Genomic DNA, 113,422 nt, shown 5'->3' with positions numbered 1-113,422 from the left:
CGGTTGCCGAACACGCCGCCATCCTGCGGATGCGGAAACGGGCCGCCGCGCTGGATCAGCACGATGGTGGCCATCGCCTCGGTCGGCAGAAAGGCGGGCAGACGCGGCACCTCGCGCGTCGGCGTGTCCGCGGCGATCGGGGCGTTGAGTTGCGGCGCGAACTGCGGCTTGGGCGTCTGCATCGCACGCATGCCCCACAGGCCGGCGACGAGCAGCGCGATGGCGACAACGAGCAAAGCGGGCTTGCGCATGAAGACGGTCCGAAATGGGTACGGCAGAGCAAGTATGCCGATGCGCGACTGTGTCGACTTTGAACGTGGCCGGCGCCGGGACGGTTCACGCCCAAGTAACCGGGACCTGGTGCAAGGTGTGCGGCGAACATCGTGCGGCATGCGATGGGATGAAGTTTCCCTGCCAGCACCCTTGGTAAGCGCTGCCGCCGTCCTTACCATTCACCCCGCAACGCCCGGTCTTCGCCGGGCGGCAAGTCCAGGAGATACGCATGGCTTACACCCTTCCGCAGTTGCCCTACGCCTACGACGCGCTGGAACCGAACATCGATGCGCAAACGATGGAAATCCATCACACCAAGCATCACCAGACCTACATCAACAACGTCAACGCGGCGCTGGAAGGGACCGAGTACGCCGATCTGCCGATCGAAGAACTGGTCTCCAAGCTGAAGAGCCTGCCGGAAAACCTGCAGGGCCCGGTGCGCAACAATGGCGGCGGCCACGCCAACCATTCCCTGTTCTGGACCGTGCTGTCGCCCAACGGTGGCGGAGAGCCCAAGGGCGAGGTCGCCAAGGCGATCGACAAGGATGTTGGTGGTTTCGAGAAATTCAAGGAAGCCTTCACCAAGGCCGCCGTTAGCCGCTTTGGCTCGGGTTGGGCGTGGTTGAGCGTGACCCCCGACAAAAAGCTGGTGGTGGAAAGCACCGCCAACCAGGACAGCCCGCTGTTCGAGGGCAACACCCCGATCCTGGGTCTGGACGTGTGGGAACACGCGTACTACCTGAAGTACCAGAACCGTCGCCCGGAATACATCGGCGCGTTCTACAACGCCGTCAATTGGGAAGAAGTCGAGCGCCGCTACCACGCCGCGATCGCCTGAGGTCCTGCACCGGCGCCAGGCACTGCCTAGCGCTGTGACAGCGGCACCCAACGTACAAGGCCGGGAGCGATCCCGGCCTTGTACGTTTACTGCGCTGTGGGTAGGAGCGACCCCGGTCGCGAGAGACTTTGCAGGGAACGCTCCTCGCGCTCAGGCGCGCGCCTACAGTTGCGGCGCGGATTGGCTTGGTACCGAACCGAAACGCACAAGGCCGGGAGCGATCCCGGCCTTGTTTACTGCGCTTTGGATAGGTGCGCTGTGGGTAGGAGCGACCCCGGTCGCGAGAGGCCTTGCAGGGAAGCCTCCGTGCTCGGGCGTGTTCCGATGTCTGCCGGGCAGCGGTAGTGCGAACGGGTCGATCAGAACTTGGCGTCGAACTCGCGGGCGTAGCCGGTGTTGACGATGACCTTCTGCAACGCGTCGCTGATCTTGATGTTGCCGGCCACGATCTGCTGCGTCTCAGGGCCCATGTTGTCCATGCGCGGCGGGGTGGCACCCTTGTAGTCGCAAACGCGGCCACCGGCCTCGCGTACCAGCAGCACACCAGCGGCGATGTCCCAGGCTTTGACGCCCGCTTCGAAATAGGCGTCGGCGCGGCCGCAGGCCACATAGGCCAGATCCAGCGCCGCCGAGCCGGTACGGCGCACGTCTTCGGCCTGTACCAGCAGCGCATCCACGCACTTGAGCTGTGCACTGGCGCGCGCGCGTTCGCGCGGCGGAAAGCCGGTGTGGACCATGGCTCCTTCCAAATCCTTGCGCTCTGCGATACGGATGCGGCGGTCATTGAGCACCGCGCCTGCGCCGCGGCTGGCGGTGAACAGCTCATTGCGCAACGGGTCGAAGATCACCGCATCGGTCGGTTCGCCATTTTCCACCAGCGCGATGGACACGCAGTAGTGCGGGAAGCCGCGCAGATAATTGCTGGTGCCGTCCAGTGGATCGATGACCCAGGTGTAGCGGCCACTCTTGCCGCCCTGCACGCCGCCTTCTTCGCCGAACACGGCGTACTCGGGGTAGCCGCGCTTGAGTTCCTTGATGATGACCTTCTCGGCATCGGCATCGACTTCGCTGGCGTAGTCCATGCGGCCTTTCTGCACCACATTGAGCGCATCGAGCTTGTTGATGCCGCGCAACAGCACATTGCCGGCGAGGCGGGCGGCTTTGACCATGACGGTGACGGCGGGTTTCTGCATGGTGAAAGCTCCCGTGAAGGCAGAATCGGACAATGGCGAAGGTAAAAGAGCGGTCCGGCGCGAAAGCCGGCCGCGCAGTTTACCATCTACGGCCGAACAGCTTCCCGATCTCCGTTCATGTCCGTCAGCCAGCGCATCCGATTTGTTCTTGTGGGTACCCAGCATCCAGGCAACATCGGCGCTGCAGCGCGTGCGATGAAGACCATGGGGGTTTCGCGCCTGGTGCTGGTGGCGCCGGAGCGCGCACTCGACGAAGACGCCTATCGGCGCTCGGCCGGCGCAGAAGACGTGCTGAGCCAGGCGCCGATCTTCGCGACACTGGGCGAGGCGGTGGCCGACTGCACGCTGGTGATTGGCTGCACTGCGCGCGCGCGCCGGGTGGCGCTGGAAGAACTGCTGCCGGACGAGGGCGCGCAGCGTGCCCTGGCCAAGGCGGGCGAGCCGGCCGAGGTGGCCTTCGTATTCGGCCGCGAGCGTACCGGTCTGACCAACGACGAGCTGCAGCTGTGCCACGCCGCGGTCCACATTCCCTCCGATCCGCAGTTCAGTTCGCTCAATCTGGCCGCGGCCGTGCAGGTGCTGGCGTACGAAGTGCGACTGGCGCAGCTGGCGGCAGGCCAGGCCGAACGCGCGCCGGCAGCGGCTCCGGGCTTGCGTGACGGGCCGGCCAGCCACGCACAGCTGGAAGGGATGTTCGGCCAGCTGGGCGACACGCTGGACGAGATCGACTTCCACAAGGGCCGTGCGCCGGAGTCGGCGATGCGCAAGTTGCGCCGGTTGTTGCTGCGCGCAGAGATGACCGAGCAGGAGGTGCGGCTGATTCGCGGCATCCTGTCCGATGCGCAGCGCATGGCCATGCTTGCCAAGCAGGCCGGAAACTGACGTCTGTCACATCTTCAAAGATTCGGCTAGGCTGTCCGCGGCTCTAGGGGAGTGTCCGTTTTGCGCGGTCTACGATGGTGTCTGATTGCCTGCTGGCTGATTGCCGGGGCAGGCTTGGCCGTGACGGCTGCGGCAGCGCCTTCCTCGGTCCTGGTGCTTGGACGGATCAGCGATGATCCCGCCAGCCATTACGAGCAGCTCAAGCCCTTGCTGGATTACGTGGTGCCGCGCATGCGCGAGGTCGGGATCCGCCGCGGCGAAATCCTGATGGCGCCCGATGCGCGCCAGATGTCCAGCTATCTGCGGCGCGGCCGGGTCGATTGGGTCAGCGAAACGACCGGTGCGGCGATGCTGCTGGAACAGCGCGGCAGCGCGCATCCCTTGCTCATGACCGAGCGTGGCGGACTGCGCGACTTCCACACGGTGTTCTTCGTGCGCCGCGACAGCCCGATCCAGTCGCTGTCGCAGTTGCGCGGCCATACCCTGGCATTGCAGAACGCCTCGTCCACCAGCGGCTACCTGCTACCGGTGCTCGAACTGCTGCGCAACGGCATCGCATGCGATGTGCTGCTGTCGGCCGACGACACCCCGGCACGCGGATCGGCCGGCTATCTGATGGTGGGGTCGAAATTGAACGTTGCCGCGTTCGTGCACAAACATCTGATCGACGTGGGCGCGCTCAGCAACGTCGATTGGGACGACGAACGCCACATGCCACCGGTGTTCAAGCGCGACTTCCGCATCGTGCACCGCACTGCGCCGGTGCCGCGCGCGGTGGAAATGGTGCGCGCAGGAATGGACCCGGCCGTGGAGCAGCGTCTGCGGGTGGTGTTGCTGCAGGCCGCCTCCGACCCCAAGGCGGGCCCGGCGCTGAAGCGCTTTTTCGACACTACCGGGTTCCATCCGCTGGATCCCGCTAGCCGCCGACGTCTGCAAGAGTTGAGCGCGGGCGTGCAACGCGTCATGGATCACGTGGAATGACTCAGGTGCGCTTCGGCTTGCAGGCACGCTTTCTCCTGGTGATGGCGCTGACGCTGCTGCTGGTCGGTGCGATCCTGGCTTCGCTGCTGCAGCGACAAAGCGCGATGCAACGCGAGGTGCGCGGTTTGAGTGCGCAGATCCTGCACGAGCTGTTCGATCGCAGCCTGCGCACGCGCGGCGAAACGCTGGCGACCGAGCTGGCTTCCGGCTTGGCCAACCCCTTGTATTACTCGGACCTGGGCGCGGTGGGGGCGCTGGTGCGCAATGCCTCGCGCCAGCAGGTGGTGAGCTATGTGCTGGTGTTCGACCGCCATGGCCGGCTGGTGCATGACGGCACGCCGACCTTGCAGCGTTACGGGCAGGCCATGACCGATCCGCTCGCCGCCAAGGCGCTGGCGGCGCAGGCGATGGTGTTGCAGTCCTCGCCGGAGGTGCTGGATGTGACGGTGCCGATCAAGATCGGCGACCAGCGCATCGGTGGCGTGCGCGTGGGCATGTCGCGCGAGCGGGTGCGCAAGATCGAATCCGGCGCCAATCTCACCCTGGTGCAGAACCTCAACGCCATCGGCAAGCGTGATCTGGGGTGGTTGCTGGTCCTGCTGGCTGCGCTGGTCGGGCTGGGCGTGTTGCTGGCCATCTACGTGCAGCGCACGCTGGTGGCGCCGATTCGGTTGCTGGCGGCAGCGGCAAGGCAGATCGAACGGGGCGACTACGCGGTGCAGCTGCCGCCGCACCCCCGCAACGACGAGATCGGCGAGTTGATTTCGGCGTTCGGGCGCATGAGCGAAAGCATCGCCCGGCACGACCGCGAAGTGCGGCACATGGCCTACACCGACGCGTTGACCGGGCTGACCAACCGGCTGGGCTTTCGCGAGGGTCTGGATCATCTGCTCCACACCGCGCGCAGCACCGACAGCAAGCTGGCCTTGCTGTTTGCCGATATCGACGACTTCAAACGCGTCAACGACACGCTTGGCCATGAGGCCGGCGACGAGGCCTTGCTGCAGTTCGCCAGCCGCATCAGCCGCGCAGTTGCCGCGCTGGGCGGCGACGATGCAATTCTGGCGCGCTTTGGCGGCGATGAGTTCGTGATCCTGCTGCAGAGCGGCGATGTGAGCCTGCTGGCGGCGCAACTGGCCGACCGGCTGGTGCACGAACTGAGCCGGCCGTTGAACGTGCAGGGCCGCGAGGTGTTCCTGGGGACCTCGATCGGCATCACGCTGTTCCCCGATGATGCGCGCGATGCCACCGCGCTGCTGAAGAACGGCGACATCGCCATGTACCAGGCCAAGGTCGCCGGCAAGAACTGCCATCGCTTCTACAGCCGCGCCGCCGATCACGCGGTGGAGCGCCGCGTGCACATGGAGCACGAGTTGCGCGGGGCCTGGGAACGCGACGAGCTGCGCCTGGTCTACCAGCCGATCTACCGCACCAGCGACCGTGTGCTGGTGGGCGTGGAGGTGCTGCTGCGCTGGCAGCATCCGGCGCTGGGAACGATCGCGCCGTCCACCTTTATCGATATTGCCGAGCAGAGCGGCCTGATCGAAGTGATCGGCCCCAAGGTGCTGCGCGCGGCCTGCCTGGAGGCGGCGCAGTGGCCAGTGGTGGGCGAGGGTTTGTTCGTGTCGGTCAATGTTTCGCCGCGGCAACTGCGCAGCGGTGCGCTGATCGAAACCGTGGCCGGGTGCCTGGCCGAGTCGGGGCTGCCGGCCGCGCGCCTGCATCTGGAGCTGACCGAGACCGCGGTGATTGGCGACGAGATGATGGCGGCCAGCCTGCTCGACCAACTGCACCGCACCGGCGTGAAGGTATGGCTGGACGATTTCGGCACCGGCTTCTCCGGCTTGAGCCATCTGCGTCAGGTGCCGGTGGACGGGGTCAAGATCGACAAGAGTTTCGTTGCCGACCTGCAGCGCGACCCGGACGATCTGGCGCTGACCACCGCGATCATCAACATGGCGCACTCGCTGGGAATCACCGTGGTTGCCGAAGGCATCGAGCAGGAAGCGCAATTCAATCTGTTGCGCGAGCGCGGTTGCGACCTGGGGCAGGGCTATTGGTTCAGCAGGCCGTTGAGCCCGGCCGATATGGTCAAGCTGATCGCGGCGGGGTGAGTGCCCTCGGAGCGCGCCTGAGCGCGACCGGGCGTTACCGGTAAAGCGCCATCGCGCCCGGGTGCGCTCCTACGACCGGTTGCGCTGAGGTCAGGGCGGTTATAGCGGCCGCTTGCCTGTATCGCCGGGGATTTCACGCACCAGCCGCGGGACCAGGTAGCCGGACAGGCGGGCAGCCAGCTCGGCATGCAGCGCGCGCGCGCGCGCATCGTCCACTTCGAAATGCGCCACCCCGGCGACCCGATCGAGCTGATGCAGGTAGTAGGGCAGCACGCCGGCGGCAAAGCTGCGCTCGCTCAGCGCCGCCAGCGCATCCACGCTGTCGTTGACGCCACGCAACAGCACGGCCTGGTTGAGCAAGTGTGCGCCGGTGTCGCGCAGCCCCTGCACGGCGGCGTCTACCGCGGGGTCGAATTCGTTGGCATGGTTGGCATGCAGTACGAACGCCACCGGCCACGGCAGGCTGCGCAGCCAGGCCTGCAGTGGCGCATCCACGCGCTCCGGCAGCACGATCGGCAGGCGGCTGTGGATGCGCAGGCGCTTGAGATGCGGGATGGCCGCCAGGGCGTCGGTGAGTTCGACCAGCTTGGGTGTGGCCAACGAGAGCGGGTCGCCGCCGGAAAGCAGCACTTCCTCGATGCCGGGGTCGGCGGCGATCGCGGTCACCGCCTCACGCCAGCCATCGCGCGCAGCGGTCTCTTCGGCATACGGAAAGTGGCGGCGGAAGCAGTAGCGGCAGTGCACCGCGCAGCTGCCGGTGGCGATCAGCAGGGCGCGGCCGCGGTATTTCTGGATCACCCCGGCAGCGGTCCGGGCGGCGGCATCGCCCACCGCATCCAGGCCGAAGCCCGGCACCGGCTGCATTTCCGCATCCAGCGGCAGCACCTGGCGCAGCAGCGGGTCGTGCAGGTCGCCATGGCGCATGCGCGCCACGAAGGCGCGCGGCACCCGCAGTGGAAACTGGGCGGCGGCGGCAGCGCTGATTGCCGCCGCTTGCGCATCCAGGCCCAGCAGCTGCAGCAGCACGCGCGGGTCGCGCACGGCGTCGCGCCACTGCTGTTGCCAGCGCGCTGGCTGCAGGGCGGGGGGCGGGGATGGCTGTAAGGCGAGGGGGGCTGCGGTTATCATGTGCGGTCACAAAACCAAATGCCCGCCGGTTGCGGCGGGCGCCCCATTCTAATCCGACCTGCTACCGCGTGGCGGGTCGTGGTCTTATCGAGGAGCTGCACCATGGCCACTGTTGGCATGAACGACGTCAAGAACGGCATGAAGATCCTGGTCAACAACGAGCCGGCGGTCATCACCGAGACCGAATACGTCAAGCCGGGCAAGGGCCAGGCCTTCACCCGCATGAAGTACCGCTTCATCAAGTCCGGTCGCGTGGTCGAAATGACCATGAAGGCGACCGACGATGTGGAAGTGGCCGACGTGGTCGATACCGACATGCGCTACCTCTACAGCGATGGCGAGTACTGGCACTTCATGGACCCGGAAACCTTCGAGCAGGTGCAGACCGACAAGGCCGGCATGGGCGGCGCCGACAAGTGGCTCAAGGGCGAGGAAGACTGCATCGTGACCTTGTGGAACGGCACCCCGATCTGGGTGCAGCCGCCGAACTTCGTCGAGCTGAAGATCACCGAGACCGATCCGGGCGTGCGCGGCGACACCTCCGGCGGCGGCGGCAAGCCGGCCACGCTGGAAACCGGCGCGGTGGTGCGCGTGCCGCTGTTCGTCAACCAGGACGAGATCATCAAGGTCGATACCCGTTCGGGCGAATACTCGGCGCGCGTCAAGTAATCCAGATGCGCCTGGGACGCCGGTCCGGTCGAGCAGTACGCAGCGCCAGTGTCCTGACGACGCCAGGAGCAGCCGAAGAAACGACTGCGCCGTTGCCAGGCTTGGGCGGCCGGTGTCTGGAATCTGCATGGGCCACGCGTGCACTGCCGGTCCCGTGCACCATTGGCTCGCACCTGACGGCCGCGTGCGTCGCGTTGCTGGCCGGGCTGAGCGGCCTGCTGGCGGCGTGTCCGGTGCTTGCGCAAACCGCCGCCGCCACTGCCTGCGACGCGCAAAGCGTGGCGGCGGTGGCAGCTGGTGCGGTGTCCGGCGCCGCAGGGGCGGTGCCGGTCGACCATGCCGTGGCACAGACCTGCAAGCCGTGGCCGTACGACCCATCGATACGACTGGCGGCCATTGCGTTCGCCAGCGATGCCACCACCGAGGCAGGCGAACGCAACCTTGAGTTGCGCGTTGCCATGCTCGATGCCCGCACTGCCCAGGTCGTCGCCTTGTACATGCAGGACATGGGCGAAGATGCCGGCTTCGAACTTGCTGCCGACAGTCTGCGCCTGGATACCGCACGCTATGACCTGGCGCAGGGCGTGCGTGCGGTTGGCGTGGTGGTGCACAGCGTTGCGCGCGGGCCCAGTTGTCCGGATTTCGACAGCAACGATGCATTGACCTTGCTGGTGCGCGAACAGCGCCGGTTGCGCCCGGTGCTGCAGCGGGATCTCACTGTCTGGCGGCGGGTAAAAGGCGAACCGTGCAACTGGGGCGCGACGGGTGTGGTGACCGAACGCGGCACGCTCACCCTGTCGATGGACGCGCCAGTCCACGCGGGCTATGCCGACATCGCAGTCACTGCCAACCTGGTGACTTCCACCACCGTCGAGGATGCAGACGACATCGAGCGCACGCACCGCCAGCGCCAGGTGCTGCGCTACGACGGCACGCGATATGCGCCTGTGTCACGCTCCGACGACTCCTGGCCGTTCGGCAACTAACTTCAATGGATCCACTCATGACCAACGCTCCGCCCGAACCCTGCGACCTGCTGATCGAGGCCGGCTACGTCGTGCCGATCGAACCGCATGCGGTGGTGCTGGAAGACCACGCGGTCGCGGTCAGTCACGGCGTCATCGTAGCCGTGCTGCCGGCTGCCGAAGCACGCACGCGTTTTGCGCCCAAGCAGACCGTGTCGCGGCCCGATGCGGCGTTGATCCCGGGACTGGTCAATGCGCATACGCATAATCCGATGACGCTGCTGCGCGGCGTCGCCGACGACCTGCCGCTGATGGTGTGGTTGCAGCAGCACATCTGGCCGGTGGAAGCGGCGGTGATCGGGCCGGAATTCGTGGCTGATGGCACCACGCTGGCAATCGCCGAAATGCTGCGCGGTGGTACGACCTGCGTTAACGAAAACTACTTCTTCGCCGATGTGCAGGCGGCCGTCTACAAGCAGCACGGCTTCCGTGCGCTGGTGGGCGCGGTGATCATCGATTTCCCGACCGCATGGGCATCGTCGGACGACGAATACTTCGCGCGTGCCGGCGAGCTGCACGACCAATGGCGCGACGATCCGTTGATCAGCACCGCGTTCGCGCCGCATGCGCCGTATACCGTGAACGATGCCAACTTCGAACGCGTACGCATGCTGGCCGACCAGCTCGACATCCCGGTGCACCTGCATACGCACGAAACCGCGCAGGAAGTGGCCGATTCGATCAAGCAGTACGGCCAGCGCCCGCTGGCGCGGCTGGATCGCCTGGGCCTGGTCAACGACCGCCTGATCGCGGTGCACATGACCCAGCTCACCGATGCGGAAATCCATCTGTGCGCCGAGCGCGGCGTCAGCGTGGTGCATTGCCCCGAATCCAATCTCAAGCTCGCCTCGGGCTTTTGCCCGGCATGCGCGCTGCAGCGTGCGGGCGTGAATCTGGCCATCGGCACCGACGGCTGCGCCAGCAACAACGACCTGGACATGTTCAGCGAAAACCGTACCGCCGCCATTCTGGCCAAGGCCGTGGCCAACGATGCGACCGCGCTGGACGCCGCGACCACCTTGCGTGCGGCCACGTTAGGCGGCGCGCGTGCCTTGGGCTTGGGCGACAGGATCGGCTCGATCGAGGTCGGCAAGCAGGCCGACCTGGTCTGCGTGGACCTGTCTGCACTGGAAACCCAGCCGCTGCATCATGTGCTGTCGCAGCTGATCTACGCGGCTGGCCGCCATCAGGTCACCGATGTGTGGATCGCCGGAAAGCCCAAACTGGTGCAGCGCGAGCTCATCGACATGGATACCGCCGCCCTGGTCGCCAATGCGCGGCAGTGGCGCGAACGCATCCGCACCGTCCGCGCCTGAGCGCGCGTCACCGCATCACGGAGCCCCCGCATGAATTCGAATACGCACGCCAAATCCAGCAATTTCCATCAGAGCGAGCTGGATAAATTCGCCGCGCTGGCCAACCGCTGGTGGGATGCCGACGGCCCGCAGAAGCCGCTGCATGCGCTCAATCCTGTGCGTCTGGAGTATGTGTCCACGCGGCTGGAACTTGCCGGTGCGCGCGTGCTCGATGTCGGCTGCGGTGGCGGTTTGCTCAGCGAATCGATGGCACGTCTGGGCGCGCAGGTGACTGCGATCGACCTGGCGCCGGAACTGGTGAAGGTGGCGCGTCTGCACAGCCTGGAATCGGGCGTGCAGGTCGACTATCGCGTGCAATCGGTGGAAGACCTGGCCGCCGAACAGCCGGGCAGCTTCGATACGGTGACCTGCATGGAAATGCTCGAACACGTGCCGGATCCGACCGCGATCATCCGTGCCTGCGCCAGCCTGCTCAAGCCGGGCGGCAAGCTGTTCCTGTCCACGCTCAATCGCACCCCTGCCGCGTTCGCGCTGGCGGTGGTGGGCGCCGAATACATCGCGCGCCTGCTGCCCAAGGGCACGCACCACTACAAGGATTTCATCAAGCCGGCCGAGCTTGCGGCGTGGCTGCGCAACGCCGGGCTGCAGCTCGAAGACGTCAGCGGCATGCTGTACGAGCCGTGGCGCAATCGCGCCCGCCTGTCCTCGCGTACCGAGGTGAATTACCTGGCGTATGCGGTGAAGCCGTGATGGGCGGGGATTCGGGAATCGGGAATCGGGAATCGCAAAGGCGGTTGGCTGAGGGTTTGAGATTTTCTCGTTTCGGGTGGAGTGCATGCAGTTGCAGGCCCGTGGCGCTGTGGTGAGTTTCCCGCGCACGGTGTTGTTCGATCTGGATGGCACCTTGCTGGACAGCGCGCCGGACATGCTCGCGACAGTCAACGGGATGCTGGATGCGCGTGGGCGTGCGCCAGTTGCATTGGCTTCGCTTCGCCCGGTGGTTTCCAAAGGTGCGCGTGCGATGCTCGGCGTGGCCTTTGCCGAGCTCGATGCCGCGGCGTGCGCGGCGCTGGTGCCGGAATTCCTGCAGCGCTACGAAGGCCTGATCGGCACGCAATCGCAGCTGTTCGATGGCATCGAACAGATGCTGGCGCGGCTGGAGGATGCCGGCTGCGTGTGGGGTATCGTCACCAACAAGCCCGAATATCTGGCACGCCTGATCCTGCCGCAGTTGGGCTGGGAGCAGCGCTGCGCGGTGCTGATCGGTGGCGACACGCTGGCCGAGCGCAAGCCGCATCCGTTGCCGCTGGTGATAGCCGCAGAACGCATCGGCGTTGCACCTGCGCAATGCGTGTATGTGGGCGACGATGAGCGCGACATCGTGGCTGCGCGCGCGGCGGCGATGGCGTCGGTCGCGGCGTTGTGGGGCTATCGTCTGGACGACGACGACCCGACGCACTGGCAGGCCGATGTGCTGGTCGAGCAGCCGCAGGCACTTTGGAATGCGGCAACGTGGCCGCAGATCTGATCTTTCTTCGTATTTTTCCGGAACCGCCATGAGCCAATCCAGCGCGCTCGACAGTTTTCTCGACAAGTGGGCAACCCGCTGGCCGGAATGGTCGGTTGCCGAACCGTTCGTGCCCGAGCCGCAACGCCGTCTGGCAGTTGCCTGGTTCGCGTTGCTGCAGGAATGGGAAGACATCATGAATATCGCCGGCGACCCGTTGCCGGCCGATGCCAAGCTGGCGTGGTGGCAGCAGGAGCTGCGTGACTGGTCCAGCCAGCGTTCGCGGCATCCGCTGGGGCGCGTGCTTGAACCGGTGCGTGCGCCGTGGTCACAGCTGGCCGACACCTTGCCGGCCATGCAGGCCGCGCGCGTCCAGCCACAATCGCTGCAGCACGCGCTAGGGGCACTGCGCACGTTCGCCGAGGCGGTGATTGCGGTGGAAGCGGTGCTGTTCGCACGGGCACGGCCTGGCGATGCCACTGCGGTGGCGGTGCAATGGCTGGATGCACGCCAACGCGTGGCCGGCGACGGCGCAGCGCCCGGTGGCGTTGCCACGTCCGCCTGGCGCACGCAGCTGTTGCAGGCCTGGCCGCGCAAGGTCGCGTTGGCGCGGCCGCACCGGGTGTGGTCGCGTCTGGCGCGGCTGCGTCTGCAGCGCGCGCTGAGCGGCAGAACAGCCTATCCGCCGCCGGTGCAGCAGTTGTGGCATAGCTGGCGAGCGGCCAGCGGTACGGACTAACCGCGGCTAACGAAACATGTTGGTCGTCAGGCGGGTTTGGACTGCGCGGTCGGAACCGCAGTGTACGAATGGCGTATGCCGATTCCGAGCGCCGATCGCGCCCGCCTGGCGGCTGCGCAGTGGTGTTTTTAGGCGCCTTAGGCGCAGCACGTACGCTGACCGCGCTCGGCATCCGCGCTTGCCGTGTGGCAAGCGCGGTGTCCCAATCAGCTGTGCTCAGATCGGCGAATCCGGCAGCACCGAGTGGTAGGCGATGAAGGCGTCGTTGCATTGCAACGGCACGCCAGGGCCAGGCTTCCCTTGCAGCTGCACATCGTTGGACGCTGATTCGGTCAGCTGATCGAAAAAGCTCACTGGACCGCCTTTAAACGTGAAATGCATCGCGCCCGGGTTGCTGGCAGGCCCGCCGAAATGCGGCTTTGCGAACGAGACCTTTCCACCTTCCAGCACCACATTGTCCAGCGAAATGCTGATCGGCAAGGTGGTCTTCGCATCGCGGTAGCCGTAGAAGCTCAGCTCGCCGCCGCCGAATGCCTTGGAACCCAGCGAGTGCACATTGGTCAGCGTGATGCCGCTGAAACTCGGCAGTTTGCTGCGCACTTCTGCACTGGCGTAGTTCGCATCGAACACCAGCGGCCTTGCCACACCACGCATGCAGATGTTTTCAAAACTGATGTCGTAGACCTGGCCGCCGCGCGTGCCATCGGATTTGATCCGCAGCCCGTTGGAAGAATACGGGTCGGTGTGTACATCGTTGCTATTGAAGCCATCGATGCTCAGCCCGCGCACGGCGATATGGCGCATGCCCGAGTCGGTTTCGCTGCCCAATGAAAAACCATGTGTGTAATAGAACTGGTTGTAGGCGAACAGCATGTTTTCCGATGCGATGCTGCGCTTGCTACTGGCATGTGCCTTGATCGCAACACCGTCATCGCCGGTAGCGATGTACGAATACGTCAGCAGTACATTCTTCGACTGGCCCGGATCAAAACCATCGGTATTCTTGGCGGTTTGCGGGGTGAAGCAGGTGGCGTGCGGATTAACATCAGGCGTGCTGCCGGCCGGGCAGTGGTAGCCGGGCCGCGAGTAGACCAGGCTGGGCGCAAGAATTTTGATGCCCCACGCCGTCAGGCCAACCACGTTATCGCTGGTCACATGGAAATTCGCCGAGTTTTCCAGAGTGATGTCGTACAACGTGAAGTCAGTGCTGTCGTCGATCTGCAGCAGCCGCGGGACGTGTTGGCTCAGGCCTTTAGTGACGTTGAGATAGGCCAGATCCCACCAACTGGCGGTGCCGGCGTTTGGCCCGGCAGTCAGCGTGCTGCCGCCGCGTCCATCGATCTTGCCCGCACCAACGATCGCGCTTTTTGCGGTATCGGCGACGTGGATGAGCGGCTTGCATGACTTCGTCTTGTCGCTGGTCGCAGTGCCGCAGGTGCCCAGGCCGTTGTCGTAATCCAGCGGATTGCGCGAGCCGAACAAGGTGACGCCGCGGTCGATCCATAGCGTGACACCGCTTTTAATAGTCAGCGGCCCGGTCAGCAACCCGGATTCGCCGGCATCGCCGGGGACAAGGTGCACTGCGCTGCCGGCAGGGCAATCGTCAATGGCCGCCTGCAAGCGCGCGGTGTCGCGTTTGGACTGTGCCGGATTCTGGTCAAGCGTATCGAGCGAGCCGCCCACCGGAATCAGCGCGGCCTTGAGCGTGGCGCATACCTGGGTCGGTAATGTGGGCTGCTGGACCACCCCCCAGCTGGTGGAAATGCTGTGTGCGGTATCGGGTGCATTCTGCCCGTGCGGTCGCGCCGCGCTGGCGTGAAACGTGGCCAAGCCGAGCAGGGCAAGGGTCAGTGGCGCGACGGTGGGAACAAGGCGATGGTACGGCATAGTGCTTTCTCCGGTTAATGCGGCAGGCGCGCCAGATCAACGAGCGCAGCGAGATGCACCTGTATGCGGCGCTGCGAACATCGGTGCCCTGCACATGCGTGGTCTCTGCGTTGCTGTTTCGACCAGCGATAACGAGATGCAAGCTTGGCGAGCCCTGCCGAAGTTCGATGGCGCCAGCACGAATTCAGCACCGCAGCGCCGAACGTATTACACGTGTTTTGCAGGGCTCCCGCGTGCTGCAGATGCACGCCGCGGCGAACTGTGCAGTCGATCGATCGCGTGCATAGACAAAGAGAGCTGGACGAGCTGTTGTTGAAATATTCGTGATGTAGGCCGACCTACATGTTTTTCGGTCACGCCGGATCACAGCTAGCGAACCTGTGGATGGTGCGCCGGCAATTGCTGCCGGCCCGGTGGCAATGCTGCCTGGCCGCAGCCAAAACAGCCAGAACGTTGCAGAAATCGCACCCTGGTCAGATTTTTGCCAGTCACTGACATACAAGAAGCAAGATTGAGGGGGCGGTGAGTTGTTAAGACTACCCTGGCCTTGAATATGGGGTTTCTCAAACATTCTTTAGGCGCCTCTTTCTGGTGCGCGGTGGATGCTGGAGAAATCGTGTTTAGTGCGGCCCCGCAGTGGACCGAACGATGCCGGGGACTCTTGCCGCATCATCAGGCACGTAGCTGTATTTAACTTGTGCATTATTGAAGGTTAAGCCGCTCGCCGAATTGCCCGTTACTGCGTCATAGAAATTTTCTTTTTCGTAAAAATTGTACATGTCACCGTCTGATTCCAGTCGAATCTGGTTGCTATTGTTGGTTTTGTAGAAGTAGTTTGATTCGGAAAAAACAATACTGCCGCTACCTACCTGCAACGCGTTGTACTGCTGCTTTTCATAGCGGCGACCATCGGCAGCGGTGCGCTCACCATTGGGCGATGTGCTATTGTCACAGTAATTATTATAGGCATGAACCCAGCCGCGTAGCAAGGGGCGCCCGGCAAGATTGGGGCCAAACCAGTTGTGGTGCAGCGTTACGTGCAGCTTATTGCCGCCATATACATATGAATCGTTCTTGTTGTGACCAACAAGGATTGCTAAGCGCTCATTTGCGAGGTCATGGTAATTTTTGTCGACCCAGTTCCATACCGGATCCGGATTCATGTTGACCCAGCTGTTGCTGAAGTAAAAGTGATTGTACGACAGTGTGACGTAATCAGATGACATGCCGACTGATAAAAGGTCATCGCTCATGTCGTAGAAATCGCAGTGGTCGATCCAAGCATTGGATATACGCCGCAATGATACGCCTACGTAGTTGATACCAGTGTTGTTAGAAGTTCCTTTGACTTGGTTGGGCAGGGCTTGCAAGTCGCCGATATTGCCAGCGAATGAGATGTTTCTGATAACCACATTCTGAATGTTTATCCCGGCGGGCAGGTTCTCACCGCTAAATTTCAATTGGATATTCTGCAAGGCTGCTCCACCGCCTGCAGCACCCTCGATTGTTATGTTGTTCCAAATAGTGCTGGAGAAATTCAGGGTAGTTAATTTTGGTCCGCCATAGATCTTTCCACGGATGATGATATGGTGATTTTTGACGTTGAGTGCCGCTTGCAGCTCTGCAAGTGTTGTCACTGTAATGGCAGTTCGCCAGATACAGATGCAGAGGAAAAGCCCCCGGTATCAGCCTTGGCGATACTAGCCTGTGTGATAAAAATAGCAAAAAACAGCGAGATAGCAGGTAAATGTAAATGCAAATGCGGACCTTTATTGCAAAGAGAAAAATTTATGTAGAATCTCTAGATAAGTTTGGCTAGAGGCAACACGCTGTTCGATTAACTCGAGCAGCGTGCTGTGTGTGTCAGTGAATAGCAAACGGTTATCTATCAGGTAAGAAATTATATATCGCAGCGATCTGAATTAGTTGGAGGCTGCCGCGGTCTGATACAGGTTACGGATTGCTGACGTCCACTGAGGACCGAACGAAGCATGGGTGAACTGCTTATAGGCAAATGAGGTCATGCCGACTTCGACGTCCTGCACGGGATCCTCGTCGGTCGAAACCCACGGTGAGCCGCTGACACCGGAGCGTGCGTCCCACTCCAGGCCTTCAATGGCATAGTCCTTGTTCATCCATGGGTTCGGCTCTGCTGTGCTGGTCACGCTGACAGGCGTGTTCCCATTGGCGCCAGGGTCGGTGTTGTAGCCAGTTACCCGATATTCGTTGTCGTCCTCCTGACCGTCAAAGCGAACGCCAGACGCTCCTACAGTATTCGACAAAGTGGCGCCAGAGAGCTTCATTGTCATGGGAGCTTGCACCTGGAAGAAGGCTGTATCGTAGTTCACGGCTCGCTCTGAGACCCAGCGGTTATCGGCCGTGATGGTCGTCGCAGGCCAAACACCATGGGGGGCGGTACCGTTGTAGGCTGGCACGAACACCAAGTCCGACACGAACTTGCCTGCTAGGGCAGAGACGCATCGCCCCGAGGTGGCTACGACGTTCCCGGAATCGGAGACGACCGCGTTGCCAGTGCAGCGCTGGTTTATGCCGTTCGCCCGAAAGAAGACCACGCCGAGGTGGGCTGCGGGGGAGAATCCTGGAACCGGCACGGATGGATCCGTCTTCGGCGTTGGCACCGATCTTGTCACCAACTTCAACTTTTCGCTACGGTTTTCCCCACGGGCGAATGCCGAATTCTGCAACTCTGGCGGGTCGCCGTCGACCGGGTTGGCATCCACGAATGATGCGGAAACAGCAGCTTGCATCCGTCCGAGGGTCCAGTAGGAAGCACTCTCATCTCGCTGAGCAGTCGGAACAACGTGCTGCACGATGGTGCCGGCGGAGAGGTTGACCGAATTTGTGCTTGCAGACACGTCGGTAATCGCCAGGAAGGCTAGGGCCGCGCAGGAAGCACGCAGGAATGTAATTTTCGGCATATATGTCATTATTATCTTGACCTGTATGTTTCGCTTGGAGTTAGGCGATCCAAGTGGATTAACTTAAATCATATAAAATAGACAATTTAAGATTAAATCGCAACGTGTGCCCATGTTTATGGATGATTTTCGTCGCTCCTGCCATTGGCGCTACTGTTTTTTCTTTCGCGTGCAGATGCGATGCATTAGAATGCGTTCCCATCATAACCGTGATCCGCTTATTTGATTTTTTTTTTTGCGAATGCAAGGGTGCGTGTGCGAAGTTTGCCACCATCCTCTGCCAAGGCGCGCGCTGGTGACGATGTTGGTATGTTGGTATTGGTGCCCAAGCAGAATTGCGTTGTCGCAATGTGTAGACGAGAGTGCGCATCGTCACATGCTGTGGCCAGAGCGAGTTCCAGACTGGCTCACCCGCGTACCACGCGCATGTCAGGAATCGAAATGGCAGACACCAAAGAGTTGCAGGAAAAATTCTGGAAGGCGCTCAAATCAGATCGCACCGTGATGCTGGGCCTGGATGGTGTCGAAGACGGTCATGCGCGTCCGATGACCGCACAGATCGAAGGCGATAGCGGTGGACCGATCTGGTTCTTTACATCCAAGGACAACGCGCTGATCGCCATGCTGGGGCAGGGCCGCCGCGTCATCGGCGCCTTCAGCAGCAAGGGCCACGATTTGTTCGCCAGCATCAGCGGCTCGCTGCGCGAAGACACCGACCCGGCCATGGTCGACCGGTTGTGGAATCCATATGTCGCTGCGTGGTACGAAGGCGGCAAGACCGATCCGAACTTGGCGCTGCTGCGCCTGGACGCCGACCATGCGCAGATCTGGCTCAACGAGTCGAGCCTGCTGGCAGGGATCAAGGTGTTGTTGGGCGTCGACCCGAAGAAGGATTATCAGGACAAGGTGGCGGACGTTCCGTTGCGCTGAAATCTGGCGCGCACGCGCCACCGTCAAGGTGGCGTGTGCGCGCTGGTTGCGCGATTTGCTCCGCTCACCGCTGTGCGACGGCCGCATTGCCACGCTGGCCCGCCAAGCGGAGCGTGCCGATGCGCGTGCATCACCTCAACTGCATCTCCACCTGTCCGCTGGGCGGCCATCTCATGGACGGACGTACGCCAGGCGTCCTGGATCGCGGCCATCTGTGTTGCCATTGCTTGTTGGTGGAAACCAGCGCCGGGTTGGTACTGATCGATACCGGTTTCGGCCTGCGCGATGTGGCCGAGCCACGTGCGCGCCTGAGTCGGTTTTTTCTGGCCCTGGTCAAGCCGGACTTGCGCGAGGAGATGACCGCAATCCGGCAGATACAACGGCTGGGGCTGGACCCGCGCGATGTGCGGCACATCGTGCTGACCCATTTGGACTTCGACCACGCCGGCGGGCTGGACGACTTTCCGCATGCGCGCGTGCACCTGATGACGAGCGAACGCGATGCCGCACTGGCACAGCGCACCTGGATGGATCGCCAACGCTTTCGTCCGCAGCAGTGGTCTACGCGCGGGCAGTGGCGCACCTACGACGGCGCAGCAGGCGAGCGCTGGATGGGGCTGGAGTGCGTGCGCGACCTGCATGGATTACCGCCAGAGCTGCTGATGGTGCCGCTTCCCGGGCACACGCTGGGTCATGCCGCGGTTGCGGTGCACACGCCGGCACGATGGCTGCTGCTGGCAGGCGATGCATATTTCTTCCATCGCGAAATGGATCCGGACGCGCCTTACTGCACGCCAGGGCTGCGCGCATATCAATGGATGCTGGAGAAGGACCGCGCCGCGCGCTTGAGTAACCAGCAGCGCCTGCGCGCTCTACGGCAACAGCATGCAGGTGAGGTGGAGGTGTTCTGTTCGCACGATGTGAGCGAGTTCGAGCGTATTGTCGGGCAGCCGGCCCGCCTGCCGAGCGGCGCCTTGCTGCACGCACCCACGCCGCAGTGATCCGCGCTTCACCACGCGCCAACGCACCGCAGCGCGATGATCTGCCACCGGCACAGCGCGCTTGCGTGATGACGCCATTCCAGGAGATTGAACATGCAGCAGATCGAAATTGGCCAGATGGTATTTCTACGCGATGGCGAAGTCGGCGTCGGTGCCGTCCGCGACATCCGCAACGATGGGGACGAACTGGTCATCAATATCGAAAATGGCGGCGACTTCGTGCTGCCTGCCTCGGTGGTGCGTGATGTGCACTCGGGAAAGGTGATGCTGGATGTCGACAAGCTTCCCGATGATGTACGCAACGCCTTACGTCATCCGCATGACAACGAACTGCAGACCAGCACCTATGCCGCCAGCAACACGCAGGATGGGGCATTGAAGTGATGGATTGATTGCGAATTGCGCGGTGTGACTCCTGGTCAGCACACGCCGCGCAGTTCAGTCCGGCAGCAAGAATGTGCGCGGCGCGATGTCGGCAGGCCCTGCCAGCGACGCAGGTTGTTCGGCTTCGTCTTTCAACTGTACGCCCGAGAGTCTGCGGCGAAATGCCTCGCGCAGCAGATACGCCAATTTGTGGGTCGCCTCGGCGTAACTCAATCCTTCGGCGCGAATGTTGGAAATGCAGTTGCGCGCTGCATCGGTGAGCCCGACGCGAGGCGTGTAGGTGAGATACAGGCCCAGGCTGTCGGGCGAGCTCAGGCCCGGCCTTTCGCCGATCAGCACGATCACGGCGCGTGCGTTGAGCAGTTCGCCGACCTCATCGCCGATCGCCACGCGCCCTTGCGCCACCAGCACCGCCGGCGCGAGTGACCAGCCTTCCTGCGATGCCAGTGCATCGATCTGGTCGAGCATGTGCGCCGCATGCCGATGCACGGCCAGCGCAGACAGCCCATCGGCGATGACCACCGCAACATCCTGTCCGCCGCCATGCACGGCCGTGAGGCCGCGTAGCTGGGCGGCGGCATCTTCGGCCAGGCGCCGTCCCAGATCGGGACGTTGCAGATACTGATGACGATCGGCCGCAGCACTCTGCAGCAGGATGCTGCTGCGCCCGCGTTGCTCCAGCGTGGCCTGCAGCGGTGCCGGGTCGAAGGCCAGATGCACCGCATCGCGTGCCTGCGCGTGCGCCAGCTGGAACTCCAGGTGCGCGTCCGTAGGCAGGCTGGTCCCCACCCGGCCAGCGCAATGCGCGCGGGCGTCAGTTGGCGCAGGTGCGCCCAGGCATCGCAGGGCGGTGTGGAGGGTGCGCTCATGGCGCCGCTCTACCGCTGGCCTGTGCCAATGCACGCCGAAATGGCGCCGGTACCTCGCTGCCAAGTTCGAAGCGGCCATCGCGCAGCCGCAGGATGTCGTGCTGCTCCAGCCACCGTTCGAACTCGGGTGCGGCGCGCAGGCCGAGTGCCTGGCGCGCATACAGCGCATCGTGAAACGAGGTGGTCTGGTAGTTCAGCATCACATCGTCCGAGCCGGGGATGCCCATGATGAAGTTGATGCCGGCAGTACCGAGCAGGGTGAGCAACACGTCCATGTCGTCCTGATCGGCTTCGGCATGGTTGGTGTAGCAGATGTCGCAGCCCATCGGCACGCCGAGCAACTTGCCGCAGAAGTGATCCTCCAGCCCGGCGCGGACGATCTGCTTGCCGTCGTAGAGATATTCCGGCCCGATGAAGCCCACCACGGTGTTTACCAGCAGCGGTTTGTAGTGGCGCGCTACCGCATAGGCGCGCACCTCGCAGGTCTGCTGATCCACGCCGTGGTGCGCATTGGCCGACAACGCGCTGCCCTGGCCGGTTTCGAAGTACATCACGTTGTCGCCGACGTTGCCGCGCCGCAACGACAGGCCCGCTTCATATCCTTCCTGCAGCAAGGCCAGGTTGATGCCGAAGCTGGCATTGGCCGTCTCGGTGCCGGCGATGGACTGAAACACCAGATCCACCGGCACGCCGCGGCCGATCGCTTCGATGGTGGTGGTGATGTGCGCAAGCACGCACGATTGCGTGGGAATCTGATACCCACTGATAACCGCATCGAGCATGCGCAACAGGGCCATGGTTGCGGCCAGGCTGTCGCTGGCCGGGTTGATGCCGATTACCGCATCGCCGTTGCCGTACAACAAGCCGTCGAGCACGCTGGCGGCGATGCCGGTGGCATCATCGGTGGGGTGGTTGGGCTGCAGGCGTGTCGACAGGCGTCCGCGCAACCCCAGCGTGTTCCGAAAGCGGGTAACGACCCGCGTTTTCTGCGCCACCAGGATCAGGTCCTGCACCCGCATCAATTTGGACACCGCGGCCACCATTTCCGGCGTCAGGCCGGGTGCCAACGCGGTCAATGCAGATTCGTCGGCCTGCGCACTCAGCAGCCAATCGCGAAAGCCGCCCACGGTGAGATGCGCCACGGCGGCAAATGCAGCGGCATCGTGCTGGTCGATGATGAGCCGGGTGACTTCGTCTGCTTCATACGGCACCACTGCTTCGTCGAGGAAGTGCCGCAGCGGCAGATCGGCCAGCGCCATCTGTGCGGCCACGCGCTGCAGACCGGAGTCGGCGGCAAGACCGGCCAGCTGGTCGCCGGAGCGCGCAGGCGTGGCCTTGGCCAGCAGCTGCTTCAGATCGGCAAACTGAAAGCGTTCGCCGCCTGCGGTGAAGGCAAAGCCGCTCATCCGGCGCTGGCCACAGGCGTGTGTTGCGTGCGCAGGCTCAGGACGCAACACGCCGCGGCGAACAGCAGCAGGCCCAGGAAGATCAACGCCACAATCGGGTTGAACCACACCATCGCCACCAGGCACACCAGCGCCAGCAGCAGCGCAATGGCCGGCACCACCGGGTACCCCGGTGCGCGGAAACTACGCTCCAATCCCGGTTCGGCGCGACGCAGCCTGAACAGGCTGAGCATGCTCATCACATACATCACGATCGCGCCGAACACCGACATGGTGATCATCGCTGCGGTCAACGACATGCCCTGGATCTTGACCACGCTGTCGCTGCAGATCGCGGCGATGCCGATGACGCCGCCGGCCAGGATGGCGCGATGCGGTGTGCGAAAACGCGAGAGCCTGGCCAGCCCATGTGGCAGGAAACCGGCACGCGCCAGCGCAAAGAACTGACGCGAATAGCCCAGGATGATGCCGTGGAAGCTCGCTACCAACCCGAACAAGCCGATCCACACCAACATGTGCAACCAGGTGGAACTGTTGCCGACCACGGCCTTCATCGCCTGCGGCAGCGGATCGTTGATGTTGGAGAGCTGGCGCCAGTCGCCGACGCCGCCGGCAAACACCATCACTCCCAGCGCCAAGATCACCAGGGTGAGAATGCCGGCGATGTAGGCGCGCGGAATCGTGCGCCTGGGGTCTTTGGCTTCTTCGGCCGCCATCGCTGCCCCTTCGATCGCCAGGAAAAACCAGATCGCAAACGGGATTGCGGCGAAGATTCCGGAAATGGCCGCCGGCCCGAAGCCGTCGCTGCCGGCCCAGCCGTTGGCGGCAAAGCGCGCCACGCTGAAACCCGGCGCCACCACACCCATGAACACCAGCAGTTCGATCACCGCCAGCAAGGTCACGATCAGCTCGAAGGTGGCTGCAATCGCCACGCCGACAATGTTCAAGCTCATGAAGAACAGGTAGGCGCCAACCGCTGCAAGACGCGGATCGAGCGTGGGGTACTGCACATTCAGATACGCGCCGATCGCCATCGCGATAGCCGGCGGCGCGAAGACGAATTCGATCAACGTGGCCAGGCCTGCCAGCATGCCGCCATAGGTACCGAACGCGCGCAGGCTGTAGGCGAAGGGCCCGCCCGCATTGGGAATGGCGGTGGTCAATTCGGTGAAGCTGAAGATGAAACAGGTGTACATCACTGCGACCAGCAGCGTGGTCACCAGAAAGCCGAGCGTACCGGCGGTGCTCCAGCCGTAACTCCAGCCGAAATACTCGCCTGAAATCACCAGCCCCACCGCGATGCCCCACAACTGCCAGGTACCCAGGGTCGGTTTGAGGTGCTCGTTGCGCATGTCGCACATCTCCTGCAGTCGGGGGAGGGGAGATGAAGCACGCCCGACGCCGAAGCGACGAACCGACCGTCGGCAGCCCAAGCGTCCACCTGCAGCGACGCACGACGGTCGTTTCGGTTATACCGCAAAGCCCGCTGGCGGACACAAGCACGACGGGTAGGTCGCCGCCGACCGGGTGTGTAGCGTTCCGGCGCAATGGTCGTGGGTTGCGTTTTTCTTCTGGCGTCGCAGGGTGTGGCCCGTTGTTAAATCGAGGGGGCCTGATGCAGTGGTCGCGATGCATCAAATAGTGGGGTCATCGCAGAATGACTCTGCAGCCGCACGCTAAGGCGGATCGGAATCATGGTCCATCAACGGGGCGGGGATGCGACCATTCGGTGTCATCCCGCTGACGACTGCGCCGGTAGTCGGGGCGCGCCGGTCCCGTCACGGTCCAGCGGGCTGCATGAACTCGATGGAAATATGGTCGGGACCGGACACGTAGGCGGTGAGCGTTCCTGTTCTCGGACCTCCCGGAATCGGCAGCGGCTTGCCCTTCGCCTTCCATCCGGCCGCCTCGACACGGCAGATGGCCGCATGGATGTCCCGGACGGTCAGCGCCAGATGGGCAGCCCCGATCGCACCCGCGCTGTCCGGCGACTGCCCATTCCGACGGCCTTTGGAATATTGCAGCAACTCGACGATGAATCCGTCCGGAGCCTTCACGATTGCCGTTCGCACGCTCGGATCATCCACGCCGGTGACCTGATGCAGGAAATCGCCGCCCATCTGTGCCTGTCGTTCGAGCGTAAACCCCAGGGCCTCGGTCCAGAACCGGATCGCCTCGTCAAGAGATGAAACGGCAAACCCGATGTGATCAACGTTGGCCACGCCTGCATTGCTATCCACTGTTGCGGCTCCGTTCCAGTACGTCCGAGACGCGATAATTTGTGTGAAGGAAACTCGAGTCAGCAGAAGACCGGGCTGGCCAAGCAGGCTCTTATAGGAAGCGTAGAACGGCGTCTTCAATGCCACCGCACGTTAAAGAGGCGATCTTCCGAACGCTCTACTTCGTCCGCTCAAGCACCAGCAACGGATCGATGCGGGTGTCGAACCAGTTCATCCCCCAATGCAGATGCGGCCCGGTGGCACGCCCAGTGGCACCAACCGCGGCAATCACCTGGCCTTGCTCGACCCGGTCGCCCACCTTCACGTCGATACGCGACAAGTGCAGGAAATTCGAGCTCACCCCGAAGCCGTGATCCAGCAGCACCGTGCCGCCGGTGAGATACAGGTCCGGCGCCGCGAACGTCACCACGCCGGCAGCCGGTGCCTTCACCGGGGTGCCGGTGGGCACGGCGATGTCCATGCCCGAATGGCCGGCGCCCGGCTGGCCGTTGTACACGCGTGCATTGCCGAAGCGGCCGCTGATACGTCCCTGCACCGGCCAGATGAAGGGTTGGGCGAAATCGGTGCGTGCGTCATCGCGGTCGCGCGCCGCCGTGACCTGCGCCTGTTCGCGTTTGATGCGCGCGGCAATCTCGGCCGGCGGGTTGACCGTCTTCGGCGGCACGCCATTGACGCGTTCCACCGGCCAGTCGCGCGGCGTTACTGCGATGCTCACGGTGCGCGTGCTGCCATCGGGTTGGGTGATCTGCACCTGCAAGGGCCCGGTCGCATCGCGGCCGATCCCGAACACGACGCTTCCATAACCGCTCACACGCAAGCTGCGGCCGGCATATTGCACCTTGCTGCCTGCCGGCACCTTGCCGATCACCAGCGCGCCTTGCGACGCGCTTTGCGGAAATACGATATCGGTTGCGGCGGCCGCACCCTGCGCTTGGGCGCGACCTGCAACCAGCGCGACCGGCGCCAGGATCAACCAGGCACCAAACAGGGCTGCGCGCATCAGCGGTCGAAGGTCAGGCGCTGGCCGGCAGCGCTGCCCACCAGCTGTTCGCCATCCCACACCTGCTGGCCGTTGATCCACGTCGCAGCGATGCGCGAACGGAAGGTGGTGCCCTCGAATGGCGACCAGCCGCACTTGGACAGCACCTGCTCGCGCTTCACGGTAAACGGGGTGTTGTCGATCATCACCAGGTCGGCGAAATAGCCTTCGCGCAGGAAGCCACGCTCTTGCACATCGAACAACTGGGCCGGCGCATGCGCGAACTTCTGCACGATACGGGTGATCGGCAACTTGCCTTCGTGCACCAGCTCCAGTGCCGCGACCAGCGCGTACTGCACCAGCGGCAGGCCCGAGGGCGCCTGCGCATAGGGCTTTTGCTTTTCTTCCCAGGTGTGCGGGGCGTGGTCGGTGGCGAGCACGTCGATGACATCTTCGGCCAGCGCATCGATGAGCGCCAGACGATCTTCGGCGTCCTTGATCGCAGGGTTGCACTTGATCAGGTTGCCCAGTCGTGCGTAATCGCTGCGATCGAAGCGCAGAAAGTGGATGCAGGTCTCGGCGCTAATGCGCTTGCGCAGCTTGCCATCGGCATCGACCAGCGGGCCGGCTTCGAACAGCGGCAGCTCGTCGGCGGTGGAAATGTGCAGCACGTGCAGGCGGGTGTTGTGCTTGCGCGCCAGCGAGACCGCCAACTGCGAGGACTTCAGGCAGGCCTGACGCGAACGGATGTCCGGATGCATCTCCGGTGTCAGCGCATCGCCATACTTTTCCTTGTACTGCGCCATCGTCGCGTCGATGGTCGGGGTGTCTTCGCAGTGGGTGATGATCGGCGTGGGGGCGTCGCGGAAGATGGCGTCCAGCGTTTCCGGGTTATCGACCAGCATGTTGCCGGTGGAGGCGCCCATGAACACCTTGATGCCTGGTGCAGTCTTGGGGTCCAGCGACTGGATGTGGGCCAGGTTGTCGTTGCTGGCACCCATGTAGAAGCCGTAGTTGGCCCAGGCGCGCCCGGCAGCGGCGTCGTACTTGGCCTGCAGTGCGGCGGCATCCAGGGTCGGCGGATTGGTGTTGGGCATGTCCATGAAGCTGGTCAGGCCACCAGCCACCGCGGCGCCGGATTCGGTCGCGATGTCGCCCTTGTGGGTCAGGCCAGGTTCGCGGAAGTGCACCTGGTCGTCGATCATGCCTGGCAGCACCCAGCGTCCGGCGGCATCCACGACGGTATCGCCAGCGGCAGGGGCGATCTTGCTGTCGATCTTGGCGATGCGGCCGCCCTCGATCAGGAGATCGGCGTCGAACTCCTTGCCTTCGTTGACCAGGCGGGCGTTGACGATGACGGTTCGGCTCATGGATGGGGTCCTTTGCAGCTGCAGGAAGAAGACGGGGAGGGCGAGGCGGGTGCATCGGGCACCGGATCGAATCCGCCCGGATGGAAGGGATGACAGCGGCCGAGCCTGCGCGCGGCAAGCCAACTGCCGCGCAGCGGGCCGAAGCGGCCGATGGCGGTCATCGCGTAGTCCGAGCAGCTTGGTGCAAAACGGCAACGCGGCCCGAGCAGGGGGCTGATGACGAGCTTGTAGACGCGCAGCAGCGCGATGAGCAGGCGTGAGATCACTTGCCAATGATATGCCACTTGCATTAATAGGTGGTTGCCGGGGGTCCGCAGGGTACGTTATAAAGGCCCGCTTTCCCGGGCCCCGGGGGAACCAAGGATGAGCGTTTCGTGGCTGCTAAAAAACCTGCAAAAAAGGCCGTAGAGGCCGCCAAGAAGTCCGCCAAACCCGTTGCGAAAAAGGCAGCGACGTCCGCTGCTGCGAAACCGGCCGCAAAACCGCCGACCAAGCAGCCGGCTGCCAAGAAGGCACCCGCGAAGAAGGCACCTGCGAAGAAGGCCGCTGCCAAGCCGGCGCCGGCTTCCAAGACCACCGCGTCCGCAGCCCCCAAGTCAGTGAAACCCGTCGCCAAGAGTGCTGCCAAGCCGGCGGCGAAAAAGGCAGCTCCGGCTGCCGCCAAACCGGCTGCCAAGCCGGTGGCGTCCAAGTCCGTACCGAAGCCGGCCACCAAGCCGGCTCCGGCCAAGTCAGTCCCGGTCAAGGCTGAAAAGCCCGCGCCCGCACCGGTCTCCAAGGCCGTCCCTGCGAAGCCGGCAAAGCCTGCGACCCCGTCATCTAAGAATCCCGTGCCCGTTTCGAAATCTTCCGCAAAAACGCCAACCAAAACCGAAGCCCCCGCCAAGCCTGCTGCGACCCGTCCGGTCGGCAAGGTGGCCGTGGCCGTGACGTCCAAGCCGTCCAGCGCGGCTCCCAAGACCAAGTACAAGGTGGTCGAGTACAAGACCGACGAAGCAACCGGTCGCCCGATCCTGCCGCAGGGCTACAAGCCTTCCGCGGACGAGGAGTACATGAACAAGTTGCAGCAGGAATATTTCCGCCAGCGTCTGCAGAGCTGGCGCAACGAGATGGTGGAGGAATCCAAGCAGACCATCGAAAACCTGCGCGAAGAAGTGCGCGACATCGGCGACGAAGCCGAACGTGCCACCCGCGAGACCGAAAACTCGCTGGAACTGCGTGCCCGTGATCGCGCCCGCAAGCTGATTTCCAAGATCGACAGCACGCTCAAGCGCCTGGAAGACGGTGACTACGGCTACTGCGTGGACACCGGTGAAGAGATTGGCCTGGACCGCCTGGAAGCGCGTCTGACTGCCGAGCGCACCATCGATGCCCAGGAGCGTTGGGAGCACTTGCAGAAGCAGCAGGGCGACTGATCGTCCGCCTTGCTCACCGAAAGACCCCGCCATGTGCGGGGTTTTTTATGGTCGCCTGATCCGTTGTATTGGCGCCTGGCCGAGAGTCAGGCAGCGCCCATTGGCGAGACGCCGCCGCACGCAGCTGCATACGGCGCGTGAGCGCGGTCCGCAACACGAGCCCCTTGCCACCACAGCGGCGCAGGGGGCACCGGCAATCACGCGATCGCGCCGCTCACTGCAGATCGCGCAGGTCAAGCCTGCGCAGGCGCGGCGCCTTCCAGGCGGTGGTGGCCACCACGCCCAGGGTGACGCAGCCGCCGATGACCACCGCCGGCACCAGGCCGACCAGGCGCGCCATGACGCCGTCGTAGAACGCGCCCAACTCGTTGGACGAGCCGATGAAGATGCCGTTGATCGAAGACACCCGGCCACGCATGGCATCGGGGGTGGCCAACTGCAGGATGGTCTGGCGCACCACCACCGAGACGCCATCGCACATGCCGTACACCAGCAGGATCGCCGCTGACAGCCAGAAATGGCGCGACAGTCCGAAGGCGATGGTGCAGAGCCCGAAGCCGGCCACCGACAGCAGCAGCACGCGTCCGGCATTGCGCTGCAGCGGGTGCCGCGCCAGCCACACGCCAACCACGATCGAACCCAGCGCCGGCGCACCGCGCAGGATGCCCAGGCCTTCCGGGCCGTAGTGCAGGATGTCGTGGATGAAGGCCGGCAACATCGACACCGCGCCGCCAAGCAGGACCGAGAACATGTCCAGCGCCATGGCGGCCAGCATGATCTGGTTGGACAGTACGAACTGCGCGCCTTCGGCGATGCTGCGGAAGATCGGCGCACGCGGGCCGGCGCTGACCGGCTCGCTGACACGCAACAAAGCCAACGCCAGGATCGCCAGCATCGCCACGCTGGCGGCGACCCCGTAGGCCAGGCCCTTGCCGCCCCAGCCGACCAGCACGCCGCCCAGCGCCGGGCCGATCACCATGCCGGCCTGGAAGGTGACGCTGCCGATGCTGGCGCCGCGTGCGAATGCGTCGCGCGGCAGCGCCCGCGCGAACAAGGCGTTGTAGACCGGCGACAAGAAAGAGCGCGCCGCGCCGGTGAGCGAGATGGCGGCATAGATGGGCCACACGCCTTTGACCGGCAGCCAGCCTTGCGTGATCGCCAACAGCAACAGCGCGGTTGCGACCAAGCCCAGCACGGCGACCATGCCCAGCCGGCGGCGCGGCAGGTGATCGACCAGGTAGCCGGCAAAGGGGGCGATGCAGAAGAACGGCAGGATTTCCGCCAGGCCGATCAGCCCCAACGAGAGCGGGTTGCCGGTCATTTCGTAAATATGCCAACCGACTGTCACCGCGACGATCTGGTAGGACAGCATCGCCGCCACGCGGTACAGCAGCACCAGGCCGAAGCCTGGATGGGCGAGCAGCGTCCGCAGCGAATCGGCGGGCGATGGGGCGGGCGTGCTCACTGCTGCGCGCGCGCGGTATCGCGGATGAAGGCCAGCATCGCTGCCACGCCGTTGCTGCGGGTCGGCGACAGATGCTTGGCCAGGCCGATCCCGGCGATGTAGTCAGGCTCGGTAGCCAGGATCTCTTGCGCGCTACGCCCTGAATACACGCGCAGCGCAAGGTAGATCAGCCCGGAGACAATGGCCGAATCGCTGACGGCATGGAAATCCAGCCGCTCGGCGTTGCCCTCCGGCACGATCCAGACCATCGATTGGCAGCCGTGCAGGCGGTGCTCTTCGGTTTTCCACTGTTCCGGGAAGGCGGGCAACTTTCGGCCAAGGTCGATCAGGTACTGGTAGCGCTCGGACCAGTCGCCAAAGAAGGAAAATTCCTCGGCAATGGCGGCCTGCGCCTCGGTAGCAGTCGGTTCAAGCGGGAAGGGGGAGGTGGTCATCTAAAAATCCAGAATCAATTCGATCAAGTCCCTCTCCCGCGGGGCGAGAAGGCACGGTGTGCGCCACTGGCACCTGGCCTTGGAGCGCTGTGGCCACTGCATCTTTCACCAGGTGCCAGGGCGGGGCAGCCTGCGAGGGCCGTCGGTCATTCTTTCTGGCTGGCGCGTGGCGACGCGTTTGCCATGACCGACGGTTGATTGTCGCCGCAGCGCACCCTCATCCGCCTGCGGGGGCACTTTCTCCCGCAGGAAGACGTGAGAAGGATCAAGCACGCTTCCAACGCACGCCCTGCGGCGTGTCTTCCAGCACGATACCCTCTTCGGCAAGTTGCTTGCGGATGGCGTCGGCGCGGGCGAAATCCTTGGCTTTCTTCGCCGCGCTGCGTTCTTCCACCAATGCGGTGATGCGTGCATCGTCGCCGGCGTCGGTGCCGCGCGAGAACCATGCAGCCGGGTCTTGTTGCAGCAACCCCAGTGCCATTCCGGCACCGAGCAACTTGGCGCGCGCCGCATGCAGCTCGATCATGCGCGCCGATGCTTGGCCGCTTTGCATCAGGTCGCTGCGCAATGCACGCGCATCGGAGGCGATGCTTGCCATGACGGACAAGGCCAGCGGCGTGTTGAGATCGTCATCCAGAGCGGACTCCACCTCGGCGGGAATCGTCATGGATACCGCCAGATCGCTGCCGCTTTCGGCTTCCAGCGCAGCCAGATCCCGCAACGTTCCATACAGGCGGTCCAGCGTGTTCTTGGCCTGCTCGATCAACCCATCCGACCAGTCCAGCGGCTGACGGTAGTGCGCGCTCAACAGCGCATAGCGCAGCGCTTCGGGCGGATGCCTGGCGATGAGCTCGTGCACGGTTTCGATATTGCCCAGCGACTTGCTCATCTTCGCGCCGCTGAAATTGAGCATGCCGTTGTGCAGCCAGAAGCGCGCAAAGGTGGCACCGCCATGCGCGCACTCGCTCTGCGCAATCTCGTTTTCGTGATGCGGGAACTGCAGGTCCACACCGCCGGCGTGGATGTCGATGGTCGGCCCCAGATGGGCGGCGGCCATCGCCGAGCATTCGATATGCCAACCCGGCCGGCCGCGGCCCCAGGGCGATGGCCAGCCGGGCAGGTCGTCGCTGGAGGGTTTCCACAGCACGAAGTCGCCGGGGTCGCGCTTGTATGGCGCCACGTCCACGCGCGCGCCGGCCAACATTTCGTCCGGGTCGCGCCGCGAGAGCTTGCCGTAGTCCTCGAAGCTGGAGACCGAAAACAGCACGTGGCCTTCCGCGGCATAGGCATGCCCAGTGGCGATCAGCTGCTCGATCATCGCCACGATCTGCGGGATGTGCGCGGTGGCCTCCGGTTCGATGTCCGGTGGAACCACGCCAAGCGCCGCCATGTCCTGCCGGTAGATCGCCGCGAAGCGGTCGGTGATCGTCGAAATCGGCACGCCCTGCGCCTGCGCGGCGGCGTTGATCTTGTCGTCCACGTCGGTGATGTTGCGCGCGTAGCGCAGCGCGCCGTAGCGTCGGCGCAGCAACGCGGCAAGCACATCGAAGACCACCGGGCCGCGAGCGTTGCCGATATGCGCGTAGTTGTAGACGGTGGGACCGCAGACGTACAGGGTGGGGCTGGACGGATCGAGCGGCGCAAACGGCTCGACCCGCCGCGTCAGGTTGTTGTGCAGGCGCAGGCTCATCGGCATCCGAAAAAGGGCAATCGCGCGATTCTAGCCCGTTGTGGCGGGATGGCGAATCGCCAGCCCGACGATGGCCACCGGATGGGTTGCGTTCAGCCCAGGCGGCCGCAAGCTCCATACACTTACGTACTGCCTGGCTGCGCGTTCCCGGTACTGATGCGACCTTCTCCGTTCTTCATGCTGCTGTGTACGTTTGCCGGGCAAGTGATTCCGGCGTATGCGGCAGAGCCCGACCCCAAGAACCGGGTCGTGGTGATCGAGAACGTGAAACTGGATTATGCGCAGGTGCTCAATGTCGAGCCGGTCTACCAGACGCTTCGCGCCACGCGTATCGAAGAGCAATGCGAAGCCGAGCAGGCGGCACAGGCTGCGGCAGCGCCGGCCGAGGACGAGGGCCGCATCAACCGCATGGTCGATTCGGTCAAGGAAATGTTCTCGCGTCGCCCCGAACCGGCCGCGCCCGCTGCGGTGCCGCCGACCAGCACGCGGCGCAACTGCAAGGTGGTGGAAGTGCCGCGCGAGTTCCGCCGGCCGATCGCCTTCGACGTGGACTATGTCTACAAGGGCACCAAATACCGTTCGCGCCTGCCCGAAGATCCGGGCAATCGGCTGCGCATCCGGGTCTCGGTGACGCCGTACATTCCCGACGCCATCGTCGCGCCGCCGCGATGAGATGCGCAGCGGTTGCGCCGTGCCCACATGCGTGCGAGGATTCGCGCCCTATGCAAGCAAACGCCTTTCAGCACGACACCAGCGCCGCCCGGATGGCCTCCGGCATGACCTCGCGTGCCCGCCGACCGGAATCCCACATTTTCGCTGGGTAAGCCGGGGCGTTTGCTGTTCCGACGTTGAAGACCCAGCCCCCAGGCTGGGTTTTTTCGTTTTGGCGTCACAAAAGTTTCAACGGCAAGAAACGCGCATGTCGCGCACCCCGTCGCTCCTGGCGGACCAACGCAGCAGTAGCACGCAGCAAAGGATCGATCGATGTCACTGAAGCACTTCTTGAACACCCAGGACTGGAGCCGCGCCGAGCTGGACGCGCTGTTGACCCAGGCCGCGTTGTTCAAACGCAACAAGCTGGGAAGCGAGCTGAAGGGCAAGTCGATTGCGCTGGTGTTCTTCAATCCGTCCATGCGCACCCGTACCAGCTTCGAGCTGGGCGCATTTCAGTTGGGCGGGCATGCGGTGGTCTTGCAGCCGGGCAAGGATGCGTGGCCGATCGAGTTCAATCTGGGCACGGTCATGGACGGCGAGACCGAAGAGCACATCGCCGAAGTGGCGCGCGTGCTGGGGCGTTATGTCGACCTGATCGGCGTGCGCGCGTTTCCGAAGTTCGTGGACTGGTCCAAGGACCGCGAAGACCAGGTGCTCAAGAGCTTTGCCAAGTATTCGCCGGTGCCGGTGATCAACATGGAAACCATCACCCACCCATGCCAGGAGCTGGCGCATGCGCTGGCGCTGCAGGAACACTTCGGTACCCAGGATCTGCGTGGCAAGAAGTACGTGCTGACCTGGACCTACCACCCCAAGCCGCTGAACACAGCGGTGGCCAACTCGGCGCTGACCATCGCCACGCGCATGGGCATGGACGTGACCCTGCTGTGCCCGACGCCGGACTACATCCTGGATCAGCGCTACATGGACTGGGCCGCGCAAAACGTGGCCGAAAGCGGTGGCTCGCTGCAGGTCAGCCATGACATCGACAGCGCCTACGCCGGCGCCGATGTCGTCTACGCCAAGAGCTGGGGTGCGTTGCCGTTCTTCGGCAACTGGGAGCCTGAAAAGCCGATCCGCGACCAGTACCAGCATTTCATCGTCGACGAACGCAAGATGGCGCTGACCAACAACGGCGTGTTCTCGCACTGCCTGCCGCTGCGCCGCAACGTCAAGGCGACCGATGCGGTGATGGATTCGCCCAACTGCATCGCCATCGATGAAGCCGAAAATCGCCTGCATGTGCAGAAGGCGATCATGGCGGCGCTTGCTTCGCAAGCGGGAATCGGGAATCGGGATTAGAGAATCGCAACAGCAACACCCTTGGCCCCCACATTTACGTACTAAGGAACAATGATGAGCGCTGCTTCCACCAATCCCGAATCCCGAATCCCGACTCCCGGCACCAAGGACATCGTTCTCGCGTTTTCCGGTGGTCTGGACACCAGCTTCTGCATTCCGTATCTGCAGGAGCGCGGCTATGCGGTGCACACCGTGTTTGCCGACACCGGTGGTGTGGATGCCGAAGAGCGTGAGTTCATCGAGAAGCGCGCCGCCGAATTGGGCGCGGCCAGCCACGTCACCGTGGACGGTGGCCCGGCAATCTGGGAAGGCTTCGTCAAGCCGTTCGTGTGGGCGGGCGAGGGGTACCAGGGCCAGTACCCGTTGCTGGTGTCCGACCGTTACCTGATCGTGGATGCTGCGCTCAAGCGTGCCGAAGAGTTGGGCACACGCATCATTGCGCATGGTTGCACCGGCATGGGCAACGATCAGGTGCGTTTCGACCTGGCAGTGAAGGCGCTGGGCGACTACCAGATCGTGGCGCCGATCCGCGAGATCCAGAAAGAGCACACCCAGACCCGCGCCTATGAGCAGAAGTATCTGGAAGCGCGTGGATTCGGCGTGCGTGCCAAACAGCAGGCCTACACCATCAACGAGAACCTGCTGGGCCTGACCATGTCCGGCGGCGAGATCGATCGTTGGGAAGCGCCGGGCGAGGGCGCGCGCGGCTGGTGCGCGCCGCGCAGTGCCTGGCCGAGCGAAGCGTTGACGGTGACGCTGAAGTTCGTCGAAGGCGAAGCGGTGGAACTGGACGGTAAGCCGCTGCCGGGTGCCAAGATCCTGGCCAAGCTCAACACCTTGTTTGCGCAATACGGCGTGGGCCGCGGCGTCTATACCGGCGACACCGTGATCGGTTTGAAGGGCCGCATCGTGTTCGAAGCGCCGGGCCTGATTTCGCTGATCACCGCGCACCGTGCACTGGAAGATGCGGTGCTGACCAAGCAGCAGAACCGCTTCAAGCCGGACGTGGCGCGCAAATGGGTGGAGCTGGTGTACGAAGGCTTCTATCACGACCCGCTCAAGAGCGATATCGAGGCGTTCCTGAAGTCCTCGCAGTCCAAGGTCAATGGCGAGGTGACGCTGGAAACCCGCGGCGGCCGCGTCGATGCGGTGGCGGTACGCTCGCCGCACCTGCTCAACACCAAGGGTGCGACCTACGCGCAATCGGCCGACTGGGGCGTGGAAGAAGCGGAAGGCTTCATCAAGCTGTTCGGGATGAGCTCGACGCTGTACGCGCAGGTCAACCGCTGAGCAAAAGCCCCTCTCCCCCGGGGAGAGGGGCTTGGGGTGCCGCAGAAACCTCCAAGATCGATCATGACGAACGCGTCGCCACGCGCCAGTCATGGGGAACTACTGCAGCATTGCGTCCATCGTTCTCCATCTGGGCACGTGGCGACGCGTTCGACCTGGTTGCTTCGCGAAGTTTCGTGAGGCGCCCCTTATCCGCCCCTTCGGGGCACCTTCTCCCGGTGGGAGAAGAGGGCCACTGCGATGGAACCCATGCCCGCATTACGCATCAGTACCGACAAGCAGGAACTCGATCTGCCGTTGATCCATCGCTTCCTCAGCGAGCAGGCCTATTGGTGCCTGGGCATCCCGCTGGACACGGTGCAGCGGGCGATCGCCGGCTCGCTGTGTTTCGGCGGTTATTGCGCGGGCGTAGGGCAGGTGGCGTTCGCGCGCGTGATCACCGACGGTGCCACCTTCGGCTATCTCGCCGATGTGTTCGTGCTCGATGCACACCGTGGGCGCGGCTATGGCAAGCAACTGGTGGCAGCAGTGATGGCCCATCCGCATCTGCAAGGTCTTCGTCGCTTCATGCTCGCCACCTCCGATGCGCATGCGCTGTACGCACAGCACGGCTTCGCCGCGCCGGCACGGCCGCAGGCGTTGATGGAAATCGCCTATCCCGATCTCTACCGCACCACCACCACGGCTGCCTGACCCACATGACTGACCTGCTCACCTCCACGCTCGACCACCTGCAGGCGCTGGTGGCATTCGACACCCGCAATCCGCCGCGTGCGATTGCCGCGCAAGGCGGCATCTTCGATTATCTGCGCGCGCAGCTGCCGGGGTTCCAGGTCGAGGTGGTCGATCACGGTGCAGGGGCGGTGAGCTTGTACGCGGTGCGCGGCACGCCGAAGTACCTGTTCAACGTGCATCTGGATACCGTGCCGGATTCGCCGCATTGGAGCGCCGACCCGCACGCGATGCGGCGCCTGGACGACCGCGTGGTGGGCCTGGGCGTGTGCGACATCAAGGGCGCGGCGGCGGCGCTGGTTGCCGCGGCCAATGCCGGTAACGGCGATGCCGCGTTCCTGTTTTCTTCGGACGAAGAGGCCAATGATCCGCGCTGCATCGCCGCGTTCCTGGCGCGCGGCGTGCCGTACGAAGCTGTCCTGGTGGCCGAGCCGACCATGGGCGAAGCGGTGCTGGCGCATCGTGGCATCAGTTCGGTGCTGATGCGGTTTGCCGGGCGCGCAGGGCATGCATCGGGCAAGCAGGATCCCTCGGCCAGCGCGCTCCATCAGGCAATGCGCTGGGGCGCAAATGCCCTGGACCATGTGCAATCGCTGGCGCATGCGCGCTTCGGCGGGTTGACCGGATTGCGCTTCAACATCGGCCGCGTCGAGGGGGGCATCAAGGCCAACATGATCGCGCCGGCAGCCGAAGTGCGCTTCGGCTTTCGTCCGTTGCCGTCGATGGACGTGGATGGACTGCTGGCAAGCTTTGCCGGCTTCGCCGAACCGGCGGCAGCGCATTTCGAAGAAACCTTCCGCGGGCCGAGCCTGCCGTCGGGCGACATCGCACGCGCGGAAGAACGCCGCCTGGCCGCACGCGATGTGGCCGATGCGCTGGACCTGCCGATCGGCAACGCAGTGGACTTCTGGACCGAGGCCTCGCTGTTTTCGGCCGGCGGCTATACCGCGCTGGTGTATGGTCCTGGCGACATCGCCCAGGCGCACACCGCCGACGAATTCGTGACGCTGGCGCAGTTGCAGGGTTACGCCGAATCGGTCCATCGCATCATCAACGGTTCGCATTGAACCGACACGCGCCTGGCGCTCCCTTTCCTCTTTCGAACACGGCAATGTCCCCTTCCGCACAACCCCACAAACAAACCCGCCAGACCATCGTGCGCCTGCTCTCCAGCATGGCCAGCGCGAAGGAAATCAGCCAATACCTCAAGCGGTTTTCGCAGCTCGATGCCAAGCGCTTTGCGGTGGTCAAGGTGGGGGGCGCGGTGTTGCGCGACGATCTGGACGCGCTGACCTCGTCGTTGTCGTTCCTGCAGGAAGTTGGGCTGACCCCGATCGTGCTGCATGGCGCCGGCCCGCAGCTGGATGCAGAGCTGGCCGCCGCCGGTATCGAAAAGCACACCGTCAACGGACTGCGCGTGACCTCGCCCGAAGCCTTGGCGATCGTGCGCAAGGTGTTCCAGGCCTCCAACCTGAAACTGGTGGAAGCGCTGCAGCAAAACGGCGCGCGTGCGACCTCGATCACCGGTGGCGTGTTCGAGGCCGAGTATCTGGATCGCGACACCTACGGCCTGGTCGGTGAGGTCAAGGCGGTGAATCTGGCGCCGATCGAAGCCAGTCTGCAGGCCGGCTCCATCCCGGTGATCACCAGCCTGGGCGAAACGCCCAGCGGGCAGATCCTCAACGTCAATGCGGATTTTGCCGCCAACGAGTTGGTGCAGGAGCTGCAGCCGTACAAGATCATCTTTCTCACCGGCACCGGCGGCCTGCTGGATGCCGATGGCAAGTTGATCGATTCGATCAACCTGTCTACCGAGTTCGACCACCTGATGCAGCAGCCGTGGATCAACGGCGGCATGCGGGTGAAGATCGAGCAGATCAAGGACTTGCTCGATCGCCTGCCGCTGGAATCGTCGGTGTCGATCACCCGGCCGTCGGACCTGGCCAAGGAGCTGTTCACCCACAAGGGCTCGGGTACGCTGGTGCGGCGCGGCGAGCGCGTGCTGCGCGCCACCTCCTGGGACGAACTGGATCTGCCTCGCCTGAAGTCGCTGATCGAATCCAGCTTCGGCCGCACGCTGGTGCCGGAGTATTTCGAGACCACCACGTTGCTGCGCGCGTATGTCAGCGAAAACTACCGCGCGGCGGTGATCCTGACCGACGAAGGCCAGTTCGGTGCGGGCAGGCTGACCTATCTGGACAAGTTCGCCGTGCTCGACGATGCGCAGGGCGAAGGTCTTGGCCGGGCGGTATGGAATGTGATGCGCGAAGAGACCCCGCAGCTGTTCTGGCGCTCGCGCCATAACAACCAGGTCAATATCTTTTACTACGCCGAATCCGACGGTTGCATCAAGCAGGAGAAGTGGAAGGTGTTCTGGTACGGGCTGGAAAACTTCGAGCAGATCCAGCATTGCGTTGCGCACTGCGCGACGCGTCAGCCGACCTTGCTGGGCTGACTGCGATGAGCGTCGTCACCTTGCCAGCACGTTGGCGCGAGCAGCCGAACATGCGTGGACGGCATGCGAGCCTGGAGCCGCTGCAGACAGCGCATGCCGATGGGTTGCGTGAGGTGGTGGGCGACGGCGCGCTATCGCGGCTGTGGTACACCAGCGTGCCCGCACCGGAGCAGGTCGAGGCGTATATCGCTGCGGCCCTGGCCGCCTGCGCCGATGGCGCGGCGTTGCCATATGCGGTGCGCGATGCGGCCGGCGACATCGTCGGTTGCACGCGCTACTACGCGCTGGATGCCGCAGTGCCCAGGCTGTCGATCGGCTACACCTGGTACGCACCGCGCGTGCAGCGCAGCGGCGTCAACACCGAAACCAAGCTGATGCTGCTGCAATACGCCTTCGAAACATTGGGGTGCCTGAGCGTGGTGTTCGAGACCAGCTGGTTCAACCATACCTCGCGCGCGGCGATCGCGCGGCTAGGCGCAAAACAGGACGGCGTGCTGCGCAACCACGCCCGCCACGCCGACGGTACGCCGCGCGATACCGTGGTGTTTTCCATCATCGATACGGAATGGGCCGGGGTCAAACGCCACCTACAGTTCCGCCTGGAAGCAAACGCATGACTGTTGAACAAAAGACCATCGGCATTGTCGGCGCCCGCGGGCATACCGGCTCGGAATTGATCAAACTGGTGGCGGCGCATCCGCAGCTGCACTTGAGCTTCGTGTCCTCGCGCGAGCTGGCCGGGCAGCGCGTGGCCGAGCATAACGATGCCTACCAGGGCCAGTTGCGCTACGAGAACCTGGATGCCGCCGCAGTGGCCGCCAAGGCGGCCGACGTGGTGATCCTGGCGCTGCCCAATGGCATGGCAGAGCCCTTTGTCGCCGCGATCGACGCGGCAGCGCCACAGACGCTGGTGATCGATCTGTCGGCCGACTATCGCTTCGATCCGGCCTGGTACTACGGCTTGCCTGAGTTGACGCGCGGCAGTTACGCCGGGCAAAAACGCATCAGCAACCCGGGCTGTTATGCCACCGCGATGCAGCTGACCATCGCGCCACTGCTCGACCAGCTGGCCGGGCCACCGCAGTGTTTCGGTGTCTCCGGGTATTCGGGCGCGGGTACCACGCCTTCGGACAAGAACAATCCTGCGTTGCTCTCCAATAACGTGATGCCCTATGCGCTGACCAACCACATGCACGAGCGCGAGGTGTCTGCGCAGCTTGGCGTGCCGGTGGAGTTCATGCCGCATGTGGCGCCGCATTTCCGCGGCATCACCATGACCGTCAACCTGTGGCTGCAGCAGCCGCTGACGCGCGAGCAGATCCAGGCGCGTTATACGCAGCGTTATGCCGACGAGCCATTGATCGAGATCGTCGACGAGGCGCCCTGGGTGAGCCGCATCGCCGGCAAGCACGGTGTGCAGATTGGCGGAGTAACGCTGGCGCCCGGCAACAAGCGCGTGGTGGTGGTGGCGACGCTGGACAATCTGCTCAAGGGTGCGGCAACGCAGGCGATGCAAAACCTCAACCTTGCGCTGGGCTGGGACGAGTTGATGGCAATTCGGTGATGCGAGTCCCTCGCAACAGCCTGCACATCCATGTGCGGGGATTTAACGAAGCGAGTCCCTCGCAACAGCCCGCGCATCCATGTGCGGGGATCGAAACTGGACGACTTACTCGAGACGCTTTCCGATGACCAATCTGTTGTGGCAAAAACCTGGCGTTGCCGTTGACGCCAAGATCCAGAGTTTCCTGGCCGGCGACGATGTGATCCTGGATCGCGAATTCTTCCTGTACGACATCGCTGCCAGCAAGGCGCATGCGCAGGGGCTGCAGCACATCGGCATCTTGTCGTTGCAGGAGCTGGGCGGCTTGAGCGAACAGCTCGACCTGCTGGCCGCCGATTTTCGCAGCGGCGCCTTCGTGCTCGATGCGCAATACGAAGATTGCCACTCCGCCATCGAAGCGCGATTGACCGAGCGTCTGGGCGATGCAGGCCGCAAGATCCACACCGGGCGTAGCCGCAACGACCAAATCCTGGTCGCCACGCGGCTGTGGCTGAAGGACAAGCTGCAGCGCGTTGCCACGCTCAGCGCGGAGATCGCCAAGGTGGCGTTGGACCGCGCACAGGCCGAGGCTGGGCTGCCGGTGCCCGGTTATACGCACATCCAACGGGCGGTGGTGTCCTCGGCCGGGATGTGGTGGGCGGGCTGGGCGGAAGCGTTCATCGACAACGCCGTGCGCGCCGACGACACCGTCCGTTTGGTCGACAGCAACCCGCTTGGCACCGCTGCAGGCTATGGCGTGAATCTGCCGCTGGATCGTGCGCATACCACCGCCGAACTGGGGTTTGCACGCCTGTTGGTCTCGCCGATCTACGCCCAGCTTTCGCGCGGCAAGTACGAACTGGCCGCGCTCGAAGCGCTCGGCAGCGCCACGCTGGATCTGCGCCGCATCGCCTGGGATCTGTCGCTGTTCACCAGTGGCGAATTCGCGTTTGTCGCCTTGCCGGCCCAATACACCACCGGCAGTTCGATCATGCCGAACAAGCGCAACCCGGACGTGATCGAGCTGATGCGCGCAACGCATGCCAGCGTGGCGGCAGCGCGCACCGAGATCGAACAGCTGCTGTCGCTGCCGTCGGGTTATCACCGCGATCTGCAGAGCAGCAAGGGCGCGATCGTGCACGGCTTTGGCCGCGGACTTGCGGCGCTGGAACTGCTGCCGGCCTTGCTGGCCAATCTGGAATGGCGCCCGGACAAACTGCGCGCAGCCATCGATTCGGGCATGTATGCCACCGATGTGGCAGTGGAAGCCGCGGTAGCCGGCGTGCCGTTCCGCGAGGCCTACAAGGCCGCAGCGCAGGCCGCCGAGACCGCAGGGCAGGGACGCACGCCGGAAGGCAGCCTGGCTGCGCGCGTGTCGCCCGGTGCGGCAGCCGACCTGCAACTGGATGTGCTGCAGGCGCGCTGGCAGGCGCTGCGCGCATGACGACCCGCTATCTGGTGCTTGCGCTGCGCAAGCCGGGGTTTCCCGCCGATGTGGTGCAGCCGCATCTGGACTTTCTCGATGCATTGCGCGCCGCCGGGCAGCTCGAGCTGACCGGCGGCTTCAGCGATCGCAGCGGTGGCGCGTATGTGCTGGTCAACGTGGCCACGCTTCAAGAGGCGCAGCAGATCGTTGCGCGCGACCCGCTGGTGCTGCGCGATGCTTCTGCACTGACCGTGTATGAGTGGAACACGCACTGAGGACGCCATTGCCATGAGCACGCCTGCCAGCACGTTGTCGCCGTTTACCGAGCAGGCGCTGCCGCCGTGGCGCCGTGCGGTGCTCAAAGTCGGCAGCAGCCTGCTCGCCGCCGATGGCGGTGGCCTGTCCCCGCGCTTCGCGCTGGGTCTGGCGCAGTTCGTTTCCGCCAATCTGGCAGCCGGGCGCGAGCTGGTGATCGTCTCGTCGGGCGCGGTGGCCGCTGGTCGCGCCATCCTGCCCAAAGCGGCGGATGTCGGCGCGCCGATCGCGGCGCGGCAGGCACTGGCCGCCTTGGGCCAAGCGCAGCTGATTGCGTTATGGCAGCGCTTTTTCGAGCGGCCGGTGGCGCAGGTACTGCTCACGCATGACGACTTGCGCAACCGTCGCCGCTATCTCAACGCGCGTGCCACCTTGGGCGAGTTGCTGCGGCTGGGTGCGCTGCCGGTGATCAACGAAAACGACACCGTCTCGGTGGATGAGTTGAAGCTGGGCGATAACGACAACCTGGCCGCGATCGTGGCTGCGCTGGTCGATGCCGACGCGTTGTTCATCGCCACCGACATCGATGGGTTGTATAGCGCCGACCCACGTAGCAATCCGCTGGCGCGCCCGCTCGACGATGTGCCCGAGCTCACCCCTGAAGTGCTGGCGATGGCCGGCGGCAGCGGCAGCAACGTGGGGACCGGCGGCATGCGCACCAAACTGGAAGCCGCAGCAAAGGCCGGTGCGGCCGGCATCGAAACCTATCTATTCAACGGCCGAAGTGGCGAGGTGGTGCGCGCCCTGGCGCAGGACCGCCTGCGTGGCACGCGCATCCACGCCGCGCGCGCGCGCATCGCTGCGCGAAAATACTGGCTGCGGCACGCACCGGTGGAAGCGGGTGCGATCCTCATCGACGACGGCGCCGCAGCGGCCCTGACCGGCAAGGGCGCCTCGCTGTTGCCAGGCGGCGTGGCCGGCGCGCAGGGCGATTTCCGTCGCGGCGACATGGTGGAGATTCGTCTGCGCGACACCGCGGGCGACCAGTGTCTGGCACGCGGCGTCAGCCAGTATTCGGCCCTGGATATCCGTCGTATCGCAGGCCGCCACTCGCGCGAGATCGAGAACGTGCTCGGCTACAGTTACGGCGAAAACGTGGTGCATCGCGATGATCTGGTGGTGTTGTAGCAGAGATTCGACATTTGGGATTGGGGATTCGCAAAAGCATGTGTGCTGCGCGTTTCACCTTTTGCCGCTTTGTTACAGTGAATGAGTCCGTTGTGCTAATAAAACGATGTCGCCTGCTTTTGCAAATCTCCAATCCCGACTCCCAAATCCCGGCCCCCAAATGACCATCAAAACCCTCGCTCTGCAATGCCGTGACGCCGCGCAGGTGGTGTCGCAATTGTCTGCACCGGCCAAGCATGCCTTGCTGGACGCGATGGCGGCCGCGCTGGAAGCCGATGCGGCGGCGATTCTGGCCGCCAATGCGCGCGATCTGGAGGCCGCGCGTGCCAAGGGCACCGGCAGTGCCATGCTCGATCGGCTGGCGCTGGACGACAAGCGCCTGGCCGGCATCGCGGCCGCATTGCGCGAGGTGGCGCAGCTGCCCGACCCGGTGGGTCGGATCACCCGCGAAGATGTGCGCCCCAACGGGATTCGCGTGCAGAAGGTGCGTGTGCCGCTGGGCGTGATCGCGATGATCTACGAGGCGCGGCCCAACGTCACGGCTGACGCTGCGGCGCTGTGCATCAAAGCCGGCAATGGCGTGATCCTGCGCGGTGGCTCGGAGGCGATCCATTCCAATACCGCCATTGCGCGCGCACTGCAGCGGGCCTTGCGCGAGGCCAATGTGCCGGACGCGGCGCTGACCCTGGTCGAGGATCTGCGCCGCGAGACCATGCTGGAACTGCTGCAGCTTAACGATATCGTCGATCTGGCGATTCCGCGCGGCGGCGAAGGCCTGATCCGGTTTGTCGCCGAGCACGCGCGCGTGCCGGTGATCAAGCACTACAAGGGGGTGTGCCACCTGTTTGTGGATGCATCCGCCGAGATGGAGCTTGCGCTGCGCCTGCTGATCGATGGCAAGGCGACGCGGCCGTCGGCCTGTAATTCGCTGGAGACCTTGCTGGTGCATGCAGGCATCGCCGAGCGCTTCTTGCCGCTTGCCGCGCAGGCATTGCGCGAACGCAAGGTTGAACTGCGTGGCGATGCGGCGACGCAGGCGGTGCTGCCGGACATCGCTGCTGCCAGCGACGACGACTATGCCGCGGAATTCCTGGATCTGATTCTGGCCATCCGCGTGGTGCCGGACCTGGACACGGCGCTGGCGCACATCCGCCAGTACGGCTCGGACCACACCGAAGTCATCGCCACGCAGGATGCCGACAACGCCGAGCGATTCGTGCAGTCGCTACGCTCTGCGGTGGTGATGGTGAACGCCTCCTCGCGCTTTTCCGATGGCGGTGAACTGGGCCTGGGCGCGGAGATCGGCATCTCCACCACACGCCTGCATTCCTATGGCCCCATGGGCCTGGAAGCGCTGACGGTGGAGCGCTTCGTGGTGCGTGGCGAAGGCCAGGTGCGGCATTAGGAAAGCTGGACACCCCTAGCGAACACCCATCAAGGGCCGCCACGCAGACGCCGCCTGCAACGGCGTCATGCTGCAGGCGCTGCCGGCCTGCGGGGCCGGCTCACAGCACGCGCCGCACTTGGCCGCGTGCAATTGTAATGTCGTGCGCCTGGGCGCCCCAGGCAATGCGGGTGCGGGTGCCGCCGACACTGCGCACGCTGACCTGCGTCGGCACGCCGTTGCGCCACGCCATGTCCACCGTAAATCCGCCACGTGCGCCCAGGCCGGTAACGCGGCCTTGCGCGGCCCAGGCCTTGGGCAGTGCCGGCAGCAGCGTGATCTGGCCAGGGCGCGAATACAGCAGCATTTCCAGCATTGCGGCCGGGGTGCCGAAGTTGGCATCGATCTGGAACACCCCGCCAAGGGTGGGGTCGCCGTGCTGGCTGAGATCGTAGATATCGAACAGATTCGGCGCGGTGCCATTGCTGTGACCGATCGAGGGTTTCAGATTGGTCAGCACCAGCGCATAAGCACGCTCCGCATCGCCCAGTCTTGCCCAGCACAGCGCCCGCCACGCGCAGGCCCAGCCAAAGCTCTGCATCCCGCGCGCTTCCAACAGCCTGCGCGCTGCTTCCACCTGCGCGGGCGGCCCCAGATCCGGGTGCAGGCGATGGCCGGGGAATAAACCCATCAGCGGCGACAGGTGCCGGTGATGGGCTTCACCCAGGTCGGTGGGGGACATCCATTCCTGCAATTGGCCGCTTAGCGGGCTGATTTCCGGCAGGTACAGACGCTGCTGCAGCGTGGCGACGGTCGCGGCGTAAGCCGCGTCGCGGCCAAGCAGGGCGCTGGCCTGGCGGTATTGCCCAAACAACGTCCATACCAGTTCCTGCGCGTAGGCAATACCGCGCGCATTTTCCGGACCATGCTCGGGCGACCAGTCATGATCGTCGACCAGGCACTGTCGAGTGCGGCCGTCGGCATCGGTGACCTCCATTGCGATCAAGGGCGCCTGCCAGAATTGGCAGGCGCCCTTGAGCAGCGGATAGATGCGCGTCAGGTCGTCCCGGTTCTGGGTGAACTCGTAGTGCTGCCACAGGCTGTCGCATAACCACGCGTTGCCTGCCGGATGCCAGTACCAGCCATTGCCGCCGAACGGATTGGTGGAAATGGCCACGGTCCAGCCGGCGATCTTGCCGGAGGTATTGCGAAAACGATTGCGCGGGTCGTTGAAGTGAGCCTGGGTGATGCGTGTCCACGACGGCAGCTGCGCCAGGCAATAGCGTGTCAGCGCATCGACGCAGGTGCCCAACCCGGAAGGATCTGCCAGCCAGTAGTTCATCTGCAGATTGACGTCGCTGTGGTAATCGCTCATCCAGGGCGGCTCGTTGTTTTCCAGCCACAAACCCTGCAGGTTGGTGGGCAATCCATCGCGCGAGGCGGCGATGGTGAGATAGCGGCCAAATTGCAGATAGGCCACTTCCAGTTCCGGGTCGGGGAGCGCAGGTGCCGCGGCGCGGGCCTGGATTCGCTGCCAGGTTTCCAGGCCGCGCTGCGCATCGCTGGACTGGCCAAGCTCCACCTGCAACGTGTCGAACAGCGCACGGTGATCGGCGACATGGGTATCCAGCAACAGCGCCGCAGGCACTGAAGCGGCGGCCTGTGCGCGGTGGCGCGCCCGCGCAAGCGGGTCGCGCGTGGGGTCGCGCCAGCCGCGTGCGCCATCGGCGGCGTAATCGGTGTCGCCGCACAACACGATGGTCAGGCCACGGCAGTCACGAAACTGCAGGAGGCCGTCGCCTGTTTCGAGACTGCCATCGTCGCTGTGCACGCGCAGCGCTGCGGCATAGCGCAGGCCGTTATCGAGCTGGCCGGCGAAGCGCAGCCCAGCGTCGCCGTCGGCGCGACCGGCGCCGGCATGCGTATCGATCAGGCGAATGCGGCCACGGTGGCTGCCTGCGCCTTCGCAATCCAGGCGCAACACGATGGCCGCATCCGGGTGGCTTGCGAACAGCGTCCGCGTATAACGCGTGTCGCCGATGCGATAGCGCACGCGTACGCAGCCGTTGCTCATGTCCAGTTCGCGCTGGTAATCGAACACCTGCGCCTGCGCATGCCCTTCCAGTTCCACGAAGAGTTTGGCCAGCAGCATGAAGCTGCCGAACTCTTCCTTGGTATACGCAAACTGGCCATCGTCCTGCAGCACCGCGTTGCTGCCGCCCGACCAGAGGCTGCCTTCGGAAACGAACAGCGTCTCGCAGGCAGGAGCTCCGCCGCAGAGCGCACCGAGCCGGCCATTGCCGATCGGCAGTCCTTCACGCAACAGCTGGGCATCGGCGGCAGGTGCCGCATAGGGCAGGCGCAGCGCATGCTCGGGCGGCAGCACCGGCGAACGGGTGGGGCGTGCCGGTGGCGTGGTCGCGTCGCTACTGCCAGCACGGCCGAGCAACGGCAGCAGCGCGGCCGCACCGAGGTGGGTGAGCAGGCGACGGCGGTGTGGGTCGGCACAGGCATGTGAGGGGATATCGCGCATACGAGCGGTCGCTGCAATCGTGGGATCAAACGTTGTAAAGCATCTGCCGCGCCTGCGGAAGCGTGCGATTTTGCCGGTCTGCCAATGACGTTTGCTTGGCTTGGGGGTGGCCTGCGCGCACCGATCGAAGTCTGGCGTGCAAGGGATGCAATGCACGGCGTGGTCATTTCAGGACAACACCAAGGCGTTGCCTTGCCGCCGATCCGCGGCGCGTGCTCTGCGCAGCGTGGCCGACCCGGTACCTTCGACACTCCCGCAAGCCAGTTGTCTGTGCCTACGCTGCTGCAGTTGTTCATCCTGCCCACCGTTGCTGCCGGAGATTCCATGCGCCGCCTTGCCGCCTGCCTGCTCGCCACCGCCATTGCCGCCGCCACCGGCAGCGCCTGGGCGCAAACCTCGCCGATGACGCCGGACATCACCGGCAAGCCGTTCGTGGCTGCCGATGCGAGCAACGACTACATCAAGCGCGAGGTGATGATTCCGATGCGCGATGGGGTCAAGCTGCACACGGTGATCGTGCTGCCGAAGGGCGCCAGGAACGCACCGATCATGCTGACACGCACGCCTTACGACGCCAGTGGCCGCACCGAACGGCTGGCCTCGCCGCATATGAAGGACCTGCTGTCTGCCGGCGACGACGTCTTCGTGGAAGGCGGCTACATCCGTGTGTTTCAGGACGTGCGCGGCAAATACGGTTCCGAAGGCGATTACGTGATGACGCGCCCGCTGCGTGGGCCGCTCAATCCCAGCGAGGTCGACCATGCCACCGATGCCTGGGACACCATCGACTGGCTGGTGAAGAACGTCAAGGAATCCAATGGCAAGGTCGGCATGATCGGCTCGTCCTACGAAGGCTTCACCGTGGTGATGGCACTGACCAACCCGCATCCGGCGTTGAAGGTGGCGGTGCCGGAAAGCCCGATGATCGACGGCTGGATGGGCGACGACTGGTTCAATTACGGCGCGTTCCGCCAGGTGAATTTCGATTACTTCACCGGCCAGCTCAGCAAGCGCGGCAAGGGCGCCGGCATCGCGCGTCAGGGGCACGACGATTACAGCAACTTCCTGCAGGCCGGCTCGGCCGGCGACTTCGCCAAGGCCGCAGGTCTGGAGCAATTGCCGTGGTGGCACAAGCTCACCGAACACGCCGCCTATGACGCGTTCTGGCAGGAGCAGGCGCTCGACAAGGTAATGGCGCGCACGCCGCTGAAGGTGCCCACGATGTGGCTGCAAGGCCTGTGGGATCAGGAAGACATGTGGGGGGCGATCCACAGCTACGCGGCGATGGAGCCGCGCGACCAGCGCAATACGCTCAACTACCTGGTGATGGGCCCGTGGCGCCACAGTCAGGTGAACTACGACGGCAGTGCCTTGGGCGCGCTGAATTTCGAAGGCGATACCGCGCGCCAGTTCCGTTCCGAGGTGCTGCGCCCGTTCCTGGACCAGTACCTGGTCGATGGCGCGCCCAAGGCAGACACGCCGCCGGTGTTCATCTACAACACCGGCGAAAACCATTGGGACCGCCTCAAGGCGTGGCCGCGCAGTTGCGACAAGGGCTGCGCCTCGTCCAGCAGGCCGCTGTATCTGCAGGCCGGCGGCAAGTTGTCGTTCCAGCAACCGGTGGCCGGGCAGGCGGGCTTTGAAGAGTACGTGTCCGACCCCGCCAAGCCGGTGCCGTTCGTGCCGCGCCCGGTGGATTTTGCCGACCGCGCGATGTGGACCACCTGGTTGGTGCACGACCAGCGCTTTGTCGATGGCCGCCCTGACGTGCTGACCTTCGTCACCGAGCCGCTGACCGAGCCGCTGCAGATCGCCGGTGCCCCCGAAGTGCATCTGCAGGCCTCCACCAGCGGCAGCGACAGCGATTGGGTGGTGAAGCTGATTGATGTGTATCCGGAGGAGATGGCGTCGAACCCGAAGATGGGCGGCTACGAGTTGCCGGTGTCGCTGGCGATCTTCCGCGGCCGCTACCGCGAGAGCTTCAGCACGCCCAAACCCTTGGCCTCCAATCAGCCGCTGGCATTCCAGTTCGGCCTGCCAACCGCCAACCACACCTTCCAGCCGGGCCACCGGGTGATGGTGCAGGTGCAGTCCAGCCTGTTCCCGCTGTACGACCGCAACCCGCAGACCTACGTGCCCAATATCTTCTTCGCCAAGCCCGGCGATTATCAGAAGGCCACGCAGCGGGTGTACGTGTCCCCCGAGCAGCCCAGCTACATCAGTCTGCCGGTACGTTGAGCGCGCGGGCGCCGCGTGCCGGCGGCGTCCACGCATCTTCCAGAAACTGCGGGCGGCAGGCTACCCAGGCGGCGGCCAGCTGCACCAGCAGGCAGATGACCAGGAACACGAACGGGGAGGTCCAGCCGCCGCTGTGCGCGTGCAGCCAGCCGAACAGGAACGGCCCCAGGCAGCTCACCGCATAGCCCACGCCCTGCGAGAAACCGGACAGCGCGGCCGAACCGGCCGCCGTGCGGCTGCGCTGATTCACCAACACCAACGCCAGCGGAAAGGTGCTCGGCCCCAGGCCGAGCAGGGTCACCCACAGGACCGGTGCGGCCAGCGGCGCCCACCACAGCCCGGCGAACGCGACCAGGTGGCAGGCTGCGCATAGCAGCACGATCGGAAACGGATTGCGCATGCGCACCGCCAGCGCCGGCATGGTCAGCGCGCCGACCATGCCCAATGCCGCGAACAACGCCACCATGGTGCCGCCGAACGCAGGCGATGCACCGGCTTCGCGCAGCAGCGTCGGCAGCCAGGTGAACATGGAATAGGTCACCAGCGAGGTCATGCCGAAGGTCACCGCCATGCTCCAACCCAGCGCCGTACGCGCGACGCGGCCTTCGGCTTCGGGCGTGGGTGTGACCGGTGCCGGGCCGGTGGCGCGGATGCGCCGATGGTTGGCGTGCACCAGGGCCCACGCCGCCGTTGCCAGCAGGGCCGGCAGCACCCACGCCACCATCGAACTGCGCCAACCCAGCGCATCGGCCACCGGCACTGCCAGCAGGGCCGGCAGCAGCGTGCCGACCTGCAGCACGGTGATATACAGCGTGCTCACCCGACCCACGCGGTCGCCGAAGTAGCGCTTCACCAGCGGCGGCAGCACCACGTTACCCATGCCCATGCCAGCCAACGCCACCAGCGAGCCGACCAGCAACCCGGCGGTGCCCGGCAGCAGCGGGCGCAGCACCAACCCCAGCGTGGCCAGCGCCATCGACAACAGCGCCACGCGCAGCAAGCCGAAACGGCGCAGCAATGCGGGCGTTGCCACGCCGGTGAGTGCGAACGCTGCGGTCGGCAACATGCCGAGCGCACCCATGGTGGGCGCGCCGAAGGCGTACTCGTCGGCAATGCGTTCCAGCAGCGGCGTCAGCGACGTCACCGCGGTGCGCAAGTTGAATGCGGACAGCAGGATCGCGGCCAGCACCAGGCCGCGACCACGCAACTGGGCGGACGAAGAAGACGCGGCAGTGACAACAGACATGACAGACCATCCGCGTCGCGCACGTGCGTGCAACGACGCCTGAAAACACAAAACCGGCACAAGGCCGGTTTGTGTTTTGAAACTGGTCGGGGAGACAGGATTCGAACCTGCGACCTCTACGTCCCGAACGTAGCGCTCTACCAGACTGAGCTACACCCCGAAGGAGCCGCGTATGTTACATAGGGAATGGGGAATCGGCAAGCATCTGATGAAATTATTTTACTGAGGCGGCTCGCCACGCTCGGGCTCGCGTGCTTCGAACCACATGCCGTTGAGCACCGCGGCCAATGCCGCCAGGCCGGTGCCAAGTATCCATGCGAAATACCACATTGGTGTGCTCCTCGAATCGTTGAACAGGATGATGGTGGCGCGCGGTGCGGCAACGGCAGCGCAGGCGCTGCGATCGCTGCCGCGGCGCTCAGTACGCGTTGGGGTTGGCCGTGACCGCATCGTCGGTGACCTTGCCCTTGAGCACGCGATACACCCAGCTCGTGTACGCCAGCACGATCGGCATGAACACGGCAGTGGCCAGCAACATGATCCACAACGTCAGACGGCTACTGGATGCATCCCACACCGTCAGGCTCGCGCTTGGCGCGCTGGAAGAGGGCAGCAGGAACGGGAACAACGCAAAGCCCACCGTGAACACGATGCCGACGATGGCGCTGCCGGAGGCGATGAAGGCCAGGCCGCCGCGCCGCAGGCGTAAGCACACCGCGCTCATCGCAAGCCCGACCAGGCCCACCAGCGGCGCCATCAATGTGGCCGGCATGCTGCTGTAGTTGTGCAACCAGCCGCCCGCGGCCGTGAGCGCAGCGGTCTTGCCGAGCGGGTTGGTGGCCGCATCGGTGGCCAGCACCGAGGTCACCGCATAGCCGGGCAGACCCAGCGCCACCCATGCGCCGCCTGCTGCAAACAGTGCCAGCGCACACAGCGCGGCGATGCCGCCGAAACGTGCCGCGCGCTCGGCCACCGGTCCATCGGTCTTGAGCACCAGCATCGCGGCGCCATGCGCGAGCAGCATCGCCACGCTGAGCAAGCCGGCGAGCAATGCGAACGGCGTCAGCAACCCGAGCAGGTTGCCGGTGTAGAACGTGCGCATGCTGTCGTCGAAGTGGAACGGCACACCCAGCAGCACGTTGCCGACCGCCACGCCCATGATCAGCGCCGGAATGAAGCCGCCGACGAACAACGCCCAGTCCCAAGTGCTGCGCCAGCGCGGACTCACCAGTTTGCCGCGGAACTTGAAACCGACCGGGCGCAGGATCAGCGCGAACAGGATCAGGAACATCGCCAGATAGAACCCGGAGAAGCTCACTGCATACAACGGCGGAAACGCGGCAAAGATCGCGCCGCCGCCCAGGATCAACCACACCTGGTTGCCTTCCCAGACCGGGCCGACGGTGTTGATCACCAGCCGGCGTTCGGCATCGTTGCTGGCGACGAACGGCAGCAGCGCGCCCACGCCCAGATCGAAGCCGCCCATCACCGCGTAGCCGGACAGCAGCACGCCGAGCAGCAGCCACCAGATCACGCGCAGGGTCGTGTAATCGAGCAATACGAAATCCATGATGTCTCTCCTTTGCTTACGGTGCGCTGCCGGCCACGGCACCGGAACTCAGCGGTGCGTGACGCGACGGGGCATGGTCCTGCAGGGCGGCGGGCAATGCGTTGGGCGGCATCGGTGGGAACAACACCTCCGGTCCCTTGTTGATGGTCTTCAGCGACAACTTGATCGCAATCACCAGCAACGTCGTGTACAGCGCGGTGAAGCCCACCAGCGTCATCACGATCTCGTAAAGGTCCAGCCCCGAGGCGGCGTAGAACGTGGGCAGCACCCCTTCCACCGCCCACGGCTGGCGGCCGTATTCGGCAACGAACCAACCGCATTCGATCGCGATCCACGGCAGCGGCAACGTCCACAGGGCCAAGCTCAGGAACCAGCGTTTTTCCTGGAAGTTGTGCTTGCAGGCAAACCAGAAGGCGACAGCGAAAAACGCGATGAGATACATGCCGATGGCGGCCATGATGCGGAAGGTCCAGAACAGCGGCAGCACGCGCGGTACGGTGTCCATCGCGGCCTGGGCAATCTGCTCCGGCGTGGCGTTGCCGATATCGTCGCGATAGCGCTTGAGCAGCAGGCCGTGGCCCAGGTCCTGCCAGTGCGCATCGAAAACCTTGCGTGCTTGGGCGTCGTTCTTGTCGGCGCGGATGCGTTGCAGTGCGCCGTAGGCGATCTGACCGCCGCGGATGCGGTGTTCGGCACGGCCGACCAGTTCGAGAATGCCTGGAATTGGCTCATCCAGCGAACGCGTGGCGATCAAGCCCATCAGGTACGGAATCTTGATGGCGTAATCGTTGCGATGGGTGGTCTGGTTCGGAATGCCGAATGCAGTGAAGTCGGCCGGTGCGGCTTCGGTTTCCCACATCGCTTCGATGGCGGCCAGTTTCATCTTCTGGTGTTCGCTGGCGGCATAGCCGCTCTCGTCGCCCAGCACCACCACCGACAGCGACGACAGCAGGCCGAACGCTGCAGCCACCGCAAACGAACGCCGTGCCATTTCAATATGCTTGCCCCGCAAGAGATAAAACGCACTGATCGACATCACGAACACCGCGCCCAGCACGTAGCCGGCACTCACCGTATGCACGAACTTGGCCTGCGCCACCGGGTTGAACAGCACTGCCACGAAATCCACCACCTCCATGCGCATGGTGTCGGGGTTGAACACCGCGCCGGCCGGATTCTGCATCCAGCCGTTGGCGATCAGGATCCATAACGCGGAGAAGTTGCTGCCCAGCGCCACCAGCCAGGTGGTGATCAGGTGCTGTACCTTGCTCAGGCGATTCCAGCCAAGAAAGAACAGGCCCAAGAAGGTGGCTTCCAGAAAGAACGCCATCAGTCCCTCGATCGCCAGCGGCGCACCGAAGATGTCGCCCACGTAATGGCTGTAGTACGACCAGTTCATGCCGAACTCGAATTCCATCACGATGCCGGTGCCGACACCCATGGCGAAGTTGATGCCGAACAGCACACCCCAGAACATGGTCATGCGCCGCCAGATCTGCTTGCCGGTCATGACGTAGACGCTTTCCATGATGCCCAGCAGGAACGACAGACCCATGGTGAGCGGTGGAAAAATGAAGTGGTACATCGCGGTGACTGCGAACTGCAGCCGCGACAGTTCGACAACTGTCGAGTCGATCATGGCGGGTGGGCCTGGTTGAGGGTCGGTAAGGAATGTGGCGATCATCTGCCGCCATCGCGCCGGCCGCGTTGATCCAAATCAATGCGGTCCTGAACAGGTGCGTCACACTGTCCATCCCCGACCGGGAGGCGGCGACTTACAATCGCGTGCAATGCGCAGTCTTCAGAAGAGCGACGTGAGCCAGCCCAGCGTGCAAGCCAGCGAAACGCCCGCCCAGCGCCGTCAACGCGGCCACTGGCTGGATGCGCTGGCCGCATCGGCCACGCGCGCGCAGCGGCTCGCCGGCGTGGCGGTAGCGTTGTCGGGTGTGTTGCTGCTTGTGCAATCGGCTGCGATCGCCTGGCTGGTACAGGCGGTACTGGTGCAGCACCTGGCAATGGCGCAATTGCGCAACGTGGGCGCGGGGTTGCTGGTTGCGCTGATCGGGCGCGCGCTACTCAATGCCTGGGCGCAATCGTTGACCGGCGATGTGGCCGACGTGGCCAAGCGCGAACTGCGCGCACGCATTGCGCAACGCCTGGTGCAGCACGGGCCGCTATGGTTGCGCCGGCAACGCGGTGGCGAACTGGGCGAGTTGAGCCTGGCGCATACCGATGCGCTGGAAGGCTATTTCGTCGGCTACCAGCTCGCTCGCATCGAAATGGTGCTGGTGCCGCCGCTGATTCTGATCGCGGTGTTTTCGGTCGATTGGGTGGTCGGGCTGGTGTTGCTGCTCACCGCGCCGCTGATTCCGTTCTTCATGATGCTGGTGGGCTGGGGCGCCGAGGCCGCAGGGCGCGAACAACTCGGCGAACTGGCGCGCATGGGCGGGCATTTTGCCGATCGCCTCAAGGGCCTGGGATTGCTGCGCGTGTATGGCCGCGGCCAGGCTGAATTGCAGGGCATTGCCGCCGCTGCCGAGGGCGTGCGCGAGCGCTCGCTGAAGGTGTTGCGCATCGCATTCCTGTCCTCCACCGTGCTGGAGTTTTTTGCCTCCGTCAGCGTTGCGATCGTAGCGCTGTACTTCGGCTTGAGCTATCTGGGCATGCTCCATCTGCACGGTATGCCGTCGCTGGGTGCCGGCATGTTCTGCCTCTTGCTGGCGCCGGAATTCTTCGCACCGCTGCGGCGCTTGGCCGCGCATTACCATGACCGCGCGAACGCCTTGGCTGCCGTGGCCGAAGCCGAGCGGTTGCTGCAGGGTTTCCAGCCGGATGCCGCCGCGCACACCGCCGTGCTACCCGCACGTGCCCTGGAGCCGGCGCAAGCGCATGCGCCCTTGTTGCAGGCACGTGGATTGGCGCTGCGCCCTGCCGGCGCGCCGCAGGTGGTGGTCCAGGAGTTCGCGCTGACGCTGGAGCCCGGCCAGCGCGTTGCGGTGATCGGTGCCAGCGGCAGCGGCAAGAGCACGCTGCTGGAAGGGCTCGCCGGTTGGCTTGCACCCGAGGCGGGCAGCGTGGCCGTGCGCCCGGGTGCGCGCATTGGATATGCCACGCAGCGGCCCTACCTGTTTCATGCCAGCATTGCCGACAACCTGCGCCTGGCCGACCCGCAGGCCAGCGATGCGCGTCTGCACGCGGTGGCCGAGGCGGCGCAGGTGCTGCGCTTTACCGCGCACTTGCCGGCCGGTCTGGACACCGTGATCGGCGAGCGTGGCTTTGGTTTGTCCGGTGGCGAAGCCCGCCGCGTGGCGTTGGCGCGATTGTTGTTGCGCGAGCCGGAGGTGTTGCTGCTGGACGAACCCACCGCCTTTCTGGACCCGGACACCGAAGCGGAATTGCTGCGGACGCTGCGCATCTTTGCGCGCGGCCGTGCGGTCGTTCTGGCGACGCACAGCGCTGCGGCGATGCGTTGGGCCGACACGGTGATCGATCTGCGCGGCGTGCCGGTCACGCTGGAGGCACCATGAGCCGTTCCCAGCCTGATCGTTTGCGCGATGTGTTTCGTCTGCATGCCTGGCGCCTGCTGTTGTCGGCAGTGCTGGTGCTGGTCACCATGCTTGCCGGTGTCGCCCTGCTGGGCTTGTCCGGCAGCTTCCTGACCGCCGCTGCGCTGGCAGGCGTTGCCGGCATGGGGACCGGTTTCAACTTCTTCTCGCCGTCGGCCGGCATTCGCGCCTTGACCTTCGCGCGTATCGTGTCGCGTTACGGCGAAAAGTTGATCGGGCACGATGCCACCTTGCGCATCGCCCGCGATCTGCGGGTGTGGTTCTTTCGCCGCGCCTTGCCGCTGGCGCCCGGGCGATTGTCGGCCACCCGGACCGGCGATCTGCTGGCGCGGTTGATGTCCGACATCGGCGAGGTCGACGGCCTGAGCGTGCGCGCGTTGGCACCGCTGGCCGCATTGCTCGGCATCTGGTTAGGTGGTGTCGCCGCCGCTGCGCTGATCTATCTCCCCGCTGCGTGCTTGTTGCTGGTGCTTGGCATGCTGATCGGCGGGCTGGTGCCGTGGCAGGTGGCACGCGGCGGCGCGCAGCGCGAGCAGTTGCGTGCACAGCAGCGCACGGCCTTGCGCACGCAGGCCTTCGAAGGCCTGGAGGGCGCGGCCGACCTTGCTGCGGTCGACGCGCAGGGCGCCTGGCTGCAGCGCAGTGACGCCGCCGCCGCCGCCGTCACCGGCGGCGATCGCATCCAGCGCAGACGGCTGATCACAGGCAACCTGCTGCATGCGCTCTGCGGCGGGCTGGGGCTGGCCAGCATGCTGTGGCTGGCACTTGGCGCGGCCGAACGCGGGCTGATCGCCGCCGAGCTCGCTGCGGGGTTGGTGTTTTTGACCATGGCGTTGCTGGAAGTCTGGGCCGGTGCAGGGCTGGCATTGCAGGCGCTGCAAAGCGCACGCGTTGCAGCCAGGCGCCTGCAGGCCATCGTCGATCAAGCGCCATCGGTGAGCGATCCGGCGCACGCGATCGACGTGCCGCGCACCGGCACGTTGCAATTGCAGCAGGTGTCGTTTGCCTGGCCCGGTAGCGTGCGCCCGGTGCTGCACGCGCTCGATCTGACCCTGGCGCCGGGCGAGCGCATTGCCATCAGTGGCGATAGCGGCAGCGGTAAAAGCACAGTGTTGGCGTTGTTGCTGCGCCTGTGGGATCCGCAGGCCGGGCAGCTGCGCTACGCGGGCATCGACCTGCGCCACCTCGCACAGGCGCAATGGCACCAGCGTATCGCCTGGCTGCCACAGAACGCGCCGGTGTTTGCCGGCAGCGTGCGCGAAAACCTGCTCATCGGCGACGCCGCTGCCGATGATGCCGCACTGTGGCAGGTGCTCCAACAGGTGCGCCTGGGCGCGTGGGCCAGCGCGAACGACGGTCTGGACACCTGGGTTGGCGAAAACGGCGCCACGCTGTCTGCCGGCCAGGCGCGCCGGCTCGCCCTCGCGCGGGCACTGCTGCGCGATGCCCCGATCCTGTTGCTCGACGAACCCACCGATGGTCTGGACGTGGATACCGCCCACGCGCTGTTGGTCGACCTGGCCGCCGCACTCGGCGAACGCTCGCTGGTGATGATCACCCACGACGCGCTGCCGCCCGGTGTCGTGCAACGGCATTACCGGATGCGTGAGGGAACGCTGGAGTTGCTCGACCAGAACGCATAGCCGATCACCGAGGTCCTCGAACGTGGTCACAGGGTGGGAGTTGATCGCCGGGCCGCGCGTTGTTGATCGCGTTCAATCAAACAGCACCGCAAGCGCGGCCATCAGATCGGTCTCGGTCACTGCCAGTACCAGTGCACTGACATTCAACGCAACCGTGAGCCAGAACGTCAGCTGAAACGCCGCCTTGCTGCACTTGTGCCGGTAGATTTCCTGCGCCAGCAATGCACCTGGCCAGCCACCGATCAGCGCCAGCAGGTGCAAGCTGGATTCGGGTATGCGCCATTGATTGCGTTGCGCGGCCGACTTGTCCATCGCATAGATCAGCAGGGTGACCAGGCTGGCCGCCGCGTACCAGAGCGGGACGATCACCGGTACCACGTGCATCAGCGTGGCCGCCGCCAACGCGAGCATCGACACCGCAGCCAGCGTCTTGCGTGGCAAGCCGCTGCGACGCTGTTCGGTCCTGGCGGCGGTGGTACGGTCTGCCCACCGCACTTGCGTGGCATTCAGGCGTTTGTGCGCATCGCGTTCGATTGCATACGTGATGATCTCCCCATCGCGCGGGCGACGCGTCTGCCGTGCAAATGCGCTGATATGGACGAATGCGCGGTCGCCACCACCATGGGGCGTGACGAAGCCAAAGCCCTTGTGATCATTCCAGTCGCTGAGACGTCCCTGATAGCGCATTCGCGTTGCTCTGTTGGATGGTGTGGCTTGCCGGTGCGATCTGCGCGCATATCACGCATCAACTGCCCAGCCGGAAAAAACAGCGGTGACGGTCGTCATCTTCCAGCAGCATCGGCCGAGATCCGGCGGCGCAGAGCGACGTTCAAGGAACTCAACAGTCCTGCAAAAAATCGCGGACCGCTGGGCCGAAGCGGGCGAAATCGACCAGGAACGCGTCATGGCCTTGCGGCGAATCCAGGCCGATGAAGTGCGCATCGGCGCCGCCGGCACGCAGGCCGTCGGCAATCTGCTCCTGCTGCTGCACCGGGAACAGGATGTCGGTGTTGGCACCGATCGCCAGCGCACGCGCGATGCGGATACGCGCCAGGCCGGCAAGCACCGTGTCGGCGGTCGAGACGCCGGTCTGCGGCTTGGCGGAGGCGGGCAGGGCATCTGCATGGGCGTGGTCGATGGCAGAGTCGGTAGCCGGTTGCTCGTCGACATGCTCGGCCAGGTCGAACCAGTCCATCGAGCGGCTCAGGTACAGATAGCAGTTGGGGTCGAAGAAGCGCACGAAGCGGCGCGCGTGGCCTTCCAGATAGCTTTCCACCTGAAATTCCAATCCGAACGGATCATCGGCCGCCTGCTCGGAATCCAGTCGCACGCGGCCGAAACGGCCGTCCCATTCCAGCGCCGAGCGATAGGTGATCACGCCGAGCTTGCGCGCCATGCGCATGCCCGACTCCGGGTAGCGGGCATCGTCGTAGTGGCCGCCATTCCAATGCGGGTCCAGCCGGATCGCCTCGCGTTGCAACGAGCGGATCGCGATCGAAAACGGCAATGCCTGCGCGCTGCCGGAAATATTGATGTGGCTGCGCGCGATGCCGGGATGACGCAGCAATAGCGCCAGCGCGGTCATGCCGCCCATCGAGTTGCCGATCAGGCAGGCCAGTTGCGCGATACCCAGTGCGCGCACCACATCGGCTGCGGCATCGGCCACGTCTTCGATCGACAAATCCGGAAAGCTGAGGCGATACGGCGCGCCGGTTGCAGGGTTCACCGAGGCCGGCCCGGTCGAGCCCTTGCAACTGCCCAAGGAATTGACGCAGACCACGAACCAGCGTGCGGTATCGATCGGCTTGCCCGGGCCCAGCATTGCTTCCCACCAGCCCGGCTCTGGGTTGGCCTGGTTTGCCGCCGCGTGCGCATTGGGCGACAGGCCGGTGACGATCAGGATCGCGTTGCTGCGATCTGCGGCCAGCGTGCCCCAGGTCTCGTACGCCACGCGTGCCTGATGCAGCACGCCACCGCGCTTCATCGGAAACGGCGAGGGCAGGGCGTGGTACAGCGTGCCGGCAGGGATGAATTCAGTCATGGGCCAATTCTAGCTGGCACTGCGCGAGGGTGCTGGGGCATGTGAGATGGGAAATACACGAAGCGAGGGGCGCTCATTTGATACGCGATTAGGCTGCTGGCCGGCGGTGCGTACATTCGTCTGCATGCGCATGTAGACAACGGAACATCCGGCTCAGCAGGCAATCGCAAACGCCGCTCGATCTGTGTCGATGCACGCGTGATGTACCTTCAGTACAGCGGCTTGGCTGCACGAAGATCGAGTGTTTGCTCGCATCAGTTAGGTCGATGACCTCGCCCATCACGCGCAATGCGTCAGCCATCAGCGGCCGATCACCAGTTCCACCGGCGCGGCCGCAGGCAGTGCGACCGTCACCGGAGCGCTCTCCACGTCATCGGCCTGGCGCATGGCGTTGCCGCTGCGCGACAGCCGTGCCAGCAGCTGTACGTTGCCCAGCGACGACAGCGTGCGCGTCGGCATCGGGCTGTCGCCATCGTCCAGCGTGATGGTCAATGGAAGCTCGCGCAGCGCGTGTTTTTCCACCGCCACCGGCATCGGCGTGTCGGCCGCGCGCGCGATCACGAACACGCTGGTATCGCCGGGCAGTCCGGCGCGCTTGGCGAATTCGGCATCCAGCGTCACGCGCACCTGAAGGCGTTTGCCACTCGCTGCAGCGGCGGTAGGCGCAGCCGGTGCCTGGATCGGCTCGAGCCTGGCGTCCTGTCGGGCGGCATTGATCTGCTCGAGCAGGCCCGGGCGGGTGGAGGCATCGACCACGCGCAAAAGTGGCTCCCATGTCGCACTGGCCTTGGCCGGCTCACCGGCTTGGCGCTGCACCACCCCCAGGAACCAGCGCGCGCGTTGGTGGTCCGGTTGCACCGCCAGCGCGTGTTCGAGCAGGCGCATGGCTTCCGGGTCCGGGCGGCCGCTGTCGTCGGCAAGCATGCGCGCCTGCGCCGCGGCGACCAGCACGTCCGCTTCGTCCGGACGGAGTGCGACCGCGCGTGCGAAGGCATCGCGCGCTTCGGCAAATTTCTGCTGGCTGGACAGTGAGCGCCCCAGCAACACCCAGCCCTCGGCCTGTTCGGGGTGACTGGCCAGCGCCGCGCGCAGCTGCACGATGGCTTCATCCAGCGAACGTGGCGTGGCCGGGCGATTGGTCGGCTGCGTAATGGCGCCAGGCGTTCCGACCAGCCAGTACAACGCCGTGCTCGCGGCCAGCAGCAACACTGCCACGCTTGCGGCCAGGCCGCGCGCTTCGCGCCACAGCGGGCGCAACACCACGCCGAAGGCCAGTAGCGCAATCACGATCCCCGCGACGATAAAGCCGGCCATCACCACTCCTGCTCATCGGCAGGCACGACAGGCGCGGCCACGCTGCGTTTGCGTACCACCCGCACCACGGCGCCCGCGCCCAGCAGCAACACCAGCAGCGGACCGAACCATAGCAGCCAGGTGCGCGACTCCACCCGCGGGCGATACAGCACGAACTCGCCATAGCGCGCGACCAGGAACTGGCGGATCTGCGCATCGCTGCGGCCCTCGTGCATCAGCGCCAGCACCTCGCGGCGCAGGTCCTGCGCAATCTGCGCGTTGGAATCGGCCAGCGACTGGTTCTGGCACTGCACGCAGCGCAACTCGGCGGTGAGTGCGTGAAAACGCGCCTCCTCTTCGGCCGAGGCATAGCGCAGCGGCGCCGGGTCGCCGACCGGCTGGGCGAATGCCAGCCAGGGAAGTAACACTAGCGTCAGTAGCCAGCGGATCATTGTTTGGCGTGCAGGTCCGGTGCGGCGGTGGGCGAACGTTCGATCTTGCTCAGCGCCGGAATCAACTGGGTGTCGATGATGGATTGGGTCAGCATGCCGCTGTACTTCCAGCGCACCACGCCACGCCCGTCGACCAAGAAGGTTTCCGGCGCGGCAGCAATGCCGAAATCGATGGCGGTGCGGCCATCCTGATCGGCGACCACCAGCAGATACGGGTTGCCGAGTTGTTCGAGCCAGCGCAGCGCATCGTTGCGCTCGTCCTTCCAGTTGTAGCCGATCACGCGTACGCGCTTGGTCAGTGCGAAGCGGCTCAATACCGGGTGTTCTTCGCGGCAGGCCGGGCACCAGCTGCCCCACACGTTGATGATGTACGGCGCGCCGCGCAATTCGCGCGCATGCACCACGATGGCCGGGTCGTGCAGCAGCGGCAGCGCGAATTCCGGCGCCGGTTTGCCGATCAACGCAGAGGGCAGGGCATCGCGATCGTCCTGACCGGAGCGCACCACCGCGTAGACCAGCAGCGCTGCCAGGGCGAGCAGCAGCACGATGGCGCCCACGAGAACCGCAGTGGGCAGGCGGGGCGAACGTGACTCAACCATCTTGGATCTCCGGAGAACGACGAAAACGCCGGTCGGCCGCGGTCACCAGGCCGCCAAGCGCCATCAGCAGCGCTCCCAGCCAGATCCAGCGGACGAACGGTTTGAGGTGGACACGCACCGCCCAGGCCTGGTTGCCCAGCGGTTCGCCAAGGGCGACATACAGGTCGCCAAACGGGCCAGGACGAATCGCCGCCTCGGTCAATGTCTGGCCACCGCTGGCGTAGCGGCGCTTTTCGGCCTGCAGCGCGCCCACCGGCGCATCGTCCTTGAGCACCTGCAGGTTGGCACGGTCGGCCACGTAATTGGGCCCGCGCAGTTCTTCCAGCCCGTCGAAATGCAGGGCATAGCGGCCGATCTGCACCTGTTGCCCGGGCGCCAGCGCCACTTCGCGCTGCAGGCTCAATCCCTCCACCAGCAGGGCACCGGACAGGAACACCGCAACGCCCAGGTGCGCCAGCACCATGCCCAGCATCTCGGCGGTGAATCTGCGCCCCTTGGCTGCCCGCCGCGTCCACAGGAACCGCGCGGTGCCCAGCAGCACCCAGGCTGCACCGGCGACACCGAAGGCGGCTTTCAACTGTCCCTGCGGCGCGACCAACCAGGCCAGCACGCCGGCCGCCAGCGCCAGGCCTGCCCACGGCGCCAGCATCGCCAGCGGCCGCGAGGCCTGTTCGCGCTGCCAGCGGGTGAGCGGGCCGAACGGCAGCAGCGCCACCAGCGGCGCCATCAGCACCACGAACAAGGTGCCGAAGTAGGGCGGGCCGACCGACAACTTGCCCAGTCCCAACGCATCGGCGAGCAGCGGGTACAAGGTGCCCAGCAACACCATGGCGCAGGCGCAGGTGAGCAGCAGGTTGTTCAACAGCAGCAAGGTTTCGCGCGAGCTGCCGGCGAATGCGCGACGCGGATCGTCCGCCACCGACAGAAGCGGCGCGCGCAGGGCATACAGCAGCAACGAACCACCGACCACGGCCAGCAGGAATACCAGAATGAACAGCCCGCGCGACGGGTCGGCGGCGAACGAATGCACGCTGGTCAACACGCCCGAGCGCACCAGGAAGGTGCCCAGCAGCGACAGCGCGAAGGCGGCGATTGCCAGCAACAAGGTCCAGCTGGCGAAGCTGCCGCGCTTTTCGGTCACCGCCTGCGAATGCAGCAGTGCGGTGCCCACCAGCCACGGCATGAAACTGGCGTTCTCCACCGGGTCCCAGAACCACCAGCCCCCCCAGCCCAGCTCGTAATACGCCCACCAGCTACCGAGCGCGATGCCCACGGTGAGCATCGACCAGGCGACATTGGTCCACGGCCGCGTCCAGCGCAGCCAGCGCGCATCCATACGGCCTTCCAGCAGCGCGGCGATGGCGAACGCGAACGGCACCGCAAAGCCGACGTAGCCGCAATACAGCATCGGCGGATGGACGATCAGCCCCGGATCCTGCAGCAGCGGATTGAGGTCGCCACCTTCCGGCGGCACCGGAAACAACCGCGCAAACGGGTTGGAGGTGAACAGCAGGAACGCCAGAAACCCAATACTCACCAGCGCCATGACGCCGAGCACGCGCGCGATCACATGCGCCGGCAGCTGCCGCGACCAGATCGCCACCGCGCCGGTCCACAACGCCAGCACCAGCGTCCACAGCAGTAGCGAGCCTTCGTGCGCGCCCCACACCGCCGAATAGCGGTACATCACCGGCAGCAGGCTGTTGGAATTCTCGGCGACGTAGCGCACCGAAAAATCCTGCACCAAGAAGGCATGCGTCAACACGGCAAAGGCCGATGCGATCAGTGCCAGCTGCACCAGCGCTGCCGGCCGCGCCACGGCCATCCAGCTGCTGCGTCCGCGTTGTGCGCCTGCCAGCGGCACCACGGCCTGCACCAGCGCCACCAGCAGGGCCAGCACCAGCAGGAACGTCCCGAGTTCAGGAAGCATCGGGTCGGCGCGTTGTCGAGCGTGGGTCCGTGCCACGACGGAAGGTGCATTGCAGAGTTCGCATTACTGCAGCGGTTGCACCTGCTTGCCAACGCACGGCGACATCGTTAGCCACGCACCCGCCGCGCAAGCCACCTGTCTGCAGAAATGCCGATCTCCTGACACACGCCATCAATGCAGCTCTCCAGCTTGGCCCGCAGCTGTCGGCACATCGTGCTTGCGATGCGCGCTGCCCATCTTGTCGGCGACTTCCTTCGGCATATAGGTTTCGTCGTGCTTGGCCAGCACATCTTCGGCGACGAAGATGCCGTTCTGCATGCGGCCGGTGGCCACCACTGCCTGCCCCTCGCGAAACAGGTCCGGCAGGATGCGGTCGTAACTGACGGGCAATTGCGCATCGCCATCGGTGACGCGGAATTGCGCTTCCAATGCACCGGAGGCGCGTTTGAACGAGCCTTTTTCGACCATGCCGCCAAGCCGGAAGCGCGAATGCGCGCCGGCATCGCCACGCAGCACTTCCGAAGGCGTGTACAGGTAGGCCACGTTGCGCTGCAAGGCCATGGCCACCAGCGTGGTTGCCAGCCCGCCGGCCAGCACCAAGGCCAGCACCAGCCACAGGCGGCGGCGACGTTGCGGGTTCACCGGATCAACTCCGCGTCGCTGGGCACCGCGCGCTTGCGCTCGCGCAGACGGCGCGCCTGGGCGGTCTTCAGGGCGCGACGTACCTGCCAACGGCCGGCGATCAGATCCCACAGCAGCACCAGCACGAACACCGCATAGGCGGCGATGACGTAAGGCAGGTAGCTCATGCCGCACTCTCCTGCGCATCGCGCACGATCCAGGCCTTGCCCGCCTCGCGGCGCAGGTTGTCGGCGCGCGCGCGCGTCAACAGCGACCCGACAAACCAGAACTTGGTGCCGATCACCATCAACCACAGCGGCAGCAGCATGCTTGCGTCGATGGTGGACGGACCAAGCAGGCGGATGCTCTGGCCCTGATGCAGCGAATTCCACCACACCACCGAATAGCGGATCACCGGCAGCAGCGCCACCCCGACGATGGCCAGCAACGCCGCCGCGCGCGCCGCCTGACGGCGGTCGTCGATGGCGTGATACAGGCCGATCACGCCCAGATACAGAAACAGCAGGATCAATTCGGTGGTCAGGCGCGGGTCCCAGTCCCACCAGGCGCCCCACATCGGTTTGCCCCAGATGCTGCCGGTCAGCAAGGTGATTACGGTAAACGCAGCGCCGATCGGCGCGCACGCCATCGCCAGGATCTCGCAGATCTTGATGCGCCAGATCAACGCGATGGCCGCATACAGCGCCATCAGCCCGAACACGAACAGGCTCATCCACGCGCTCGGCACATGGATGTAGAGAATACGAAAGCTGTCGCCTTGCTGGTAATCCGCCGGCACCGCAAACAAGGCCTGCCAGATGCCCACGCCCAGCAGCAACGCGGCCAGCGCGTAGCACCAGGGCGCCCAGCGCGCAGTAAAACGGTCGAAGATCGGGGGCGATGCGAGTTGGTGGAACCAGCGGACGACGACGTTCATGCGATGGCAGTAGCCTTTGGAATGGCATTGGCTCTCGAAACAGCAACAACGCGTTGTGCGGGGCGTGCTATCGACAATGCATCGAGTGCAGCGCTCAACTCAACGAAATGCGGATCGCGGCCGCCGCAGCCAGCGGCGCCAGGACCACGCCGATCACCAGTCCGGCGCCCAACAACAACAACGCACCCACCGCATCCTGCCCTTGTCCGCTGGCCGCCACGCTGCCGGCACCAAACACCAGCACCGGCACGTACAGCGGCAACGCCAGCAACGCCACGAGAATACCAGAGCGCTTCATCGTCACCGTCAGTGCCGCAACCACAGCGCCGAGCAGGCTCAGGAGCGGCGTTCCCAGCGCCAACGATGCCAGCAGCACCGGTAATTGGTCATGCGGCAGGTGCAGCAATTCGCCCAGCAGCGGCGTCACGGCAATCAGCGGCAGCGCACTGGTCGCCCAATGCAGCAGCACGCGCACTGCGATCAACCAGGCCAACGGCACCGGTGCCAGCAGCCACTGCTCCATCGAGCCGTCTTCCACATCGCTGCGGAACAAGGCGTCCAGCGACAGCAGGCCAGCCAGCAACACCGACAGCCACAGCACCGCCGGCGCGGCCTGCGCAAGCAGGTCCGGGCGTCCGCCCAGTCCCAACGCGAACAACACCACGATCAGCAATGCGAACAGTGCCGGCTGCAATGCATCGCTGCGGCGTCGCCACAGCAGGTGCAGGTCGCGAGCAAGCAGGGCGCGGGCCGCCTGCCAGAGCGAGGGTTGCGGCGAATGCGTGCTCATGCCGCAGCCTCCAGCGTGAGCATGCGGGTGCGCACCGGTGGCGCTGCATACGCACCGTGCGTGGTGACCAGCGCCGCGCCACCGCCGCGCAGATGCGCGGAGATCATTCGGTTAACCAGGGTGATGCCATCCAGATCCAGATTGGCGTACGGCTCATCCAGCAACCAGAGCGGCGCCGGCGACAGCCATAGCCGTGCCAGCGCCAGCCGCTTGCGCTGGCCAGCCGACAATTGCCGCACCAGCGCATCTTCGTAACCGGCCAGGCCGACGATCGCCAGCGCGCTGCCGGGCATCTGCTTGGCGCGACGGCCATGCAGGCCGCACAGGAAGTGCAGGTTCTCCAGCGTGCTGAGGTCGGCCTTCAGGCCGGGCAGGTGGCCGAGGTAGGCCATGAAGCGGCTGCGGTCGCCGCGCTTGGCGGTCTTGCCATCGATCTGGATCTGCCCGCGCTCCACATGCAGCAGGCCAGCCAGCACGCGCAGCAACGTGGTCTTGCCGGCGCCGTTGTCGCCTTGCACCAGCAACGCTTCGCCGGCATCGACATGGAAATCCAGCGGGCCAAACACCGGCTCCTCGTTGCGGCTGAAGGCCAGGGCGTGCGCCGCCAGCAGCGGCGGTGCGGTGTGCAGCGGTTCGATCATCGGTGCAGCAGGCTCGGGTCGCAGGACGGCATGGGGGAGGGCCGGGCAGGCACGCGCCGGACCGGGCGCGCATTGTAGCGACGATGGTGGCATGCCGGGGACGCCTGCGGCAGCGCCGCAGGCGCCGCGATGTGTCAGGGAACGCTGTTTTGCAGCGTCCGGGCGCAACCGGCTGGCGGCTTTGCGTACACTCGCGGTCCCCCGTTTCTTGATCCGGACAGGCACCATGCCCCTCACGACCAAGCTGCCCAAGGTGGGCACCACCATCTTCACCGTCATGTCGCAGCTGGCGGCCGAGCACGGCGCGGTCAATCTGGGCCAGGGCTTTCCCGATTTCGCGGTGCCGCAGCGGCTGGTCGACGAACTGAGCAAGGCCATGGCGGCCGGCCACAACCAGTATCCACCGATGACCGGCGTGGCCGCGTTGCGCCAGGCCATCGCCGGCAAGGCACAGCGCTGCTATGGCGCGCAGGTCGATGCCGACACCGAGATCACCGTCACCAGCGGTGCCACCGAGGCGATCTTCAACGCCATCCACGCGGTGGTGCGCGCCGGCGAAGAGGTCATCGTGCTGGACCCGGCCTACGACTGCTACGAGCCGGCGATCGATCTGGCCGGCGCACGTGCCGTGCATGTGGCGCTGCACCCGCAGACCTTTGCGGTCGACTGGGCTGCGCTACGCGCCGCGATCACCCCCAAGACGCGCCTGTTGATGATCAACTCGCCGCACAACCCGTCCGGCGCGATGCTGTCGGCCGAGGACATGCAGACGCTGACCGAGCTGTTGCGCGGCACCGACATCTTTTTGCTGTCCGATGAGGTCTACGAACACATCGTGTTCGATGGCCGCCGGCACGAATCGGTGCTGCGCTGGCCGGAACTGCGCGAGCGCGCATTGGTGATTTCCAGCTTCGGCAAGACCTACCATTGCACCGGCTGGAAGATCGGCTACGCCATCGCACCGCCGGCGCTCACGGCCGAATTCCGCAAGGTGCACCAGTACAACACCTTCACCAGTTTCGGTCCGGCCCAGCACGCCTTCGCTGCGATGATCCGCGACGAGCCCGAACACGACGAGCAACTGGGCGCGTTCTACCAAGCCAAGCGCGACCACTTCCGCGAACGGCTGCTGACCACGCGCTTGAAGCCGTTGCCTGTGCCCGGCGGCTACTTCCAGCTGGTGGACTACTCAGCCATCAGCGATCTGCCCGATACCGAATTCGTGAAGTGGCTGACGATCGAGAAGGGCGTGGCCGCGATTCCATTGTCGCCGTTCTACCAGAACGCGCCTGCAGGGCAGCGCCTGGCGCGGCTGTGCTTTGCCAAGAACGATGCGACGCTGGATGCGGCGATCGAGCGCTTGCGTAGGCTCTGACGAGCCGGGAATCGGGATTCGGGATTCGGGAATCGTAAGAGCGGTCGGCCGCTTTTTGATCTGAATTCGCACTGGCTCGATGACATAACGCCCTCATTAAACCGCTGTCCGATTCCCTATTCCCGATTCTCCATTCCCGAGTCTCACCATGCACGACCTGCGCATCTCCCTGATCCAAGGCGACACCCGCTGGCATGACCCGGCCGGTAACCGCGACTATTACGCTGCGCTGCTGGAGCCGCTGGCCGGGCAGACCGATCTGGTGATCCTGCCGGAAACCTTCACCAGCGGGTTCTCCAACGACGCCATCGACAAGGCCGAAGGGATGGACGGGCCGACCGTGGCGTGGGTGCGTGCTCAAGCCGCACGCCTGGGTGCAGCGGTGACCGGCAGCGTGCAGTTGCGCACTGATGCCGGTGTGTTCAACCGGCTGCTCTGGGCCACGCCCGATGGGGCGTTGCAGTACTACGACAAGCGCCACCTGTTTCGCTTCGGCAACGAGCATCTGCGTTATGCGGCCGGGCGCGAGCGGCTGACGGTGGAATGGAAGGGTTGGCGGATCAATCCGCAGGTCTGCTACGACCTGCGGTTTCCGGTGTTCTGCCGCAACCGCTTCGATGTCGAACGCCCGGGGCAGATGGATTTTGATCTGCAAGTGTTCGTCGCCAACTGGCCGTCCGCCCGCGCCTACGCGTGGAAGACGTTGCTGCGCGCACGCGCGATCGAAAACCTGTGCTTCGTGGCGGCGGTCAACCGGATTGGCATCGATGGCAACCAACTGCATTACGCCGGCGACAGCGCGGTGATCGATTTCCTCGGTCAGCCGCAGGTGGAAATCCGCGAACGCGAGCAGGTGGTCACCACCACCATCAGCGCAACTGCGCTGGCCGAGCACCGCGCCCGTTTTCCCGCGATGTTGGATGCAGATCGGTTCGAGATTGGGGATTAGCGATCCGGGATCGGCACAGGCTGCTGCCGGGCAGTTGCAAGCCCGGCCGCTGTCGCCAATCCCGAATCCCGAATCTCTAATCCCGGCTACTGAGCCAGCTTGATCTCGTAGATCTTCGGCCAGCGCTTTCCGGTGACGAACAAGCGATCGTGCGCGGCGTCGTAGGCGATGCCGTTGAGGACATCGTTGGTGGGGTCGGTCAAGGTGTCCGGGTCTGGCACCAGTGCCTTGAGGTCGATCCAGGCGATGACCTTGCCGTTGGCGGGGTCGATGCGTGCGATGCGGGTGGTCAGCCACACGTTGGCCAGCAACTGGCCCTTGACCCATTCCAGCTCGTTGAGGTTGTCCAGCGGCTTGCCGCGGGCGGTGACCTTGATGCTGCCGATCTGTTTCAGGCTCTGCGGATCCAGCCGGCGGATGTTGGCGGTTCCGTCGCTCATATAGAGCTGGCGATCATCGCTAGTCAGCGCCCAGCCCTCGCCGGAATAGGTGAATTGGGTACGCGGTGCCAGCGTGGCCAGGTCGTAGACGAAGCCGCGCTGATTGCGCCAGGTCAGCTGGATCAGGCGATCTTTCCAGGCCACGATGCCTTCGCCATAGAAAGGCGGCGGCGTATTGACCTGCTGCAGGACGTTGCCGCTGTCCAGGTCGACCTTGCGCACGCTGGACTGGCCCAGCTCGCCGGTGCTCTCGTAGAGATGCCCGTCCAGATAGAACAGGCCTTCGGTAAAGGCGGCGGTGTCGTGCGGATAGGTCTTGACGACGGTGTAACCCTGGGTGGGAATCGCCTCGCCGCAGTGGGCGAGGGCGGGCAGCAGCAGTGCGCTGGCGAGCAGGCTGTAGACGGTGCGTGGCATGCGGCAATCATCCCATGTCGCGGCCGCAGGCGGCAGCTCTGTCGCCCTGTCGGACTTAGCTAAGACCCCGCTGAACAAACGCCTGCGCCGCGCTGGAATCTTGTCGCGGCTGCCACATCGGCGCTGCTAGTCTCGCGCCACGTCCACCACTGGCACTGCTCACATGATCAAGTCACTTTCGCTTATCGCGCTGCTTGGCGCCGCCACGCTGGCTCCGCAGGCGCAGGCCGCCGGCAACATCGATTGCCAGCTGTCGTTCAACTTGTCCGGCTGGTCGGTGTTCTACAAGACCGCCAGCGGTACCGGCACCATCAAGTGCGATAACGGTGCGGTCATTCCGGTCAAGATCTCCAGCAAAGGCGGTGGCCTGACGGTCGGTAAATCCAAGATCGTCGGCGGCCGCGGCACCTTCAGCGGTGCCTATAGCCTCAACGACCTGTTCGGCACGTATGCCGCCGCCGAAGCGCACGCGGGCGTCGTGAAGTCCAGCACCGCACAGGTCGTCACCAAGGGCGATATCTCGCTTGCGCTGGCAGGCACAGGCGAGGGCGTGGACCTGGGTGTCAACGTGGGTAACTTCGTGATCGAGCGTCGCAAGTAAGAGCGGTAACAAGCTGAGCGGGCTGTCCCCGGATGGGCGTGCGCTGCGCGCCCAACACCGGAGCGCACGGGTGGCAGGTGTCGATGTCGAGCAACGGTCGCGCCCACCCGAAGGCCGCGCAGTCGTGTTGCCGATCCAGGTCGCAGCATCGGGATCGCGCTCATTCAACCGGTGCGTGCGGTGTCTGCATCGCGATGGCGCTGCAAGGGAATGGCTTTCGTTAAAGGACTGTACGACCGGATACGCGGCAGCTTCTGTGTCTCAGTCGATGTCCTATACCGTCCTCCACATAAAAACGGCCCTTTGCAGGGCCGTTTTTATCGCGCGGATCGGTTGACGCTCAACGACCGCGATTACCGCCGCCGGGAGGACGACGATTGCCGCCGCCCGGCGGACGGCCGCCGGGGCCGCGCGGTGCGCCACCCGGGCCGCGAGCGCCGCCACCGGGACCGCCGGGGCCACGGTTGGCAGACGCGGGGCCGCGATTACCACCCGGACCCGGTCGCCCACCGCTCGGGCGACCAGCAGGGCGTGCGGCACCGTACGGGCTGAAGCCCGGGTTGGCGTGATCGGAGGGGAAGCTCGGTGCGTTGCCCGGGTGGCCATACGGGTGCTTGCGTTGCCCCTGGCCCTGCGACTGACCCTGTCCGCCGCCAGCGCCGCGTCCCGGACCACCCGGGCGGGCGCCGCCTGGACCGCCAGCGCCCGGTCGCGCACCACCCGGTCCTTTCTTGGCATACGGGCGTGCCTGACCGGTGCCCGGGCCGCTCGGGCCGGCATTGCGGTGGCCGCTCGGGCCGGTGCTCACGCCATCGGGCACATACCAGCTGCGGAACGCGGCCGGGTTGCCGTCTGGCAACGCGCCGCGGTCGCCCTTGGCCGGGCCGCGCTGCTTGAACGGGCGCTGCTGCGATTGCTTGGCGGCCGCTTCGCCGCTGACTGTCAGGCCGCCCCTGAAACCGCCGGGCTTGCCGCGACCGCCGCGACCGCGATCTTCGCGCAAGTTGTCGAAACGCCGCAGTTCGCGGCCTTCATCCGCGCCAGAGGTCTGGCCGTTGACGTAGGCATTGCTGCGGCCATCGCGCGAGACGTGCACGGTCGACTTGGCGGCGCGGCGCTGACCGATCACCGGCTGCAGTGTCAGTGCCGACGGCGCGCCTTCTTCCAGTTTCAGTTCGGCTCGCAAGGCGTCGACCTTGTCCTGCGCCACTTCCACCGAGTGCCCGCGCAGCAGCTCGCGCGGCAGCGAAATCTTGCCGTAACGGCTGCGCTTGAGGCGGCTGACCTGGCAACCCTGCGATTCCCACAGGCGGCGCACTTCGCGGTTGCGGCCTTCCTTGACGACCACGCGGAACCAGTCGTGCGAGTCGGTACCGCCGATGCGTTCGATCTCGTCGAATTTGGCGCCACCGTCTTCCAGTAGCACGCCGCGCGACAGGCGCTCGATGATGGCATCGGGGACTTTTTCTTCGCCTTCCGGCGCACGCACGCGCACCACGTATTCGCGCTCGACCTCGTAGGAGGGGTGCATCATCGCGTTGGCCAGCTCACCGTCGGTGGTGAGCAGCAGCAGGCCGGTGGTGTTGATGTCCAGGCGGCCAATGGCGATCCAGCGCGAGCCCTTCAAAACCGGAAGCGACTCGAACACGGTCGGGCGGCCTTCGGGATCTTCGCGCGTGGTCACTTCGCCTTCGGGCTTGTTGTAGATCAGCACGCGCGAGGGCTCGGTCAGCGCGCTGGCCACGAAGCTGCGGCCGTCCAACTCGATCTTGTCGCCGCTGCGCACCGACATGCCGGTCTGCGCAACGGCGCCATTGACCTTGATCAGGCCGTCGGCGATGCGCTGTTCCAGCGCGCGGCGCGAACCCAGGCCGGCCTGGGCCAGCACCTTGTGCAGGCGCTCTTCCAGCTTGGGCGCTTCGGGCGCGCTGTCGCGCTTGAGGGAAAGCTTGTTCAACGACAGCTTGCGGGGGGTGTCACTCATGTGTCTGGCTCCGGCCGCCGCGTTGCGGGTCGGCCTCTGGGTCGGAATCGGCTTCGTCAACAGCCACGGTCGTCGTCGCGACGGCGTTGTCTTCGTCTTCGTTCACTGCATCCGCGCGCGTTCCCGGCGCGGTGTCGGGGTCGCCCTCACGGGCGTCGTCTGGGTCCTGCGTGTTCTTCTCGTGCGCCGAGCCATGCTCGGGGTGTTGCGGTGTCTGGTCGTTTACTGCGTCGACCGCTTCGGTGTCGATCGCCTCATCGAGACCGTGGTGTTGCTGGTCGACTGCGGCATCGTCAGGCGATTGCTGTGCATGCAGGTCGGCGTCGGCGTCACTTTCAATTCCGGTATCGTGCTCGGCGTCGGCCTGGTGATCGCCCGGTGCTTCGGTGTTGCTGGCCGGGTTCGCCGAGGCGTCGGCCTCGTCCGTTTCCAAACTATCTTGCGAAGCGCCGGTGCCGCTGTCGTCAGCCGCAGCGCCAGCGTTGGCTTCCACATCCGCGTCGGTACCGCCAGCATCCGCATCGTCAGCACCCGTATCGCCGCCCTCGGCGTCAGCCTGATCTGCATCGGCCTGATCCTGCGCCGCGTCCATCGCTGCCGCCGCGGGCACGGCGCCATCCAGTTGCCCGTCGCGGTCCAGCGGCAGCTGCGGTTCCAGCTCGGCGATGTCCTTCAACTCAGACAATGGCGGCAGCTCGTCCAATCGCTTGAGCCCGAAATAATCCAGAAAGCCCTTGGTGGTGCCGAACAGGGCCGGCTTGCCGGGCACGTCGCGGTGGCCCACCACGCGGATCCATTCGCGCTCTTCCAGCGCCTGGATGATGTTGCTGCTGACGGCCACGCCGCGCACCTGCTCGATCTCGCCGCGGGTGATCGGCTGGCGGTAGGCGATCAGCGCCAGGGTCTCCAGCGTGGCGCGGGTGTACTTGGTGCGGCGCTCGGTCCACAGCCGGGCGACCCAGCCATGCACATCGGCCTTGACCTGGAAGCGGAAGCCGGAGGCCACTTCGACCAGTTCCACGCCGCGCTCGGCGCAGGCCTCGCGCAGCAGTTCCAGCGCGCGCTCCACGCTGCCGGGCGGTGCCGGCTCTTCTTCCGGAAACAGGCCCTGCAGTTGCGCCAGCGTCAGCGGCTGGCTGCTCGCCAACAGGGCGGCTTCGATAATGCGGGTGATCAGCGCTTGATCCATTCGGTGATCGGCTTCAGATAGGTTCGTTGGCGGCATCGCTATCGTCGAATTCGCTGGAGAATTGCAACGGCGCATTGGTATTGCCCAACGCCAGCGACTTCACGTAGATCGGCGCCAGCGGCGCTTCCTGCACGATGTCCAGCAACTGCTCCTTGGCCAGTTCGAGCAGCGCCAGGAAGGTGACCAGCACGCCGAGCTTGCCTTCTTCGGCAGTGAACAGCGATTCGAAACGGTAGAACTTGCCATCCTCCAGGCGGCTGAGCACATCGCCCATGCGCTGGCGCACACTCAGCGCCTCGCGCTTGATCGCATGGCCGGTGAACAGCTCGGCGCGTTTGAGCACGTCGTACAGCGCCATCAGCATTTCTTTCAGTTCCACCGGCGGCGGCAGCTTGACCGCTGCGCGCTCGGGCAGATGCGCCTGCACCGGCGCGCTGTCGCGGCCCATGCGGGGCAGGGTGTCCAGATCCTCGGCGGCCTGCTTGAAGCGTTCGTATTCCTGCAGGCGGCGTACCAGCTCGGCGCGCGGATCTTCTTCTTCGCCATCCTGGCTGGGAGGGCGCGGCAACAGCATGCGCGATTTGATCTCGGCCAGGATTGCCGCCATCACCAGATATTCGGCTGCCAGTTCGAAGCGCAGCTCCTGCATCACATTGATGTAGTCCACATATTGCCGGGTGATCTCGGCGACGGGGATGTCCAGGATGTCCAGGTTCTGGCGGCGGATCAGATACAGCAGCAGGTCCAGCGGGCCTTCGAAGGCATCCAGGATGACTTCCAGCGCATCCGGCGGGATATACAGATCCTGCGGGATCTGCAGCACCGGTTGCCCATGCACCACCGCCAGCGGCATTTCCTGCTGCTGTGGCGGCGCGCTCGTGGCTGGCGGAGTCGCGACGTGCGCGAGTTTGGAATTCATCAGGTCGACATCGGTCTTGCGGTCGCCGGCGGCGGTCTTAAGCCGCGCCTGCAGGGCTTTGCCTTGAGTTATTGCGATCAATGTCGTGCCTGTGCCGGCACGATCCCACAAATCCACATACAACGTCCGCCGCGTGGCATGCGGCGACGGAACAGCGAGGAGGTCGTCTACGCGGACCGGCGGTGGGCAGCGAATCGGTCGTCGGGAAGAGCGCTGCGCCTGGGCCGACGGGCCGCTGCGTCCGGTTGCGTGTGCAGTGGTGCCAAGGGTAATGCGTGCGCGGGGGCGGTGTCCAGCGCCGACGCGGCTAGAATCGGTGCGGTGATCTTCCAGTCTTGGGCGAGGTGGCGTGTGTGGTACGTAATCGAGGGATATGACCGGGCCGACGCAGTGGCGGCACGGCAGCAGGCGCGGCCGGCGCATCTGGCGCGTCTGCAGACGCTTGCGGCCGCTGGGCGGTTGCTGGTGGCAGGCCCGTGTCCGGCCATCGACGCCGAAGATCCGGGTCCGGCCGGTTTCAGCGGCAGCGTCGTGATTGCCGAGTTCGACGCCTTGGAGGATGCGCGCGCCTGGGCCGATGCCGACCCCTATGTGGAAGCGGGCGTGTACACGCGCACCGAGGTCCGCCCATACCGCCGGGTATTGCCATGAGCCGGGTCGAGCAGATCCGCGCAGCGTTGCAGGCGGCACTGGCGCCCACCGAACTGGACGTCGTCGACGACAGCGCGCGGCATGCCGGCCATGCCGGTGCGCGCGACGGGCGCGGGCACTTCAATGTGCGCGTGGTCAGCGCCGCATTTGTCGGCAAGCCGCCACTGGCACGGCATCGCGCGGTGTACGCCGCGGTGGGCGAGATGATGCAGACCGATATCCACGCCTTGTCGATCGAGGCCTTCGCGCCGGGCGAGGTTGGCTGAACGTCGCGGGGAACGCCGGCGGTCGTACCGGGCCGTCTGCTGTGATCAGAACCGCTGGTGCTCAGCGGGCGATTGCCTTCACGGCAGCGAGCGTCAGGGCGCAGCCGGCAAGGCCGCGGGAGTGCCGGTGCAGGCGCTGGTCAGTTCGGCTCGTGGCGAGACTGGACTGACCAGCGAATCGTGACCTGCATCCTGCTTCGCGTGTGGACGCATGGGTGCATATTTGTTGCGACGCAGCACATTGCTTCACGTGCTCCTCACCTGCAGCTGATTGATCTGTAAGCGTTTTCACGCATGTGAAGATAGGGGTTTACGCCTCTGTATGAAAACGCTTACAGTCCGCGCCAGTTTTGGGAAGGCGGTCGCGGAGGGCGACACGAATGGCCAAGGGTGCGGTCACCATCAAAGATGTCGCTCGGGAAGCGCAGGTCTCCGTCGCAACGGTGTCGCGTGCGCTCAACGGGCACGACAACGTTGCCGGACCGGTGCGCCAGCAGGTGCTGGAGGTGGCCGAGCGGCTGCGCTACAGCCCGCATGCGGCCGCGCGCAGCCTGAGCAGCCGGCGCTCGCAGACCCTGGGCGTGGTGCTGCCGGACTTGTATGGCGAGTTCTTTTCCGAATTGATTCGCGGCATCGACGGCGCGGCGCGTGCGGCCGGCCAGCACCTGCTGGTGTCCAGCTACCACGGCGACCCGGAAGCCCAGGGCAGGGCGCTGCGCTCGATGCGCGGGCGCGTCGATGGCCTGCTGGTGCTTTCGCCCTACGCCGAGCAGCCGGGGTTCCTCACCGACAACCTGCCGCAGTCGCTGCCGACGGTGTTGATCAATGCGCACCTGCCCGGTGCCGACTATCCGGTGCTGAGCATCGACGACCATGCCGGTGCCATGGCCATGACCGAGCACCTGTTGCGGGCCGGGCACCGCCGCATCGCCTTCATCGGTGGCCCGGCGCTGAACTTCGATGCGCGCGAACGCCTGCGCGGCTTCCGCGATGCGCTTGCTGCGTTCGGTGCGCAGGCGCAGGGCGTGGAATACCCGGGCGACTTCGACGAAGCCTCCGGCCACCGCGCCGGGCTGGCGATGCTGGCGGCCGGCGCGTTGCCGGATGCGGTGTTCGCCGCCAACGACATGACCGCGCTGGGCTGCCTGTACGCGTTTGCCCAGGCCGATGTGTCGGTGCCTGGCGACGTGGCGCTGGCGGGTTTTGACGACATTCCGCTGGCCCGCTTTGTCCATCCCGCGCTGACCACCATGCGGGTGAGCATCGCCCGGCTGGGCGAGCAGGCGATGACCCGGCTGATGCGCCTGGTCGAAACGCCTGACCGCGATGACGGCATCCGCCAGTTGCTGACGCCCGAGCTGGTGATCCGTGCCTCCTGCGGTGCCGGCCAATCGGCTCACTGACCTTTCCGGCCACGCGTTTCCGGGCCGACCTTTTCGCGGACGTCCTGTCCGCTCCCGCTGTCCCCGCAGCGGCTGTTCCTGCACCACTGCACTGCCACAACAACAATCTGTACCGATCCCTGGAGGGACGACCATGCGCCACCACCACCCCCATTCCGCCCGTCCGGCGCGCAAGCTGCTCAGCTGCGCGCTTGCCAGCTGCCTGCTGCTCGGCGCCGCTCCGGCCTTCGCACAGAGCACCGCTGCGACCATCCGCGGGCAGGTCACCGTCGATGCCGCACCTGCCGCCCAGGCGCAGGTCACCGCCACCAATCTGGCCACCGGCCTGACCCGCACCGTGCAGGTCAGCAATGGCGGCTATTCGGTGGGCGGCCTGCCGCCGGGTTCGTACCGCATCGATGTCACCGCCAATGGCCAGACCAGTTCGCAGAACGTCACCGTGCAGGTCGGCCAGACCGCGACCTTGAACCTGGGCGTCGGCGGCGAACCGGCCACGGCCGCCGGTGGTAACGCCACCACGCTGGATGCGGTGCAGGTGAAGGCGCCGCCGGTGCTGGTGGAAACGCGCACCTCCGAGAACGCCACCTACATTTCCAACGTGCAGATCCAGAACCTGCCGCGCGCCACGCGCAACTTCCTGGAGCTAGCCGACACCGTGCCCAACGTGCAGTTCACCCGCGATGCCAACGGCACCACCAAGGTGCGCACCGGCGCCACCTCGGCCGAAGGCACCAATGTCTACATCGACGGTGTGAGCCAGAAGAACTACGTGCTCACCGGCGGCGTGAGCGGCCAGGATTCCAGCCGCGGCAACCCGTTCCCGCAGTCGGCGATCGGCGAATACAAGGTCATCACCTCCAATTACAAGGCCGAGTTCGACCAGGTCAGCGGCGCGGCCATCGTGGCCTCGTCCAAGTCCGGCACCAACGACTTCCACGGCAGCTTCTTCTGGGACACCAGCAACGACAGCTGGCGCGAGGAAAGCCCGCTGGAGAAGAAGGCCGGCGTGCGCGACGACTTCGAAGAAACCCAGTACGGCGCCACCTTCAGCGGCCCGATCCTCAAGGACAAGGCGCATTTCTTCATCGCCTATGAAGCCAAGGAATACACCACCCCGAACGTGGTGATTCCCGGCTCGATCTATTCGGACCGCGTCGACCAGTTGCCGGCCCAGCTGCAGCCGCTGGTGGTGACCTCGAGTACGCCGTTCAAGGAAGACCTGTACTTCGGCAAGATCGACTGGACCATCGGCGAGAACAACCTGTTCGAGCTGACCGGCAAGTACCGCAAGGAAGACGAGCTCAACGACGTCGGCCGCACCTCGACCTACGAGCACGGCAGCATCAACGGCCAGGAAGAAAAGCGCGCCAACCTGCGCTGGCAGTACAGCGGGGCCAACTTCCTCAACGAGGCCAACCTGAGCTACGAAAGCGCGTTCTGGAACCAGGCGCCGATCAACAACGGCAACGGCTACATCCTCAGCTACGCACCGGTGCGCGGCAACGAGACCGACATCCTGGCGGCAGGCGCCGGCAGCAGCTTCCAGCGCAAGGGGCAGAAGGGCTGGACCTTCCAGGACGACCTGACCTTGAACAGCCTGGAATGGCACGGTGCGCACACCGTCAAGATGGGCGTGAAGTTCAAGAGCATCGACCTGGATTCGACCCAGTTCAACCCGGCCAACCCGCAGTACTACTACAACATCCTCACCGACGTGCAAACGCCGTACCGCGTGCGCTTCGGTGCGCCGCTGGTGGAAGGTGGCGGTTCGGTGGTGTCCAAGAACAAGCAGTACGGCATCTACCTGCAGGACGACTGGGAGGTCAACGAGCACTGGACCTTGAACCTGGGCGTGCGCTACGACTACGAGCAAACCCCGGCATTCCTGGATTTCGTGACCCCCTCGGATGTCGCCAGCGCGCTGCAGAACTGGCCTAACCTGCGCAACGCCAACTACAACATCAACGACTTCATCAGCACCGGCAACAACCGCAAGGCGTTCAAGAATGCCTGGCAGCCGCGTCTGGGCGCCTCCTACGACCTGTTCGGCGATCAGGCCCACGTGATCTATGGCGGCGCCGGTCGTGCCTATGACCGCAACATCTTCGATTACCTGGCACTGGAGCAGCTCAACAACTCTTTCAAGTCGTATAGCTACTACTTCACCAGCGCCAACAACCCCGCTTGCCTGGGCGACCCGTGCACGGCCTGGAATCCGGCGTACAACAGTCAGGATGGCTTGAACACACTCACGGCCAACAGCACCGGCGGTGGCGGACGTGAGGTCTACCTGATCGACAACAACCTCAAGACCCCGTACTCCGATCAATTCAGCATCGGCATGCGCAACATGGTGCCGTTGTGGGGCCAGGACTGGTTCACCGATGTCACCCTGAGCCGCATCGAAAGCCATGACGGTTTCGCCTTCGTGCGCGGCAACCGCCTGCCGGACGGTTCGTTCTTCCAGCCGGGCACCACCTCCGGCGTGCCGACCGACGGCCCGAATGGCTATAGCGCCATCGTGCTGGGCACCAATGGCGTGGAAACCCGCAACAACCAGCTGGCCTTGCAGGTGGAAAAGCCCTTCGACGAAGAGTCCGGCTGGGGCTTGACCGTGGCCTACACCTATTCCGATGCGAAGGAGAACCGGCAGTTCGGCGAGCACTATGCGCTGGACCGCGAACGCATCCAGGACTATGGCTGGCGCGAGGCCGGCGGCATCCCGAAGAACCGCCTGGTGGTCACCGGCATCTACGAGCTGCCGTATGAGATCAAGCTGTCCGGCAAGCTGTCGCTGGCCAGCCAGACCGCGCGCTATGGACAGAATTGCCTGGCCGGCAACGACCAGTGCGAGATCATCCAGTTCAAGCCGGATGGCACGCTGGGCTACAAGGAATTCAGCATTGCCGCCAATAAAGAGTGGGACACCGGCGGTGGTGTCAAATTCAATGTGCGTGCGGATATCCTCAACGTGTTCAACTGGGTTAATTACGCCACCTTCAACGGCGATACCGGAACATTGCAGGACTTGAACACGGCTTACGGCACACCGACCGGTGTGCTGGCGTCGCCGATGCGTACCTTCCGTCTGGCCTTCGGCCTGAACTGGTGAGGTGCTCGACCGCCCTGGCCGCAACGCCAGGGCGGTCGAACTCGGCGCCTGGATAGGGTAGGTTGGCGTGTCAGATGTAATCGATTACACACGTGGGGGGCGGATGGACAGGGGCAACACGTCGCGATGGTTGACGATTCCACTCTTGCTGGGCGCGCTGGTCTTGGCGTCGTGCAAGCAAGCCGAGGAACCCAAGGTGGCCGAAAAGAAGGCACCGGTCAAAGTCATCCTGGTTGAGGCGCAACTGCCGCCCAAACCGGTCAAGCCGCCGCTGCCGCCGCTGTTTTCGGACATCGAACGCCGCACATTCCAGTTCTTTTGGGACACCACCAACGAGGTCAACGGCCTGTCGCCGGATCGGTTTCCGTCGCGCCCGTTTGCCAGCATTGCGTCGGTCGGATTCGCGTTGACCGCCTATCCGATCGGCATCGAGAACGGGTGGGTCAGTCGCAATCAGGCGATCGACCGCACCCTGACCACGCTGAAATTCTTCCGCGACGCACCGATGGGTCCGCAGAAGACCGGCCGGGCCGGCTACAAGGGCTTCTACTACCATTTTCTGGACATGCAGCAGGGCAACCGCTACGACAGCTGGGTTGAACTGTCGAGCGTGGACACCGCACTGCTGATGATGGGCGTGTTGTTCACCCAGTCGTACTACGACGGCGACGACCCGCGCGAAAAGGAGATCCGCCAGATCGCCGACACGCTGTACAAGCGCGTGGACTGGCGCTGGTTGCAACAGCGCGCGCCGCTGATCTCGATGGGCTGGTTCCCCGAGAGCGGCTTCATCAACCACGACTGGATGGGCTACAACGAGGCGATGATGCTATACATCCTCGCGCTGGGCTCGCCAACGCATGGCGTCGACCCGGACGCCTGGACCAGCTGGACCCGCACCTACAACAACGACTGGGGCGTGTATCAGGGCCAGGAATACCTGTCGTTCGGCCCGCTGTTCGGCCACCAATACAGCCATGTCTGGATCGACTTCCGCGATATCCAGGACCAGTACATGCGCGAACGCGGCATCGACTACTTCCTCAACAGCCGCCGCGCCACGTTGGCGCAGCGCGACTACGCCATCGACAACCCGATGAAGTGGAAGGACTACGGCGAAAACGTCTGGGGCTTGACCGCCAGCGACGGCCCGCAGAACACCAGCCAGGAATACCGCGGCGAGCAGCGCCAGTTCCGCCATTACTCTTCGCGCGGCGCCGGTCTGCGCGAGAATTTCGACGACGGCACCATCGCCCCGACTGCGGCGATCTCCTCGATCGTGTTCGCCCCGGAAGTGGTGATTCCTGCCACCCAAGAGATGCACAAGCGCTATGGCGACTTCCTGTATTCGAGCTACGGGTTCCTGGATTCGTTCAACCCCAGTTTCAACTACGACATCCCGATCAAGACCGGGCGCATGGTGCCGGACCGTGGCTGGGTGGCCAGCGACTACATCGCCATCGACCAGGGCCCGATCCTGACGATGATCGCCAACTACCAGAACGAATTCGTCTGGAACGTGATGAAGAAGAACCCCTACATCCGTGCCGGTCTGGAACGCGCCGGCTTCACCGGCGGCTGGCTCACTCCGGAGGGCGAGCCGCAGCCGGCGCCGCAGAAGGACGAGCAGAAGGCCGCCGCGCGCGCGCTGGGCATGGCCGAATCGCGTGCCGCCGCCGCCCAGGCCCAGCAAGACCCCTCGCAACGCCAGAAACCCGAGTAATCCGTGCGCCTTTTGAAACTGTTGATGTTGGCCGTCGCCCTGTGTGCAGGTGCGACGGGATGCGAACGCTCCGATCCGGGCAAGACCACGGTGCGCTTCTGGGCGATGGGCAAGGAGGCCGAAGTGGTCGCCGAGCTGGTGGCCGATTTCGAAAAGCAGAACCCCACCATCCACGTGGATGTGCAGAACATCCCGATGACGGCGGCACACGAAAAACTGCTGACCGCCTTTGCCGCCGATGGCCTGCCGGATGTGTGCCAGCTCGGCAACACCTGGCTGCCGGAGTTCGCGCTGCTGGACACGTTGGAGCCGATGCAGCCGTACGTGGCGCGCTCCAGCGTTGTCGACCCGGCCGACTATTTCCCTGGCGTGTGGGACACCAATCTGGTCGATGGCACGCTGTACGGCGTGCCGTGGTATGTGGACACGCGGCTGCTGTTCTACCGCAAGGACCTGCTGCGCGAGGCCGGCTATAGCGAAATGCCCAAGACCTGGGCCGAGATGGAACAGGTGATGGCCGCGATCAAGCGCAAGGTCGGCCCCGACCGCTATGCCATCCTGATGCCGCTCAACGAATTCGAGCAGCAATTGTCGTTCGCGCTGCAGCAGGACGACCGCCTGCTGCGCGACCACGACAACTACGGCAACTTCCGTGGCGCCGGTTTCCGCAAGGCGCTGGGTTTCTACGACAACATGTATCAGCAGGGCTGGGCGCCCAAGGTCTCAGAGACCCAGGTCTCCAATGTCTGGTACGAATTCTTCAACGGCTATTACGCCTTCTATCTGTCCGGGCCGTGGAACGTGCGCGAGTTCAAGCTGCGCCAGCCGCCGGGCATGGAAGGCAAGTGGGGCACCGCGCCGTTGCCGGGGCCCAACGGCTTGGGTGCCGGCATCGCCGGCGGTTCCAGCCTGGTGATCTTCAAGTCCTCGCAACACAAGGACGCCAGTTGGAAGCTGATCGAATATCTGTCGCAGCCGCAGGTGCAGGCGCGTTTCCACGCCATCATCGGCGACCTGCCGCCGCGTCGAAGTACCTGGAAGCTGCCTTCGCTGGCCAACGACGAACTGGCGCATGCCTTCGGCGACCAGCTGGAGCGGGTCAAGGCCACGCCCAAGGTGCTGGAGTGGGAGCGCATCGTGCAGGAAATGCGTCTGGTCACCGAGCGCGTGGTGCGCGGCGGGCAATCGCACGAAGCCGCCGTGCAGGAACTGGATCAACGCGTGGACGAAATCTTGGCCAAGCGCCGCTGGATCTTCGAGCAGGAGGGCGGGCATGTCGGCCCGGCCGGTGACACCGCTCCGCCGGCAGTGAAGCCAGCGGCAGCAGGCACCACCGCGCCAGCTGCCGCAGCGGATCAGGGAGCCGCACGATGATGAAGCGTAATTCCGTCGCCGGCTGGGTCTTTGCCGCGCCGTCGATCATGGTGCTGGGCATGTTCTTCGGCGTGCCGGTGTTCGCCGCGCTGGTGCTCAGTGTGACCGACTTCGACCTGTACGCACTGGCCGACAGCAGCCATCTGCGCTTCGTCGGCCTGGGCAACTACATCGACCTGCTGCAGACGCCGCTGTTCTGGAAGTCGTTGTGGAACACCACCTACTTCGTGCTGCTGGGCGTGCCGATGTCGATCGGTGTGTCGCTGGGCGCGGCCCTGCTGCTCAACGCCAAGGCCTCGCGCTTCAAGGCGCTGTTCCGCACCGCCTTGTTCGCGCCAGTGGTGACCACGCTGGTAGCGGTGGCGGTAATCTGGCGCTACCTGTTCCATATCAAGTACGGCCTGGTGAACTTCGGCCTGAGCCATCTGGGCATCGCCCCGATCGACTGGCTGGGCGACCCGCGCTGGGCGATGCCCACCATCATGCTGTTCGCGGTGTGGAAGAACTTCGGCTACAACATGGTGATCTTCCTGGCCGGGCTGCAGGCGATCCCGCAGGACTTGTACGAGGCCGCGCGCATCGATGGCGCGTCGCGCTGGAAGCAGTTCCTGCACATCACCTTGCCGATGCTCGGCCCGGTGCTGATGGTCGTGGGCGTGATCACCATTTCCGGCTACTTCCAGCTGTTCGCCGAACCCTACGTGATGACCCGCGGCGACCCGCTGCAAAGCACCGTCAGTGTGCTGTATTTCATGTTCGAAGAAGGCTTCAAGTGGTGGAACCTCGGCCGCGCGTCGGCGGTGGCGTTCCTGTTGTTCCTCATCATTCTGGCGGTGACCACCGTGATGCTGCGCTTTGGCCGCAAGAAGGACCTGATATGAGTCGTGATGTCGGCGAGTCGCGCTGGAATGCCGTGCTGATCAACGGCGGCCTGCTGGCGCTGGCGGTGATCAGCCTGGCACCGCTGCTATGGATGCTGTCGGTGTCGTTCATGCCCACCGGCGAGGCCAGCCGGTTTCCGCCACCGATGCTGCCGTCGGCGTTCACCACCGCCAACTACCACGAGCTGTTCGCGCGCACCGGCATGGCGCGCAACTTCGCCAACAGCTTGCTGGTGTCCGGGCTGATCACGCTCGGCTCGCTACTGGTCAACACCATGGCCGGTTATGCGTTCGCCAAGCTGCAGTTCGTCGGCCGCGAGCGCATCTTCAAGATCCTGATGGCCGCGCTGGTGATCCCGGCGCAGGTGGCGATGCTGCCGCTGTTCCTGCTGATGAAGCAGTTGCACCTGGTCAACAACATCGGCGGGGTGGTGGTGCCGGCGCTGGCCACGGTGTTCGGCATCTTCCTGGTGCGTCAGTACGCGCGCAGCATTCCGGATGAATTGATCGAGGCCGCGCGCATCGACGGTGCCAGCGAGATGCGCATCTTCTTCCAGATCGTGTTGCCGATGCTCAAGCCGGTGCTGGTCACCTTGACCATCTTCACCTTCATGGGTTCGTGGAACGACTTCATGTGGCCGTTGATCGTGCTGACCGACCAGGAGCAGTACACCTTGCCGGTGGCGCTGGCGGCGCTGTCGCGCGAGCACATCATGGATGTGGAATTGATGATGGCTGGCGCAGTGGTGACGGTGATTCCGGTGCTGCTATTGTTCCTGGCGCTGCAGCGTTACTACATCCAAGGTCTTCTGCTGGGGAGTGTGAAGGGGTGAAACCAGTGTTCCTGCGACTGTGTGCCATGGCCGCTTTCGTCACGTCTGCGGGCGCGGCGCAGGCGCAGGAGCGCGTGCTCGACGGCTTCAACGACATCGGTGCCTGGCGCCTGGTGGTGTCCAACCAGGTCAGCGGTTCGCTGCGCCCGGTGGCCACGCCCTCGGGCGGGCATGCGCTGTGCCTGGACTACAACTTCAACGGCGTGTCCGGCTATGTCGGCATCCGTCGCAATTTGCCGATCACCTATCCGGACAATTACCGGATGTCGTTCGCGGTGCGCGGCGAATCGCCATCCAACGACCTGCAGCTCAAGCTGATCGACGCAAGCGGCGACAATGTCTGGTGGGTCAACCGGCCGGGCTTCAACTTCCCGAAGAACTGGACAACGTTCAACTACCGCAAGCGCAACATCGAGAAGGCCTGGGGCCCAGGTCAGGACAAGCAACTGCGCAGCAGCGCCGATGTGGAGTTCACCATCTACAACAAGGTCGGCGGCAAGGGCACGGTGTGCTTCGACCGGCTCACGCTCACGCCGCTGCCGCCCGAAGACACCTCGCCGTTGCAGGCCAAGGCCATCACCGACACCGCGCCTGCGTTGGAACAGCGCCTGGCCGATGGCAAGCCGGACACGTTCTGGCTCAGCGGCGCGGTCAAGCAACAGACGGTCACGCTGGATCTGGGCAGGGTGCGCGAATTCGGCGGCGCCGTGGTGCAGTGGGTGCCGGGTCTGCAGGCCTCGCAATACGTGGTGCGCTCCTCCAGCGACGGACGGAGCTGGCGCGACCTGCGCACGGTCACTGCCGGCGCGGGCGGCACCGATTGGTTGGCGCTTCCCGATACCGAAGCGCGCTACCTGCGTTTCGATCTCAAGGACGGCCCCAACTGGCGCTACGGCATCAAGGAAGTGCAGCTGCAGCCGCTGGCATTCGCCGCAACGCCCAACGACTTCATCAAGTCGCTGGCCGCGCAACTGCCGCGTGGCAGTTATCCGCGCGGCTTCTCCGGCGAGCAGCCGTACTGGACCATCCTGGGCCTGGATGGCGGCACCGAACAGGGCCTGATCGGCGAGGACGGTGCGGTGGAAGTGGGCAAGGGCGGTTTCAGCATCGAGCCGTTCGTGGTTACCGGCGGCAAGGTGCTGCACTGGTCCGATGTCAGCAGCGAGCAAAGCCTGCAGGACGATTACCTGCCGATTCCCAGCGTGGATTGGCACCACGACCTGATGAATCTGCGCGTCACCGCCTTCGTGCAGGGCACCCCCGATCAGGCGCAACTGGTCGCGCGTTACCAACTGCACAACACCGGCAAGGATGCGCGCGAGTTCACCCTTGCGCTGGCAGTCCGGCCATTCCAGGTCAACCCGCCGGCGCAGTTTCTCAACACCTTGGGTGGCGTCAGCCGCATCGACCAACTCGCAGTGGATGGTGGCCAGGTCAGCGTCAACGGCAAGCCGCGGGTGTTCGCTGCACAGCGGCCGGATGCCGGCTTTGCAAGCGCCTTCGACAGCGGCATGGACGTCAGCCATCTCACCGCGGCCACGCCGCCGACAGTGACCCAGGTCAAGGACGAAACTGGCCTGGCATCAGGTGTACTGCTGTATCGCTGGAAGCTGGAGCCCGGCCAACGCCGCGAAGTGGCCTTGGTCATTCCGCAAACCGGTGCCGCGCAGCTGCCGGCTGGCTTCGATGCCGACAAGGCGCAGCAGCAGGTGGCGCAGCAATGGCGCAGCAAGCTCGATCGGGTGCGCATCAGCGTGCCGGCCGAAGGCAAGCCGGTGGTCGATACCTTGCGCACCGCGCTGGCGCATATGCTGATCTCACGCATCGGTCCACGCCTGCAGCCGGGCACACGCTCGTATTCGCGCAGCTGGATCCGTGACGGCGCAATGATTTCCGAAGGACTGTTGCGGCTGGGTCGCGAAGACGTGGTGCGCGACTACGTGGATTGGTTCGCGCCATACCAGTTTGCCGATGGCATGGTGCCGTGCTGCGTGGACGACCGCGGCAGCGACCCGGTGCCGGAGAACGACAGCCACGGCGAGCTGATCTACAACATCGCCGAGTACTACCGCTATACCGGCGACAAGGCCTTCCTGGAAAAGATGTGGCCGCATGTCACCGGCGCCTACGACTACATGGAAAGGCTGCGCGCCAGCGAGCGTACCGAAGAAAACTTCATGCGCAACCCGGCTTTCTACGGAATGATGCCGGTGTCGATCAGCCACGAAGGCTATTCGGCCAAGCCGGTGCATTCGTACTGGGATAATTTCTGGGCACTGCGCGGTTACAAGGACGCGGCGATGCTGGCCGGGGCGCTGGACAAGCCAGAGGAAGCGGCACGCTTCAGCGCCGCACGCGATGAATTCAGTGGCGATCTGGTGGCATCGCTGGGCGCGGCCGTGCGTCAGCACAACCTGGATTTCCTGCCGGGCTCGGCGGAGCTGGGCGACTTCGATGCGACCTCGACCACCATTGCGTTGACGCCAGGCGGCGAGCAGCAACGCCTACCGCAGGATCTGCTGACCAAGACCTTCGAGCGTTACTGGAAGGAATTCTCCGACCGTCGCGACGGCAAGCGCGAATGGAAGGACTACACGCCCTACGAGTGGCGCAACGTGGCCGCATTCGTGCGCCTGGGCTGGCGCGACCGCGCCTGGGACGCGACCGCGTTCTTCTTCAAGGACCGCGCTCCACAACCCTGGAACCAGTGGGCCGAAGTGGTCTCGCGCACGCCACGCACGCCGTTCTTCGTCGGCGACCTGCCGCATGCCTGGGTCGCCTCGGACTTCGTACGCTCGGTGCTGGACATGTTCGCCTACGGCCGCGAATCCGATGCCAGCCTGGTCATCGCGGCCGGCACGCCGACGCGCTGGTTCGAAGGCAAGGGAATCGGTATCGCCGAACTGCGTACACCGTACGGGCGCCTCAACTACACTTTGCAACGCACCGACAAGCAATTGGTGCTGCAGCTGCAGCCCGGGCTGATCCTGCCGCCGGGCGGTGTGGTGCTGCCGTGGCCGTATCAGGGCACCCCGGGCAAGGCCACGATCAACGGCGAATCGGCTGAATGGCAAAACGGCGAGCTGCGCATCCAGCAACTGCCGGCCAACGTGCAAATCGATGTGCCCAGCGCGGTGCGGCGGGCCGAGCGCGCCACGCAATGAGGCAGGCGTGGCGGCCGTCCCGGGCAGCGCCAGCACGGCGAGGTTCCGAAGGGCTGCTCATGTTGGTTGCACTGCTGCTGTTCTCCACTGGCGTGCAGGCCGGGCAGGGCGTTCCCTCCGTGCAGCGCGGCAATCGTGAGCAAGTAGCGAACGCCGTGCAGTCATCCGCCACAGCGTCGCGCGAAATGACCCTGGTCACGCTCAACCTGCACCACGATCGCGAAGACTGGCCGGCACGACGCGCTTATATCGCCAGGGAACTCAAGCGACTGGCGCCGGACGTGATTGCGTTGCAGGAAGTGATCGAGCGCCGCGGCAGCGTGGAAAACCAGGCCGCCTGGCTCGCGCGCAAGCTCGGTTACGACTACACCTTCGCCTCGGTCGATCCGGTCGGTGCACCCAAACGCTACGGCAATGCGTTGCTGAGTCGCCGCAAAGTGCTGGCCACCCACCAGCGCCTGCTGCAGCCGCTGGACGATTACCGTGTCGCCGCGCATCTGCAGGTGGATGTCGATGGCCAGCCGGTCAACGTCTATGTCACCCATCTCAACGAACGCGCCGACGCACGCGGTGCCGGCATACGCACGCGCCAGGTGGCCGATCTGCTGGACTTCATCGCCTCCAACAGCGCGCAGGCGCCGGTGGTGATCGCCGGCGATTTCAATACCGCCGCCGACACGCTCGATCTGCAAGCGCTACGCAAGGGCTACGGCGACAGCTACGGCAGCGTGCATCGCAATAGCGACGCCACGGTCAGCACCTTGAACATGCACATCTTCGACAGGCCTGCACGCATCGACCATGTGTTTTTCCAGCAGAACCGCCTGCTGGCCCGCGAAGCCCGCATCCTGTTCGAGGCGCCTTATGCCGAAGGCCGCTGGGCATCGGATCACTATGGTGTGTGGGTACGCCTGCAGCTTGCGCCGGAGCATCCGGCAAGCAACCGGATGCCGTAGGAGCGCACCCGCGCGCGACAGTAATTTACCGGGAAGGCCTCATCGCGCCCAGGGCGTTTCTACATGGCTCCGGGTACGCCTGCAGCCAGCGCCGGAGCATCCACCACCCCCCCCCCGTATGCCGTAGGAGCGCACCCGGGCGCGACGGGGATTTACCGTAAGGCCTATTGGCCCGGGTGCGCTCCGACGAACGGTCTGGAGCTGGCGGCTTCAGTGCCGCTGTACTCACCCGTGCAGACGGTTGAAGATTTGCACCCCGGCCAGCCACACACCGGCCATGCTGCCGAAATTGGTCAGCAGAAATGTCAGCACCACCCGCGAGACGCGGTTGCGGTACCAGCCGCGCAGCGTCTGCGCGTCGTCGCGCAATGACAGAAAGTCGCCGTAGGCCGGCTTTCGCATATGCACTTCGACCAACGCGGCGAATGCACCGGTCGGCACGCTCAGGCGAAATGGCTTGAACGGCGCGACGACCGCGGCGGTGAGAATGCTCAACGGGTGGCTACCGGCCAGCAAGCAGCCGAGCGCGGCCATGCCGCCGGTATACATGGCCCACTGCATCAACAGGTCCGCGCCCATGCTCAGGCCGCCACGCCAGAACCCGATGCCGATGCCGGTGATGATGACCGCCAGGATGCCCAGCGTGATCCACGGAATACGCTTGCGCTGCTGCACGTATTCCAGCGATTCGCGCAGCGGGCCGGGCGCGGCGGTGTCCTGTTCCAGATGGCGCGCAAGTCCGGCCAGATGTCCAGCGCCAACCACCGCCAAGATCTCGCGCTGCTCTGCGCCGACTTCTTCGCGCAGACGCGTGGCCATGTATTGGTCGCGCTCGGCAATCACCGTCTCGTACAGCTCCGGACTTTCGCTGGCGAAGTCGCCGAAGCTTGCCTCGAGCATGTCGCCTTGCTTGAGCTTTTCGATTTCTTCTTCGCCCACCTCATCGGCAGCAAACAGGCCGCCGAGCAATCCCCCGGCCAGTTTCATCTTGCCGAAAAACCCCAGCCGCCCGGACGCACGTTTGAAGGTTAGGCCAACCTCGCGATCGATCAGATGCACCGGTAAGCCCTGCGCGCGTGCCAGGTTCACCGCCTCCTTCAATTCCGCGCCCGGTTCGATGCCCAGTTGTTTGGCCAGGCGGCGTTGGTACGCGGCAAGCGCCAGATTCGCGGCGAACAAGGCCACACGGCCCTTGCGGATCACCTGCACCAGATCCAGGCGGGCGAGGGCATCGGGATCGCTGAGCGCCTGCAGGCGCTGCGCGTCCAGTTCCACCGCTACCGCGTCGTAACGCCCGCTGCCAATCGCCCGTTGCACGGCGGCAACGCTCGCCAGCGACACGTGCGCGGTGCCGAGCAAGGTATAGCGCACGCCGTCGCGTTCGACGATGCGATGCGGCTGGCCGGACAGCGCATCGTCCAGAACGTGGGGGGGCTGCTCAGTCATGGGGCTTTTCATCAGAAGGAGGGGCGGTGTCGCCGGAGCTGAGCGCGCGTTGCATCTGCACGCCGTCCAGCCAGCGACCGTGTTTGCGGCCAATTCCGTTGAAGACTCCGACCGTGCGAAATCCAAAACGTTCATGCAAGTGTCGCGATGCCAGATTGCCGGCATCGCCAATCACCGCGATCATCTGGCGGAAGCCGCGCTGCTCGCACACCGCGATCAGCTCGCCCAGCAGGGCTTTGCCGATGCCGCGGCCCTGCATCGCGCTGGCCAGGTAGATCGAGTTCTCCACCGTCCAGCGATATCCGGCGCGCGCGCGAAATGCGCTGGCATAGGCATAGCCCGCGACCACGCCATCGAGCTCTGCCACCAGATAGGGGTAGCCTGCATCCACGATCGCGCTTACCCGCGCGCGCATTTCATCGAGCGATGGCGCGTTGTATTCGTAGGTATTGACCCCGGCGATCTGCTCCGCATAAATCGCAGTGATCGCCGGGATGTCCGCATCGCGGACTGCACGCAGCTCCAATGGCATGCGTCAGTCGATGTAGCGCTTGAGCAGATCGCCGTACGCATCGATGCGACGGTCGCGCAAAAACGGCCAGATGCGGCGCACATGTTCGCTGCGTTGCAGGTCGACATCGCAGATCAGCACGGTCGGATCCTGGCCGGCTTCGGCAATGAACTCGCCCTGCGGCCCCAGCACATGGCTGTTGCCCCAGAACTGGATGCCCGAGGCGCCCAGCGGCGAGGGCTCATGGCCGACCCGGTTGCACGACAGCACCGGCACGCCGTTGGCGACCGCATGGCCGCGATGGCTGAGGATCCAGGCATCGCGCTGGCGCTCCTGCTCGGCCTGCTGGTCGTCCGGATCCCAGCCAATCGCCGTGGGGTAGAGCAGCAGTTCCGCACCGGCCAGCGCCATCAGGCGCGCCGCTTCCGGATACCACTGGTCCCAGCACACCAGCACGCCCAGGCGGCCCACCGAGGTATCGATCGGCGTGAAGCCCAGATCGCCCGGAGTGAAATAGAACTTCTCGTAGAAGCCCGGATCGTCGGGGATGTGCATCTTGCGGTACTTGCCGAGCAGCCGGCCGTCCTTTTCGAACACCACCGCGGTGTTGTGATACAGGCCGGCCGCGCGACGCTCGAACAGCGAGGCGACCAGCACCACGCCGTGCTGCTTGGCCAGCGCGCTCAAGCGCTCGGTGCTGGGGCCGGGAATCGGCTCGGCCAGGTTGAACTCGTCCACCGACTCGTGCTGGCAAAAATACGCACCGTTGTGCAGTTCCTGCAACAGCACCAGCTTGGCGCCCTGCGCGGCGGCTTCGGCCACGCGCGATGCGATGACGGCCAGGTTGGCCTCGGCGTCGCCGTGGTTGCGCTCCTGGATCAGCGCGACGGGAAGGAGATGACGGGTCATGGCAGCATCCAACGTTAGTGGCGCACTAAGGTAGCGCGCCATGGCGTAACACCGGCCTGCCGGCCGGAACAGGAAGCCGCGTGCGGTCTGTGCGGCCGCGACGCAGGCGAGGTTCGCAACTGCGCTTAGGCCGCGAGCAGGCCGGCCGGCAATTGCATGGTCAGGCAATGCAGGCTGCCGTTCTGCCAGATCAGCGCACGGCACGGCACCGGCACGATCTCGTGCTGCGGGAATGCCTGCGCCAGCACCGCCTGCGCGGTTGCATCGGCCGCATCGCCATAGGCCGGCATCAGCACTGCGCCGTTGACGATCAGGAAATTGGCATACGACGCAGCCAACCGGCGGCCTTCGTCGAGGATGGGCTGTGCCCACGGCAGCACAAACAGCCGATACGGCTGCCCGTCGGCCCTGCGCAGCGCGGCCAGTTCGGCCCCCATCGCCTGCAGTTCGACGTAATGCGAATCGCCGGGCACGTCGCAGCCCTGATAAACGATCGCATCCGGGCCGGCAAAGCGCGCCAGCGTGTCGATATGCGCGTCGGTATCGTCGCCTTCCAGGTAGCCGTGATCCAGCCACAGCACGCGCTCCTGCGCCAGCCACGTGGCCAGATCGCTGCTGAGCGATTCGCGCGTGCGCTGCGGATGCCGCTCATGCAGGCACTTCCAGGTGGTCAGCAGGGTGCCGGCACCATCGGTCTCGATGGCGCCACCTTCCAGCGCGAAGTCGATGGTCTCCACCTGCGCCGGCACGAACACTTGCGCGGCATCCAGCGAACTCACCAACTGATCGTCCAGGCTGGCTTCGAACTTGCCGCCCCAGCCGGTGAATCGGAAATCCATCAACCGGAAGCCGGCTTCCTGGCGCAGCGTGATCGGGCCCGAATCGCGCAGCCAGGTGTCGTTGTACGCGGCGATCACGAAGCGCACGCGCGTCATGTCCACCCGCGCCGAACGCAGCCGCGCCTCGGCATAGATCTGCAGGTCGTCGTCGGCCACGCAGATGACCACCGGCTCGAAGCGGGAGATCGCCGTGACCAGCGCAATATAGGTCTCTTCCACGTCGGCCAGGCGCTCGGCCCAATCGGTGCCGGCATGCGGCCACGCGAGCAACACGGCGGATTGGGGTTCCCATTCGGCGGGAAAGCGAAGACGGTCGGTCATGCCAGGCAAATACTCATCTTGGTGTGCAGGCCATCGCCCGCACGTTCATCGATATCCCGCACGTGGATGCGGGCGCTTGCGATCCAGGCGCTGATCGCCGCGCCGGCCTTGTAACAGCATCGCAGCAACGCATGTCCGGTTGCTGACGCCTGGTGCACCTTGCGATGCGAATCGTGACGGCCGGCGTGCGAAGACCGGATGCCGAAACCTCCGGTCGAGCCGTCACCGACGCCTCAGCGGATCGGCGGCTTGGGCCCAATCTCGTTGACATCGGCCTTGTTGGCCACTACGTCGATCACCTTGCTCTTTTCGAAGTACACGGTGAAGGCCGGATACACCCAGCGATGGATGGTGGGCCATTGGCGCTTCTGGCCGCCACGTGGGTCGAGCTTTTCCTGCGGCGCGCCGTAGCGGCCTTCGACCTGGCTCATGCTCTCGCCGCGCAAGGGCAGGGCAGCGGCAGGCTTCTGCTGTGCGCGGTCGACCAGCAACGTATCGGCCGAAGCGACGGCACTGATCCCCATCAGCGCGATTGTCAGTACGACCGGCGGCATCACAAACAAACGGTTACGCATGTCATCTACTCCCCAGTGGACAAGATTTCAGATGGTGATTACAGCAAAAAACGACGACAGGCGCTGTTGCGACACGGCTGACCTGGCGGGGCCGCGATTGCCCGGGCGCCCTAGCCCAGGGACGGCGATGTCCTGCGTGGGCAGGCCGGCGGTAGATCCGTATGGCAACCACGGTGAAGCAGCGGCCAAGAAAAAACCGCCCGGAGGCGGCTTTCTCGGGTCTTGCACGCGCCGCGAAGGCTTAGCGCTGACGCGCCTTGAAACGCGGGTTCGACTTGCAGATCACGAAGACCTTACCGCGGCGGCGGACCACCTTGCAGTCGCGGTGACGGGTCTTCGCAGACTTCAGGGAGGACAGGACTTTCATGGCACACCTCGGCGTAAACGGTTGGATTCGATGGAAGAGTGCCCACGATCGAGGGTGCACCCGGAATTAAGCCGGCGATTCTAACCGGCTTTTCGTCGTGCTTTCAAGTGGTTGCAGCGCGATCGCTGCGAGCGGCGCTACACTACGCGCTGATGACCTTCCGGAAACCTGAATGACCGACCTGTCGCCCGTTCTCACCATCGATGGCCCTTCCGGTGCCGGCAAGGGCACCGTGAGCCGGATCGTGGCCGCCCGGCTGGGCTGGCATTACCTCGATTCGGGTGCGCTGTATCGCGCGGTGGGTGTGGCGGCGAGCTGGGCCGACCTGGATGTCTCCGACCCGGCAGCGCTGGTGCGTTGCACCTTCGACACCAGGGTGGAGTTCGACGATGCGGGCGAGGCAGGGCTGCGCGTGCTGGTCAATGGCGCAGATGCGACCAGTGAGCTGCGCCTGGAAACGACCGGCGCGCTGGCCTCGGCCATTGCCGCCATTCCCGAGGTGCGCAGCGCCCTGAAAGAGCGCCAACGCGCATTCAGGCGCGCCCCCGGCCTGGTTGCCGACGGGCGCGACATGGGCACGGTGATCTTCCCCGATGCGGCCTACAAAGTGTTTCTGACCGCCAGTGCCGAAGAACGTGCGGGCCGTCGCCATAAACAGTTGATGGAAAAGGGTGTTTCGGTTATCTTTGACGACCTGCTGCGCGAGATCATGGCCCGTGATGCCCGTGATGCGCAGCGGGTGGTGGCGCCATTGCGGCCGGCCGAAGACGCCGTGCTGATCGATACCAGCGGAATGGGAATCGAAGATGTCGTCCAGCGTGTGGTCGGGTTGCTCGCAGACCGTGCGCCGTCGTAAGCGTTTGGCAAGCGGGTTTGTCCCGCCGACCGTAAGGCGTTCCAAAGCTCCGTCGCGCATCCTGCGTGGCGGTTCTATGACTTCCAACCGACTTGCTGTCCGGAGTCGACCAACAGGCTGGGCGGTTCGCATCTGTCGCACCCCGACAATCGGCGCCCGTGTGTTCAACTGAGTAAATTCAAATGACAGAATCTTTTGCAGAACTGTTCGAAGCCAGCCAAGCCAATCTGGCGAAGCTGAAGCCGGGCTCCATCGTCACCGGTACCGTCGTGGAAGTCCGCGGCGACGTGGTGGTGATCAACGCTGGCCTGAAGTCCGAAGGCATCGTGCCGATCGAGCAGTTCCGTAACGACGCTGGCGAGATCAATGTCGGCGTAGGCGACCAGGTCAAGGTCGCCCTCGATTCCATCGAGAACGGCTTCGGCGAAACCGTGTTGTCGCGCGAGAAGGCCAAGCGCGCGATGGTGTGGGACGAGCTGGAAGAAGCGTTGGAAAAGAACGAAACCATCACCGGCCGCATCAGCGGCAAGGTCAAGGGTGGTTTCACCGTGGACATCAAGGATGTCCGCGCGTTCCTGCCCGGTTCGCTGGTGGATGTGCGCCCGGTGCGCGACCCGGCCTACCTGGAAGGCAAGGAACTTGAGTTCAAGCTGATCAAGCTGGACCGCAAGCGCAACAACGTCGTTGTCTCGCGTCGTGCAGTGGTCGAAAGCGAGCACTCGGAAGAGCGCGAGCAGCTGATGGACAAGCTGCAGGAAGGCGCGATCCTGAAGGGTGTCGTCAAGAACCTGACCGACTACGGCGCGTTCGTGGACCTGGGCGGTATCGACGGCCTGCTGCACATCACCGACATGGCCTGGAAGCGCGTGCGCCATCCGTCCGAAGTGGTCAACGTCGGCGACGAGCTGGACGTGCGCGTGCTGAAGTTCGATCGCGAGCGTAACCGCGTCAGCCTCGGCCTGAAGCAGCTGGGCGAAGATCCGTGGGACAACATCGCGCGTCGTTACCCGGCCAACAGCCGCGTGTTCGGCAAGGTCTCCAACGTCACCGATTACGGCGCGTTCGTCGAGATCGAGCCGGGCGTGGAAGGCCTGGTGCACGTCTCCGAGATGGATTGGACCAACAAGAACGTCAACCCGTCCAAGGTCGTGCAGGTCGGTGACGAAGTCGAAGTCATGGTCCTGGACGTGGACGAGGAGCGTCGCCGCATCTCGCTGGGCATGAAGCAGGTTGCCGCCAATCCGTGGGAAACCTTCGCTGCCACCCACAAGAAGAACGACAAGGTGTCCGGTCAGATCAAGTCGATCACCGACTTCGGCATCTTCATCGGTCTGGACGGCGGCATCGACGGTCTGGTCCACCTGTCCGACATCAGCTGGAACACCACCGGCGAAGATGTCGTGCGCAATTACAAGAAGGGCGACACGCTGGAAGCCGTGGTGCTGGCAGTGGACCCGGAGCGCGAGCGCATCAGCCTGGGCGTCAAGCAGCTGGAGCAGGACCCGTTCGGTCAGTACATGGCGTCCAACCCGAAGGGCTCGAAGGTCGAAGGCGTGGTGCGTGAAGTGGATGCCAAGGGCGCCACGATCGACCTGGCCGATGGCATCGAAGGCTACGTCGCTGCACGCGACATCGCCAACGAGCGCGTCGACGACGCCACTCAGCACCTGAAGGTCGGCGACAAGATCGAAGCCAAGTTCGTGGGCATGGACCGTAAGGGCCGCACCCTGCAGCTGTCGATCAAGGCCAAGGACGATGCCGAAATGCGCGAAACGTTGGAGGACTACCAGTCCGCCTCCGCGTCGGGCGGCATGACTCAGCTGGGCGCGCTGCTGCGTGCACAGTTGAACAACAACAAGTCCGAGTAAGCGCGTAGCGCTCGCAAGAGCGTAATGGATCGGCCCGGGCTTGCCCGGGCCGATTCCGATGTGTCAGTCGAAAAAAGCAAGTCTTCCCATGACCAAGTCCGAATTGATTGAAATCCTGGCGCGACGCCAAGCGCATCTGAAGTCGGACGACGTGGATCTGGCAGTGAAGTCGCTGCTGGAAATGATGGGGCAGGCGCTCTCCGATGGCGATCGGATCGAAATTCGCGGGTTCGGCAGTTTTTCGCTGCATTACCGTCCGCCACGTCTGGGACGTAATCCCAAGACCGGCGAGTCGGTCGCGCTGCCGGGCAAGCATGTTCCCCACTTCAAGCCGGGCAAGGAATTGCGTGAGCGGGTCAGCTCCGTGGTGCCCGTGGATGTGGTCGATACGGCAGACTGAAGCCCGTCTGGCGCTGCGTTTATGTCGTCTCGGTTAAGCTAGCATGCTTCCCGACGGAGTCTCGCCATGAAGGTGCTTCGCTTGCTGGTGATGTTGGCCTTCCTGTTGGTCGGTCTGATCATCGGTGCGGTCAATTGCCAGGACGTCACGCTCGACTTCCTGTTCTCCAGCGTGCATACCAGTTCAGGCGTCGCGATCATCGTCGCGCTGCTGGTCGGTGTGTTGATCGGTGCCGGCATGGTGCTGGTCAGTGTGGTCATTCCCCTCTATTCCAAACTGCGCCAGGCCAACAAGGCTGTTGCGGTCAGTCGCGGCGACGCCAGGCCTGTCACGCCTGCGACCGTCGAGCCGCGCCCCATCGATGGACTGTAACGACGTATGGACTTTCTGACCGAGTGGATCTGGTTCTTCCTGTTCGTGCCGCTGGCTGCGCTAGGTGGCTGGATCGTGGGCCGTCGTGGCGGCCAACGCCATGGCGACACGCAGGTCAGTCGTCTTTCCAGTACTTATTTCCGTGGGTTGAACTATCTGCTCAACGAGCAGCCGGACAAGGCGATCGAGCTGTTCTTGCATATCGCCGAACTGGATAAGGAAACCTTCGAGACCCAGGTCGCGTTGGGGCATCTGTTCCGTCGCCGTGGTGAAGTGGACCGTGCGATCCGCCTGCACCAGGGCCTGGTGCAGCGTGGCGACCTGACCGATCAGCAGCGCGTCCAGGCTCTGCTGGCGCTCGGCGAGGACTACATGAAGTCGGGTCTGCTGGATCGTGCCGAAACGGTCTTTACCGAGTTGGCGCAACTGGACCAGCGTGCGCCGCAGGCGCTGCGCCATCTGATCGGCATCTATCAGGCCGAGCGCGATTGGGAAAAGGCGATCGACAACGCCACCCGCTATGAAGAAGTGACCGGCGAGCCGATGGGCAAACTGATCTCGCAATTCGAATGCGAACTGGCTGATCGCTATCGCGGCCTGGGCAAGACCGACGATGCGCTACAAGCCATCGCACGTGCCTACCAGGCCGATGGCACCTCCGTGCGCGCCGGCATTCTGGAAGGGCGCATCGAAGCCGAGCGCGGTCACGACGAAGCGGCAGTGCGCGCTTTCGAACGGGCGGCCCGGCATGATCCGGAATACCTGCCCGAGATCATTCCTGCATTGATGGCCGCGTATCGACGGGTCGGCGATATCGCTGGGGCGCGCAACTTCCTGTCGGAGATGACCGAGCACTATCGCGGCATCGCTCCGGTGCTGGCGCTGACCCAGTTGATGGAAGCCCAGGATGGCGTCGCGCCTGCGCTGGCCTATCTTGGCCGCCAGCTCAAGGATCGGCCGTCGGTGCGTGGTGAGTCGGCGTTGATCGATCTCACCCTGGCCGAGGGAAGCGACCCGGTCGGCACCTTGCAGGACCTCAAGCACATCACCGACCAATTGCTAGTGCGCAATCCGAGCTACCGATGCACGCGCTGCGGCTTCGGTGCCAAGACGCATCATTGGCAATGCCCGAGCTGCAAGGAATGGGGTACGGTCAAACCGCTGTTGAACTACGCGGTGGTCTGATGGCGTGGCTGTGGTGCGCGCTGCACCTGCTGGTCGCGGCACTGGGGACCTGGGGGCTGCGGCGCTATGCCTTGCACCGCCGCCTGCTCGATCATCCCGGTGAACGGCGTAGCCACGTGGTCGCTACCCCGCGCGGCGGCGGTATGGCAATTGTGGCGGCGATCTTGCTGGGCTGCGTTGCAGCTTGCGCGCTGTGGCCGACGTCGCGGCTGACGGTCTGCTGGTTCGCAGCGGGCCTGATCGCCGTGGCCGGCGTAGGGTGGTGGGACGATCATCGTCCGCTTTCGGCAAGGCTGCGGTTTTCGATTCACCTGGCCGCTTCGGCGGCATTGGGCGCCTTGGTTTGGCATGACACGGGCAGCGTGTGGGATGGATTGCTGACTGCCGCTGCGTCCGTGGTATTGATCAATGTCTGGAATTTCATGGATGGCATCAATGGGCTGGCCAGCACCCAGGCGGCGTTGGCCGCGCTCGGATTCTCGCTGGTGGCGCCTGCCGGTTGGTCGTGGGCAGGTCTGGCGGTTGCAGCGGCGTGCCTTGGGTTTGTGCCGTTCAATTTCCCACGTGCACGCATCTTCATGGGCGATGGCGGCAGCGGTGCGCTCGGCTATGTACTGGCGGCGCTATTGGCGCTGAACGTAGCGGGTGGTCAGGTGAGCTGGTGGATCAGCTGGTTCCCGTTGACGGTCTTTCTTGTAGACGCCGGCTTCACACTGCTTGCTCGCATGCTTTCCGGGCAACGCTGGTGGGAGCCGCATGCCCAGCACGTCTATCAACGTCTGGCGCGCCATCTTGAGACGCACGTCCCGGTAACGTGCGTTTATTTCGCTTTCAGCCTCATTGCCGTCTGCTTGTACCTGTTAATCCGTCATGATCCGTTCTGGCTGCAGGTGTCCGGCGCGCTGGCATGGGGCATGGGCACCACTGCAATCTGGCATTTTCTGCGCGATGGATTGCGCAATTCCTGACTAATGGACTTTTATGATTTCCTGGCGTGACCGTTTGACCAAGGCCCTGCCGCAGATAGCGGTCGTGGTACATGATCTGCTGATGGTGTGGGTATGCTGGCAGCTCCTGCATGCCGGCCGCTACTCGATGCTACGCGACGCGCCGGATCTGCCGCTGTGGGACTGGCGCACCGCGGTGGTGCTGGTGGCGCAGGGCCTGGTGTTCTGGAAGATGGGGTTGTATCGCGGGTTGTGGCGCTTCGCCTCGGTGCCGGACCTGTGGAACATCTTCAAGTCGAGTTTTCTCGGATTGGTCGCAATCGTGCTGGCGTTGGCGTACGACCGTCTGGATGGCGTGCCGCTGTCGGTGCTGGTGGTCTATCCCTTTGCGTTGTCGGCCATGCTGGGTACGCCGCGTCTGCTGTATCGCGCTTGGAAGGACTACCAGATCGCGCATTCCGGTGATGCGGGGCAGCGCGTGCTGATCCTCGGCGCCGGGCGCGCCGCCGAAGGGTTGGTGCGCGATCTTCGCCGTACCGGCGCGTTTGTGCCGATTGGCTATCTGGACGATGCCAGCAACCTGCATGGCGCCAAGATCCAGGGCCTCAATGTGCTGGGCAATCTGGACCAGGCCGCCGCGATTGCCAAAGAGACTGCTGCCAAATTACTGGTGATCGCGATTCCATCGCTGGATGCCTCCGGCATGCAGCGCGTGGTCGCGATTTGCGAAAGCACCGGCTTGCCGTTTCGCATGGTGCCCAAGCTGATCAACGTGCTGGAGGGGCGCTCCTTGCCGGGCGAGTTGAAGGAGGTCGCGATCGAGGACCTGCTCAACCGCAAGCCGGTCACGCCCGACTGGCGCCTGATCCGCGACTGGCTGACCAACAAGACCGTGATGGTGACCGGCGCCGGCGGTTCGATCGGTTCGGAAGTCTGCCGCCAGTGCGCACGCCATGGCGCGCGCCGGATCGTGCTGCTGGAAATCGACGAGCTGGCGCTACTGACCATCGACTCGGATCTGCGCCGGCTGTTTCCGGATATCGAAGTGGTGCGCGTGTTGGGCGATTGCGGCGACCCGGCGGTCGTGGCGCATGCGTTGAATACTGCCACGCCGGACGCGGTCTTCCATGCGGCTGCGTACAAGCAGGTGCCGTTGCTGGAAGAGCAGTTGCGCGAGGCGGTTCGCAACAACGTGCTGGCGACCGAGAACGTGGCGCGCGCCTGCCAGCGGGCACGTATCGAGACGTTCGTCTTCATTTCCACCGACAAGGCGGTCGAGCCGGTCAATGTGCTGGGCGCAAGCAAGCGCTATGCAGAAATGATCTGCCAGAGCCTTGACGCACGCGATGCGCCGACGCGCTTCATCACCGTGCGCTTCGGCAACGTGCTGGATTCGGCCGGCAGCGTGGTGCCGTTGTTCCGCGAACAGATTCGCCAGGGCGGGCCGGTGACCGTGACGCATCCGGATGTCACGCGTTACTTCATGACCATCCCCGAAGCCTGCCAGTTGGTCATCCAGGCGGCTGCATCTGCATCGCATGGTGCGATCTATACGCTGGACATGGGCGAGCCGGTGCCGATTCGCTTGCTTGCCGAGCAGATGATCCGTCTGGCCGGCAAGCAGCCGGGCAAGGACGTGGCGATTCTCTATACCGGCCTGCGGCCGGGCGAGAAGCTGCATGAGACGCTGTTCTATTCCGACGAAGACTATCGTCCCACCGCGCACCCTAAGATTCTGGAAGCCGGTGTGCGCGAGTTCTCGCATGAGCAGGTGCTGCAGCTGGTGACGCGCTTGCGTGAGGCCGTTAACCGCTATGACATCAACGCGATGGAGACTGTATTGGGTAGCCTGATGCCGGATTTCGCGGCTGCTCGACGGAAAGTCGACGCGCGATCTGATACGGTCGTTCCATTCCCCGCACGTGAGGTCAGAAGACTGTAATGAGCCAGCGTATTCGCAAGGCCGTATTCCCCGTCGCAGGTCTTGGGACCCGCTTTCTTCCGGCAACCAAGACAGTGCCGAAAGAAATGCTGCCAATCATCGACAAGCCATTGATCCAGTACGCCGTCGACGAAGCCATCCAGGCTGGTTGCGATACGCTGATCTTCGTTACCAACCGCTACAAGCACTCCATTGCCGACTACTTCGACAAAGCCTATGAGCTCGAGCAGAAGCTGGAGCGCGCAGGCAAGCTGGAGCAGCTGGAGCTGGTGCGCCATGCATTGCCCGAGGGCGTCCGCGCCATTTTTGTCACGCAGGCAGAGGCGCTTGGCCTGGGCCATGCGGTGTTGTGTGCCAAGGCCGTTGTCGGTGACGAGCCGTTCGCGGTGTTGCTGCCGGACGATCTGATGTGGAACCGCGGCGATGCTGCGCTGACCCAGATGGCCAATGTGGCCGAGGCCTCGGGCGGCAGCGTGATCGCCGTGGAAGACGTGCCGCACGACAAGACCGCCAGCTACGGCATCGTTTCCACCGACGCGTTCGACGGCCGCAAGGGCCGCATCAACGCGATCGTCGAAAAGCCCAAGCCGGAAGTCGCGCCAAGCAACCTGGCCGTGGTCGGTCGTTACGTGCTGAGCCCCAAGATCTTCGACCTGCTCGAAGCCACCGGTGCAGGCGCGGGCGGCGAAATCCAGCTTACCGATGCGATTGCCGAGTTGCTGAAGGAAGAGCAGGTCGATGCCTTCCGTTTCGAAGGTCGCCGTTTCGATTGCGGCGCGCACATCGGCCTGATCGAAGCCACCGTGCATTTCGCGCTTGAGCACGAAAAGCATGGCGGCCCAGCGAAGGAAATCCTGCGCAATGCACTGGCCCAGGCCGACGCGCGCGGCTGAGTGTTGCCTGATCGCTGTTTCCACGAACGACGCCAGCTGGCGTCGTTCGTCGTTTAGGGGCTTGCCGTATGCTTTGCCGCGCCGGCAGAGCTCGGCTTGGCAAGCCCAAGCGGGGACGAAGATGCGCACCCTGATGCAGGCTGGGGCCGCGCAAGTGCCGCCAGAATCCGGGCATGAGCCAACCTGCCGAATCCAGTGAGCTGATCAACGTGGTAGTGCTGCTCGGCGCTGCCGTGGTGGCAATCCCGTTGTTCCGTCGTCTGGGCCTGGGCTCGGTGTTGGGTTATCTGGCGGCGGGACTGGCAATTGGTCCGTTCGGGTTGGGCCTGTTCAACGAGCCGCAAGCCATCCTGCATGTGGCCGAGTTGGGCGTGGTGATGTTTCTGTTCGTGATCGGGCTGGAAATGCGCCCCTCGCACCTGTGGAGTTTGCGCAAGGAAATCTTCGGACTCGGCACGCTGCAGATCGCGGTCTGCGCGCTGGTGTTGACCGGCGTCGGCATGTTGCTCGGCTTTGCGCTACCGGTGGCCTTCGTGGCGGCGTCCGGTTTCGTGCTGACATCCACTGCCGTGGTGATGCAGCTCTTGGCAGAGCGTGGCGACGTCGCCTTGCCGCCGGGGCAGAAGATCGTGGCGATCCTGCTGTTCGAAGACCTGTTGATCGTGCCGTTGCTGGCGATCGTGGCCTGGATGGGAGCCAGCGGCGACCCGCAGGCGGCATCGCAGCGTTGGCAGGGAATCGGCATCGGTCTGGCCTGCATCGTCGGCTTGCTGGCGGCCGGGCGTTGGCTGCTCAATCCCTTGTTCCGCATCCTGGCCGCATCCAAGGCGCGCGAGGTGATGACGGCAGCGGCATTGCTGGTGGTGCTGGGCGCCGCGCTGTTGATGCAGGTGGGCGGGCTGTCGATGGCGATGGGGGCGTTCCTGGCCGGCGTGCTGTTGTCCGAGTCCACGTTCCGGCATCAGATCGAAGCGGATATCGAACCTTTTCGCGGCATCCTGCTGGGGCTGTTTTTTCTCGGTGTCGGCATGAGCCTGGACTTGCGCGTGGTGGCGGCGGACTGGCGCCTGATCGTGGTGGGCGTGCTGGCCCTGATGGTGGGCAAGGGCGTGTGCATCTATGCGGTGGCGCGGCTGATGCGCAGCGACCATCGCCAGGCGCTGGACCGTGGTGTGTTGATGGCGCAAGGCGGCGAATTCGCATTCGTGCTGTTTGCCGCCGCGTCGGCATCCGGCGTCATCGATGCCCAGGTCAATGCCAGCCTGACCGCGATCGTGGTGTTGTCGATGGCACTGACGCCATTGTTCGTGCTGCTGCAACGGCGGCTGACGCCGGCGGCGGCGGTCTCGCTGGATGGCGTGGAAGCAGCCAGTGGCCAGACCGGCAGCGTGTTGATCATCGGCTTCGGGCGCTTTGGACAGGTGGCCAGTCAGTCGCTGCTGGCGCGCGACGTGGATGTGACCATCATCGATAACGACATCGAGATGATCCAGAGCGCGGAAGAATTTGGTTTCAAGATCTACTACGGCGACGGCACCCGGCTCGATGTGTTGCACGCCTCCGGCGCGCACAGCGCACGTGCGATTGCGGTGTGCGTCGACAACCAGGAGGCGGCCAATCGCATCGTCGAGCTGGCAACGCGCGAGTTCCCGCATGCCAAGCTGCTGGTGCGTTCGTACGACCGCCAGCATTCGCTGCAGTTGGTCGCTGCGGGAGTGGATTACCAGATCCGCGAGACCTTCGAGTCGGCGGTGCTCTTCGGCAAAGTGGCGCTGGTGGAGCTGGGGGTGGACGAGGACGAAGCCGGCATGATTTCGCGTCAGATCCGCCGCCGCGATGCCGAGCGTTTCGAACTGGAGATTGCTGCCGGCGATGCACGCGCCGGAGCCAAGCTGATGTATGGCAACACCGTGCCGACCGCGCCCCGGCCCACGCCGTTCACGCGGCCGCGTCGCGGCAGCCGCACGTTGAATCCCGATGCGGTGCCGCAGGCTGAGCCAGCAGAGACACAGACGCGCGACTAAGGGCGGCCCACAAACCGCTGCGCAGGCGCTCCGCGGCATGGCCAGTGCGCGATGCGGTGCGCCAGTCGTCCGGCGCGATAGCCGCGATTGGACGACTGCTCACTAGGTCTTGTTGGCCGCCAGGAGCGGGCACACACGCCTGCGCAGGCGTCGGGTGCGCCACCCCTGCTCGATGCGGTACGGATCGCTCGGGCGCTCCGGCTCCTCAGTGCGCCCACATCCCGCCAAAGATTGACGGGACGTTCTGGCAGGCGCGCTCACCGATGCCTACTAGCCATGCTTGCGCTGGGCGGCGGCGAAGGCTTCCAACTGCTCGGGCGTGGCGTCTTTCTGATGCTGCTGTTTCCACTGGGCAAATGGCATGCCGTAAACGGCTTCGCGCGCCTGTTCCTTGGTCATGGCCTGGCCTTGCGCTTCGGCCGCTTCGCGGTACCAGTCGCCCAGGCAATTGCGGCAGAAGCCGGCGAGAATCATCAGGTCGATGTTCTGCACATCGGTACGGTCCTGGTTGAGATGCTGCAAGAGACGGCGAAATGCTGCCGCTTCGATCGAAGTGGTGCTTGAATCGGTGCGTGAGGTGGTGTCGGTCATGGCGGAATCGGGGACAATAGACGGCCTTCGACTCTACACCTGACGCCCCATGACCGCTTCTGCGCCAGCTGCCTCCGCTTCGGCCCGCCTTCTCGATGGTCGCCGCATTGCCGAGGAATTGCTCGACGGATTGAAGCTGCGGGTGGATGCGCGGCTGGCCGCCGGCAAGGCGCGACCCGGGTTGGCGGTGGTGCTGGTCGGTGGCGATCCGGCATCGTCGGTGTATGTGCGCAACAAGCGGCGCGCGGCCGAGAAGGTCGGCATCGAAGCCTTCGATTACGACCTGCCGCAGGGCACCAGCGAAGCCCAGCTGGCGTCGCTGATCGATGAGCTCAATGCCGACCCCAAGATCCACGGCATTCTGATCCAGCTGCCGCTGCCGGGCATCCCCGATGCCAACCGGCTGATTCAGCGCATCGACCCGCGCAAGGACGTGGACGGATTCCATCCGCAGAATGTCGGGCACTTGGCCTTGCGCGAATTCGGGCTGCGCCCGTGCACGCCGCGCGGCATCGTGACCTTGCTCGGGCATACCGACCAACCGGTGCGCGGCCGCAACGCCACCATCGTGGGGGTGAGCAACCACGTGGGCCGGCCGATGGGGTTGGAGCTATTGATCGCCGGCTGCACGGTCACCAGTTGCCACAAATTCACCCCGCCCGATGTGCTGGAAGCGAGCGTGCGCAATGCCGACATCCTGGTGGTGGCGGTGGGCCGCCCGGGCCTGATTCCGGGCGAATGGGTCAAGCCGGGCGCGGTGGTGATCGATGTCGGCATCAACCGGCTCGATGATGGCCGCCTGGTGGGCGACGTCGGCTTCGACGCCGCCGCGCAGCGCGCGGCCTGGATCACCCCGGTGCCGGGCGGGGTAGGGCCAATGACGGTGGCCACGCTGATGCAGAACACCATCGAGGCCGCCGATGCCGCCGAGAGTGGGGATTCGGGATTGGGGATTGGTTAACCGCAGCGGCCAAGCGCACGCGTCGGCCGATCCGGATTGCATCCGGGATCGGCCGGCCATCGGCATCCTGACAAACAAGCGAACGGCGGACGGTGCAGGGCGCGCTGTTGCGAATCCCGACTCCCCCATCCTGGCCCCAATGCGTTAAAATGCCGCGCTTCCCCAAAACTCGGGTCCGCCGATGCTACGCATCCAGGCTGAAGCTCTCACCTACGACGACGTTTCGCTCGTCCCCGCTCATTCGATCGTCCTGCCCAAGGACGTCAGCCTGGAAACCCGGCTGACGCGCGACCTGCGCCTGAAACTGCCGATTCTGTCGGCGGCAATGGACACAGTGACCGAACACCGTCTTGCGGTGGCCATGGCCCAGCTGGGCGGCATCGGCATCATCCACAAGAACCTGACCCCGCAGCAGCAAGCCGGCGAAGTGGCACGGGTCAAGAAGTTCGAATCCGGCGTGATCACCGAGCCGTTCACCGTCAGCCCCGACACGACCATCGGCGAAGTGCTGGCACTGACGCGCGCGCGCAACATCTCCGGCGTGCCGGTGGTGGATGGCAGCGAACTGGTCGGTATCGTCACCAGCCGCGACATGCGCTTCGAAAAGAAGCTCGACGATCCGGTCCGGCACATCATGACCAAGAAGGACCGCCTGATTACCGTGCGCGAAGGCGCCAGCGATGAGGAAGTGCTCGAGCTGCTGCATCGCAACCGGATCGAAAAGGTCCTGGTGGTCAACGACAGCTTCGAGCTGCGCGGCCTGATCACGGTCAAGGACATCCAGAAGAAGACCGACAACCCCAATGCCGCCAAGGACAGCGCCAAGCGTTTGCTGGTGGGCGCGGCGGTGGGCGTGGGCGGCGATACCGAGCAGCGCATCGAGCTGCTTGCCGCAGCCGGCGTGGACGTGGTGATTGTCGATACCGCGCATGGCCATTCGCAGGGCGTGATCGATCGCGTGGCTTGGGTCAAGAAGACCTATCCGCAGTTGCAGGTGATCGGCGGCAACATCGTCACCGGCGATGCGGCATTGGCGTTGATGGATGCCGGTGCGGACGCGGTCAAGGTCGGCGTGGGCCCGGGTTCGATCTGCACCACGCGAGTGGTTGCCGGCGTGGGCGTGCCGCAGATCACTGCGGTGGACATGGTGGCCGAAGCGCTGCAGGACCGCATCCCCTTGATTGCCGATGGCGGCATCCGCTATTCCGGCGACATCGGCAAGGCGCTGGTGGCCGGTGCCTCGACGGTGATGGTCGGCGGCCTGTTGGCCGGTACCGAAGAAGCGCCGGGCGAGGTCGAACTGTTCCAGGGCCGCAGCTACAAGAGCTACCGCGGCATGGGTAGCCTGGGTGCGATGGAAAAGGGGTCCAAGGACCGCTACTTCCAGGATGCCTCCGATGCCGACAAGCTGGTTCCCGAAGGCATCGAGGGCCGCGTGCCGTATCGCGGGCCGGTCGGCGGCATCATCCATCAGCTCATCGGTGGCCTGCGCGCGACCATGGGCTACGTGGGCTGCGCCACCATCGAAGACATGCGGACCAAGCCCAAGTTCGTCAAGATCACTGGCGCCGGCCAGCGCGAAAGCCACGTGCACGACGTGCAGATCATCAAAGAGCCGCCGAACTATCGCGCCGGCTAACCGGGAATGGGGAATCGCGAATCGGGAATCGTAAGAGCCCGCCGCCTCCTCATCCGATAGCGGTCGGCGCTGCGTTTGCTGTTTCGATTCCCTCATCCCGATTCTCGATTCCCGGCTCTCAATGACCAACATCCATACCGACAAGATCCTCATCCTCGACTTCGGTGCGCAGTACACCCAGCTGATTGCGCGGCGTATTCGCGAGATCGGGGTCTACTGCGAGATTTGGGCGTGGGATCACGATCCGTCGGAGATTGCCGGTTTCGGTGCCAAGGGCATCATCCTGTCCGGCGGCCCGGAGTCGACCACGTCGCCGGGCGCACCGGTGGCGCCGCAGGAAGTGTTCGATAGCGGCCTGCCGGTGTTCGGTATCTGCTACGGCATGCAGACCCTCGCCGCGCAATTGGGTGGTGCGACCGAGGCAGCGGATCAACGCGAATTCGGCCATGCCGAAGTGGACGTGGTGGCGGCAGATGCCTTGTTCTCCGGCCTCACCGACCACGCCGGCGCCTCGCGCCTGAATGTATGGATGAGCCACGGCGACCACGTGTCGCAGGTGCCACCGGGCTTCACCATTACCGCCACGACCGACCGCATCCCGGTGGCGGCCATGTCCAACGAAGCCAAGCGTTGGTACGGCGTGCAGTTCCATCCTGAGGTGACGCATACCTTGCAGGGCCAGACCTTGCTGCGTCGCTTCGTGGTGGATGTCTGCGGCTGCCAGACGCTGTGGACCGCGGCCAACATCATCGAGGACCAGATCGCGCGCGTGCGCGAACAGGTGGGCGACGATGAAGTGATTCTTGGGTTGTCCGGCGGCGTCGATTCGTCGGTGGTGGCCGCGCTGCTGCACAAGGCGATCGGCGACAAGCTGACCTGCGTGTTCGTCGATACCGGCTTGCTGCGTTGGCAGGAAGGCGACCAGGTGATGGCGATGTTCGCCGAGCACATGGGCGTCAAGGTGATTCGCGTCAACGCCGCCGACCGTTATTTCGCCAAGCTTGAAGGCGTCAGCGACCCGGAAGCCAAGCGCAAGATCATCGGCAACCTGTTCGTGGAGATCTTCGACGAAGAATCCAACAAGCTGGCCAATGCCAAGTGGCTGGCGCAGGGTACGATCTATCCGGACGTGATCGAGTCGGCGGGCAGCAAGACCGGCAAGGCGCACGTGATCAAGAGCCACCATAACGTCGGTGGCTTGCCCGAGCACATGAAGCTGGGCCTGGTCGAGCCGCTGCGCGAATTGTTCAAGGACGAGGTGCGTCGCCTTGGCGTGGAACTCGGCCTGCCGCGCACCATGGTGTATCGCCACCCGTTCCCGGGCCCCGGCCTGGGCGTACGCATCCTGGGCGAAGTGAAGCGCGAGTACGCCGAGTTGCTGGCCAAGGCCGACGCGATCTTCATCGACGAACTGCGCAAGGCCGACCTGTACGACAAGACCAGCCAGGCCTTCGCCGTGTTCCTGCCGGTGAAGTCGGTCGGCGTGGTCGGCGACGCCCGCGCCTACGAATGGGTGATCGCGCTGCGCGCGGTGGAGACCATCGACTTCATGACCGCGCATTGGGCGCACCTGCCGTACGACTTCCTCGGCACCGTGAGCAACCGCATCATCAACGAGCTGCGTGGTGTGTCGCGCGTGGTCTACGACATCTCCGGCAAGCCGCCGGCGACGATCGAGTGGGAGTGATTCTGCGTCTGGCACTGGCTGGCACCTAGTGACATCAAAACACACCTAAGCCCGTGTCAATGCGGGCTTTTTTTTGATTTAGTTCGGCACTGCCTGGCAACATTTGGCATCGCCAAGCACCGTTTCTTCATGGCATGATGGATGGCATTGAATGCTTCTATGCCATGAGAAGTCGCCGATACCATGCAATCACCTTGCGGATGTTCATGGTATTGAATTGGCGTAAAACAATGATTTTGTTGTTTTTTTTACGCCAGGATAGACCGATTTTCGGATCATGGTATTTGAGCTGAATCAGGGCGAGAACCATGCTGACCGATACCAAGCTGCGCAACCTCAAGCCGAAGGACAAGCTCTACAAGGTGAATGACCGTGACGGCCTCTATGTAGCCGTCACGGCTGCCGGAGCGATCTCATTCCGCTACAACTACTCGATCCACGGTAGGCAGGAGACCATCACCTTCGGCCGCTACGGTGTCGGCGGCATCACCCTGGCGGAAGCCCGCGAGCGGTTGGGCGAGGCCAAGAAGATGGTTGCGGCCGGGAAGTCACCGGCCAAGGAGAAGGCGCGGGATAAGGCCCGCGTCAAGGGCGCGGAGACGTTCGGGGCCTGGGCGGAAAAGTGGCTGCGCGGCTACCAAATGGCCGACTCCACCCGCGACATGCGCCGCTCAGTCTACGAGCGCGACTTGAAACCGAAATTCGGCAATCAGAAGCTGGTGGAGATTACCCACGAGGACTTGCGGGCACTGACCGATGCCATCGTGGAGCGCGGCGCGCCGGCAACGGCAGTGCATGTCCGCGAGGTGGTGATGCAGGTCTATCGCTGGGCCATCGAGCGTGGCCAGAAGGTCGAGAACCCGGCGGAGCTGGTGCGCCCAACGTCCATCGCCAAATTCGAGCCGCGCGACCGTGCGCTGACGCCCGACGAGATCGGCCTGATGTACCAGTACATGGAGCGCATTGGCACAGCTCCATCCATTCGGGCGGCGGCCAAGCTGCTGCTGTTGACAATGGTGCGCAAGAGCGAGCTGACCAACGCGACCTGGAGCGAGATCAATTTCAGCGACGCACTCTTGACGATCCCGAAGGAGCGGATGAAGCGGCGCAATCCGCACCTGGTGTTTCTGTCCCGCCAGGCGCTGGACATCTTCATTGCCCTGAAAACCTTCGCCGGTGGATCGGACTACGTGCTGCCGTCGCGGTACGACTCGGACCTACCCATGAGCAGCGCTACGCTCAACCAGGTGCTGACGCTGACGTATCGGCTGGCGCAGAAGGAAGGAAAGCCGCTCGCCAAGTTCGGGCCGCATGACTTGCGGCGCACGGCCAGCACGTTGTTGCACGAGGCTGGCTACAACACGGACTGGATCGAGAAGTGTCTGGCGCACGAACAGAGAGGCGTCAGGGCCGTCTACAACAAGGCCGAGTACCGCGAGCAGCGGACGGCGATGTTGCAGGACTGGGCGGACATGATCGACGAATGGACGCTCAAGCGGTCGAAGGCTTAAGTCAGAGGAGGGCAGGTAGGCAGCGCCTCCAGAACAGCGACCTTGGCCTCGGCTGTCATTGACACTTGAGGGGCGCGGCGTTTTAGCGGCTAAAAAGCGGTGGCTGCGACCGACGGGGTGAAGCCGGGCCGCATGGCCTGCGTGCCCGATGACTTGCGTGCCTCGATCCATTCCTCGATTTCTGCCAAGTCCCAGGCGACGTTTCGGCTGGTGAGTGCGATCCGGCGCGGGAACTCCCCGCGCTGTTCCATGTTGAAGATCGTTCGCTCAGACAGCGGGATCATCGCCAGTAGCTTTTTCCGGTTGATGAGTGTCTTACTTGTGGCTGCTTGCATCCCCTGGCCTCTTCAGTCACTTGCGAATATGTGCCTGATGGTGCCTGTCAATGCGGATCGATTCGGCCTAATGATTGACCCTTTTGGTTGACGCCAAAAGAAATCAGCGGATGGGACGCTTCTTCTTCAAGTGAAACATTGCGGGGATTGATGCCAGCGCCTTCGATACCGCTTGGCGCTCGATGCCCAACCTTCGCGCAATCTCCGACTGATTGAGTCCAGAACACTGGAGCATCAAGATCTGCTTCTTGCGATCGGATAGCTTCGAGTCCACCATCAGCCGCGCCTGGTTGCGCAGTTCCGCTTTGTCTGCCGGTTGCAACGTCTGGCGCATGACATAGTGGAAGAAGTAGCCGTCAACGAGTTGATCTCCCGATTTCACTTGCGGCGTTGCCGGTTTTGCGCATTGCAGGCTGAGCCTGGCCAGCTCAAGTTCAAACTGCGCGAGTGATCGCTTCGCCTGTCTGTATGCGGGGTTCCATTCGCCATTCGTTAGCTTGGGTCGATGCCCCTCGCAATACTGGTGACTAAGTTCAAGCTTCTTGCGATTCTCAAGCTCCGCATCGTTGACCTGCTGCTCCGCAACGTTGGCCATGAACGCGGAAAACTCCGTCAGCTCTCCGCAAAAGTCGCAGAAGCCGTGTTTCCGTTGCGCATTGAGACTGACGCCCTGAGCGGGGGCAGACGTTTGCGGGCGTTTGCTGGCACAGCAGCAAACCAGTTCGATCAAGGCTTCGAGGGTCGCGGTAAAGCGATGATCCCTTGGTGTCTGTCGGTCTTCCGTTTTGATGAACTGGCGTAGCAACTGGCGCTGCACGCGAACCATCGCGTCAAGTCCTACCAGTCCAATGATCGCGCTGAAGCCCACACCCGTGCCGGCGCCGGGGACGTAGCCCGAGTAACGTACTGGAAGGGTTGCCATGTAGGCGGCTACAGCAGGATCGATCACTTCCTGGATCAGTCGCCCGATGGGGTAGCGTCGCGAAGACGTGGAGTATGGCTTCCAACGTTCGCGGAAATCTTTGATGGACTGAGAAACGGTGGGGTCGCAGCCTTCCCAGATGGGGATGTAGTAGCGACCAAGGCGCTTCTTTGCGTGCTCTTCGTTTTCCATGTCAACCATTATTGCCAACTAATAAGCTGCCATCAAGCCTGGCGCTGCGTAACCTTCGTTGCAATTCAGTTGATAACGGTGGTTTACGCAATGACGATGGAAGACACGCTGCTGCAACGCTTCGGCCCGCTGCTGAGCATCGCGCAGCTCGCCACTGTCCTGGATCGTTCGCCTGATGGGTTGCGGATCAGCTTGCGTGCGACGAACGAATGGACGCAGCGGATCAACAAGGCCCGCTTGAAGATCGGCCGGCGGGTCTACTTCCGAACCTCGCAGATCGCCGAGGTGCTGAGCGACGAATCCCTGTACGGAACGGGGAGCTGAGTCGTGGCGATTGACGTGCTGGCGGCGTTCGAGTGCGAACCGCCGGCGCTGGACTTCATATGGCCGGGCTTCCTCGCGGGAACCGTCGGCGCGCTCGTCGCCCCAGGGGCCACGGGTAAGAGCTTCTGGGCGCTGGAAGCGGCCATGAGCATCGCATGCAGCGTTGCCGGCGGCGACCTCGTGGGCCTGGCCCCCGCGCACACCGGGCGAGTGGTCTATCTGGCCGGGGAAGACCCGCCGCCCGCGCTTGTGCGGCGCATTCACGCCATCGGTCAGCACCTCGGACACGCGGCACGCCAAGCCATCGCAGAGAACCTTGCGCTTGAACCGATCATGGGCAAGCGACTGAATGTCATGGACGAGGCTCACTTGCGCCGCGTCATCGAGTACAGCGCTGGGGCGAGGCTGATCGTGCTGGACACCCTGAGCCGCATCCACGCCCTCGATGAGAACAGCAACGGCAACATGGCCCACCTCGTGGCCGTGCTGGAGCAGGTTGCGGCTACCACGGGCGCATCCGTGCTCTACCTGCACCACGTCAGCAAGGGAAGTGCCCGCGAAGGGCTGACCGACCAGCAGCAGGCCGCGCGTGGCGCGTCCGCGCTGATCGACAACGCCAGGTGGTGCGGTTACGTCGCCCGCATGACTGAGGACGAGGCGAAGCGCCTCAGCGACCGCGCCCATGACCGGCAGCCCATCGGCGATGAGCGGCGCGGCTACTTCGTGCGTTTCGGCGTCAGCAAGCAGAACTACGACGCCACGCCGCTTGATCGCTGGTACATGCGGCACGCCGGCGGCGTGCTGGTGCCGGTGGAGCTGTATGAGGCCAGCAGGAATGAGGAAAGACGTGATGGTCGGAGGCGAGGCGATGGCTTTTGACCTTACCCATGCCAGGCACGATCCAATGCACTGCTTGGTCCCCGGTTTGTTCCGCAGTCTCAAGCGCGGCGAACGGAAGAAGCTCAAGCTCGACGTGACGTATCACTACGCCGAGAATGAACAAGCGCGGTTCGTCGGCTTCGAGCCTCTTGGTGCAGATGACATGCGGCTGCTGCAAGGTCTTGTGGCTCTTGGAGGGCCGAAGGGCATCATCCTGACGCCAGAGCCAACAGCGGACTTGCCGAGGCAACTCCGTCTATTCCTTGAGCCGAAGTTCGACGCGGTAGGGCAGGATGCGCTGGTCGTGAGAGAGAGTATGACCAGCCTGCTATGCGAAATCGGCTTGACCGATGGCGGCGACATATCAGGGCGATCAAGGCGAGCTTGCTGCGCATGGCAAACGTGACGGTGGTCGTCACCAAGGAGAGCAGGCAAAGGTCTTTTCACCTGATGAGCTACGCCTTCGACGAGGAGGACGGACGGCTATTCGTCGCGCTGAATCCTCAGATTGCAGAGGCGATTCTTGGGCGTCGCCCGTATACCCGCATCGAGATGGCCGAGGTGCGGGCGCTCCAAACCGACCCGGCTCGCCTGATTCATCAACGGCTGTGCGGCTGGATCGA

The 113,422-nt window shown here is 64.5% G+C and carries 105 protein-coding genes, 1 tRNA gene and 1 other RNA gene (1 of these 107 cut by a window edge); 59 read left to right on the top strand and 48 right to left on the bottom strand.

Annotated features, from left to right (window positions below; all coding sequences use genetic code 11):
• On the bottom strand, positions 1-251 hold the 5' portion of the coding sequence (locus LN450_RS16985) for a guanyl-specific ribonuclease (protein WP_008576167.1). The gene continues 190 nt to the left of window position 1, outside the view; the window shows 251 of its 441 coding nt (coding positions 1-251); the start codon lies at positions 249-251; its stop codon lies beyond the left edge, outside the window.
• A 251-nt stretch (positions 252-502) separates the two neighbouring features.
• Here LN450_RS16985 and LN450_RS16980 point away from each other — a divergent pair, with 251 nt between their 5' ends.
• Positions 503-1,114 (top strand): superoxide dismutase, encoded by a 612-nt coding sequence (locus LN450_RS16980; RefSeq protein ID WP_011347733.1) that lies wholly within the window; start codon positions 503-505, stop codon positions 1,112-1,114.
• 359 nt (positions 1,115-1,473) lie between these two features.
• Here LN450_RS16980 and LN450_RS16975 read toward each other — a convergent pair whose 3' ends face one another.
• Positions 1,474-2,307 (bottom strand): inositol monophosphatase family protein, encoded by an 834-nt coding sequence (locus LN450_RS16975; RefSeq protein ID WP_005913068.1) that lies wholly within the window; start codon positions 2,305-2,307, stop codon positions 1,474-1,476.
• Positions 2,308-2,424: 117 nt separating this feature from the next.
• Here LN450_RS16975 and LN450_RS16970 point away from each other — a divergent pair, with 117 nt between their 5' ends.
• The 3 genes from LN450_RS16970 to LN450_RS16960 are packed head-to-tail and all read left to right on the top strand — an operon-like array spanning position 2,425 to position 6,284.
• Positions 2,425-3,189, top strand: a complete 765-nt coding sequence (locus tag LN450_RS16970) for an RNA methyltransferase (RefSeq protein ID WP_011347732.1) — start codon at positions 2,425-2,427, stop codon at positions 3,187-3,189.
• Between the two features lie 51 nt (positions 3,190-3,240).
• Entirely contained in the window at positions 3,241-4,170 is a 930-nt protein-coding gene (locus LN450_RS16965; protein WP_011347731.1) for a phosphate/phosphite/phosphonate ABC transporter substrate-binding protein, read from the top strand.
• Positions 4,167-6,284 (top strand): putative bifunctional diguanylate cyclase/phosphodiesterase, encoded by a 2,118-nt coding sequence (locus LN450_RS16960; RefSeq protein ID WP_011347730.1) that lies wholly within the window; start codon positions 4,167-4,169, stop codon positions 6,282-6,284. The genes LN450_RS16965 and LN450_RS16960 overlap by 4 nt, the downstream gene beginning before the upstream one ends.
• Positions 6,285-6,383: 99 nt before the next feature.
• Here LN450_RS16960 and epmB read toward each other — a convergent pair whose 3' ends face one another.
• Positions 6,384-7,412: an EF-P beta-lysylation protein EpmB gene (gene epmB / locus LN450_RS16955; protein ID WP_011347729.1), complete on the bottom strand. Its 1,029-nt coding sequence runs from the start codon at positions 7,410-7,412 to the stop codon at positions 6,384-6,386.
• 102 nt (positions 7,413-7,514) lie between these two features.
• On the opposite strand from epmB, the gene efp reads away from it, so the two are divergent.
• The 6 genes from efp (at position 7,515) to LN450_RS16925 (ending at position 12,668) form a co-directional block, all read left to right on the top strand.
• Positions 7,515-8,081 carry an elongation factor P gene (gene efp / locus LN450_RS16950; RefSeq protein ID WP_007962665.1) on the top strand — a complete coding sequence of 189 codons (567 nt, stop codon included), beginning with the start codon at positions 7,515-7,517 and terminating at the stop codon, positions 8,079-8,081.
• 5 nt (positions 8,082-8,086) lie between these two features.
• Positions 8,087-9,067, top strand: coding sequence for a PA3715 family protein (locus tag LN450_RS16945; RefSeq protein WP_011347728.1), 981 nt, complete (start codon positions 8,087-8,089; stop codon positions 9,065-9,067).
• 17 nt (positions 9,068-9,084) lie between these two features.
• Positions 9,085-10,422, top strand: coding sequence for a TRZ/ATZ family hydrolase (locus LN450_RS16940; RefSeq protein ID WP_039417137.1), 1,338 nt, complete (start codon positions 9,085-9,087; stop codon positions 10,420-10,422).
• Positions 10,423-10,452: 30 nt separating this feature from the next.
• A complete protein-coding gene (gene ubiG, locus LN450_RS16935; RefSeq protein WP_011347726.1) occupies positions 10,453-11,172 on the top strand; it encodes a bifunctional 2-polyprenyl-6-hydroxyphenol methylase/3-demethylubiquinol 3-O-methyltransferase UbiG in 720 nt (239 codons plus the stop codon).
• Between the two features lie 85 nt (positions 11,173-11,257).
• Positions 11,258-11,950: a phosphoglycolate phosphatase gene (locus LN450_RS16930; RefSeq protein ID WP_011347725.1), complete on the top strand. Its 693-nt coding sequence runs from the start codon at positions 11,258-11,260 to the stop codon at positions 11,948-11,950.
• 28 nt (positions 11,951-11,978) lie between these two features.
• Positions 11,979-12,668 carry an isoprenoid biosynthesis enzyme family protein gene (locus LN450_RS16925; protein WP_039417133.1) on the top strand — a complete coding sequence of 230 codons (690 nt, stop codon included), beginning with the start codon at positions 11,979-11,981 and terminating at the stop codon, positions 12,666-12,668.
• A gap of 4 nt (positions 12,669-12,672) precedes the next feature.
• On the opposite strand, the gene LN450_RS16920 is transcribed toward LN450_RS16925, so the two are convergent.
• The 4 genes from LN450_RS16920 to LN450_RS16900 form a co-directional block, all read right to left on the bottom strand.
• Positions 12,673-12,745: non-coding RNA, sX9 sRNA (locus LN450_RS16920), on the bottom strand.
• 139 nt (positions 12,746-12,884) lie between these two features.
• Positions 12,885-14,555, bottom strand: coding sequence for a diffusible signal factor-reguated family 28 glycoside hydrolase (locus tag LN450_RS16915; RefSeq protein ID WP_011347723.1), 1,671 nt, complete (start codon positions 14,553-14,555; stop codon positions 12,885-12,887).
• A 620-nt stretch (positions 14,556-15,175) separates the two neighbouring features.
• Positions 15,176-16,192 carry a pectate lyase family protein gene (locus LN450_RS16905; protein ID WP_046935918.1) on the bottom strand — a complete coding sequence of 339 codons (1,017 nt, stop codon included), beginning with the start codon at positions 16,190-16,192 and terminating at the stop codon, positions 15,176-15,178.
• 285 nt (positions 16,193-16,477) lie between these two features.
• Positions 16,478-17,503, bottom strand: a complete 1,026-nt coding sequence (locus LN450_RS16900) for a hypothetical protein (protein WP_011347720.1) — start codon at positions 17,501-17,503, stop codon at positions 16,478-16,480.
• Positions 17,504-17,920: 417 nt separating this feature from the next.
• Here LN450_RS16900 and LN450_RS16895 point away from each other — a divergent pair, with 417 nt between their 5' ends.
• From LN450_RS16895 to LN450_RS16885, 3 genes are all read left to right on the top strand, one after another.
• The gene (locus LN450_RS16895; protein ID WP_008573434.1) at positions 17,921-18,424 is read left to right on the top strand and encodes a pyridoxamine 5'-phosphate oxidase family protein; all 504 of its coding nucleotides are present in this window, start codon (positions 17,921-17,923) and stop codon (positions 18,422-18,424) included.
• Between the two features lie 119 nt (positions 18,425-18,543).
• Positions 18,544-19,425, top strand: coding sequence for an MBL fold metallo-hydrolase (locus LN450_RS16890; protein ID WP_033478743.1), 882 nt, complete (start codon positions 18,544-18,546; stop codon positions 19,423-19,425).
• A 93-nt stretch (positions 19,426-19,518) separates the two neighbouring features.
• Entirely contained in the window at positions 19,519-19,809 is a 291-nt protein-coding gene (locus LN450_RS16885) for a hypothetical protein (protein ID WP_008573429.1), read from the top strand.
• 54 nt (positions 19,810-19,863) lie between these two features.
• Here LN450_RS16885 and eutC read toward each other — a convergent pair whose 3' ends face one another.
• From eutC to LN450_RS16845, 8 genes are all read right to left on the bottom strand, one after another.
• Positions 19,864-20,757, bottom strand: coding sequence for an ethanolamine ammonia-lyase subunit EutC (gene eutC / locus LN450_RS16880; RefSeq protein WP_228886371.1), 894 nt, complete (start codon positions 20,755-20,757; stop codon positions 19,864-19,866).
• Positions 20,675-22,084 carry an ethanolamine ammonia-lyase subunit EutB gene (locus LN450_RS16875; protein ID WP_011347716.1) on the bottom strand — a complete coding sequence of 470 codons (1,410 nt, stop codon included), beginning with the start codon at positions 22,082-22,084 and terminating at the stop codon, positions 20,675-20,677. Before LN450_RS16875 ends, eutC begins: the two co-directional genes overlap by 83 nt.
• Entirely contained in the window at positions 22,081-23,445 is a 1,365-nt protein-coding gene (gene eat / locus LN450_RS16870; RefSeq protein WP_039417127.1) for an ethanolamine permease, read from the bottom strand. The genes LN450_RS16875 and eat overlap by 4 nt, the downstream gene beginning before the upstream one ends.
• 417 nt (positions 23,446-23,862) lie before the next feature.
• A complete protein-coding gene (locus LN450_RS16865; RefSeq protein ID WP_046934839.1) occupies positions 23,863-24,363 on the bottom strand; it encodes a VOC family protein in 501 nt (166 codons plus the stop codon).
• A 118-nt stretch (positions 24,364-24,481) separates the two neighbouring features.
• A complete protein-coding gene (locus tag LN450_RS16860) occupies positions 24,482-25,324 on the bottom strand; it encodes a M23 family metallopeptidase (RefSeq protein WP_011347713.1) in 843 nt (280 codons plus the stop codon).
• Positions 25,324-26,673 carry a dihydroorotase gene (locus tag LN450_RS16855; RefSeq protein ID WP_011347712.1) on the bottom strand — a complete coding sequence of 450 codons (1,350 nt, stop codon included), beginning with the start codon at positions 26,671-26,673 and terminating at the stop codon, positions 25,324-25,326. Before LN450_RS16855 ends, LN450_RS16860 begins: the two co-directional genes overlap by 1 nt.
• A complete protein-coding gene (gene yidD / locus LN450_RS16850) occupies positions 26,670-26,963 on the bottom strand; it encodes a membrane protein insertion efficiency factor YidD (protein WP_011347711.1) in 294 nt (97 codons plus the stop codon). Before yidD ends, LN450_RS16855 begins: the two co-directional genes overlap by 4 nt.
• A complete protein-coding gene (locus LN450_RS16845; RefSeq protein ID WP_039417126.1) occupies positions 26,963-27,541 on the bottom strand; it encodes a hypothetical protein in 579 nt (192 codons plus the stop codon). The genes yidD and LN450_RS16845 overlap by 1 nt, the downstream gene beginning before the upstream one ends.
• A 58-nt stretch (positions 27,542-27,599) precedes the next feature.
• Between LN450_RS16845 and dksA the strand changes: the two genes are divergently transcribed.
• A complete protein-coding gene (gene dksA, locus LN450_RS16840; RefSeq protein WP_223866281.1) occupies positions 27,600-28,088 on the top strand; it encodes an RNA polymerase-binding protein DksA in 489 nt (162 codons plus the stop codon).
• Between the two features lie 214 nt (positions 28,089-28,302).
• On the opposite strand, the gene LN450_RS16835 is transcribed toward dksA, so the two are convergent.
• The 3 genes from LN450_RS16835 to cysS all read right to left on the bottom strand — a co-directional run bounded on the left by LN450_RS16835 (position 28,303) and on the right by cysS (position 31,677).
• Complete coding sequence (locus tag LN450_RS16835) at positions 28,303-29,553, bottom strand: MFS transporter (protein ID WP_011347709.1); 1,251 nt, start codon at positions 29,551-29,553, stop codon at positions 28,303-28,305.
• A complete protein-coding gene (locus LN450_RS16830) occupies positions 29,550-29,987 on the bottom strand; it encodes a SufE family protein (protein ID WP_008573408.1) in 438 nt (145 codons plus the stop codon). Before LN450_RS16830 ends, LN450_RS16835 begins: the two co-directional genes overlap by 4 nt.
• Before the next feature lie 265 nt (positions 29,988-30,252).
• On the bottom strand, positions 30,253-31,677 hold the full coding sequence (cysS, locus tag LN450_RS16825) for a cysteine--tRNA ligase (protein WP_039417123.1): 1,425 nt from the start codon (positions 31,675-31,677) through the stop codon (positions 30,253-30,255).
• A gap of 177 nt (positions 31,678-31,854) precedes the next feature.
• Between cysS and LN450_RS16820 the strand changes: the two genes are divergently transcribed.
• The 12 genes from LN450_RS16820 to LN450_RS16765 all read left to right on the top strand — a co-directional run bounded on the left by LN450_RS16820 (position 31,855) and on the right by LN450_RS16765 (position 43,987).
• A complete protein-coding gene (locus tag LN450_RS16820; RefSeq protein ID WP_029819580.1) occupies positions 31,855-32,349 on the top strand; it encodes a hypothetical protein in 495 nt (164 codons plus the stop codon).
• A gap of 312 nt (positions 32,350-32,661) precedes the next feature.
• A complete protein-coding gene (locus LN450_RS16815) occupies positions 32,662-33,693 on the top strand; it encodes an N-acetylornithine carbamoyltransferase (RefSeq protein ID WP_011347706.1) in 1,032 nt (343 codons plus the stop codon).
• A gap of 51 nt (positions 33,694-33,744) precedes the next feature.
• The gene (locus tag LN450_RS16810; RefSeq protein ID WP_170808549.1) at positions 33,745-34,983 is read left to right on the top strand and encodes an argininosuccinate synthase; all 1,239 of its coding nucleotides are present in this window, start codon (positions 33,745-33,747) and stop codon (positions 34,981-34,983) included.
• Positions 34,984-35,223: 240 nt separating this feature from the next.
• Complete coding sequence (locus LN450_RS16805) at positions 35,224-35,676, top strand: GNAT family N-acetyltransferase (protein WP_011347704.1); 453 nt, start codon at positions 35,224-35,226, stop codon at positions 35,674-35,676.
• A 5-nt stretch (positions 35,677-35,681) separates the two neighbouring features.
• Positions 35,682-36,782, top strand: coding sequence for an acetylornithine deacetylase (locus LN450_RS16800; RefSeq protein WP_008573399.1), 1,101 nt, complete (start codon positions 35,682-35,684; stop codon positions 36,780-36,782).
• Positions 36,783-36,826: 44 nt separating this feature from the next.
• Positions 36,827-38,170 (top strand): acetylglutamate kinase, encoded by a 1,344-nt coding sequence (locus tag LN450_RS16795; protein WP_014090341.1) that lies wholly within the window; start codon positions 36,827-36,829, stop codon positions 38,168-38,170.
• 5 nt (positions 38,171-38,175) lie between these two features.
• Complete coding sequence (locus LN450_RS16790) at positions 38,176-38,787, top strand: GNAT family N-acetyltransferase (RefSeq protein WP_011347703.1); 612 nt, start codon at positions 38,176-38,178, stop codon at positions 38,785-38,787.
• Positions 38,784-39,734: an N-acetyl-gamma-glutamyl-phosphate reductase gene (gene argC, locus LN450_RS16785; protein WP_008573394.1), complete on the top strand. Its 951-nt coding sequence runs from the start codon at positions 38,784-38,786 to the stop codon at positions 39,732-39,734. Before LN450_RS16790 ends, argC begins: the two co-directional genes overlap by 4 nt.
• A 124-nt stretch (positions 39,735-39,858) precedes the next feature.
• Positions 39,859-41,157: an argininosuccinate lyase gene (locus LN450_RS16780; protein ID WP_011347702.1), complete on the top strand. Its 1,299-nt coding sequence runs from the start codon at positions 39,859-39,861 to the stop codon at positions 41,155-41,157.
• A complete protein-coding gene (locus LN450_RS16775) occupies positions 41,154-41,414 on the top strand; it encodes a YciI family protein (protein WP_011347701.1) in 261 nt (86 codons plus the stop codon). The genes LN450_RS16780 and LN450_RS16775 overlap by 4 nt, the downstream gene beginning before the upstream one ends.
• Before the next feature lie 13 nt (positions 41,415-41,427).
• Positions 41,428-42,582, top strand: a complete 1,155-nt coding sequence (proB, locus tag LN450_RS16770; RefSeq protein WP_011347700.1) for a glutamate 5-kinase — start codon at positions 41,428-41,430, stop codon at positions 42,580-42,582.
• Between the two features lie 160 nt (positions 42,583-42,742).
• Positions 42,743-43,987 (top strand): glutamate-5-semialdehyde dehydrogenase, encoded by a 1,245-nt coding sequence (locus LN450_RS16765; protein ID WP_011347699.1) that lies wholly within the window; start codon positions 42,743-42,745, stop codon positions 43,985-43,987.
• A gap of 100 nt (positions 43,988-44,087) precedes the next feature.
• Here the strand turns inward: LN450_RS16765 and LN450_RS16760 are convergent, their stop codons facing one another.
• Complete coding sequence (locus LN450_RS16760; protein ID WP_011347698.1) at positions 44,088-46,499, bottom strand: glycoside hydrolase family 95 protein; 2,412 nt, start codon at positions 46,497-46,499, stop codon at positions 44,088-44,090.
• 324 nt (positions 46,500-46,823) lie between these two features.
• Here LN450_RS16760 and LN450_RS16755 point away from each other — a divergent pair, with 324 nt between their 5' ends.
• Positions 46,824-48,737: a CocE/NonD family hydrolase gene (locus LN450_RS16755; RefSeq protein WP_011347697.1), complete on the top strand. Its 1,914-nt coding sequence runs from the start codon at positions 46,824-46,826 to the stop codon at positions 48,735-48,737.
• Here LN450_RS16755 and LN450_RS16750 read toward each other — a convergent pair.
• The 5 genes from LN450_RS16750 to LN450_RS16730 all read right to left on the bottom strand — a co-directional run bounded on the left by LN450_RS16750 (position 48,718) and on the right by LN450_RS16730 (position 53,192).
• The gene (locus tag LN450_RS16750) at positions 48,718-49,983 is read right to left on the bottom strand and encodes a CynX/NimT family MFS transporter (RefSeq protein ID WP_074038534.1); all 1,266 of its coding nucleotides are present in this window, start codon (positions 49,981-49,983) and stop codon (positions 48,718-48,720) included. The genes LN450_RS16755 and LN450_RS16750 overlap by 20 nt on opposite strands.
• A gap of 83 nt (positions 49,984-50,066) precedes the next feature.
• A tRNA-Pro gene (locus LN450_RS16745) sits at positions 50,067-50,143 on the bottom strand.
• Between the two features lie 59 nt (positions 50,144-50,202).
• Positions 50,203-50,313 (bottom strand): cytochrome bd-I oxidase subunit CydX, encoded by a 111-nt coding sequence (gene cydX, locus LN450_RS16740; protein ID WP_008573380.1) that lies wholly within the window; start codon positions 50,311-50,313, stop codon positions 50,203-50,205.
• An 88-nt stretch (positions 50,314-50,401) separates the two neighbouring features.
• On the bottom strand, positions 50,402-51,553 hold the full coding sequence (cydB, locus tag LN450_RS16735; protein ID WP_011347694.1) for a cytochrome d ubiquinol oxidase subunit II: 1,152 nt from the start codon (positions 51,551-51,553) through the stop codon (positions 50,402-50,404).
• Between the two features lie 16 nt (positions 51,554-51,569).
• Positions 51,570-53,192 carry a cytochrome ubiquinol oxidase subunit I gene (locus LN450_RS16730; protein WP_014090334.1) on the bottom strand — a complete coding sequence of 541 codons (1,623 nt, stop codon included), beginning with the start codon at positions 53,190-53,192 and terminating at the stop codon, positions 51,570-51,572.
• A gap of 151 nt (positions 53,193-53,343) precedes the next feature.
• On the opposite strand from LN450_RS16730, the gene cydD reads away from it, so the two are divergent.
• Positions 53,344-55,080, top strand: a complete 1,737-nt coding sequence (gene cydD, locus LN450_RS16725; protein ID WP_039418107.1) for a thiol reductant ABC exporter subunit CydD — start codon at positions 53,344-53,346, stop codon at positions 55,078-55,080.
• Positions 55,077-56,762, top strand: coding sequence for a thiol reductant ABC exporter subunit CydC (gene cydC / locus LN450_RS16720; RefSeq protein ID WP_011347691.1), 1,686 nt, complete (start codon positions 55,077-55,079; stop codon positions 56,760-56,762). Before cydD ends, cydC begins: the two co-directional genes overlap by 4 nt.
• Before the next feature lie 72 nt (positions 56,763-56,834).
• On the opposite strand, the gene LN450_RS16715 is transcribed toward cydC, so the two are convergent.
• The 11 genes from LN450_RS16715 to ccmA form a co-directional block, all read right to left on the bottom strand.
• Positions 56,835-57,449 (bottom strand): DUF1294 domain-containing protein, encoded by a 615-nt coding sequence (locus tag LN450_RS16715; RefSeq protein ID WP_011347690.1) that lies wholly within the window; start codon positions 57,447-57,449, stop codon positions 56,835-56,837.
• Between the two features lie 151 nt (positions 57,450-57,600).
• Entirely contained in the window at positions 57,601-58,803 is a 1,203-nt protein-coding gene (gene metX / locus LN450_RS16710; protein ID WP_011347689.1) for a homoserine O-acetyltransferase MetX, read from the bottom strand.
• A gap of 300 nt (positions 58,804-59,103) precedes the next feature.
• Complete coding sequence (locus tag LN450_RS16705; RefSeq protein ID WP_011347688.1) at positions 59,104-60,117, bottom strand: tetratricopeptide repeat protein; 1,014 nt, start codon at positions 60,115-60,117, stop codon at positions 59,104-59,106.
• Positions 60,117-60,548 (bottom strand): cytochrome c-type biogenesis protein, encoded by a 432-nt coding sequence (locus LN450_RS16700; RefSeq protein WP_011347687.1) that lies wholly within the window; start codon positions 60,546-60,548, stop codon positions 60,117-60,119. Before LN450_RS16700 ends, LN450_RS16705 begins: the two co-directional genes overlap by 1 nt.
• Entirely contained in the window at positions 60,545-61,147 is a 603-nt protein-coding gene (locus tag LN450_RS16695; protein ID WP_008573806.1) for a DsbE family thiol:disulfide interchange protein, read from the bottom strand. The genes LN450_RS16700 and LN450_RS16695 overlap by 4 nt, the downstream gene beginning before the upstream one ends.
• Positions 61,140-63,077, bottom strand: a complete 1,938-nt coding sequence (locus LN450_RS16690; RefSeq protein ID WP_011347686.1) for a heme lyase CcmF/NrfE family subunit — start codon at positions 63,075-63,077, stop codon at positions 61,140-61,142. Before LN450_RS16690 ends, LN450_RS16695 begins: the two co-directional genes overlap by 8 nt.
• Positions 63,078-63,248: 171 nt before the next feature.
• On the bottom strand, positions 63,249-63,719 hold the full coding sequence (gene ccmE, locus LN450_RS16685) for a cytochrome c maturation protein CcmE (RefSeq protein ID WP_011347685.1): 471 nt from the start codon (positions 63,717-63,719) through the stop codon (positions 63,249-63,251).
• Positions 63,716-63,886 (bottom strand): heme exporter protein CcmD, encoded by a 171-nt coding sequence (locus tag LN450_RS16680; RefSeq protein ID WP_008573809.1) that lies wholly within the window; start codon positions 63,884-63,886, stop codon positions 63,716-63,718. The genes ccmE and LN450_RS16680 overlap by 4 nt, the downstream gene beginning before the upstream one ends.
• Complete coding sequence (ccmC, locus tag LN450_RS16675; protein ID WP_008573810.1) at positions 63,883-64,635, bottom strand: heme ABC transporter permease CcmC; 753 nt, start codon at positions 64,633-64,635, stop codon at positions 63,883-63,885. The genes LN450_RS16680 and ccmC overlap by 4 nt, the downstream gene beginning before the upstream one ends.
• A 94-nt stretch (positions 64,636-64,729) precedes the next feature.
• Positions 64,730-65,425, bottom strand: coding sequence for a heme exporter protein CcmB (gene ccmB, locus LN450_RS16670; protein WP_008573811.1), 696 nt, complete (start codon positions 65,423-65,425; stop codon positions 64,730-64,732).
• Positions 65,422-66,066 (bottom strand): heme ABC exporter ATP-binding protein CcmA, encoded by a 645-nt coding sequence (gene ccmA / locus LN450_RS16665; protein WP_008573812.1) that lies wholly within the window; start codon positions 66,064-66,066, stop codon positions 65,422-65,424. The genes ccmB and ccmA overlap by 4 nt, the downstream gene beginning before the upstream one ends.
• 226 nt (positions 66,067-66,292) lie before the next feature.
• On the opposite strand from ccmA, the gene LN450_RS16660 reads away from it, so the two are divergent.
• Both LN450_RS16660 and LN450_RS16655 read left to right on the top strand, forming a co-directional pair.
• A complete protein-coding gene (locus tag LN450_RS16660; RefSeq protein ID WP_039418111.1) occupies positions 66,293-67,441 on the top strand; it encodes a pyridoxal phosphate-dependent aminotransferase in 1,149 nt (382 codons plus the stop codon).
• Between the two features lie 148 nt (positions 67,442-67,589).
• Positions 67,590-68,390 (top strand): amidohydrolase, encoded by an 801-nt coding sequence (locus LN450_RS16655; RefSeq protein ID WP_011347683.1) that lies wholly within the window; start codon positions 67,590-67,592, stop codon positions 68,388-68,390.
• Between the two features lie 86 nt (positions 68,391-68,476).
• Here the strand turns inward: LN450_RS16655 and LN450_RS16650 are convergent, their stop codons facing one another.
• Positions 68,477-69,247, bottom strand: coding sequence for a glutaminyl-peptide cyclotransferase (locus tag LN450_RS16650; RefSeq protein ID WP_011347682.1), 771 nt, complete (start codon positions 69,245-69,247; stop codon positions 68,477-68,479).
• A gap of 163 nt (positions 69,248-69,410) precedes the next feature.
• Here LN450_RS16650 and LN450_RS16645 point away from each other — a divergent pair, with 163 nt between their 5' ends.
• Positions 69,411-69,848 carry a hypothetical protein gene (locus tag LN450_RS16645; protein ID WP_003487019.1) on the top strand — a complete coding sequence of 146 codons (438 nt, stop codon included), beginning with the start codon at positions 69,411-69,413 and terminating at the stop codon, positions 69,846-69,848.
• A 340-nt stretch (positions 69,849-70,188) separates the two neighbouring features.
• On the opposite strand, the gene LN450_RS16640 is transcribed toward LN450_RS16645, so the two are convergent.
• Genes LN450_RS16640 through LN450_RS16630 form a run of 3 tightly spaced genes read right to left on the bottom strand, consistent with a single transcriptional unit; the run spans position 70,189 to position 74,063 of the window.
• Positions 70,189-71,832: a pseudouridine synthase gene (locus tag LN450_RS16640; RefSeq protein WP_011347681.1), complete on the bottom strand. Its 1,644-nt coding sequence runs from the start codon at positions 71,830-71,832 to the stop codon at positions 70,189-70,191.
• Positions 71,825-73,021 (bottom strand): SMC-Scp complex subunit ScpB, encoded by a 1,197-nt coding sequence (gene scpB, locus LN450_RS16635; RefSeq protein ID WP_039418153.1) that lies wholly within the window; start codon positions 73,019-73,021, stop codon positions 71,825-71,827. Before scpB ends, LN450_RS16640 begins: the two co-directional genes overlap by 8 nt.
• A 13-nt stretch (positions 73,022-73,034) precedes the next feature.
• Positions 73,035-74,063 (bottom strand): segregation and condensation protein A, encoded by a 1,029-nt coding sequence (locus LN450_RS16630; RefSeq protein ID WP_170808548.1) that lies wholly within the window; start codon positions 74,061-74,063, stop codon positions 73,035-73,037.
• 228 nt (positions 74,064-74,291) lie between these two features.
• Between LN450_RS16630 and LN450_RS16625 the strand changes: the two genes are divergently transcribed.
• The 10 genes from LN450_RS16625 to LN450_RS16580 all read left to right on the top strand — a co-directional run bounded on the left by LN450_RS16625 (position 74,292) and on the right by LN450_RS16580 (position 88,303).
• Entirely contained in the window at positions 74,292-74,591 is a 300-nt protein-coding gene (locus tag LN450_RS16625) for a YciI family protein (protein ID WP_011347678.1), read from the top strand.
• Positions 74,588-74,857, top strand: coding sequence for a BolA family protein (locus LN450_RS16620; RefSeq protein ID WP_008571805.1), 270 nt, complete (start codon positions 74,588-74,590; stop codon positions 74,855-74,857). Before LN450_RS16625 ends, LN450_RS16620 begins: the two co-directional genes overlap by 4 nt.
• A gap of 380 nt (positions 74,858-75,237) precedes the next feature.
• A complete protein-coding gene (locus LN450_RS16615; RefSeq protein ID WP_011347676.1) occupies positions 75,238-76,260 on the top strand; it encodes a LacI family DNA-binding transcriptional regulator in 1,023 nt (340 codons plus the stop codon).
• A 133-nt stretch (positions 76,261-76,393) separates the two neighbouring features.
• The gene (locus LN450_RS16610; RefSeq protein ID WP_011347675.1) at positions 76,394-79,372 is read left to right on the top strand and encodes a TonB-dependent receptor; all 2,979 of its coding nucleotides are present in this window, start codon (positions 76,394-76,396) and stop codon (positions 79,370-79,372) included.
• Positions 79,373-79,475: 103 nt separating this feature from the next.
• Positions 79,476-81,095, top strand: a complete 1,620-nt coding sequence (locus LN450_RS16605; RefSeq protein WP_011347674.1) for a glucoamylase family protein — start codon at positions 79,476-79,478, stop codon at positions 81,093-81,095.
• Between the two features lie 3 nt (positions 81,096-81,098).
• Positions 81,099-82,469, top strand: coding sequence for a sugar ABC transporter substrate-binding protein (locus LN450_RS16600; RefSeq protein WP_011347673.1), 1,371 nt, complete (start codon positions 81,099-81,101; stop codon positions 82,467-82,469).
• Positions 82,466-83,350, top strand: coding sequence for a carbohydrate ABC transporter permease (locus LN450_RS16595; protein WP_011347672.1), 885 nt, complete (start codon positions 82,466-82,468; stop codon positions 83,348-83,350). The genes LN450_RS16600 and LN450_RS16595 overlap by 4 nt, the downstream gene beginning before the upstream one ends.
• Complete coding sequence (locus LN450_RS16590; protein WP_011347671.1) at positions 83,347-84,183, top strand: carbohydrate ABC transporter permease; 837 nt, start codon at positions 83,347-83,349, stop codon at positions 84,181-84,183. Before LN450_RS16595 ends, LN450_RS16590 begins: the two co-directional genes overlap by 4 nt.
• Before the next feature lie 26 nt (positions 84,184-84,209).
• The gene (locus tag LN450_RS16585) at positions 84,210-87,347 is read left to right on the top strand and encodes a discoidin domain-containing protein (RefSeq protein WP_039418160.1); all 3,138 of its coding nucleotides are present in this window, start codon (positions 84,210-84,212) and stop codon (positions 87,345-87,347) included.
• 62 nt (positions 87,348-87,409) lie between these two features.
• Positions 87,410-88,303 (top strand): endonuclease/exonuclease/phosphatase family protein, encoded by an 894-nt coding sequence (locus tag LN450_RS16580; protein ID WP_033478931.1) that lies wholly within the window; start codon positions 87,410-87,412, stop codon positions 88,301-88,303.
• 225 nt (positions 88,304-88,528) lie between these two features.
• On the opposite strand, the gene LN450_RS16575 is transcribed toward LN450_RS16580, so the two are convergent.
• The 6 genes from LN450_RS16575 to ykgO form a co-directional block, all read right to left on the bottom strand.
• Positions 88,529-89,761: a TraB/GumN family protein gene (locus LN450_RS16575; RefSeq protein ID WP_046931923.1), complete on the bottom strand. Its 1,233-nt coding sequence runs from the start codon at positions 89,759-89,761 to the stop codon at positions 88,529-88,531.
• Positions 89,742-90,281, bottom strand: a complete 540-nt coding sequence (locus LN450_RS16570) for a GNAT family N-acetyltransferase (protein ID WP_011347669.1) — start codon at positions 90,279-90,281, stop codon at positions 89,742-89,744. The genes LN450_RS16575 and LN450_RS16570 overlap by 20 nt, the downstream gene beginning before the upstream one ends.
• A 3-nt stretch (positions 90,282-90,284) precedes the next feature.
• Positions 90,285-91,169, bottom strand: a complete 885-nt coding sequence (locus tag LN450_RS16565; RefSeq protein ID WP_011347668.1) for a carbon-nitrogen hydrolase — start codon at positions 91,167-91,169, stop codon at positions 90,285-90,287.
• Between the two features lie 125 nt (positions 91,170-91,294).
• Positions 91,295-92,329, bottom strand: a complete 1,035-nt coding sequence (locus LN450_RS16560; RefSeq protein WP_011347667.1) for an agmatine deiminase family protein — start codon at positions 92,327-92,329, stop codon at positions 91,295-91,297.
• Positions 92,330-92,562: 233 nt separating this feature from the next.
• Complete coding sequence (locus LN450_RS16555; RefSeq protein ID WP_011347666.1) at positions 92,563-92,904, bottom strand: hypothetical protein; 342 nt, start codon at positions 92,902-92,904, stop codon at positions 92,563-92,565.
• A gap of 241 nt (positions 92,905-93,145) precedes the next feature.
• Positions 93,146-93,271 carry a type B 50S ribosomal protein L36 gene (gene ykgO, locus LN450_RS16550; protein WP_005913193.1) on the bottom strand — a complete coding sequence of 42 codons (126 nt, stop codon included), beginning with the start codon at positions 93,269-93,271 and terminating at the stop codon, positions 93,146-93,148.
• Between the two features lie 172 nt (positions 93,272-93,443).
• Here ykgO and cmk point away from each other — a divergent pair, with 172 nt between their 5' ends.
• The 9 genes from cmk (at position 93,444) to LN450_RS16505 (ending at position 103,758) form a co-directional block, all read left to right on the top strand.
• Positions 93,444-94,127, top strand: coding sequence for a (d)CMP kinase (gene cmk, locus LN450_RS16545; protein WP_008572390.1), 684 nt, complete (start codon positions 93,444-93,446; stop codon positions 94,125-94,127).
• A gap of 182 nt (positions 94,128-94,309) precedes the next feature.
• A complete protein-coding gene (gene rpsA / locus LN450_RS16540) occupies positions 94,310-95,995 on the top strand; it encodes a 30S ribosomal protein S1 (protein WP_011347664.1) in 1,686 nt (561 codons plus the stop codon).
• Positions 95,996-96,083: 88 nt separating this feature from the next.
• Positions 96,084-96,395, top strand: coding sequence for an integration host factor subunit beta (locus tag LN450_RS16535; protein WP_008572387.1), 312 nt, complete (start codon positions 96,084-96,086; stop codon positions 96,393-96,395).
• Positions 96,396-96,461: 66 nt separating this feature from the next.
• Complete coding sequence (locus LN450_RS16530; RefSeq protein WP_008572386.1) at positions 96,462-96,767, top strand: LapA family protein; 306 nt, start codon at positions 96,462-96,464, stop codon at positions 96,765-96,767.
• 6 nt (positions 96,768-96,773) lie between these two features.
• The gene (gene lapB, locus LN450_RS16525) at positions 96,774-97,952 is read left to right on the top strand and encodes a lipopolysaccharide assembly protein LapB (protein ID WP_003489647.1); all 1,179 of its coding nucleotides are present in this window, start codon (positions 96,774-96,776) and stop codon (positions 97,950-97,952) included.
• Complete coding sequence (locus LN450_RS16520) at positions 97,952-98,920, top strand: MraY family glycosyltransferase (protein WP_011347662.1); 969 nt, start codon at positions 97,952-97,954, stop codon at positions 98,918-98,920. The genes lapB and LN450_RS16520 overlap by 1 nt, the downstream gene beginning before the upstream one ends.
• A gap of 13 nt (positions 98,921-98,933) precedes the next feature.
• Entirely contained in the window at positions 98,934-100,841 is a 1,908-nt protein-coding gene (locus LN450_RS16515) for a polysaccharide biosynthesis protein (protein WP_011347661.1), read from the top strand.
• Positions 100,841-101,734 (top strand): UTP--glucose-1-phosphate uridylyltransferase GalU, encoded by an 894-nt coding sequence (gene galU / locus LN450_RS16510; RefSeq protein WP_008572379.1) that lies wholly within the window; start codon positions 100,841-100,843, stop codon positions 101,732-101,734. Before LN450_RS16515 ends, galU begins: the two co-directional genes overlap by 1 nt.
• A gap of 173 nt (positions 101,735-101,907) precedes the next feature.
• Positions 101,908-103,758 (top strand): monovalent cation:proton antiporter-2 (CPA2) family protein, encoded by a 1,851-nt coding sequence (locus LN450_RS16505; RefSeq protein WP_011347660.1) that lies wholly within the window; start codon positions 101,908-101,910, stop codon positions 103,756-103,758.
• A gap of 270 nt (positions 103,759-104,028) precedes the next feature.
• On the opposite strand, the gene LN450_RS16500 is transcribed toward LN450_RS16505, so the two are convergent.
• A complete protein-coding gene (locus tag LN450_RS16500; RefSeq protein WP_008572376.1) occupies positions 104,029-104,349 on the bottom strand; it encodes a DUF1244 domain-containing protein in 321 nt (106 codons plus the stop codon).
• A gap of 49 nt (positions 104,350-104,398) precedes the next feature.
• Between LN450_RS16500 and folD the strand changes: the two genes are divergently transcribed.
• The 4 genes from folD to LN450_RS16480 all read left to right on the top strand — a co-directional run bounded on the left by folD (position 104,399) and on the right by LN450_RS16480 (position 110,147).
• Complete coding sequence (folD, locus tag LN450_RS16495) at positions 104,399-105,310, top strand: bifunctional methylenetetrahydrofolate dehydrogenase/methenyltetrahydrofolate cyclohydrolase FolD (RefSeq protein ID WP_011347659.1); 912 nt, start codon at positions 104,399-104,401, stop codon at positions 105,308-105,310.
• A 181-nt stretch (positions 105,311-105,491) separates the two neighbouring features.
• Complete coding sequence (gene guaB / locus LN450_RS16490) at positions 105,492-106,949, top strand: IMP dehydrogenase (protein ID WP_011347658.1); 1,458 nt, start codon at positions 105,492-105,494, stop codon at positions 106,947-106,949.
• 121 nt (positions 106,950-107,070) lie between these two features.
• Positions 107,071-108,636, top strand: coding sequence for a glutamine-hydrolyzing GMP synthase (guaA, locus tag LN450_RS16485; RefSeq protein ID WP_011347657.1), 1,566 nt, complete (start codon positions 107,071-107,073; stop codon positions 108,634-108,636).
• A 308-nt stretch (positions 108,637-108,944) separates the two neighbouring features.
• Complete coding sequence (locus tag LN450_RS16480; RefSeq protein ID WP_011347656.1) at positions 108,945-110,147, top strand: tyrosine-type recombinase/integrase; 1,203 nt, start codon at positions 108,945-108,947, stop codon at positions 110,145-110,147.
• Between the two features lie 89 nt (positions 110,148-110,236).
• On the opposite strand, the gene LN450_RS16475 is transcribed toward LN450_RS16480, so the two are convergent.
• Both LN450_RS16475 and LN450_RS16470 read right to left on the bottom strand, forming a co-directional pair.
• Complete coding sequence (locus LN450_RS16475; RefSeq protein WP_011347655.1) at positions 110,237-110,482, bottom strand: helix-turn-helix transcriptional regulator; 246 nt, start codon at positions 110,480-110,482, stop codon at positions 110,237-110,239.
• 103 nt (positions 110,483-110,585) lie between these two features.
• Positions 110,586-111,605, bottom strand: coding sequence for a LuxR family transcriptional regulator (locus LN450_RS16470; protein WP_041855062.1), 1,020 nt, complete (start codon positions 111,603-111,605; stop codon positions 110,586-110,588).
• 81 nt (positions 111,606-111,686) lie between these two features.
• Here LN450_RS16470 and LN450_RS16465 point away from each other — a divergent pair, with 81 nt between their 5' ends.
• The 4 genes from LN450_RS16465 to repC (LN450_RS23360) all read left to right on the top strand — a co-directional run.
• Positions 111,687-111,920 (top strand): hypothetical protein, encoded by a 234-nt coding sequence (locus LN450_RS16465; RefSeq protein WP_041855061.1) that lies wholly within the window; start codon positions 111,687-111,689, stop codon positions 111,918-111,920.
• Positions 111,921-111,923: 3 nt separating this feature from the next.
• Positions 111,924-112,799, top strand: coding sequence for a helicase RepA family protein (locus LN450_RS16460; RefSeq protein ID WP_011347653.1), 876 nt, complete (start codon positions 111,924-111,926; stop codon positions 112,797-112,799).
• The gene (repC, locus tag LN450_RS23365) at positions 112,789-113,205 is read left to right on the top strand and encodes a replication protein C, IncQ-type (protein ID WP_425508944.1); all 417 of its coding nucleotides are present in this window, start codon (positions 112,789-112,791) and stop codon (positions 113,203-113,205) included. Before LN450_RS16460 ends, repC (LN450_RS23365) begins: the two co-directional genes overlap by 11 nt.
• The coding region (gene repC / locus LN450_RS23360; RefSeq protein WP_425510389.1) for a replication protein C, IncQ-type at positions 113,193-113,422 on the top strand (230 nt) is incomplete at its 3' end. The genes repC (LN450_RS23365) and repC (LN450_RS23360), both read left to right, overlap by 13 nt.

This window comes from Xanthomonas euvesicatoria pv. euvesicatoria, assembly GCF_020880415.1.
Lineage (GTDB): Bacteria > Pseudomonadota > Gammaproteobacteria > Xanthomonadales > Xanthomonadaceae > Xanthomonas > Xanthomonas euvesicatoria.
This window is presented reverse-complemented; position numbering and strand designations above follow the sequence as displayed.

What these genes read in the sequence shown, in the direction of transcription:
- LN450_RS16655 (WP_011347683.1), top strand. Translation starts at nt 67,590, where the DNA reads ATGCACGACCTGCGCATCTCCCTGATCCAAGGCGACACCCGCTGGCAT.
- LN450_RS16780 (WP_011347702.1), top strand. Translation starts at nt 39,859, where the DNA reads ATGACCAATCTGTTGTGGCAAAAACCTGGCGTTGCCGTTGACGCCAAG.
- metX (WP_011347689.1), bottom strand. Translation starts at nt 58,803, where the DNA reads ATGACTGAATTCATCCCTGCCGGCACGCTGTACCACGCCCTGCCCTCG.
- LN450_RS16810 (WP_170808549.1), top strand. Translation starts at nt 33,745, where the DNA reads ATGATGAGCGCTGCTTCCACCAATCCCGAATCCCGAATCCCGACTCCC.
- LN450_RS16820 (WP_029819580.1), top strand. Translation starts at nt 31,855, where the DNA reads ATGCTGCTGTGTACGTTTGCCGGGCAAGTGATTCCGGCGTATGCGGCA.
- LN450_RS16610 (WP_011347675.1), top strand. Translation starts at nt 76,394, where the DNA reads ATGCGCCACCACCACCCCCATTCCGCCCGTCCGGCGCGCAAGCTGCTC.
- LN450_RS16465 (WP_041855061.1), top strand. Translation starts at nt 111,687, where the DNA reads ATGACGATGGAAGACACGCTGCTGCAACGCTTCGGCCCGCTGCTGAGC.
- lapB (WP_003489647.1), top strand. Translation starts at nt 96,774, where the DNA reads ATGGACTTTCTGACCGAGTGGATCTGGTTCTTCCTGTTCGTGCCGCTG.
- LN450_RS16800 (WP_008573399.1), top strand. Translation starts at nt 35,682, where the DNA reads ATGACTGACCTGCTCACCTCCACGCTCGACCACCTGCAGGCGCTGGTG.
- LN450_RS16700 (WP_011347687.1), bottom strand. Translation starts at nt 60,548, where the DNA reads ATGATCCGCTGGCTACTGACGCTAGTGTTACTTCCCTGGCTGGCATTC.
- LN450_RS16470 (WP_041855062.1), bottom strand. Translation starts at nt 111,605, where the DNA reads ATGGTTGACATGGAAAACGAAGAGCACGCAAAGAAGCGCCTTGGTCGC.
- LN450_RS16715 (WP_011347690.1), bottom strand. Translation starts at nt 57,449, where the DNA reads ATGCGCTATCAGGGACGTCTCAGCGACTGGAATGATCACAAGGGCTTT.
- LN450_RS16940 (WP_039417137.1), top strand. Translation starts at nt 9,085, where the DNA reads ATGACCAACGCTCCGCCCGAACCCTGCGACCTGCTGATCGAGGCCGGC.
- LN450_RS16530 (WP_008572386.1), top strand. Translation starts at nt 96,462, where the DNA reads ATGAAGGTGCTTCGCTTGCTGGTGATGTTGGCCTTCCTGTTGGTCGGT.
- LN450_RS16595 (WP_011347672.1), top strand. Translation starts at nt 82,466, where the DNA reads ATGATGAAGCGTAATTCCGTCGCCGGCTGGGTCTTTGCCGCGCCGTCG.
- yidD (WP_011347711.1), bottom strand. Translation starts at nt 26,963, where the DNA reads ATGCAAGTGGCATATCATTGGCAAGTGATCTCACGCCTGCTCATCGCG.
- LN450_RS16680 (WP_008573809.1), bottom strand. Translation starts at nt 63,886, where the DNA reads ATGAGCTACCTGCCTTACGTCATCGCCGCCTATGCGGTGTTCGTGCTG.
- eat (WP_039417127.1), bottom strand. Translation starts at nt 23,445, where the DNA reads ATGTGCGACATGCGCAACGAGCACCTCAAACCGACCCTGGGTACCTGG.
- LN450_RS16755 (WP_011347697.1), top strand. Translation starts at nt 46,824, where the DNA reads ATGCGCCGCCTTGCCGCCTGCCTGCTCGCCACCGCCATTGCCGCCGCC.
- LN450_RS16475 (WP_011347655.1), bottom strand. Translation starts at nt 110,482, where the DNA reads ATGCAAGCAGCCACAAGTAAGACACTCATCAACCGGAAAAAGCTACTG.
- argC (WP_008573394.1), top strand. Translation starts at nt 38,784, where the DNA reads ATGACTGTTGAACAAAAGACCATCGGCATTGTCGGCGCCCGCGGGCAT.
- LN450_RS16915 (WP_011347723.1), bottom strand. Translation starts at nt 14,555, where the DNA reads ATGCCGTACCATCGCCTTGTTCCCACCGTCGCGCCACTGACCCTTGCC.
- cysS (WP_039417123.1), bottom strand. Translation starts at nt 31,677, where the DNA reads ATGAGCCTGCGCCTGCACAACAACCTGACGCGGCGGGTCGAGCCGTTT.
- LN450_RS16585 (WP_039418160.1), top strand. Translation starts at nt 84,210, where the DNA reads ATGGCCGCTTTCGTCACGTCTGCGGGCGCGGCGCAGGCGCAGGAGCGC.
- LN450_RS16765 (WP_011347699.1), top strand. Translation starts at nt 42,743, where the DNA reads ATGACCATCAAAACCCTCGCTCTGCAATGCCGTGACGCCGCGCAGGTG.
- LN450_RS16805 (WP_011347704.1), top strand. Translation starts at nt 35,224, where the DNA reads ATGGAACCCATGCCCGCATTACGCATCAGTACCGACAAGCAGGAACTC.
- ccmB (WP_008573811.1), bottom strand. Translation starts at nt 65,425, where the DNA reads ATGAGCACGCATTCGCCGCAACCCTCGCTCTGGCAGGCGGCCCGCGCC.
- LN450_RS16590 (WP_011347671.1), top strand. Translation starts at nt 83,347, where the DNA reads ATGAGTCGTGATGTCGGCGAGTCGCGCTGGAATGCCGTGCTGATCAAC.
- LN450_RS16575 (WP_046931923.1), bottom strand. Translation starts at nt 89,761, where the DNA reads ATGAAAAGCCCCATGACTGAGCAGCCCCCCCACGTTCTGGACGATGCG.
- efp (WP_007962665.1), top strand. Translation starts at nt 7,515, where the DNA reads ATGGCCACTGTTGGCATGAACGACGTCAAGAACGGCATGAAGATCCTG.
- LN450_RS16730 (WP_014090334.1), bottom strand. Translation starts at nt 53,192, where the DNA reads ATGATCGACTCGACAGTTGTCGAACTGTCGCGGCTGCAGTTCGCAGTC.
- LN450_RS16960 (WP_011347730.1), top strand. Translation starts at nt 4,167, where the DNA reads ATGACTCAGGTGCGCTTCGGCTTGCAGGCACGCTTTCTCCTGGTGATG.
- folD (WP_011347659.1), top strand. Translation starts at nt 104,399, where the DNA reads ATGACCGCTTCTGCGCCAGCTGCCTCCGCTTCGGCCCGCCTTCTCGAT.
- LN450_RS16885 (WP_008573429.1), top strand. Translation starts at nt 19,519, where the DNA reads ATGCAGCAGATCGAAATTGGCCAGATGGTATTTCTACGCGATGGCGAA.
- LN450_RS16970 (WP_011347732.1), top strand. Translation starts at nt 2,425, where the DNA reads ATGTCCGTCAGCCAGCGCATCCGATTTGTTCTTGTGGGTACCCAGCAT.
- LN450_RS16605 (WP_011347674.1), top strand. Translation starts at nt 79,476, where the DNA reads ATGGACAGGGGCAACACGTCGCGATGGTTGACGATTCCACTCTTGCTG.
- rpsA (WP_011347664.1), top strand. Translation starts at nt 94,310, where the DNA reads ATGACAGAATCTTTTGCAGAACTGTTCGAAGCCAGCCAAGCCAATCTG.
- guaB (WP_011347658.1), top strand. Translation starts at nt 105,492, where the DNA reads ATGCTACGCATCCAGGCTGAAGCTCTCACCTACGACGACGTTTCGCTC.
- LN450_RS16570 (WP_011347669.1), bottom strand. Translation starts at nt 90,281, where the DNA reads ATGCCATTGGAGCTGCGTGCAGTCCGCGATGCGGACATCCCGGCGATC.
- repC (WP_425508944.1), top strand. Translation starts at nt 112,789, where the DNA reads ATGGCTTTTGACCTTACCCATGCCAGGCACGATCCAATGCACTGCTTG.
- LN450_RS16695 (WP_008573806.1), bottom strand. Translation starts at nt 61,147, where the DNA reads ATGGTTGAGTCACGTTCGCCCCGCCTGCCCACTGCGGTTCTCGTGGGC.
- LN450_RS16775 (WP_011347701.1), top strand. Translation starts at nt 41,154, where the DNA reads ATGACGACCCGCTATCTGGTGCTTGCGCTGCGCAAGCCGGGGTTTCCC.
- guaA (WP_011347657.1), top strand. Translation starts at nt 107,071, where the DNA reads ATGACCAACATCCATACCGACAAGATCCTCATCCTCGACTTCGGTGCG.
- ubiG (WP_011347726.1), top strand. Translation starts at nt 10,453, where the DNA reads ATGAATTCGAATACGCACGCCAAATCCAGCAATTTCCATCAGAGCGAG.
- LN450_RS16830 (WP_008573408.1), bottom strand. Translation starts at nt 29,987, where the DNA reads ATGACCACCTCCCCCTTCCCGCTTGAACCGACTGCTACCGAGGCGCAG.
- LN450_RS16945 (WP_011347728.1), top strand. Translation starts at nt 8,087, where the DNA reads ATGCGCCTGGGACGCCGGTCCGGTCGAGCAGTACGCAGCGCCAGTGTC.
- LN450_RS16980 (WP_011347733.1), top strand. Translation starts at nt 503, where the DNA reads ATGGCTTACACCCTTCCGCAGTTGCCCTACGCCTACGACGCGCTGGAA.
- LN450_RS16705 (WP_011347688.1), bottom strand. Translation starts at nt 60,117, where the DNA reads ATGGCCGGCTTTATCGTCGCGGGGATCGTGATTGCGCTACTGGCCTTC.
- cydX (WP_008573380.1), bottom strand. Translation starts at nt 50,313, where the DNA reads ATGTGGTATTTCGCATGGATACTTGGCACCGGCCTGGCGGCATTGGCC.
- LN450_RS16615 (WP_011347676.1), top strand. Translation starts at nt 75,238, where the DNA reads ATGGCCAAGGGTGCGGTCACCATCAAAGATGTCGCTCGGGAAGCGCAG.
- LN450_RS16645 (WP_003487019.1), top strand. Translation starts at nt 69,411, where the DNA reads ATGATCAAGTCACTTTCGCTTATCGCGCTGCTTGGCGCCGCCACGCTG.
- LN450_RS16620 (WP_008571805.1), top strand. Translation starts at nt 74,588, where the DNA reads ATGAGCCGGGTCGAGCAGATCCGCGCAGCGTTGCAGGCGGCACTGGCG.
- ykgO (WP_005913193.1), bottom strand. Translation starts at nt 93,271, where the DNA reads ATGAAAGTCCTGTCCTCCCTGAAGTCTGCGAAGACCCGTCACCGCGAC.
- LN450_RS16790 (WP_011347703.1), top strand. Translation starts at nt 38,176, where the DNA reads ATGAGCGTCGTCACCTTGCCAGCACGTTGGCGCGAGCAGCCGAACATG.
- LN450_RS16900 (WP_011347720.1), bottom strand. Translation starts at nt 17,503, where the DNA reads ATGACATATATGCCGAAAATTACATTCCTGCGTGCTTCCTGCGCGGCC.
- epmB (WP_011347729.1), bottom strand. Translation starts at nt 7,412, where the DNA reads ATGATAACCGCAGCCCCCCTCGCCTTACAGCCATCCCCGCCCCCCGCC.
- ccmC (WP_008573810.1), bottom strand. Translation starts at nt 64,635, where the DNA reads ATGAACGTCGTCGTCCGCTGGTTCCACCAACTCGCATCGCCCCCGATC.
- LN450_RS16930 (WP_011347725.1), top strand. Translation starts at nt 11,258, where the DNA reads ATGCAGTTGCAGGCCCGTGGCGCTGTGGTGAGTTTCCCGCGCACGGTG.
- cydD (WP_039418107.1), top strand. Translation starts at nt 53,344, where the DNA reads ATGCGCAGTCTTCAGAAGAGCGACGTGAGCCAGCCCAGCGTGCAAGCC.
- galU (WP_008572379.1), top strand. Translation starts at nt 100,841, where the DNA reads ATGAGCCAGCGTATTCGCAAGGCCGTATTCCCCGTCGCAGGTCTTGGG.
- LN450_RS16650 (WP_011347682.1), bottom strand. Translation starts at nt 69,247, where the DNA reads ATGCCACGCACCGTCTACAGCCTGCTCGCCAGCGCACTGCTGCTGCCC.
- cmk (WP_008572390.1), top strand. Translation starts at nt 93,444, where the DNA reads ATGACCGACCTGTCGCCCGTTCTCACCATCGATGGCCCTTCCGGTGCC.
- LN450_RS16555 (WP_011347666.1), bottom strand. Translation starts at nt 92,904, where the DNA reads ATGCGTAACCGTTTGTTTGTGATGCCGCCGGTCGTACTGACAATCGCG.
- LN450_RS16505 (WP_011347660.1), top strand. Translation starts at nt 101,908, where the DNA reads ATGAGCCAACCTGCCGAATCCAGTGAGCTGATCAACGTGGTAGTGCTG.
- LN450_RS16875 (WP_011347716.1), bottom strand. Translation starts at nt 22,084, where the DNA reads ATGAGCGGCTTTGCCTTCACCGCAGGCGGCGAACGCTTTCAGTTTGCC.
- scpB (WP_039418153.1), bottom strand. Translation starts at nt 73,021, where the DNA reads ATGGATCAAGCGCTGATCACCCGCATTATCGAAGCCGCCCTGTTGGCG.
- LN450_RS16975 (WP_005913068.1), bottom strand. Translation starts at nt 2,307, where the DNA reads ATGCAGAAACCCGCCGTCACCGTCATGGTCAAAGCCGCCCGCCTCGCC.
- proB (WP_011347700.1), top strand. Translation starts at nt 41,428, where the DNA reads ATGAGCACGCCTGCCAGCACGTTGTCGCCGTTTACCGAGCAGGCGCTG.
- LN450_RS16815 (WP_011347706.1), top strand. Translation starts at nt 32,662, where the DNA reads ATGTCACTGAAGCACTTCTTGAACACCCAGGACTGGAGCCGCGCCGAG.
- cydB (WP_011347694.1), bottom strand. Translation starts at nt 51,553, where the DNA reads ATGGATTTCGTATTGCTCGATTACACGACCCTGCGCGTGATCTGGTGG.
- cydC (WP_011347691.1), top strand. Translation starts at nt 55,077, where the DNA reads ATGAGCCGTTCCCAGCCTGATCGTTTGCGCGATGTGTTTCGTCTGCAT.
- LN450_RS16480 (WP_011347656.1), top strand. Translation starts at nt 108,945, where the DNA reads ATGCTGACCGATACCAAGCTGCGCAACCTCAAGCCGAAGGACAAGCTC.
- LN450_RS16690 (WP_011347686.1), bottom strand. Translation starts at nt 63,077, where the DNA reads ATGCTTCCTGAACTCGGGACGTTCCTGCTGGTGCTGGCCCTGCTGGTG.
- ccmA (WP_008573812.1), bottom strand. Translation starts at nt 66,066, where the DNA reads ATGATCGAACCGCTGCACACCGCACCGCCGCTGCTGGCGGCGCACGCC.
- LN450_RS16660 (WP_039418111.1), top strand. Translation starts at nt 66,293, where the DNA reads ATGCCCCTCACGACCAAGCTGCCCAAGGTGGGCACCACCATCTTCACC.
- LN450_RS16760 (WP_011347698.1), bottom strand. Translation starts at nt 46,499, where the DNA reads ATGCGCGATATCCCCTCACATGCCTGTGCCGACCCACACCGCCGTCGC.
- LN450_RS16890 (WP_033478743.1), top strand. Translation starts at nt 18,544, where the DNA reads ATGCGCGTGCATCACCTCAACTGCATCTCCACCTGTCCGCTGGGCGGC.
- LN450_RS16895 (WP_008573434.1), top strand. Translation starts at nt 17,921, where the DNA reads ATGTCAGGAATCGAAATGGCAGACACCAAAGAGTTGCAGGAAAAATTC.
- LN450_RS16925 (WP_039417133.1), top strand. Translation starts at nt 11,979, where the DNA reads ATGAGCCAATCCAGCGCGCTCGACAGTTTTCTCGACAAGTGGGCAACC.
- LN450_RS16860 (WP_011347713.1), bottom strand. Translation starts at nt 25,324, where the DNA reads ATGCGCGCAGCCCTGTTTGGTGCCTGGTTGATCCTGGCGCCGGTCGCG.
- LN450_RS16565 (WP_011347668.1), bottom strand. Translation starts at nt 91,169, where the DNA reads ATGACCCGTCATCTCCTTCCCGTCGCGCTGATCCAGGAGCGCAACCAC.
- LN450_RS16535 (WP_008572387.1), top strand. Translation starts at nt 96,084, where the DNA reads ATGACCAAGTCCGAATTGATTGAAATCCTGGCGCGACGCCAAGCGCAT.
- LN450_RS16560 (WP_011347667.1), bottom strand. Translation starts at nt 92,329, where the DNA reads ATGACCGACCGTCTTCGCTTTCCCGCCGAATGGGAACCCCAATCCGCC.
- LN450_RS16640 (WP_011347681.1), bottom strand. Translation starts at nt 71,832, where the DNA reads ATGAGTGACACCCCCCGCAAGCTGTCGTTGAACAAGCTTTCCCTCAAG.
- LN450_RS16750 (WP_074038534.1), bottom strand. Translation starts at nt 49,983, where the DNA reads ATGTCTGTTGTCACTGCCGCGTCTTCTTCGTCCGCCCAGTTGCGTGGT.
- LN450_RS16795 (WP_014090341.1), top strand. Translation starts at nt 36,827, where the DNA reads ATGTCCCCTTCCGCACAACCCCACAAACAAACCCGCCAGACCATCGTG.
- eutC (WP_228886371.1), bottom strand. Translation starts at nt 20,757, where the DNA reads ATGGCCGCTTCGAACTTGGCAGCGAGGTACCGGCGCCATTTCGGCGTG.
- LN450_RS16515 (WP_011347661.1), top strand. Translation starts at nt 98,934, where the DNA reads ATGATTTCCTGGCGTGACCGTTTGACCAAGGCCCTGCCGCAGATAGCG.
- LN450_RS16500 (WP_008572376.1), bottom strand. Translation starts at nt 104,349, where the DNA reads ATGACCGACACCACCTCACGCACCGATTCAAGCACCACTTCGATCGAA.
- LN450_RS16520 (WP_011347662.1), top strand. Translation starts at nt 97,952, where the DNA reads ATGGCGTGGCTGTGGTGCGCGCTGCACCTGCTGGTCGCGGCACTGGGG.
- LN450_RS16855 (WP_011347712.1), bottom strand. Translation starts at nt 26,673, where the DNA reads ATGAGCCGAACCGTCATCGTCAACGCCCGCCTGGTCAACGAAGGCAAG.